98 protein-coding genes (2 of these 98 cut by a window edge) are annotated in these 115,343 nt (G+C 36.6%); 19 read left to right on the top strand and 79 right to left on the bottom strand.

What is annotated here, in order from left to right; translation table 11 throughout:
- The 8 genes from GGR42_RS13895 to GGR42_RS13860 form a co-directional block, all read right to left on the bottom strand.
- Window positions 1-622: the 5' portion of a M23 family metallopeptidase gene (locus tag GGR42_RS13895; protein WP_167965268.1), read on the bottom strand. The gene continues 581 nt to the left of window position 1, outside the view; 622 of the gene's 1,203 nt are visible here — the first part of the coding sequence; its start codon is at window positions 620-622; its stop codon lies beyond the left edge, outside the window.
- Between the two features lie 160 nt (window positions 623-782).
- Entirely contained in the window at window positions 783-1,319 is a 537-nt protein-coding gene (locus tag GGR42_RS13890; RefSeq protein WP_167965264.1) for an NADPH-dependent FMN reductase, read from the bottom strand.
- A gap of 2 nt (window positions 1,320-1,321) precedes the next feature.
- Complete coding sequence (locus tag GGR42_RS13885) at window positions 1,322-1,777, bottom strand: DoxX family protein (RefSeq protein WP_167965262.1); 456 nt, start codon at window positions 1,775-1,777, stop codon at window positions 1,322-1,324.
- Window positions 1,778-1,799: 22 nt separating this feature from the next.
- On the bottom strand, window positions 1,800-2,444 hold the full coding sequence (locus GGR42_RS13880; RefSeq protein ID WP_167965260.1) for a hypothetical protein: 645 nt from the start codon (window positions 2,442-2,444) through the stop codon (window positions 1,800-1,802).
- 53 nt (window positions 2,445-2,497) lie between these two features.
- Complete coding sequence (locus GGR42_RS13875; RefSeq protein ID WP_167965258.1) at window positions 2,498-3,091, bottom strand: Crp/Fnr family transcriptional regulator; 594 nt, start codon at window positions 3,089-3,091, stop codon at window positions 2,498-2,500.
- A gap of 7 nt (window positions 3,092-3,098) precedes the next feature.
- On the bottom strand, window positions 3,099-4,559 hold the full coding sequence (locus tag GGR42_RS13870; protein WP_167965256.1) for a nucleoside hydrolase-like domain-containing protein: 1,461 nt from the start codon (window positions 4,557-4,559) through the stop codon (window positions 3,099-3,101).
- Window positions 4,560-4,846: 287 nt separating this feature from the next.
- A complete protein-coding gene (locus tag GGR42_RS13865; RefSeq protein ID WP_167965254.1) occupies window positions 4,847-5,782 on the bottom strand; it encodes an alpha/beta hydrolase family protein in 936 nt (311 codons plus the stop codon).
- 261 nt (window positions 5,783-6,043) lie between these two features.
- Window positions 6,044-6,931, bottom strand: coding sequence for an NAD-dependent epimerase/dehydratase family protein (locus GGR42_RS13860; RefSeq protein ID WP_167965252.1), 888 nt, complete (start codon window positions 6,929-6,931; stop codon window positions 6,044-6,046).
- 77 nt (window positions 6,932-7,008) lie between these two features.
- Here GGR42_RS13860 and GGR42_RS13855 point away from each other — a divergent pair, with 77 nt between their 5' ends.
- Complete coding sequence (locus GGR42_RS13855; protein ID WP_167965250.1) at window positions 7,009-7,224, top strand: hypothetical protein; 216 nt, start codon at window positions 7,009-7,011, stop codon at window positions 7,222-7,224.
- A 21-nt stretch (window positions 7,225-7,245) separates the two neighbouring features.
- Here the strand turns inward: GGR42_RS13855 and GGR42_RS13850 are convergent, their stop codons facing one another.
- From GGR42_RS13850 to GGR42_RS13750, 21 genes are all read right to left on the bottom strand, one after another.
- The gene (locus tag GGR42_RS13850) at window positions 7,246-7,749 is read right to left on the bottom strand and encodes a hypothetical protein (protein WP_167965248.1); all 504 of its coding nucleotides are present in this window, start codon (window positions 7,747-7,749) and stop codon (window positions 7,246-7,248) included.
- A 19-nt stretch (window positions 7,750-7,768) separates the two neighbouring features.
- Window positions 7,769-8,224 (bottom strand): hypothetical protein, encoded by a 456-nt coding sequence (locus GGR42_RS13845; RefSeq protein ID WP_167965246.1) that lies wholly within the window; start codon window positions 8,222-8,224, stop codon window positions 7,769-7,771.
- Window positions 8,205-8,720 carry an RNA polymerase sigma factor gene (locus GGR42_RS13840; protein WP_167965244.1) on the bottom strand — a complete coding sequence of 172 codons (516 nt, stop codon included), beginning with the start codon at window positions 8,718-8,720 and terminating at the stop codon, window positions 8,205-8,207. Before GGR42_RS13840 ends, GGR42_RS13845 begins: the two co-directional genes overlap by 20 nt.
- 325 nt (window positions 8,721-9,045) lie before the next feature.
- A complete protein-coding gene (locus GGR42_RS13835; RefSeq protein ID WP_167965241.1) occupies window positions 9,046-10,143 on the bottom strand; it encodes a nickel-binding protein in 1,098 nt (365 codons plus the stop codon).
- Between the two features lie 83 nt (window positions 10,144-10,226).
- Window positions 10,227-10,502, bottom strand: coding sequence for a DUF4242 domain-containing protein (locus tag GGR42_RS13830; protein ID WP_167965239.1), 276 nt, complete (start codon window positions 10,500-10,502; stop codon window positions 10,227-10,229).
- 561 nt (window positions 10,503-11,063) lie between these two features.
- Window positions 11,064-12,122, bottom strand: coding sequence for a ribosome small subunit-dependent GTPase A (gene rsgA, locus GGR42_RS13825; protein WP_167965237.1), 1,059 nt, complete (start codon window positions 12,120-12,122; stop codon window positions 11,064-11,066).
- Between the two features lie 810 nt (window positions 12,123-12,932).
- Window positions 12,933-13,667 carry a M50 family metallopeptidase gene (locus tag GGR42_RS13820; protein WP_167965235.1) on the bottom strand — a complete coding sequence of 245 codons (735 nt, stop codon included), beginning with the start codon at window positions 13,665-13,667 and terminating at the stop codon, window positions 12,933-12,935.
- A 136-nt stretch (window positions 13,668-13,803) separates the two neighbouring features.
- The gene (locus GGR42_RS13815) at window positions 13,804-14,382 is read right to left on the bottom strand and encodes a hypothetical protein (RefSeq protein ID WP_167965233.1); all 579 of its coding nucleotides are present in this window, start codon (window positions 14,380-14,382) and stop codon (window positions 13,804-13,806) included.
- 199 nt (window positions 14,383-14,581) lie between these two features.
- Window positions 14,582-15,664, bottom strand: coding sequence for a serine hydrolase domain-containing protein (locus tag GGR42_RS13810; protein ID WP_167965231.1), 1,083 nt, complete (start codon window positions 15,662-15,664; stop codon window positions 14,582-14,584).
- Between the two features lie 242 nt (window positions 15,665-15,906).
- On the bottom strand, window positions 15,907-16,584 hold the full coding sequence (locus GGR42_RS13805; protein WP_167965229.1) for a DUF4386 domain-containing protein: 678 nt from the start codon (window positions 16,582-16,584) through the stop codon (window positions 15,907-15,909).
- Window positions 16,585-16,811: 227 nt separating this feature from the next.
- Window positions 16,812-17,510, bottom strand: coding sequence for a hypothetical protein (locus GGR42_RS13800; protein WP_167965227.1), 699 nt, complete (start codon window positions 17,508-17,510; stop codon window positions 16,812-16,814).
- A 447-nt stretch (window positions 17,511-17,957) separates the two neighbouring features.
- On the bottom strand, window positions 17,958-19,427 hold the full coding sequence (locus tag GGR42_RS13795; RefSeq protein ID WP_167965225.1) for a serine hydrolase domain-containing protein: 1,470 nt from the start codon (window positions 19,425-19,427) through the stop codon (window positions 17,958-17,960).
- Window positions 19,428-19,430: 3 nt separating this feature from the next.
- On the bottom strand, window positions 19,431-20,948 hold the full coding sequence (locus tag GGR42_RS13790; RefSeq protein ID WP_167965223.1) for a serine hydrolase: 1,518 nt from the start codon (window positions 20,946-20,948) through the stop codon (window positions 19,431-19,433).
- Between the two features lie 39 nt (window positions 20,949-20,987).
- Window positions 20,988-21,536 carry a nuclear transport factor 2 family protein gene (locus GGR42_RS13785; RefSeq protein WP_167965220.1) on the bottom strand — a complete coding sequence of 183 codons (549 nt, stop codon included), beginning with the start codon at window positions 21,534-21,536 and terminating at the stop codon, window positions 20,988-20,990.
- 87 nt (window positions 21,537-21,623) lie between these two features.
- Entirely contained in the window at window positions 21,624-22,661 is a 1,038-nt protein-coding gene (locus GGR42_RS13780) for a helix-turn-helix domain-containing protein (RefSeq protein ID WP_167965218.1), read from the bottom strand.
- Window positions 22,662-23,248: 587 nt separating this feature from the next.
- The gene (locus GGR42_RS13775; protein WP_167965215.1) at window positions 23,249-23,890 is read right to left on the bottom strand and encodes an FISUMP domain-containing protein; all 642 of its coding nucleotides are present in this window, start codon (window positions 23,888-23,890) and stop codon (window positions 23,249-23,251) included.
- A gap of 439 nt (window positions 23,891-24,329) precedes the next feature.
- On the bottom strand, window positions 24,330-26,132 hold the full coding sequence (locus tag GGR42_RS13770; RefSeq protein WP_167965212.1) for a serine hydrolase domain-containing protein: 1,803 nt from the start codon (window positions 26,130-26,132) through the stop codon (window positions 24,330-24,332).
- A 202-nt stretch (window positions 26,133-26,334) separates the two neighbouring features.
- Entirely contained in the window at window positions 26,335-27,120 is a 786-nt protein-coding gene (locus GGR42_RS13765; RefSeq protein ID WP_167965210.1) for a DUF6090 family protein, read from the bottom strand.
- Between the two features lie 622 nt (window positions 27,121-27,742).
- Entirely contained in the window at window positions 27,743-28,633 is an 891-nt protein-coding gene (locus tag GGR42_RS13760) for a hypothetical protein (RefSeq protein WP_167965207.1), read from the bottom strand.
- A 328-nt stretch (window positions 28,634-28,961) separates the two neighbouring features.
- On the bottom strand, window positions 28,962-29,420 hold the full coding sequence (locus GGR42_RS13755) for a DUF3997 domain-containing protein (protein ID WP_209023998.1): 459 nt from the start codon (window positions 29,418-29,420) through the stop codon (window positions 28,962-28,964).
- 155 nt (window positions 29,421-29,575) lie between these two features.
- The gene (locus tag GGR42_RS13750; RefSeq protein ID WP_167965202.1) at window positions 29,576-30,094 is read right to left on the bottom strand and encodes a hypothetical protein; all 519 of its coding nucleotides are present in this window, start codon (window positions 30,092-30,094) and stop codon (window positions 29,576-29,578) included.
- Between the two features lie 166 nt (window positions 30,095-30,260).
- On the opposite strand from GGR42_RS13750, the gene GGR42_RS13745 reads away from it, so the two are divergent.
- A complete protein-coding gene (locus GGR42_RS13745) occupies window positions 30,261-30,725 on the top strand; it encodes a hypothetical protein (protein WP_167965200.1) in 465 nt (154 codons plus the stop codon).
- Here GGR42_RS13745 and GGR42_RS13740 read toward each other — a convergent pair.
- The 17 genes from GGR42_RS13740 to GGR42_RS13660 form a co-directional block, all read right to left on the bottom strand.
- Window positions 30,706-30,852 (bottom strand): hypothetical protein, encoded by a 147-nt coding sequence (locus tag GGR42_RS13740; protein ID WP_167965198.1) that lies wholly within the window; start codon window positions 30,850-30,852, stop codon window positions 30,706-30,708. The two genes, GGR42_RS13745 and GGR42_RS13740, sit on opposite strands and share 20 nt — an antisense overlap.
- A gap of 123 nt (window positions 30,853-30,975) precedes the next feature.
- Window positions 30,976-31,500, bottom strand: a complete 525-nt coding sequence (locus GGR42_RS13735; RefSeq protein WP_167965196.1) for a hypothetical protein — start codon at window positions 31,498-31,500, stop codon at window positions 30,976-30,978.
- Between the two features lie 430 nt (window positions 31,501-31,930).
- A complete protein-coding gene (locus tag GGR42_RS13730; RefSeq protein ID WP_167965194.1) occupies window positions 31,931-33,061 on the bottom strand; it encodes a glycoside hydrolase family 26 protein in 1,131 nt (376 codons plus the stop codon).
- Window positions 33,062-33,106: 45 nt separating this feature from the next.
- Entirely contained in the window at window positions 33,107-35,161 is a 2,055-nt protein-coding gene (locus tag GGR42_RS13725) for a DUF349 domain-containing protein (protein ID WP_167965191.1), read from the bottom strand.
- Between the two features lie 80 nt (window positions 35,162-35,241).
- Window positions 35,242-35,994: a shikimate dehydrogenase family protein gene (locus GGR42_RS13720; protein ID WP_167965189.1), complete on the bottom strand. Its 753-nt coding sequence runs from the start codon at window positions 35,992-35,994 to the stop codon at window positions 35,242-35,244.
- Window positions 35,975-36,985, bottom strand: coding sequence for a DUF368 domain-containing protein (locus GGR42_RS13715; protein ID WP_167965187.1), 1,011 nt, complete (start codon window positions 36,983-36,985; stop codon window positions 35,975-35,977). The genes GGR42_RS13720 and GGR42_RS13715 overlap by 20 nt, the downstream gene beginning before the upstream one ends.
- A 13-nt stretch (window positions 36,986-36,998) precedes the next feature.
- Window positions 36,999-37,916, bottom strand: coding sequence for a DUF368 domain-containing protein (locus GGR42_RS13710; protein WP_167965184.1), 918 nt, complete (start codon window positions 37,914-37,916; stop codon window positions 36,999-37,001).
- Between the two features lie 27 nt (window positions 37,917-37,943).
- Complete coding sequence (locus GGR42_RS13705) at window positions 37,944-39,347, bottom strand: tetratricopeptide repeat protein (RefSeq protein ID WP_167965182.1); 1,404 nt, start codon at window positions 39,345-39,347, stop codon at window positions 37,944-37,946.
- 104 nt (window positions 39,348-39,451) lie between these two features.
- Window positions 39,452-40,630, bottom strand: a complete 1,179-nt coding sequence (locus tag GGR42_RS13700; protein ID WP_167965180.1) for an aspartate aminotransferase family protein — start codon at window positions 40,628-40,630, stop codon at window positions 39,452-39,454.
- A 3-nt stretch (window positions 40,631-40,633) separates the two neighbouring features.
- A complete protein-coding gene (locus GGR42_RS13695; protein ID WP_167965177.1) occupies window positions 40,634-42,337 on the bottom strand; it encodes an OstA-like protein in 1,704 nt (567 codons plus the stop codon).
- 77 nt (window positions 42,338-42,414) lie between these two features.
- Window positions 42,415-43,254: a sugar phosphate isomerase/epimerase family protein gene (locus GGR42_RS13690; RefSeq protein WP_167965175.1), complete on the bottom strand. Its 840-nt coding sequence runs from the start codon at window positions 43,252-43,254 to the stop codon at window positions 42,415-42,417.
- A 97-nt stretch (window positions 43,255-43,351) separates the two neighbouring features.
- The gene (locus tag GGR42_RS13685) at window positions 43,352-43,744 is read right to left on the bottom strand and encodes a DUF3052 family protein (protein ID WP_167965173.1); all 393 of its coding nucleotides are present in this window, start codon (window positions 43,742-43,744) and stop codon (window positions 43,352-43,354) included.
- Window positions 43,745-43,820: 76 nt separating this feature from the next.
- Window positions 43,821-45,092: an adenylosuccinate synthase gene (locus tag GGR42_RS13680; RefSeq protein ID WP_167965171.1), complete on the bottom strand. Its 1,272-nt coding sequence runs from the start codon at window positions 45,090-45,092 to the stop codon at window positions 43,821-43,823.
- A gap of 13 nt (window positions 45,093-45,105) precedes the next feature.
- Window positions 45,106-45,561 carry a Fur family transcriptional regulator gene (locus tag GGR42_RS13675; protein WP_167965169.1) on the bottom strand — a complete coding sequence of 152 codons (456 nt, stop codon included), beginning with the start codon at window positions 45,559-45,561 and terminating at the stop codon, window positions 45,106-45,108.
- Window positions 45,562-45,600: 39 nt separating this feature from the next.
- Window positions 45,601-47,805 carry a RelA/SpoT family protein gene (locus GGR42_RS13670; RefSeq protein ID WP_167966393.1) on the bottom strand — a complete coding sequence of 735 codons (2,205 nt, stop codon included), beginning with the start codon at window positions 47,803-47,805 and terminating at the stop codon, window positions 45,601-45,603.
- A gap of 44 nt (window positions 47,806-47,849) precedes the next feature.
- Window positions 47,850-49,082 (bottom strand): M48 family metallopeptidase, encoded by a 1,233-nt coding sequence (locus GGR42_RS13665; RefSeq protein WP_167965167.1) that lies wholly within the window; start codon window positions 49,080-49,082, stop codon window positions 47,850-47,852.
- Between the two features lie 26 nt (window positions 49,083-49,108).
- Window positions 49,109-49,921, bottom strand: a complete 813-nt coding sequence (locus GGR42_RS13660; RefSeq protein WP_167965165.1) for a TrmH family RNA methyltransferase — start codon at window positions 49,919-49,921, stop codon at window positions 49,109-49,111.
- A gap of 72 nt (window positions 49,922-49,993) precedes the next feature.
- Between GGR42_RS13660 and GGR42_RS13655 the strand changes: the two genes are divergently transcribed.
- Window positions 49,994-50,794, top strand: coding sequence for a DUF6503 family protein (locus tag GGR42_RS13655; protein ID WP_167965163.1), 801 nt, complete (start codon window positions 49,994-49,996; stop codon window positions 50,792-50,794).
- A 56-nt stretch (window positions 50,795-50,850) separates the two neighbouring features.
- Here the strand turns inward: GGR42_RS13655 and GGR42_RS13650 are convergent, their stop codons facing one another.
- The 3 genes from GGR42_RS13650 to GGR42_RS13640 all read right to left on the bottom strand — a co-directional run bounded on the left by GGR42_RS13650 (window position 50,851) and on the right by GGR42_RS13640 (window position 56,339).
- The gene (locus tag GGR42_RS13650) at window positions 50,851-52,140 is read right to left on the bottom strand and encodes an amidohydrolase family protein (protein WP_167965161.1); all 1,290 of its coding nucleotides are present in this window, start codon (window positions 52,138-52,140) and stop codon (window positions 50,851-50,853) included.
- A gap of 12 nt (window positions 52,141-52,152) precedes the next feature.
- A complete protein-coding gene (locus GGR42_RS13645) occupies window positions 52,153-55,101 on the bottom strand; it encodes an amidohydrolase family protein (RefSeq protein ID WP_167965152.1) in 2,949 nt (982 codons plus the stop codon).
- Window positions 55,102-55,211: 110 nt separating this feature from the next.
- The gene (locus GGR42_RS13640) at window positions 55,212-56,339 is read right to left on the bottom strand and encodes a DUF3810 domain-containing protein (protein WP_245201478.1); all 1,128 of its coding nucleotides are present in this window, start codon (window positions 56,337-56,339) and stop codon (window positions 55,212-55,214) included.
- 31 nt (window positions 56,340-56,370) lie between these two features.
- On the opposite strand from GGR42_RS13640, the gene GGR42_RS13635 reads away from it, so the two are divergent.
- A complete protein-coding gene (locus GGR42_RS13635) occupies window positions 56,371-57,831 on the top strand; it encodes an aminoacyl-histidine dipeptidase (protein WP_167965150.1) in 1,461 nt (486 codons plus the stop codon).
- A gap of 7 nt (window positions 57,832-57,838) precedes the next feature.
- Here GGR42_RS13635 and GGR42_RS13630 read toward each other — a convergent pair whose 3' ends face one another.
- From GGR42_RS13630 to GGR42_RS13615, 4 genes are read right to left on the bottom strand one after another with little or no spacing between them, the layout of a single operon-like run.
- Window positions 57,839-58,927, bottom strand: coding sequence for a glycoside hydrolase family 5 protein (locus GGR42_RS13630; RefSeq protein ID WP_167965148.1), 1,089 nt, complete (start codon window positions 58,925-58,927; stop codon window positions 57,839-57,841).
- Window positions 58,928-58,967: 40 nt separating this feature from the next.
- Complete coding sequence (locus GGR42_RS13625) at window positions 58,968-60,071, bottom strand: peptidylprolyl isomerase (protein WP_167965146.1); 1,104 nt, start codon at window positions 60,069-60,071, stop codon at window positions 58,968-58,970.
- 20 nt (window positions 60,072-60,091) lie between these two features.
- Window positions 60,092-60,652 (bottom strand): gliding motility-associated peptidyl-prolyl isomerase GldI, encoded by a 561-nt coding sequence (gene gldI / locus GGR42_RS13620; RefSeq protein ID WP_167965144.1) that lies wholly within the window; start codon window positions 60,650-60,652, stop codon window positions 60,092-60,094.
- On the bottom strand, window positions 60,649-61,665 hold the full coding sequence (locus GGR42_RS13615; protein ID WP_167965142.1) for a DHH family phosphoesterase: 1,017 nt from the start codon (window positions 61,663-61,665) through the stop codon (window positions 60,649-60,651). Before GGR42_RS13615 ends, gldI begins: the two co-directional genes overlap by 4 nt.
- Before the next feature lie 158 nt (window positions 61,666-61,823).
- Here GGR42_RS13615 and GGR42_RS13610 point away from each other — a divergent pair, with 158 nt between their 5' ends.
- Entirely contained in the window at window positions 61,824-62,243 is a 420-nt protein-coding gene (locus tag GGR42_RS13610; RefSeq protein ID WP_167965140.1) for a nucleoside-diphosphate kinase, read from the top strand.
- 51 nt (window positions 62,244-62,294) lie between these two features.
- Here the strand turns inward: GGR42_RS13610 and GGR42_RS13605 are convergent, their stop codons facing one another.
- Genes GGR42_RS13605 through recF form a run of 3 tightly spaced genes read right to left on the bottom strand, consistent with a single transcriptional unit; the run spans window position 62,295 to window position 64,094 of the window.
- Window positions 62,295-62,591, bottom strand: coding sequence for a DUF721 domain-containing protein (locus GGR42_RS13605; RefSeq protein ID WP_167965138.1), 297 nt, complete (start codon window positions 62,589-62,591; stop codon window positions 62,295-62,297).
- On the bottom strand, window positions 62,591-63,013 hold the full coding sequence (locus tag GGR42_RS13600; RefSeq protein ID WP_167965136.1) for a hypothetical protein: 423 nt from the start codon (window positions 63,011-63,013) through the stop codon (window positions 62,591-62,593). Before GGR42_RS13600 ends, GGR42_RS13605 begins: the two co-directional genes overlap by 1 nt.
- 1 nt (window position 63,014) lies before the next feature.
- Window positions 63,015-64,094, bottom strand: a complete 1,080-nt coding sequence (gene recF, locus GGR42_RS13595; protein ID WP_167965134.1) for a DNA replication/repair protein RecF — start codon at window positions 64,092-64,094, stop codon at window positions 63,015-63,017.
- A 126-nt stretch (window positions 64,095-64,220) separates the two neighbouring features.
- On the opposite strand from recF, the gene GGR42_RS13590 reads away from it, so the two are divergent.
- The 7 genes from GGR42_RS13590 to GGR42_RS13560 are packed head-to-tail and all read left to right on the top strand — an operon-like array spanning window position 64,221 to window position 70,360.
- Window positions 64,221-64,988, top strand: a complete 768-nt coding sequence (locus tag GGR42_RS13590; RefSeq protein ID WP_167965132.1) for a tetratricopeptide repeat protein — start codon at window positions 64,221-64,223, stop codon at window positions 64,986-64,988.
- Window positions 64,989-64,990: 2 nt separating this feature from the next.
- Window positions 64,991-65,473, top strand: coding sequence for a 6,7-dimethyl-8-ribityllumazine synthase (gene ribH / locus GGR42_RS13585; protein WP_167965130.1), 483 nt, complete (start codon window positions 64,991-64,993; stop codon window positions 65,471-65,473).
- A gap of 39 nt (window positions 65,474-65,512) precedes the next feature.
- On the top strand, window positions 65,513-65,866 hold the full coding sequence (locus GGR42_RS13580; RefSeq protein ID WP_245201477.1) for a hypothetical protein: 354 nt from the start codon (window positions 65,513-65,515) through the stop codon (window positions 65,864-65,866).
- Window positions 65,866-67,719: a DNA mismatch repair endonuclease MutL gene (gene mutL / locus GGR42_RS13575; protein ID WP_167965128.1), complete on the top strand. Its 1,854-nt coding sequence runs from the start codon at window positions 65,866-65,868 to the stop codon at window positions 67,717-67,719. The genes GGR42_RS13580 and mutL overlap by 1 nt, the downstream gene beginning before the upstream one ends.
- Complete coding sequence (locus tag GGR42_RS13570) at window positions 67,720-68,463, top strand: rhomboid family intramembrane serine protease (RefSeq protein WP_167965126.1); 744 nt, start codon at window positions 67,720-67,722, stop codon at window positions 68,461-68,463.
- Between the two features lies 1 nt (window position 68,464).
- The gene (locus tag GGR42_RS13565) at window positions 68,465-69,337 is read left to right on the top strand and encodes a rhomboid family intramembrane serine protease (RefSeq protein WP_167965124.1); all 873 of its coding nucleotides are present in this window, start codon (window positions 68,465-68,467) and stop codon (window positions 69,335-69,337) included.
- Window positions 69,338-69,340: 3 nt separating this feature from the next.
- On the top strand, window positions 69,341-70,360 hold the full coding sequence (locus GGR42_RS13560; protein WP_167965122.1) for an endonuclease/exonuclease/phosphatase family protein: 1,020 nt from the start codon (window positions 69,341-69,343) through the stop codon (window positions 70,358-70,360).
- Here the strand turns inward: GGR42_RS13560 and GGR42_RS16910 are convergent.
- The 18 genes from GGR42_RS16910 to nagB all read right to left on the bottom strand — a co-directional run bounded on the left by GGR42_RS16910 (window position 70,340) and on the right by nagB (window position 89,020).
- The gene (locus tag GGR42_RS16910; protein WP_245201476.1) at window positions 70,340-70,660 is read right to left on the bottom strand and encodes a DUF6122 family protein; all 321 of its coding nucleotides are present in this window, start codon (window positions 70,658-70,660) and stop codon (window positions 70,340-70,342) included. The genes GGR42_RS13560 and GGR42_RS16910 overlap by 21 nt on opposite strands.
- Complete coding sequence (locus GGR42_RS13555) at window positions 70,653-71,288, bottom strand: WbqC family protein (RefSeq protein WP_167965120.1); 636 nt, start codon at window positions 71,286-71,288, stop codon at window positions 70,653-70,655. The genes GGR42_RS16910 and GGR42_RS13555 overlap by 8 nt, the downstream gene beginning before the upstream one ends.
- 4 nt (window positions 71,289-71,292) lie before the next feature.
- Entirely contained in the window at window positions 71,293-73,029 is a 1,737-nt protein-coding gene (gene lepB, locus GGR42_RS13550) for a signal peptidase I (RefSeq protein ID WP_167965118.1), read from the bottom strand.
- A 51-nt stretch (window positions 73,030-73,080) separates the two neighbouring features.
- Complete coding sequence (gene dapB, locus GGR42_RS13545) at window positions 73,081-73,782, bottom strand: 4-hydroxy-tetrahydrodipicolinate reductase (RefSeq protein WP_167965116.1); 702 nt, start codon at window positions 73,780-73,782, stop codon at window positions 73,081-73,083.
- A gap of 4 nt (window positions 73,783-73,786) precedes the next feature.
- On the bottom strand, window positions 73,787-74,443 hold the full coding sequence (locus GGR42_RS13540; protein WP_394352762.1) for a DUF5683 domain-containing protein: 657 nt from the start codon (window positions 74,441-74,443) through the stop codon (window positions 73,787-73,789).
- A complete protein-coding gene (locus GGR42_RS13535; RefSeq protein ID WP_167965114.1) occupies window positions 74,436-75,344 on the bottom strand; it encodes a ParB/RepB/Spo0J family partition protein in 909 nt (302 codons plus the stop codon). Before GGR42_RS13535 ends, GGR42_RS13540 begins: the two co-directional genes overlap by 8 nt.
- Complete coding sequence (locus GGR42_RS13530) at window positions 75,344-76,117, bottom strand: ParA family protein (RefSeq protein ID WP_167965112.1); 774 nt, start codon at window positions 76,115-76,117, stop codon at window positions 75,344-75,346. The genes GGR42_RS13535 and GGR42_RS13530 overlap by 1 nt, the downstream gene beginning before the upstream one ends.
- Window positions 76,118-76,253: 136 nt before the next feature.
- The gene (scpA, locus tag GGR42_RS13525; RefSeq protein ID WP_167965110.1) at window positions 76,254-78,338 is read right to left on the bottom strand and encodes a methylmalonyl-CoA mutase; all 2,085 of its coding nucleotides are present in this window, start codon (window positions 78,336-78,338) and stop codon (window positions 76,254-76,256) included.
- Window positions 78,331-79,707, bottom strand: coding sequence for a methylmalonyl-CoA mutase subunit beta (locus GGR42_RS13520; RefSeq protein WP_167965108.1), 1,377 nt, complete (start codon window positions 79,705-79,707; stop codon window positions 78,331-78,333). Before GGR42_RS13520 ends, scpA begins: the two co-directional genes overlap by 8 nt.
- Window positions 79,700-80,032, bottom strand: coding sequence for an FtsB family cell division protein (locus GGR42_RS13515; protein WP_167965106.1), 333 nt, complete (start codon window positions 80,030-80,032; stop codon window positions 79,700-79,702). Before GGR42_RS13515 ends, GGR42_RS13520 begins: the two co-directional genes overlap by 8 nt.
- A gap of 2 nt (window positions 80,033-80,034) precedes the next feature.
- Window positions 80,035-80,643, bottom strand: a complete 609-nt coding sequence (gene udk / locus GGR42_RS13510; protein ID WP_167965104.1) for a uridine kinase — start codon at window positions 80,641-80,643, stop codon at window positions 80,035-80,037.
- Window positions 80,644-80,738: 95 nt separating this feature from the next.
- Window positions 80,739-81,359 (bottom strand): YdeI/OmpD-associated family protein, encoded by a 621-nt coding sequence (locus tag GGR42_RS13505; RefSeq protein ID WP_167965102.1) that lies wholly within the window; start codon window positions 81,357-81,359, stop codon window positions 80,739-80,741.
- A 45-nt stretch (window positions 81,360-81,404) separates the two neighbouring features.
- Window positions 81,405-81,572, bottom strand: a complete 168-nt coding sequence (locus GGR42_RS13500) for a hypothetical protein (protein WP_167965100.1) — start codon at window positions 81,570-81,572, stop codon at window positions 81,405-81,407.
- Between the two features lie 126 nt (window positions 81,573-81,698).
- Window positions 81,699-83,033, bottom strand: coding sequence for a dicarboxylate/amino acid:cation symporter (locus GGR42_RS13495; protein ID WP_167965098.1), 1,335 nt, complete (start codon window positions 83,031-83,033; stop codon window positions 81,699-81,701).
- 80 nt (window positions 83,034-83,113) lie between these two features.
- Entirely contained in the window at window positions 83,114-84,187 is a 1,074-nt protein-coding gene (locus GGR42_RS13490) for an anhydro-N-acetylmuramic acid kinase (protein ID WP_167965096.1), read from the bottom strand.
- Between the two features lies 1 nt (window position 84,188).
- Window positions 84,189-85,733 (bottom strand): glycoside hydrolase family 3 protein, encoded by a 1,545-nt coding sequence (locus GGR42_RS13485; RefSeq protein WP_167965094.1) that lies wholly within the window; start codon window positions 85,731-85,733, stop codon window positions 84,189-84,191.
- Complete coding sequence (locus GGR42_RS13480; RefSeq protein WP_167965092.1) at window positions 85,726-87,000, bottom strand: MFS transporter; 1,275 nt, start codon at window positions 86,998-87,000, stop codon at window positions 85,726-85,728. The genes GGR42_RS13485 and GGR42_RS13480 overlap by 8 nt, the downstream gene beginning before the upstream one ends.
- Window positions 87,001-87,073: 73 nt before the next feature.
- Window positions 87,074-89,020 carry a glucosamine-6-phosphate deaminase gene (nagB, locus tag GGR42_RS13475; RefSeq protein WP_245201475.1) on the bottom strand — a complete coding sequence of 649 codons (1,947 nt, stop codon included), beginning with the start codon at window positions 89,018-89,020 and terminating at the stop codon, window positions 87,074-87,076.
- 179 nt (window positions 89,021-89,199) lie between these two features.
- Here nagB and GGR42_RS13470 point away from each other — a divergent pair, with 179 nt between their 5' ends.
- Window positions 89,200-89,949: a DeoR/GlpR family DNA-binding transcription regulator gene (locus tag GGR42_RS13470; protein WP_167965088.1), complete on the top strand. Its 750-nt coding sequence runs from the start codon at window positions 89,200-89,202 to the stop codon at window positions 89,947-89,949.
- A gap of 6 nt (window positions 89,950-89,955) precedes the next feature.
- The gene (murQ, locus tag GGR42_RS13465; protein ID WP_167965086.1) at window positions 89,956-90,768 is read left to right on the top strand and encodes an N-acetylmuramic acid 6-phosphate etherase; all 813 of its coding nucleotides are present in this window, start codon (window positions 89,956-89,958) and stop codon (window positions 90,766-90,768) included.
- A 7-nt stretch (window positions 90,769-90,775) separates the two neighbouring features.
- On the opposite strand, the gene GGR42_RS13460 is transcribed toward murQ, so the two are convergent.
- Complete coding sequence (locus GGR42_RS13460) at window positions 90,776-91,177, bottom strand: c-type cytochrome (RefSeq protein ID WP_245201474.1); 402 nt, start codon at window positions 91,175-91,177, stop codon at window positions 90,776-90,778.
- Window positions 91,178-91,221: 44 nt separating this feature from the next.
- Complete coding sequence (locus tag GGR42_RS13455; protein ID WP_167965084.1) at window positions 91,222-92,343, bottom strand: PQQ-dependent sugar dehydrogenase; 1,122 nt, start codon at window positions 92,341-92,343, stop codon at window positions 91,222-91,224.
- Between the two features lie 141 nt (window positions 92,344-92,484).
- Between GGR42_RS13455 and GGR42_RS13450 the strand changes: the two genes are divergently transcribed.
- The 5 genes from GGR42_RS13450 (at window position 92,485) to GGR42_RS13430 (ending at window position 111,277) form a co-directional block, all read left to right on the top strand.
- Window positions 92,485-100,818 (top strand): T9SS type B sorting domain-containing protein, encoded by an 8,334-nt coding sequence (locus GGR42_RS13450; protein ID WP_167965082.1) that lies wholly within the window; start codon window positions 92,485-92,487, stop codon window positions 100,816-100,818.
- Window positions 100,819-101,205: 387 nt separating this feature from the next.
- Window positions 101,206-104,244 (top strand): SusC/RagA family TonB-linked outer membrane protein, encoded by a 3,039-nt coding sequence (locus GGR42_RS13445; protein ID WP_167965080.1) that lies wholly within the window; start codon window positions 101,206-101,208, stop codon window positions 104,242-104,244.
- Between the two features lie 11 nt (window positions 104,245-104,255).
- Entirely contained in the window at window positions 104,256-105,875 is a 1,620-nt protein-coding gene (locus GGR42_RS13440; protein ID WP_167965078.1) for a RagB/SusD family nutrient uptake outer membrane protein, read from the top strand.
- Between the two features lie 22 nt (window positions 105,876-105,897).
- Window positions 105,898-107,871: a carbohydrate binding domain-containing protein gene (locus tag GGR42_RS13435; RefSeq protein ID WP_167965076.1), complete on the top strand. Its 1,974-nt coding sequence runs from the start codon at window positions 105,898-105,900 to the stop codon at window positions 107,869-107,871.
- Between the two features lie 112 nt (window positions 107,872-107,983).
- On the top strand, window positions 107,984-111,277 hold the full coding sequence (locus GGR42_RS13430) for a VCBS repeat-containing protein (RefSeq protein WP_167965074.1): 3,294 nt from the start codon (window positions 107,984-107,986) through the stop codon (window positions 111,275-111,277).
- A gap of 3 nt (window positions 111,278-111,280) precedes the next feature.
- Here the strand turns inward: GGR42_RS13430 and GGR42_RS13425 are convergent, their stop codons facing one another.
- The 3 genes in view from GGR42_RS13425 to GGR42_RS13415 are tightly spaced (at most 9 nt apart) and all read right to left on the bottom strand, a layout consistent with a single transcriptional unit that may run on beyond the window.
- Window positions 111,281-112,141, bottom strand: a complete 861-nt coding sequence (locus GGR42_RS13425) for an alpha/beta hydrolase (RefSeq protein ID WP_245201473.1) — start codon at window positions 112,139-112,141, stop codon at window positions 111,281-111,283.
- Window positions 112,131-113,666, bottom strand: a complete 1,536-nt coding sequence (locus tag GGR42_RS13420; protein WP_167965072.1) for a glucuronyl esterase domain-containing protein — start codon at window positions 113,664-113,666, stop codon at window positions 112,131-112,133. The genes GGR42_RS13425 and GGR42_RS13420 overlap by 11 nt, the downstream gene beginning before the upstream one ends.
- Before the next feature lie 9 nt (window positions 113,667-113,675).
- Window positions 113,676-115,343: the 3' portion of a sialate O-acetylesterase gene (locus tag GGR42_RS13415; RefSeq protein WP_167965070.1), read on the bottom strand. 1,005 nt of this gene lie beyond the right edge of the window; 1,668 of the gene's 2,673 nt are visible here — the last part of the coding sequence; its start codon lies off the right edge, out of view; it ends in the stop codon at window positions 113,676-113,678.

The raw sequence follows: 115,343 nt of genomic DNA, 5'->3' as shown, positions 1-115,343 counted from the left end.
CTTGAGTAATGAATCTAGAATCTTTGTGACTTTCAGCTGTATAAAACCATTTTCCTTTTTTAAAGGGTAAACCTAATTCTATGGAATTCGTATTTGGGATTTTAATTAGGGCTACTTCAAAAGGAACTTCCACAATTGAACCCTTATTTGATATTCCTACTTGTAATCGATGAAAAATTTGGTTCGGAATGCTTTGAGAGTCATCAAATTCAATCTGAAGCACAATGAGCCCTTTCCGTCCAGGTTCAAGAATTACACTATCTTCAGTATTCCTTATTCCTAGGTGAATAAAATTGTTTTCTAAATAATTGTCGTCAAAGGACTTTATTAGAGTCTCTTGGCCATTGGCATTAATTATATCAATAGAATTCAGAATTAGGTTTTGCCTGAAGTTGTTTACCATTGAAAGTTCGAATTGAATGTTTGTTTTACCATCGGCTCTGAAAGGTGGGCAAACAAAATCAACTTCGGCTTCTAGTATTTCCTTTCCGATTGGTGAAGGCTTTAAACGATATGTTTTGGTACTACCATCTAAATTATTTTCTATGGTTTTACTTGAATTGTCACAACCAATTAAAAACAAACCTATAGTTAGTAATATAAATTTTGGAAAAAGCTTCATCGGTTCGATTTTTATATTGTTGCCAATCGGTCTTGTGTATGAGTAGTAGCGAATTTATATGCGATACATTTCGGTAAGTAAATTACAAAATAAAAAAGAATAGGGATTTGAATCTTAATTCAAATCCCTATTACTTATACATGTTGTCGGTAATATTTTTTTAATTATTTAGATGCTGTTGAAAGAGCATTAGTTTTTTGCTTAACTCTTCTTTTAATTCGTTGTCAGAAATTTCATTTTCTGAATAATTATCATAGAAATTTGGCAATGAAAAATCTGCAATTATATTACCTCCTAAGTATGGAAAATACGCCTTAGCAGTTTGCAAGACTGTTGTGCCACCTCTGCCACCTGGTGAAGTCGCCATTAAAAGCATTGGTTTTTCTCTCCAAATTTTCATATTCGCACGAGATAACCAGTCTAAAGTATTTTTAAATACCGCCGCATAAGACCCATTATGTTCGGCAAGAGATATTATAAAACCATCAGTCTTGTTAAATGACTCATCTAATCTTTTGATTGCAGTAGGTATACCATTTTCGGCTTCAAAATCAACTCCATATATTGGTAAGACATAATCGTTTAAGTCGATTGAAATAATTTCTACGTTTTCTAATAAACTAGTTGTATGGGATAGTAAACTTTTGTTGATAGATTTTTGACTATTGCTCCCTGCTATTGTGATTATTTTTTTCATTTCTACTGTTTTTTATAAATTAAATTATCAATTGACCATTTTCCACTACCATTAACTATTATGGTCAAAGCTAGACCTATAATTAGAAGAGAATATTCATAACCTTCGCCAGCTTTATCTCCGAACCAATTCATAAAAAAGCCATGTTCTAACTGAGTAGTATAAATGATACCCATGAACATGCCTGCAAGTGATAATGCCCAAAACCTACTAATAAATCCCAGAATTAGTGAAATAGAGCCAAAAAACTCAATCATTATTATTGAAAATGCTATAATGCCAGATAAACCCATTTGAGTTGTGAAAAAATCCATTGTTGAGGAATAGCCGTAGCCTCCAAAAAGACCTAATAGTTTTTGTGCCCCATGAGGAAATACTACTAAACCAAGTGTTGATCGTGCAATGCTAAATCCAATACTTGGATTTGTCGTTAAAAGTGTTTTTACCAAATTTTTCATAATGTTTTAGATTTAAAATTGTTTATAAAGTTTTTCGGTAATACAAACCGAAAGATGATTTTTTTATAGGGTTCGGCCCATACTGGTCAAGGTCCAAACCAATTCCAAGCTGATGTCCATTAACTGATACACCAGAACGTAATTGTTGAAAACTTCTAGAATGAGTTTTAAACTCATCCCATACGGTTAAGAACTGTCCGTTTAACCAAAGAGATACTTTTTTATTTATTGGCTTATTAAGCTGAAACTGTGCAAACATTTCGGCATAGCTAGCACCCTTTTGCTCAGAATATGCTACTGTAGGAATAATTACAAATAATACTCGTGAATTTTTTACTGTGAACTTTGCTGACAAACGTTCTGAATACCCAGAAAAACTGTTGTAATATAAAGATGGTCCAATTGAAACATTTGCATTGATATTCCAAAATACCGTTGGTTGTAAACCTGCCTCATCAAAGACTTGGTTTTCTTCATCTCTATATTTTTGAAAGAAAGCTAGTGTGTTAATGCTAAGGGTTTCACTCTTGTTGATTGTATAACTAGAGTATACTATAAAATCTGTTTTATCAAAACCAGAAAACAGTTCTGCTTGTGTAAATTGCGCTTGCAAATAGTTGGCAAACCCAATCGTTAGAAAAGAGGTAATGAGTGCTATTTTTTTCATGCTTCAAAATTCCGATAGAAGCACATGAAAAAAAATGAACTAGTTTAAGACTTTTACATTCTATTGACTTTAGAAATAATTTTACTCATAAATTCTGGCGTGATGCCAATATAAGCTGCGAGGTCTTTTTGGGTAATTCTATTAACAATTTTTGGATATTTCTTTTTGAATTCGATATATCTTTCCTCGGCAGTTAAGGAAATACCATGGTTAGAACGCCTTATATAACTTATAAGTGATCTTTGATATAGAATGCGATAAAACTTTTCGAATTTTGGTATTTCTTGAAAAAGTAAATCATAATTAGTCCTAGAAATTCCTAATAGTTCTGAATGCTCTGTAGCTTTAATAAAATAACGAGTTGGTTTTTTGGTCATAAAACTGGCCAAATCACCAGTCCAATAATCCTCTACTGCAAACATGGATATGTGAGGTGCTCCATCTTCATCTAATGTGTACACCTTTAAGCAACCTTTTGTTATAAAATACTCATATTTTGTAACATCACCAGCCTGCATTAAAAATGCCTTCTTTTTTACTTTTATTTCAGTAAGTAAAGAGAGGTATTTTTGCTTTTCCAACTCGGTTAAATCAATAAACCTCGCTATATTATTAAGTAGTAAAGTATGTGATTCTTTATAGTACAATTAACGTTTAGTTTGAGTTAGTTGCCCTTTTTTTTTTAGGTTCTATTTGTATTATGATTCTATTATATCTTGATAAGGATGGTTCTCCTTTATCTGCTACTCTTAGAATTATATGAATCGTTTCAGTCTTATTTACTATAGGAGCTACTCCATGGATTGTACTGGCATTTTCAGGTTGACCAAGTTCAAACTCCCCTTTATATGTCCCTGCTTCGAGGTAAGGAAACCATAAAAAACTCAAATTATCACCATCTGGGTCAGTTGAATTTGAAGCATTCAACCCAAAAGATTCCCCTGATTTTACGATAATTTTATCAGGGTGTGATAATTTTGGTACAGGCGGATGGTTAGCTTCTTCAAATGACAGAATGCTCCAATCCATTCGTGCTGCAAAATCATGTTGAAAATCATTTCTCCATCTCCATAAGGTTTCTTTATACCCATTGAAAACAGTTGTGTCTTTTTTAACACTCCGCCCATATTCACTTGGAATATAACGAATGTAGTTGTCTGTGGCATTTGTCCATATGGGTCTTGTTTCAGGAGCAATTTCGACAATGGATCTACCTTCTTTTGTTTTTGAAAAATCTGGTTTATATAATTCGTAGCGACCTCCCCAGCCTCCCCATTCAGGGTGTTCGGCATTATTTAAACCATTTGGTATCAATGATAAAAATGCTGGTGTGTCGCCTTCTACACCCCAAGATACGTCAGGGTATGCAGCACCAAGTGGACCATGCCCTTGCTGAATATGTTTAGACAACCATGTATTGCTGATTGTGCTATTATCGAGTCCATTAAATACACCATTTATACCTGTCCATGTGGCACTTCCATAATCATCACCAGGAGAAACAATATAGAATAAATCTGGAAAATTGTTTCGTATCCAGATACCGCTATCATCTTGGTCTGAAATGGTATATACCCTTAATTTAGAAATCAATTCCCTTGCCTTATTTTTACTTTTTTCTTTCTTGATTTTGTAAAGGGACTGTGCCAAAGTATTTGCTCCACCCCAAACAGAAATCCATAAAGGTCTATCATCTTCTCTTTCCAATTCCTTAATAATCCATTCTGAACCTTGCGAATCCATACCTTCACCAACACCTGTCATTCCATATTTGGGCAAACCACTCTTTACTAGGCTTAGCAATTCGTTCTCTGTTGGAAAACCCTTTTCATGTTTAAGTAAATTAGACTGGACTTTACCATAGGCCTCAATAACTTTGACAATAGATTCTGGATTTACTTCATCAGTATGCCAACAGGAAGTAGTAGCTACCAATCCTTTAATATCTATTTGATTGGAGTATAAAAAAAGTCTAACCAATGATTGTGTGTCATCTGGGTCAGCTTCAATATCGGTTAAAATTATCACTCTGTTTTTTAGAGGACTCTGGGCAGATACATGGTTACCCCAAAAAACAATTAAAAAAATTACCATCAATAATTTTGGTCTTGACATATTTTTTGATTTTAATTTATTTTGTTTCTCATTGCCGCCAACATGGTGCTATGTACGACATCTGTGAAAGCAGTGTGCGAGTGGGGAATTTTAAGGAAATATAGTGAAAACCTTTTTTGTTTTTGGACTGTAGTGGGAATAAAATTTGAGGTGCCATCGAGCGGAGTGACCGATGAGTACTTTTAAGAATAATAAAAATCAATGAATAATTCGACATCATCGGTGAGTGTATGTGGCGTGCCGACCGAATGGAAGGCATGAACATCATACACATTGTTAGGCAAAGTTTATTTCAGGTATTTCGACATCCACTCTGAAGCTCTATTCGTCCATTCATCTGGTAGTTTATGACCACTATTGAACCATTTAATTTCCTTGGTTTTGCTCTTTAACAGATCATAAAGTCGTTGGCCATCATTTTTTGTATAGTTCCTACTATCACTTTCCCCCATTATCATAAGAAAAGATGATCGATTAACAAATGGCGCAAAATTATAGACGGCAAGGGCTGAAAAGGGTTCCTTTAATACAGGAGTAACACTTGCCACAGATGCATTTAATCTGGAGTCGACGGCACTTAAGTTAAATACCATCATGCCTCCCATACTATAACCAATTGCTCCAAAACTAGTGGAATCTATTTCTTTACGTGTTGCTAAATAATCCATGGCCCTACGATATTCAATTACTGTTTGGACAATCATATCTCTAGCGCGCATGATCCAACCTTTCTGAAAAATAAAAACATCAGCAGACTCGTAATCATTATTCAGTATTCGCTCGCCATGATATTGGGCATCCAAGCTTAAAACTGCAAATCCAGAATCTATCAACTGTTTGGTTAATAGTCCGCCTGAAGTAAAACTATTTTCTTTCCACCAACTTTCTTTAGAATCCCCAACTCCATGCAATAATAAAACACATTGATAAGGACCATTTCCCTCCTTCGGAATGGCTAAATAACCGGGTACGCGACTATTTCTCGGGCCTGTTAAAACTATTTTTTCCCGAGTATAGTTTGTTTCCTCATCTTTATCAACGATCCTAGCTTCTAATGGTATGCTATTATCATAATCAAAGAACTGAGCCATAACCTTAAATGCTTCCAATTTTATCGAATTTAGACCAATCGAATCCCTCTCCTGAGCCACTATAAAAGAAGGAAATATGTATAAGCAAATATAAAAGAGGAATGTGATGGTATGGAATGCTTTAGATTTCATAATATTTCAGTTTTTAATTTTGCCTAACGTCGTACCACTGAGCGTAGCCACCGATGAGTACTTTTAAAAATAATAAAAATCAATGAATAATTCGGGATCATCGGTCTCAGCTACGGGTAGTTGCGTGGTTTAGCACTAAACTTTGCAAGTACACACCAAACTGAAAATCCGCTAGGGTTTTCAAAAGCCAGCCCTGAGCGCAATCGAAGGGTAGTCAAATTCGCCGTAATTGCGGTTATAAATTGTTGTGTCTCGTTTTTTTCAATACTTTTTCAAAATGGTTGGTAGAATTTCGTAATCCTCATTGTCAAATTGCTTAATTACATCTAGCGCTCCTCTTTTAGATTTCCAATTTAATTTGTTTTCAGCATATGAGGAATCATAAACACGGTCTATTTTAGTGGGGAAATTCCAACTTCTCTTGTCAAATTCATTAGCAATTTTCGGGTGTCTTTCACGGATAATCAATTCAGGATTTTTTGCTAATTCCTCAAGGTCAGACTTTAAGAATGGCGTATTTCCTGATATTACAAATTGGTCAAAATTTTTCTTTTCCTTTAGTTCGCTCGCAAGAATATGTGCATCTGCCACATCTCGATAGTCAACTCCACGATGTAATCGATAAATAGCCATTTGCTGCACAGGTTCAGGAAAACACCTTGACATTCTAATTACCTGAATAGCTAATTTCTCACTCGAATATTCTTTTAATAACTTTTCAGCCTCAATTTTAGTTTTGTGGTAGATTGTTTTTGGTTCAGGAATGGTTTGTTCGTTTACCCAAACGGCCTTTTCATTTCCTTGATTTGCATATCCATATAGAGCTGTTGTGCTGGTAAAAATTATTTGAGATACTCCAGAAGCCAAAGCTGCTTTGCAAATTTTATCTGTGGCATCAAGATTAATTTCATAGAACTTCTTTTCCGAGTTAAAATCTACGTGTGGTGCTTGCAAAGCTGCTGAATGAAATACAGTATCCACACCTTCAAATGATTTTAAAAGTGTATCGTAATCACAAATATCTCCAACTATGGAAGTTGCCGATGATGGCGATAAGTCAATACCTTGAGTTAAGTAATTATGGCAAAGTTTCCATTGTAAAGCTCTTCCAATTCTTCCACTACTTCCAGTAATTAATACTTTTTTCATTAATATTTTTCGCGTTTTTGTAAATTAGGTACAACGGTTCAGCAATGAGAATGAAGATACGATAAAATGGTAATACAATGAGCTACCTATTAAATCATGGCATTGTTCCGGCCAAGATACCTAAGGTATCGCAAGGCTACCCTTTTTTAAGAATAGGGAATTCGAGGAGTTGGACCAAACCTTTAGCTGCCGATGTATTGCGTTTTGCCCGAAGCCCGCCTATGGCGCTATCCTACAGGGATATGTTATATGTAATTTGGTTTGGTCCTAAAGATGGTATTTTTCCAGCTTAATCTGCAATTAAAAAATCAGTTTTAGTTTTTCTTCCCTTTTTTGGTCTTTACAATTACAACACCATTGGCAGCCTTATACTTTTTCATTGCTTGCTCACCTTTTACAACATTTATACTTTCTATATCATCAGGGGATAATTTTTCAAGCATTGCTTGGTTAGATTCCTCTCCGTCAATAATCACCATTGGATATTTATCAATTGTATCCTTCACTTTATTATAGTCTACCTTATCTATCTTGTTACCGGACATTTTTGTTGTAACCAATACAACTCCATTCTTCGCATTGTATTCCTTTATTGCTTTATCACCCTTTAGAACATTTACAGACTCGATTTTATCTGCGTCCAGCAATTCCATTGGAAAATCGAATTTTTTTCCATCCACATAAATATCTGGTTGAGCACCATCTTTTACCTCAAGATGAATGAATTCTTTTACTTGATCTTTTTCTTTTTTATCCTGTGCTTGGATTAACGAAATTGATAGTAATACTGCACTTGCTGTTAGAATTAATTTTTTCATGTTTTAAATGGCTTAATTATTAATGATTTTCAATTTTCTGATTGCTTTTTTCGATAGTCAAGTAAACAATAATCATTTCATTTTCGTAAAAAATAGTATGTTGAATATCTTCTTCCTCATTGCTGTCGAACATAGCCAGCGCTTGATTTAGCAACCTTTCTTTCTCGGAATAACTTTGTTCTTCTTTTTCAAGGTTGCCAAAAAAGAAGGAAACCAATAATATAATAGAAGCTGCGGCTCCCATAATTTTAACAAAGAGCCTTCGTTTTTTGGCTTTTTTAGTTTGAAATGATTGCCATAGTCTCTCATTCAAATCCTTTGGTGCTTCCGTTTTATTTTTTTTTATAAAAGTAGACCATGCTTCCAATGAGGGTCCAGAATTTTTAGCATTGTTAAACAGAAAAGATTCTTCGCTTAAAGTACTCTCTCCCTTTTTATATTTTTCAACTATTTTTTCAAATTTGGCCTCTTTCATAACTATATGTTTTTTCCAACTTTAGACCTACCTGTTTTCTTGCTCTGGATAATAATACTCTGATATGTTCAATTTTAAGTTGTGTTACGGCAGCTATTTCATTAAATTCATAACCGTCTAAGTCTCGCATTACTATTACTTCTCTTTGTTGTTCTGGCAAGCTTTTAAGAATTTTTCTAATAATAATATTTAGCTCTTTCCATTCCAACTGTTCTTGTCCGTATTCCGATTTTAATATCTCAAGTTGTAAAGAAGAATCGTTAATTTCTAGCTTTTTTTTTCTCAATAAATCGATACAGAAATTACGAGCTGTTAGGAATACAAAACCTGTAATATTAGGATGTTGCTCAATTTCATTGCGCTTTACCCATAGTTTTAGCATTATTTCTTGAATAGCATCTTCAGCGTTTGCATTATTACCAAGCATACGAGAAACCATAGGAAACAAGCGCTCAGATAATGAAAATACTTTAAGCTGAAATTCTGTCTTGTTCATTCTATTTATATAACGATGAAAAGAGTATGGACATAACAAAAAATAGCGCTTTTATTTACAATATAATTATATATACTTGATATTCAGATGTTAAGTATTTTTTTAAAGGAGCTATACAAGAACCTCTTTGAAGTTAAAAATACTTGTTAGAAGTATATATAGGATAAACCAGGGGATTTTGGCAAATCAAAATGAAATAATGCTCAGTTGCTGTAATTTCTTATTTGTTGGCAATGGTTGAGGTATGATTAGTTGCGGGAAATCATAGCTGATTTTCCGCCGTGGCACTAAGAAATAATTGTTAGAGTCAGTAAAAATTTTTAGTTTATTCCAATTGTAATCTATTATATTGAGAAGGCAAAATTCCGTATACTTCTTTAAAGCATTTTGAAAAATAAGCTGGACTGCTGAACCCTGTTTGATAAGCGATTTCAGAAATATTTGACACTTGTTTATCCAAAAATTCAAGCGCTTTATTCAGTCTAAACTCCTTAATGAAACTGTTTGGTGACTTCCCTATTATTGGCATTATAGTTCTATATAGTTTTGATTTACTTAAACCTAAATTCTCATTATAATTTGTGGCGCTTATATTAGAATTTGTCCAAACACTTTCAGTATATTCAAATAATCGAATTATAAATTCCATTTCAGTACTACTTAATGGTTTAGTGCCTTTAATATTAATTGGATCATTTTGGTTTTCACTCTCGTATAGATCTTTGACTTCTGGTGTTAATATTATGTTCCCATTTGTAACATATGTCAAATACTCTGCTTTTTTTACAGTATCTTCAAAAATACTGTCTCTATTTGTTACTGGGTTTCCTGCACTTATTCCTACTTTAAACTCTAAATCAGGTGTTATTACACAATTATGCAATTCTTGAATTTTAATAGCGCTTTCAACAGCATTAGTAGCAGAAGTAAATGACATTAAAAATGAGTTTGATTCCTGCTTAACTATGCGTCCTTTGTGCTTACTAATAATATTGATTACTGATTTTTTATAACCACGAAGAGCAGCATGTAACGTTTCAATATTTTCGGTTCTTAATACTTTCTTTTTTAAATGAATAACCATTAATATTCTAAAGGCAGAATCAGTAACTATATTGAGTTCGGTATTTTGTGCATTTTCTGGGTCTTCAATACGACCTAAAAAAGATTCAACTAGAGTGTCATTTACTTCTATTATCCGCTGTGGAACAGCTCCATGTGATTTTTCATGAAGCTCTTTAATAGCTCCTTTATTAGGCGCTTCTATTAAACAAAATGCTGTTTGTCTTCTTTCATCACACCAATAGGTTAATCCACGACAATTATATTTGTGTTCAATTTTTAAATCCGCTTGGTGCATTTCTGCAATATCTTTTGCAGAAACTCCAACTGGCAAATCATGAAAATCCATATATATTGGCATAATCTATCTTTTTGTAAGTTACTTATTGGTAAAAACAAGAAACCACCAAGATTTTGATAGTTTCCTGTTTGTTACGTTTTAATTTATTGTTCTGCCGTTACAGGGCTAATAGTTGCTGCGACTTCATTTATTGTATTTGCAGGGAAATTTCCTTTTTTGGCATGTTCTTCAATTAATTGTTTATTTTTTGCTTTATAAATACAATAAACTTTATCACCTGTAACATAACTGATTTTCCATTCAATTATAGGTCCCATTTCTTTTAAGACAGAACACGATGCTTGGGAGATTTCTTTTAATTGTTCTGCTGTTAAGTCTCCTGCTCTAGGAATAATACGTTCTATTACATACGTTTTCATAATCTCATTGCTTTTAATTGTTGTTTGATTTTCTTCTTCTTGTGCTTGAGTATAATTGAGGGTAAACACAATTAAGACTAAAACTAATTTGATTGTTTTCAGAATAAATGTTTTAAATATTAACAATTCAAAACTAAAACACCTTATAATCAATTAATTACGATTTTAGTCCAAAAAATCACAATTTTGGTTCAATGCTTTTTTGAGCTTGCAGGTAACTTTAGGGCTAAACGTAGTTCAGCAATGAGAATGAAGATACGATAAAATGGTTATAGAATGCCATGATACCTAAAGTGTCGCAAGGCTATCCTTTTATAAGTATTGGGAATTCTAGGAGTCTTACCAAATTACCTTTAGCTGCCGATGTATTGCGTTAGGGCTCAAAGCCCGCCTATGGCGCTGTCCTATAAGGATGTATTAGGTGTAAGTTGGTTTGGCCCTAAAGATGGTATTGCCTTTACTTTAAGCTGTGGAGCAACGCAGTTGCACAGTTTAAAGGTCGCCATGGGCGAATGCAATACTATGTCTCTTAACGAACATGCCGTTTTTACCTTTTTGTGCTTAGTATTTATTGTTGCTCTTTTTCATGTTCTTTATCAATTTTCCTAAGTCTTTACCCTTCTTTTTTCTTTCCTGAGCATTTGATTCAAAATGCAATCTCTCTTTTTCCATCTTGAGGAAATTCTCGTATGATTCAGGATTCAAATCATTGTTTTCTAAAGCAGCCAATACTGCACATGCATCTTCATTAGTGTGAGTGCAGTCATTGTATTTGCAATCTTGTGCAAGGTTCAAGATTTCATCAAACGTCATTTCAAATCCACCAGAAGCATCAGTTATACCAACCTCTCTCATTCCTGGATTGTCTATTAGAATACCGTTTTCAGAAACAATCAATTCCCTATGAGTAGTAACATGCTTTCCTCGGTCTATGCTCTCACTAATTAGACCTGTTTCCATCATTTTTTCTCCAATTATTGTATTGATTAGTGTAGATTTCCCAACGCCAGAGGAACCCAATAAACAATAGGTTTTGCCTCGAATTAATTTGGAATTTATTTCACCAATTCCGATTTTAGATTGATTGCTTATTGCAATTATAGGGACATTTTTAATTCTCTCTTGTACTTGAATAACCAATTTTTCCAATTCTAATTCTTCGATTAAATCGATTTTACTCAGAACGATAATGGGTTTAATTTTAGAAGCATTGCAGATAGTAAGGTAGCGTTCTAAACGGTTGATATTAAAATCTCTATTCACAGATTGTACGATAAGTCCAAAATCAATATTTGTGGCAATAATTTGAGTTTGTCCTAATTTTCCAACTGCCTTTCTTTCTAAAATTGAACTCCGGGGAAGTACGGCATGAATCAAAGCTTTGCCATCATCATATTCAGAAATCGCTACCCAATCTCCAACGGAAGGTAATTTACTCTTATCGGTAACTGTGAATCTTAAATTCCCAACAAGTTCACAATCAAATTCGTTTGATTCAGTTTTTACGGTATATCTATCCCTATGCGCTAAGATTACTCTACCAATTCCAAAGGAATCAAGGTTTTGTTCCTTTCGATAGTCTTCTAAGGTACTATTGTATCCTAAATCTTCAAGCGTCATTTTTCATAATTAATGCCAATAGTTTGGCTATGATTAGTTGCGTGGATTAGCACTAAAATTAGCAAATAAATCACAGATGGAAAGTCCGCAGGAATTTCCAAAGTAGGCGAGTGCTAGCAATGAATTATAAACGTCTTAAGTTTGATTCTGATTAAATTGATGGTATAACTAGAAAGAACAAAAGAGAGAATTAAGGTATTTTTTATTGCCTATAATCACATTTGCTACTGATTCATATGAGTAATTTATCGTTAAAAGAGTCGATTAAATTTGAATATCGATATATAATATAGCATTCCCGTTGTAGCCAATAAATGAATCCCAAAGCCAATATAATTTATAACTTTCGCATAGGTTTTATAATGAAAGCCAATGATGGAGTAAAGGGCGAATATTAAAATACAAGCTTCCATACATATTACAAATAATTCTCTATTTTCTAAGTTGTGTTCTTTTATATTAAGACTATTGAAAGCCCAAAAGATAAATATACCTATCACAATAACTGCATTTAAATAGGGAATTAATAAAGATGTTTTTTGCATTTTATACCCGACGGTAATGGTTGCTAAATGACAAATAAGGATAACAATCATTGCTGTGCTTAAGTATATATCATTCATAACTATTCATCGGTATTTTTTTATGTTAGCTAACGGTCTCCTATAACTGTTAGTTACGGGTTAAATAAGCGTTTATTTTCGGTTTGGCACGGACTTTAGCAATTCCGAGTGGATTCTAGCCTGTGCTGAGCGCAGTCGAAGCATAGTCGAATCCGCCGTAATTTCGGTTGTACATTGTTGTGCACAGTTATTTATTCAATTTATCCAATTGCATATTCGTTGCTTTTACCATTGATTTTGGCATTGTTTCAGATAATATTTCATATTGATTTTTAGTTTCCGCTTCAAAAGTCCCATTTTTTTCAAATTGATATGTCAGCTTAGTAAAAAGACCAAAAAATTTATAATGCTCATCAGATATTAATGCTTCAATATCCTTCTCATTAATATTAGCATATGAATTATCTTTAGCATAATTCCCCAATATGCTTAATAGTGCTAATTCTACTTCTCTTTCCGGACCATTCTTTGTAAGTCTTTCATAGCGCTTTCTGTCTGTAAAAAACATACCTGTTTTACTTGGAACAGTTGTAGCTAAAAAAATACCTAATGATGTCAACGCACCAATCAGTATTACTTTCGAAAATTGAAAATCTAAAGAAAGATATAAGGTTCCTAAAACTACGGCAAAAATAATTGAAGCAATTGGTCCTGCAAGACATATGATTGCTAGTTTTTTAATGTTTTCAGGGTTGTCATCAACTGGCAATGTTGCTGCTAGGCCTCCATAATGAGCAATATCTTTATTTAGATATATCTTGATTTTACCATTTTCTCTTTTGATTCCTAACGGACCAACCACAAAGAGTTCAAACCTGAAACCTTGTTTCAAACCTGCGATTAAATGACCCAACTCATGAACACCAAGTACTATGAAAGCCATAAGAATAACGCTAGATATTTCAATAATTTTCATAGCCATTAATGATGTATTTTAATTGTGCACAACGGTCTAGTGTATGATTTCGTTGCGTGTTTAAGCACTAAAATTAGAAAATAAATCACAGATAGAAAGTCCGCGAGGACTTTCGTAAATTGGCTAAAACAAGCAATTAATTTTATACGGTGTTAGCACTTGTTTTTCTGTTTAATACTTTAATTCCAAGTGTTATTAAGACTACTATTAATGCAATAAAAAATATACTTGTTGAAATGCTTTTTATAACTGAAAATATATTAGTTGTATAAACTGCAGTCTCTTTCAATTCTGGATAGTTTTTAAGCATTGTGATAATTCCGATATTTTCCAAATAATCTGCAATTCCGGCAATTATCGGTATTAGGCAGAGATAAATATATGGGGAATTTAAGTTGTTCATTTTTTTTAAGAAATATCCCAAAAGCAAACAGTAAGAAAGTCCGAATAGTAGTGGATAAATCATATCAACAGGTATTTGGTTGGTTAGATATGTCAAACGTCCATTTTCTCCAAGCGAAGTGAATAATTCACTTACATAATTCAAATCATATCCTGTGGGCATCATATCCAATAATTTCATTCCGTTAGAGAATTCCATTGTGTTGGGAATTGTAACAGTCAGCATAAAGGTGTAAACAAGATTGGTCAAGATAAAAAGACCTAAAACCTTTTTTCCTGAAATATTCTTTTCTATGAATTTTATTAAAGTTAGTTTCATTTTTAAATTGTTTACAACGCCCCGCTAAACGTAGTGAGGTTCTGGCTTTTAAAAATAGTGAATTTATTCACTTGTTTTTAAGGGACAATTGAACCTTGCCTTCCGAGTGGAGCGAACACATGAATTCCTTTAAAAAAACAATAGAATTGATATGAGTAATTTTACACGTTGTTAGCTGCAGTATTATTATGAGTTAAACTTATTTAATAGAGGCCAAAATTTTGCTCATGATAGTATATGATCTTCCATGACCAATCCCTGGACCGTATGCACTGGAAGTTAATGCAATCACCATTTCTATTTCAGGGACGACGATTAAGAGATTACCTCCGTTACCAGATGCGTAGATATAATCCAACTTGTTAACTCCAAAAGTACGGTGTGATTTATACCACAACATGCCATATCCATCAGAATAAGGATTGTCTTGAGTGAGATCAAAAGTTTCTTCATATAAACTTCTTATAAAATCGGGATTGATAATTTGTCTATTTCCCCAACGTCCTTCATTTGCAACCAGAACACCCAATTTGGCGAAATCCAAGGTTGAAATATATAAATTACCAGCGGCTCCAGTCTGACCGGCTGAATTCGTATACCAATATACCTGATCAATACCCAAAGGGTTAAACAGTTTTTTCTTCGCAAAATCTTTTAGGCTCATTCCAGAGGTTTCCTCTATAATTGACGAAATAAGAAGAGGGTTGATGTCAGCATAGATATATCTGCTTCCAGGTACAGATGTTAGAGGCACCTGAAGAAGAAAATCACGCCAATTATCCTTTGCAATCCAGTTAACGGCATGACCGGTTGTTTGAGGATTATTTGTGTCGGCATCTAGTCCTGATGACATATTCAGTAGGTGTCGCAGTGTAACCTGTTTGTAATCCTTATTAATATTTGGGTATTTGCTTTTATCAAAAAACGAATATACATTTTGATCTAGATTTTGGACTAATCCTTCTTCTAATGCGATTCCCAATAACAGTGCTGTTACACTTTTACCAGCAGATCGAATATCATGAATAGAATTTCTCCAATAAGTATTGAAGTATTCTTCTAATACGATTTTATTGTTTTTAATAACTACAAGTCCTCGGAAGTCATTGGGAGGAGTATTGTTTATAAGAGATAAAAGATTGAGAATGGAATCCTTATGAAATCCCGCCTTTTCCAGACTGATTGTTGATAGTCCTGAGATAGATGGTTTTAATTTGTCTGTCAGCTGTGCTTGACCCGTGTATACGAAGAATAAAAGGTATAATACAATTATAGGTCTCATATAGTAGTTTTTGATATTGTAGGTAACGCCGTGCCACCAAGCGCAGCGACCGATGAATAATTCGACATCATCGGTTTGGCTATGGTTTCGTTGTGGAATTGTCCCCTAGGACTATTCCGATATTACCAAACCTTCATTGCAAGGTAAGAATTTCCGGAGGGAAATTCTGCCGCAATGAATTATAGCCGTTGTTGTGTTTTCGTTTTTATTCCGTTCTCGCAATAAAAATCCTTGAATAATTTTCAAACTTTCTTAAGATTTACTCCTTTTACCAAAAGCCATATTCCAAATATTAGTTCGAACAAGGCGCCTGGAGCCATAACCATCATAAGATTACGAGGAAATTCAGGCAATAGTATTTGTAATGAAAAGCCTAATAATACAGTCACGTAGGTAAGCAATCCCCAATAACCCAGCCATTTTGGTATGTACGAAGCAGTTTGTAATAACGACATAAATATAATTGCACCAATGCTCATTAAAATTAGGTGAAGATTAGAACCCATACTGTATATGTTAAAAAATACAGATGCTAATGAATGAAGATTGTCATCATTAAAATGATAGTTCCCAGCTTTCTTTAAAATGGTTAAAGGGGCTAAATATATTAGTACAATTACAAAACCAATAACAGCCTCTGCTGCTCTAAAAACAAATCCAAGTATAGCTCGATTTTTGTGAATAGATTTTGTGAGTAGATAAAGTGCTACAGCCATCCACATTACGAGGGCATACATTAATACATCTAACATCACACCTATCCTAAATTGAAATTCTGATTGCAGCAGTGTTTCAGTTTTATGCAAGCCAGGTTTAATCAAAAAATTATTTAAAAAACCAATTAAAGTCGTTACCAAATAGGTGAATCCTACAATTTTGGCTTGCTTCTGTATTTCCTTTTGCTCACTATTTTCAGTCATAATTTTAAGTTTTACTTTGTGATGATATAAAATAGCGACGACCAAAAACTAATATTGTTACTGACTAACAATTACAATATGTAATGTTATATATTAATGTTTTGCACACTTTTTTTTAGGACTGGTCAAAATGAAATACAAACCGAATAGAAAATCCGCGAGGATTTTCGTAAGCAAGCTTGTACCAAGCAATTAATTTTATGCGTTGTTAGCAATAGTACATTCCATTACAACGATTTAATAAAATTATTGAATTCATTCATTAAGCGTATATCCTCTTCTCCTTCAATTGATGATTTAAGTAAATCAATTGTATTTTCCTTTTTATCTAAAGGAAATTCATTGATAATTTTTGGAGCAAAATTTAAAAGACTTGAAATTAATATGTCATCTACTTTCTCGTTTTGATTTTCTATAAATGTCATTGTAGTGTAGCCTAAAAGAAACTCCTGTAGCCCTTTGACTCCTTGATTAAATCCTCTCAAACGGGTTTTGTAATTATAAGAATCTTCATCTAAAGAATTTATGAATTCATTTGATAATGAAATTATTTTTACAGATTGATATCCTGTAGTAGCAGCTAACATAGCCTGTTCTTTTGAAATTGAATCCTGAGGTGGAATTAATTGAGATTTCAGAATTACTGAAATTTGCGTAAAAGTAGGTGCTATAATTCCCATTTTGACCCTAGAACTTGAATCTTCTGGTATTTCTGGAAATTTTTCTTGTTGCTCATAAATATACTGTATTAAGGTTGGATTTATCTGATACGGCAATCCTGACTTAACTCTTTTCGATATACTATCTAATTCAATCGCTGCTGATTGGTGGTTGTAAAATTTTTCAGAATTTTGAGAAAATGATTTTGTCGAAAAAAAAATTAATAATTGAAGAAATATTAATTTAATCGTAGTTCTTGAAGTCATATATTTAATAATAATATTATTTAAAAAAAAATTCTTATTCAGTATTACAGCCAACGCCGCGCTACGTATGACATCTGCGAAAGCAGTGTGCGAGCTGGAGCGCTGGTGGCGAATTTTAAGGAAATATAGCAAAATCGCATGACTGTTATTTGGGAATTTGTCATTTTTTGGGCACCGTGTCCCAAATAACAGGCCATCAAGAAGGCCACATAGAGGCCGTATCTTTTGGATTTTGTGGTATTGGGAATAAAATTTGCCGTGCCACCGAGCGCAGCGACCGATGAATACATTTAAAAACAATAAAAATCAATGAATTATACACTTCTTAAGTTTGATTCTGATTAAGGAAGAATTTGTTTGTTTTTCACCTCAGTTCTTCTTAAGTTTAATTCTAATCAAGGAAGAATTTGTTTGTTTTTCACCTCAGTTCTTTGTTAGCTACAGTTTTTAGTTCACTTTCTCGAAATTAAAACGTCCTCTCCACGTTAGTCCATTTATTATACCTAAATCAGAAGTTTTGAAATGTACTTCTACTTCAGTTTCTATGTCAATAAATCTATTGTTGCCTTGCGGTGTTAGTATATTGGTTGGAAATCCTGAAGCAATAAAGTGCAGTTTTTCATCCTGTAAAACTAATTCTATAATCCAATTAGAACTAGGTCTATCTGTCCAAAGATATCTTCCAGTATAATCCGCTAACTTTTCAGAAGAAACGGCTACGACATCCACCGTTCTTTGGTGGTGTGTATCCCAGTTGTAAGTATTAGAAATGGACTTTAACAATTCTTTAACTAATGTTCCGGTATTGCCATTTGTTAGTATGACGACAGCGCTACCTTTATGGGCAAAAGCTAAAAAATCTGCAAAGAATCCTTCGTTTTTACCATCGTGAGCAAATCTTAATGAGTCTCCTTCTCCATCAATTCTAACACCTAATCCCCAGTTATTTAACCCTTTTGTAAGCATCTGTTCTATGGTTTCTTTTTTCAAAAGAACACTTTCTTTTCCTGCCATGATGTTTTGAATTTCAATACAATATTTAGCAATATCTGTAGGAGTAGACCATAATCCACCTGCTCCTTTTTCGGGATAATTATGCCAATCACCAACTACGACTTTTCCATCATTAGTATGTGCAGAACTTACATTTTTATAAATCGTTCTATCTAAGGGCTGTTGAAATGTGCTACTTGTCATATGTAATGGTTCTAATATTTCAGTATTCATATAAACATCAAAGGGTAAACCCGTAACATCTTCTATTAGTTTTTGGAGTATTACATACCCTCCACCAGAATAACGCCATACTTCCCCAGGAATGTTATCTACAACTACACTACGCGAATTTCCTTCTCCATTTAAAACTTCTATTGTAGTTGGTATATTTTCCGTTTGAGGATACCCATCAAATCCGTGACCACTAATTCCAGCTGTATGAGACAACAATCTTCTAACTGTTACCTTTTCCTTTTTTGTAAATTCGTTATTTGGTATTTGCCAGTCTTTTAAATAGTTATTTACATTTACGTCTAGTTTTATTTCCCCCTTTTCAACTAATTTTAATACTCCCAATGCTGCAAATGGTTTAGTAACTGAAGCCGCTTGAAACAAAGTTTTATCATCTACTAGGGCTTCTTTTCCTGCGGTGCGTTTTCCATACCCTTTTGCCCAGTGAAGTTTACCATTTTTTACAACCGCAATACTTACTCCAGGGATATTATGATGTTTCATTCTGTCTAATAGGTTGAATTTTTTGACAGGTTCATTAGATACTAGTATAGGTGGTAAAAGAGTGTTTTCAAAATTATTAATCTCTTGCGTTATGCTTTGTGCATTACTGGTTTCGCACGTAATGCACGTAATAAGAATAAGTAGCATAGCAGATAAAAATACTGTGAGTGTCTTTTTTGGTTTCATAAGTTAGTTGTTTTGTCTAGTAAATATTACAGGCTCTTCATCTAGATTTATAGAAACACTGTTTATGGTGTTGTTCTCAGTATTTTCTTGAAAAACTAAATTCATAAAATTCCAGTAAGTAAGAGGTATTTGAGTGGTATGATGATCAATAAATGTATTATCTCCCGTATATTCTAACCTAAAGGTAGTTAATGGAAAATCTGCAAAAAGTGTTTTGTCTTTTAAATAAATTTTAAATTCTCCAAATCCTGGATGCATATATGTACCTGTTAATTTAGACAGTTCGTAAGAGGGTCTATTCTTTGGGTTTTGTATTGTAGGCGTATCTGCAGGAGCAATAGTAAATGTTTGTCCGAACCTGGTTTCTAGTTTGTTTTCTTTTAGTTCTGGATATAAACGCTCCACAATACGATTAGTAATCATTGAGGATAGGGATGTTGTTGTTTGATTTGATAAAACAACAATGCCTAATTTTTCTTCTGGATATAAGACTACATTAGAGACATAACCAGAAGTCCCTCCTGAATGCTCTACACGTTTATACCCTCTATGAATCCAATTTCCCCAACCATAGCCATAATATCTATCCACAGGATTTAAACTGTCTCTTGGATTATCTGGTAATTTGTTTAAAAAGCTGGTGGCAGATTGCACATATTTTTTCGAGAGTATCTGTTTGTTATCATATTCACCTTCATTAAGCCATAATTGCATCCATTTTGACATATCATTTACAGAACTATAAATTGCGCCACCTGCTCCTCTTGTAGCCATATCTTCTTGCAAAACTTTGCTTGGTGTAATACTATCTACAGCATACCCATGTGAGAAGTTTTTGTTTTCTGATGCTTCTTCCCAGCCTACATAACTATTGCTCATTCCCAGCGGATTAAATATTTTTTCTTGCCACTGGTTTTCTAGGCTTTTTCCAGAAGCTTTTTCGGCGACCATTCCTGCAATTGAATACATTAAATTATTATAGATCCAACTTTTGTTTACGCCCGTTAAAGGTTTTATTTGTTTAATTCTGGGGATAAGATCATATTTGTTTGGCGTAATAAATAATATAGCTGTAGATTCTGACGGCCAGCTATTTATCCCTGTACTGTGCGTTAAAAGATTCTTGATCTGAATAGAATCATTCATTCCTTGGTTATAAAATTCTAGATTGGGTAAGTATGTATTTGGGGTGTCTGTAAACTTTAATTTCCCCTCATCTTGTAAAGTGCCTAAAACACTAGCAGTAAATGCCTTGGTACAAGACCCTATGCCAAAGACAGTATGTTCGTCTACAGCCAGTTTGTTTTCATAGTCGCGATACCCAAAACCTTCGGTGTATATGGTTTTTCCGCCTTTTACAACAGCTACTGCAATTCCAGCAGCGTGGTGTTCTGCAATTAGATTTTCAATTTCTGAATCCAGTCCAACAAGAGATTTTTGTCTATATTTTTTTTCTTGCACACAAGAACTTATACATAATATAAGTGTTGCTAATAATGATATATTTAATATTGTTTTCATATTGAATAGATTTTTAATTCGTTGATAGTCTTATTATTTTTAAGCTTGTCTTTTTGTAAAACTTTTATGAATTATTTTCCATTTGCCTTCCAATTTCAGAAGCATTAAATAATCTATAAAGTTTAATTTTCTGCTAGGCATCTTAATTTCTATTTTTGCCATAGCTGCATCTCCATCATAATCTATTGATAGAATCTTGCCTTGCCTATCGTTTTTAATGCCTTGTTTAACATTACTTATGTAATGCTTTCCAGACCAAATTTCTAAGTCATTGTTTTTTACAAAATACAAATTGAAGTCTTCGTGGAAGGCTTCTTTTAAACGTTCAGGTTCTCCATTTGCAGTTCCTTCAATATAATGATTAAGAACCTTTTTAATTTGTTCTTCTTCACTATCAATTATAGATTCATAATGTAACTTATCTTCTGGAATATAACTTTTATCAAATCTAGCTTCATCTAAAGATGTATTTAGAAAACTAATTTCGAGTTGTTTTTTAAATAATGATTTCGAGGAATTTTGCCCATTTAATAATGGTATCGCTAATAGAAAAATAACATTTAATAATAGTAAATTTAATTTGCACATAATTATTAGTTTTGGTGCAAAATGAAAAAACTCTTGTAGTTAGAGGTTTTCTATTATAATCTAGAAGTTCGGAATTATAATTTGGGATTATTCCCCTTGTTTTTGGTAGGCCGAGGGTGTGATTCCTACTATGTTTTTAAAGGTTGTAAAGAATGTTGATTTAGAGTTGAAGCCACTTTCATAACCTATAACTTCTATGGTGAAATTATCATTTGATAGTAGTAGTTTTTTTGCTTCTTCAATTCTATATTCATTAATAAATAAAGAAAATGATTTACCCAAGTTATCATTTAAATATTGAGATAAGGTGTGTGGCGATGTGTTTAATTCTGCTGCCACATCTGCAAGTTTAATATTAGCGTTTTTAAAAAGTGCTTTATCTTGAACGAGCTTGAGTTTGTTTGAAATTTCATCTACAACAATGGTATCAATTTCTTTGTTTTTATAACGTACTTTCTCATCAAAAAACAATGTTGTTTTTTTTCTTCGGAAAGTTAAAACTAAAATAATTAGGTATAAAATAAATGAAAAAGATAATGCTCCTACTATGTATGATGTAAATGATGCCACAAAATAACCTATCCAAATAAAAGTGGTTCCAAAAAATATACTAGTGAGCCATAGATCTTTATCTTGAAATTTTTCAGACGAATGAAACAATTTTTTGAAGACTGGTCTTAACATAAATCCAGAGAGAATGATATATGCTAACCATTGTAGATATATTATTCTTAAGAAATAGGTCGACCATAATTCTCTGTTTGACCAATAAGGAAATATAATGCCCACTACTGTGATGATTAATAGAAATGGCGCGATGTGAAGTAGCCAACCATATTTTTTGGTTTCTCTAATTTGAGATTGGATATATAAAAACAAAAATGGACCTATTAAAAAACAAGCAGAAAGACCAATTTGAAGAAATGTGGTTGACAATCCAGAAACAAAATAAAAGAATACAGACTTTACTATTCTTATACTTAAAACTAATAATAATAATGCTAAAAAATAATTTGATTGCACTCCAGATTTCTTTGCTTTATACGCAAAGTAAAAACTTAAGAAAAAGCCGTTAAAGGCTCCAAGAGCACTAAAAAAGAAAATAAGTTGGCTTTCAATATTCATATTTATGTATCTGAAGAATTAATTCAAATTTTCGTCAGTCTAAAATTGTAGCTAACGCCGCGCTATGTACGACATCTGCGAAAGCAGTGTGCGGGTTGGAGCGCTGGCGGCTAATTTTAAGGAAATATAGCAAAATCGCATGACTGTTGTTTGGGAACCTGTCATTTTTTGGTCACCGTGTCCCAAATAACAGGCCTCAAGAAGGTCACATAGTGGCCGTATTTTTAGGATTTTGCGGTATTGGGAATAAAATTTGCCGTGCCACCGAGCGTAGCGACCGATGAATACTTTTAAAAACAATAAAAATCAATGAATAATTCGACATCATCGGTCTAGCTATGAACAGTACGGGGGCAAACTGGCGTTTGCTTTCCGTCACACACATAGCAGAATCTTTTGGTTTTATTTTTTTTTGTCTTATAGCAAAATCCCAACGATTTTGCGGACTTCATAAAAATACACAAACCTATGGTAAAGCCCGAAACCCGCATTGTTTATAGGTTTTGTTAGGTGCAATTTTTTTATCCAAGTGTTGCGTTATTAATACAATTTCTTTGTTTTCACCTGCCAGACGTTTGTTAGATATGTCAATCCCGGACGCAACGAACTGACATTCCGCCAAGAATATTGGCATCGAAACGGAACGCTTTAAATTTATTTGATTTATGTGGTTTAACACTAGATGGTCCACCATAATGCAAGTTCCATTCCCACGCTTTGCCCTCTTCACCAGTGGGTGTGGACGACCACCAGAGACCAAGAATACCTTTGACCCGATAGCTGCCATTGGGTGTGCGCTGACCTCCTGGAAGTGCATTAAACCCGCTGCTATTAGTACCGTTTCCGTCTTCATTCCAACCTTTTTCGCTTTTCAAGACTTTACCAGCCTCGTCGGTTCCGCCAAACTTATTTACAAGCATAGACCATTCACTATCCGATGCCAGATGCCAACCTTTTGGACATGCTTTTTTAGCTGCCTCCCAAGTGTAAAGTAATCCAAGTTCGTCGCGATTGCTCTCGTCATCATCATAAGCGTAACTGTCTTCTACTTTGTAGTTTAGGTTTTGAGCCAGCCAGACAACGGTTTTGCCCGTTGTAGTATTTTCAAAGCTTATAGTTTTATACGTTTGCCCATCACGAGAGTCCGTAAACGTTCCAGTTGATTGGGCAATTCCTGCTTGTGTAAAAAGCAAGGCGAAAAGTACTATAAAAATGTGCTGTTTTATCATAGTAAAAGGCTTTTTAAAAATTGCACCCAACGCCGCGCTATGGAAGACATCTGCGAAAGCAGTGTGCGGGTTGGAGCGCTGGCGGCTAATTTTAAGGAAATATAGCAAAATCGCATGACTGTTGTTTGGGAACCTGTCTTTTTTTTGGGCATCGTGTCCCAAATAACAGGCCTCAAGAAGGCCACAGAGTAGCCGTATCTTATGGATTTTGCGTTATTGGGAATAAAATTTGCCGTGCCACCGAGCGCAGCGACCGATGAATACTTTTAAAAACAATAAAAATCAATGAATAATTCGACATCATCGGTTAGTATATGAAAAGTAGGTGATTTCGAAACACGAAAGTTTCAGTTAAGCACAAATTTTGATACGAGCCATAAAGCTCTATTTTACTATTATTTCGCCTATTTTTTATATACATTGTTACAAACTGCCTTTTTTATGCCCATAATCTAAAAGGTATGACACTCCAATAAATTAAAATAATTGTCCATTGTAAGACAAATAAAATTCCGACTGTATCTATAGTTAGTATTCTGTTTCTCCTTATTTTTTTACTCCCCAAAATCATTGCTATTGGTAAAAAACCTGTTACAATTGCTAACAAAACATTCGCAAAAGTGACATCACCTAAATTAAGAAATGATTGGTTTAGAAGAAAAGGAAAAGGAATTAAAAGCCCTAAAATGGATAAAAAAGGAAACGTTATTATCTGCTTGTTTTTAAACAGTTTTTTCTTAAACAGTAAATAGAATCCACGAAACAAAATAAAGAATATACCTGTTAACCCCAGAATAAGACTTAGCCACATTAAAGCTAAATAAGTTATGTTAACTTTTTCGTAGGTTACTAATCCATCGCTAATTATTGGTACACTTCCGTTTTTGTAAAAAACATGAGATGGCTTAACTCTATCTTCTTTTCTGAATAAATTGCTCCCAATTGGTAAAAGAGAATTAGTTTCGTTTTGAATAGATTGAACAATCAATTTGTTATTTTCTTGCTCTACTTTTATTGAATTAAAAAGTAAATCTAAATACGCAAACATTTCGAATCGAAAGGGATTCATTTTATAATAACCATGAAAATCTTTGATATTTGATGGTAAACTATCTTTTATCTTTAACTTTTTAGGTTTATTTATTCCTAAGTGATTTATAAAAATCGTATTGAATTTCTCATAATTTGCAGTTTCACTATCCGAGTTATAACTGATGAAAAAACCTTTTTTTTGTTCAGGAAATAAATAGAATGTTGCTCTGTAACCAATTGTATTTCCACGATGAAATTTCCCTACAACACCATACCTATCTCTGTAACTAAGTCCAAACTGATACCCTGATTTCAATCCATTTTTATAAGATTCTGTTGATGTCGGATTCCCCATTTGATTTAAAAGTGCTTTATCAATAAACAACTTTCCATTAATAGTCCCCTCACTCATTAAGAATTTTGCGAATTGAGCCATATCTTTTGCAGTTGTGGTAAATTGACCTGCTGGACGTAAAAACATAGGTATGTTCTCTTGTGTTGTTCCATTTTCAAAATGTCCCATAGCTAAGTGTTGGTCAATATGCTCTCCTTTTTGAGTTGTAAATTGAAAAGTACTGTTTTTCATACCTAAAGGAACAAGAAGGTTTTTATCCAAATAGGTTTCATAGGGTTCCTGAGTGGTTTTTTCAATAATTAAACCTAAGAATGAATATCCCATATTTGAATAAGAAAATCGAGTTCCAGGTAAGGTTCTCACTTTCAGTACAGAAGGGTCTTTAGAAAAAATATATTCTAAAGGTGTAGAAGAAGTAGATTTTGTACTAAATATTTGCCAAAATCTGGAGTCTTCAATTCCTGAAGTGTGATTTAATAAGTCTCTTATCGTAACAGGATTATCTTCTCTCCAAGGGTTATCAAAAGTTATGTTGGGTAAAATTTTGTAAACTGGGGATTCAATGTCCAGTTTTCCTTGGCTTACTAAACGAAGAATACCTGTTGCAATTAGGGTTTTGGTCACTGAGCCAATTAGTACTCTATCGTTCTTTTCTAAAATTTCTTTTGTATCTGCATTCTTTAAGCCTATTGCTCCAGTTGTAACTATATCATCACTAATAGTTGACCATACAGCACCAGTTAAATTTTCGTTTGTAACAGCTTTTTTTAACTTTCCATCTAAAGTTTCATTGTCTTGTGCGGCTGAGATATTAGATAAGAATAGGAGCAGAATTAAAATTACCAGTTTAATCATTTATAATAGTTTAAAAAATGACGATTTATTATTCTTTTTGTTACTGCCTCGAGGTTGTTTGTAACGGTCTAGTATATGAAAAGTAGCGGATTTGCATACACTAACTTTTCGGTTAAACACAGACCTTTTTTATATTTATTTACTTTCAATTTAGCGATTAAACCAATATTATTTTTATACATTGTTGTGCTTTCGTTATTTTTTAATCTATTTCGTTGTTTAATAACTCCAAAATTTCAAGAATTCGATTACGTACCACTTGAGATTGTAAGTTTGCAGCATAATTAACTGAAACAGCAACAGAGATAACTCCTTCAAGTTCCTTTTTATTTAAAATCTCACTTGATTTTAATGCTTTGCTTGATCTTGGTTTATGAAATGGATTTACATTAGTTCCCTCCAATATCCATTTCAGATTTTGTTCGTCATTCCACCATTTATAAAATCCATCACGAAGTATTCCAAAATCACTGTACAAAGGAATAACTGATTCCCACATTTTTGTGAACCAGATTCTTTCAATTACTTGTATATCTAATACTTCAGTTGGCCAAGTAGTTAGTAATTGGTTCAATTTTTCATTCTTAATCAAAAGAATATTGCCAGAATTAATTAGGTTATTCTCTATAGGTTTGAATGCAGGACTACCAATCATTACGTTTAATTGAGAATTAAGACTATCTGTATCAACATCATTTGGTTCATCAATATATTGCAGTACTTTAGTGGCCGTTTCAATTATTCTTTTCCGATGATTAATTTTTTGTTCTAATTGTAAAAGATTGGCAATGTATTCATCTTTTAATTGTCTTAATATTTGTTGTTCTTTTGTATTGTCCTTTCTGATTTCATTCCAGTTATTTACTTGTAACGCAAGTAAAATACCGATCATTACAAGAACTATTTCACCAATAGCATATTTTAAATACTTTCCAGTTTTGTTTTCCATAAGCAGGTTTTGGCGAATTTTTCTAAAGAATTTTATCATTGGTTAGCGGTTGGTTATAATGAAGCACAACGCCGCGCTATGTACGACATCTGCGAAAGCAGTGTGCGGGTTGTAGCGCTGGCGGCTAATTTTAAGGAAATATAGCAAAATCGCATGACTGTAGTTTGGGAACCTGTCATTTTTTGGTCACCGTGTCCCAAATAACAGGCCTCAAGAAGGGCACAGAGTGGCCGTATCTTATGGATTTTGCGGTATTGGGAATAAAATTTGCCGTGCCACCGAGCGCAGCGACCGATGAACACCCGGGAAATAAAAAACAACAGTGAATAAATTGTATACCCGCCTGCCGGACGGGCAGGTAGCGTCCTGATGTGTCGAGTAGATGAGCCGTTGCGGCGATCTTGGCAAAAAGGTCCCTTATCCTACGGATCTGGCAATCTGACAGAGCGCGGCGATGATGTCGACTGGCTTTTGGTGCATAGGCTGCGGTAGCAGTGCAGCAAAAGTACGCCGCAGGCGTATTCGACATCATCGTTTAGTATATGAAAAGTAGGCGATTTCGAAGCACTAAACTTTCGGTTAAACACAGAGTTTGATACGAGCCACAACCCTTTATTTTACAACTGTTTCGCCTATTTTTTATATACATTGTTATGGGCTTTTATTTTTTTATCATTATTTCGACAGGATACTTCTTATAACCAAAAATGCTTATTTGTTTATCTAGGTCATCATATCTTTCCTCAAATCTTTCAAAATTTTCCGAGTAACCAAATGAGCCTGTTTTTTTTAGCCCGTCAATTATGTTTATGGAACCTACTTTTTCAAATGCGTCTTTGAATTTTAGTAAATCTTTATGCTCAACAGCATCAATTACAAAACCAAAAAAGAACTTAGGATTTCCGCCAACATAATCCCAAATAATTTCAATTCCTGGTTGTTCTTTTCTAGTTGTTTCTTTGTCATAACCAGAGCCAATAGTTCTCCCTAAAATCATTTCTTTGGTTATTGATTTTTCCGTTGGTTTTTCGAAACTTTTATAGATAGTCGGTACAAACCAATAATTACAATTACCTCTATATTGGTCTATTTTCATACAAATTAAGCTTCTGTAGCTGTTATCTTTAAGCTTAAATGACAAAATATCATTTTCATTAAATATGAAGTTAGAAATCTTACGATACTTTTTGGGCTTTCTGATTTTAGTGTTTTCTTTTTTGATTTTATTTAAAAATCGTGTCAAAACACTTTTTCTTGATTTACCTTCTTTCTCGGACAGTTTTGTCCATTCGTTTACACAAGCATTTTTTGATATAATATTCTCGATATATTCAATTCGTTCAGCAGTCATTAGTCCGATTTCCCAGTATGCAAGTCCACAACTTGTAACATAAATTTCATTATCGAAAGCATCAAAGTAATCAGGCTGTTCTAAAGGAAATTCATTAAGTATCATTTCTAATCCAGCTTCACTATCATACAAGTCCATAATTCCCCAATATGTATCGTGAGCTGTATCTCCGTCAATTATTTTAGTTCCATCTGTTGCCATTCAGTTTTTTTAATTACCCATAACGCAGCGCTATGTGAAGTCCGGCTAATTTTAAGGAAATATAGCAAAATCGCATGACTGTTGTTTGGGAACCTGTCATTTTTTGGTCACCGTGTCCCAAATAACAGGCCTCAAGAAGGCCACATAGTGGCCGTATCTTTTGGATTTTGTGGTATTGGGAATAAAATTTGCCGTGCCACCGAGCGCAGCGACCGATGAATACTTTTAAAAACAATAAAAATCAATGAATTATGCACTTCTTAAGTTTGATTCAGATTAAGGAAGAATTTGTTTGTTTTTCACCTCAGTTCTTTGTTAGCTGTTGGCGTTAATCAATTTCTTTAGCGTAAAACTTGTAAGTCAAATTAACAGGAATCCCAAATTGCGTTTTTGCTTCATTGAAATCATTTTCATTTTGATAACGATGCACAACGTAACTGTCGTTTCTTGTATCTATGATTATATAAATAGTAATGTCTCTGTCAGGCTTTAAATCGTCAAAGTCAGTGGTGTGAGGTTGTTTGTTTTTACAGGGATGCTGTTTTGCGATAATAAAGTCATCATAGTCCCCAATTGCAAAAACATGATGACTAACTATAATGTTTTCCGAATCCCAAATACCATCGCCATTTTTGCTATAGGAAATCCAGGAGTCATCATCCCATCTAGCGCTGTAAACATTGTTTACTATTTCTCCTCCTGATTCATTGGCGCCAAAGTAACAGCTGGTTAAAAAGAAACAAGAGAGTAAGGCAATAGATACTTTCATAAAAACATTTCTAGTCATAGTTTGTGTGCTTGCAGCTAACGGTTGGGCTAAGGTTCGTTGCGGCGATCTGTCCGCAGGACAGTCCCGCCGAACCCCGAAGTTAGCTTTTTGCGCAGGATTTCCTGCAAGGAAATCCGCAAGCAATGAATTTTAGCCATTGTTGGCATCAGTTTTTATAATCTCCGTGTTTTCAAGATACGTTCATTTTTATAGTCAACACAAAATGATTTAGGCTTGAACATCGGACTATCATAACCACAAATTTGGTCTCCGTCAAAAGTCCTTAAATCCAGTACTCTGAAGATTCTTTTGAATCCAATTAGTTCTCTTGATTCTGTATCGAGTATGTGTAGTCGCTGAACTGTTCCTTTGAACAGTTTGTAAGTCCATATAGGTATTGCTGCTTTAGTTCCCGCAGTATTCCAGATAGGTGGTCCAGCGCAGCGATTATCAATTAATGACTTCTTACCATCATCACTAATCCAATAACAATTTCCGCTTAATGGTGAAGACATTCCAAATTCCATCAGATTATGGTATTCCAGTTTGTTCTTCTTATCATGAGAGATTAACTGTTCATTTCCGTTGTAAAAATCCCATGCATTTGGATAATTATTTATTGTATTCTCTGTCATTCTCAAATTGATGCCAACGGCTCGCGAATATGCACAGTTTTTGCGGGGCGGTGGCATAAAAACTTGTTTTTAATGACAGAGAGCCACAAGAAAGCTGGCAAGAAATAAGCCCACTATTGTAAAGGGCTCAATGCCCTGCAACAATGGTATATATTCCATGTTGTCGGCAGTACAAGTTAATGATTAATAATTTAAGTATATTGATATGGATAAAACACCAGTAATGAAAAAAAGAGACGAATTAGAGTATAACAAATGGGTTGACCATTTAAACAATACTAGAGAAAGAACCAATTATGCAATACGCAGAATGGACTTATTGATAATTTCTATTTGTGGAGGCGGTATTTATATAATTTTTGAGACCATAAGAGAAATGAAAGGGTATGAAGTTGATTTTGAAAATGAGGGAACACTAATATTTTCTGGGATTACTTTTTTATTTGGTATTACAACAAATTTTATTTCACAGGTTACCGGATATCGAGCAAATCACCATGAAGAGAACTACACTCAATTGATGCTTAAAAAAATTGAGAAAAAAGACTATGATAAGGAAAAAATGCATAATTATAATTGTGGTGTTGACAATTACAATAAATGGACTAATGTATTAAATATTGCATCAATAGCCCTAATGTTTATAGGGCTTGCTTTACTGACAATATTTAATTATCATCTGGTTTAGATGGACGAACTGTCGTACCACCGCCTCTTTCTGTATCAGGTATTGGAGAATCTTTCCTTAAAGGAATATGTCTTGGTTCTGTTTTGGGCGGTTGAGGTCTTTGTTCTGGTTTGTCTTGTTTTCCCATAATGATAAATATATTAAAAATTTTAGTCAAGCCCAACGGGGTTGCAAGGGCTTATTTCTTGAGTATTCGCGAGCCATTTTTTAAAGTTAAGGATTTCCGTTTAGGAAATCCGCCCGCAATGGATTATAGGTATTGTTGTACACCGTTATTTATTAGTTTCCAGTCAAATTTTTTCACTTCCAGTTCCTGATTTAATCTTAAATACTGGTCATTGTATAAGTCGTCCAAAGTATAGATTGAAAATTTTTGTCCATTAGTTGTTTCTCCAATAAGGTTATGCACAGTCTTTCTGTCCGAATAAGAGTAGTAATTCAGACGTCCAGATTTAAAAATTCCCCAGCTTTTTTTGACTGTATTGCAAAAGTGTTGTGTAAGTATGCTGAAATCGTAAAAGGTGATATTATTCGGGCAATTAATTTGAATATTCTGGCCACTTTTAATTTTGAATTTTTCAAACCTTAAATCGCCATCACAAAATTCCAAAAATTCCTTTATTAAAGATTCTGCTTTCCTTTCGGATGTCTTGGAAATAAGCAGTTTATCTCCCATGGCGAAATCCAGTTTTAAATTTCCGGTTGAAGGGTATTTTTCAAGTCCATCACTATCGTTGTACTTTTCTATGATATTCCAACCAAAGGTTTTTTCCAATCCGTACCCGATAAACCAAATTGGACTTATTATCCATGTAATTGGGCGAAAGAGTTGTGGTTTGCACATATTAACCAAGCCAAGGATTATTTCCTTGAAATCCTTGACCAAGGTATAGACAAGCCCAATTAGTAAAAGGGAAAAAATTACGACAAAAAGATAGAGGACTATCCCCATAGTGCTTTAATGGTGTACAACGCCGCGCTATGTACGACATCTGCGAAAGCAGTGTGCGGGTTGGAGCGTTGGTGGCTAATTTTAAGGAAATATAGCAAAATCGCATGACTGTTGTTTGGGAACCTGTCATTTTTTGGTCACCGTGTCCCAAATAACAGGACTTAAGAAGGCCACATAGTAGCCGTATCTTATGGATTTTGCGTTATTGGGAATATAATTTATTCATAAGTAAGGAGGGAGGCAATGGGGGTAACTATTTGGCTCGTCTCTTCTTATAAATGTTCTTTTTGGCCAGGTCGTCCTCAAACCAAGTAAACTTGTCTTCAAAGAATTTCTCAAAATCTGGTACACTTTTATGCCCGGGATGCGGGGCATAGTAATGGGTTTTGCTTCTACTATCATTACGCCAGACCAGTACATAGGAAAGCCGTAATCCGTCTGCCTTCATTACTTTTAACATAGACTCTGTCCACCATGTGGTATTGGGAATAGATTCCAGTCCAGTTTCTGTAAAAGCAGCCAGTTTTTTGTTCTTTTTTGCGTAATCGGATACTATTCTCAGCTTTTTAATTGCAGTGTCCAAATCGTACCGGTCCCTGCCCATATCCGCATAATTGTCCATGCCAACCATATCTACCCATTCATTGCCAGGGTAGCGTTCTAGGTATTCTTCTTGGGTATTAAACTTATTGTCCGGTGAAAAGGCCCAAATAAAATTATGTACATTTTTGGTGTCCCTAAGATAACTGGCTGTAAATTTCCATAAGGTTTTAAACTCATCTACCGTGCAATGGCTTGCACCCCACCAGAACCAATCGCCATCAAACTCATGGTAAGGTCTAAAGATCATGGGAACCAGTTCCCCATTTTTTCCCCTGCAACTATTGGCCCATTCTGCAATACCATCTAAAATTTCTTTATACTGCTCATGTGCGTCTCCATTGGGGATCAATCTACGAACCACCGGCGTAGAAATGGAATCTTGCCAATAGAACCCGCCAGGTCCTACAGGATTGTAAAAATGCCAGGCAATGGTTATTACACCCCCTCTGTTATAAGTGTCTTCTACCACTTTTTTTAACCTAGACTTATATTCTTCTGGATTTCTACCCGTAAAACCACTAAAATCCACCCCGATCATTCCGGGATGTGTGCCCACAACAGATTTTACATCTGATCGGTCTTCATCGCCCATCCACCCACGACCATATTCCGTTGCATGCTGGTGCGCAAAAATGGTTCCTCTTTTTTGGATTTTCTTTAGACTTTTAAAAAGCTTTTTGGTTTCCCTAGTGGCATTTTTATCCATTAATTTCCATTGGGAATTTCCTTTGGCGCTCATAAATAATAGTATTAGAACAGATAGGACGAGCTTTAGGTTCATTTTAATTTATACTTTGTAGGTTTTGGACTATTGGAGCATGGTTATTTATTCCTCTTCGGAAGAATCTGTATCCTCCACATCATCCTCTCTATTTAGCTTGTTCTCCATGATGTTGAGTTTTTTAAGCTTGGCTTTCCAAGTCTCCAGTCCCTCTTTTTGCTTGTTCAGGTTTTTAATAACATCTTGCACCAATGGACTGTCCTCGGATGCATTGGAGAAAAATTGCATGTTGTTTTCCAATTGGCGGATCTCACTCTTGGACTCGTCTATTTTTCTACGGATAAAAGTCCTTTCATTGGATATGGCCCTTTCGTTATCGGCCTTTGCCAATGCCTGTATTTTGTTGCCGTATTTTAATAGCTCGGATTCTTGCCTGCTCACATCCATCTTTTTGAAAATGGCATCCAAAATCTTATTGAACTTTGCGTCAATGTTCTTTTTATTGTAGGGTACCCGTCCATAAGTTTTCCATTCTTCTATAAACTTTTTTATGGCGGCTAGGTCTTTTTGTCTATCATTGGTCAACTCAAAGGCCTTTAACCTGTCCATACAGGCACTTTTTTTCTCAAAATTTTCTTGTTCAACTTTAAAAGCACTGTTCTTTTTGGAATGCAGCCTATCAAAATAGTGGTTACAAGCAGTCTTGAACTCGTTCCAGATTTTATCAGAAAATTTTCTGGGAACATGTCCAATTTTTTTCCACTCACTTTGGATACGTTTCATTTCTGGGGTGGCCGTATCCCAATCCTCACTATCCTTTAAAGAAACTGCAAGGGCCAATAGCGCTCTCTTTTTGTCAAGATTCTCTTGTTGGTCCTTTTTAAGATTTTTGTAGTAATTATTTTTATTACGGTTAAAAGTTCTAACGGCCTCCTTAAAGGATGCCCATGTTTTTTCATTTACATTTTGGGGCACTTTTCCAGCCTTAAAAAAATCTTCGCGAAGGGCCTCAACACTTTTTATTTGCTGTTGCAATGTTTTGTGGTTGTTGGATACATTGGTGGCAATGGTCCTAATGGCATTAATGATTTCGTGCTTTTTTTCCAGATTTGCCTCGTAGGATTTGTCCAGTTCCTTATAAAAGTCCTGTCTACGCTGGTGCATGGCCTTTGTGGCATTGCTAAAACGCTCCCATATCTCTTCCCTGTGTTCCTTGTCTACCGGACCAATATCCTCTTTCCAAACCTTGTGCAAGGTTTGTAATTCTTGGAAAGCCCTTCCTAGATCTTGCTCATTGGCCAATGCTTCTGCACGCTCCACAATTTTTAGCTTTTCCTCTAAATTGTGCTTAAAGTCCAAGTCCCGCAATTCCCTGTTGAGATGTAGAAAATCATAAAAGATTTCTATATGGTGTTGGTAGGTACGCCAAACATCATTGTAATGGGTTCTGGGAATAGGTCCCGCATTGCGCCAGCTTTCTTGTATGTTCTTAAAATTTTTATAGGTGGTGTTAATGTCTTCCTCCACATTGACCAATCCCTTTAATTCCTCAATTAGTTCCAATCTTTTTGCAAGGTTGGCTTTTAAATTCTGTTCTAAGGATTTATAATACTGATTGCGTTTTTCACGATAGTCGGAATAGACTTCGTTGAACTGCCTTTTGGTTACAGAATTGTACCTAAAATCTATTTCATTGCCACCGTTGGAAATAAACTCTTCCTTTTTGTGCTCTAAAAAATCTTGGAATTTAAGGTCGAACTCGTACTTTATACCATCTACATGCTTCTTTATGGCCTGTACTTTTTCATTTCGTACCAGGCGCTGCAGTTCGCCAACCAAGTTTTCCATGGATAGGGCATGGTAGTCCAAAATAGGAATTTGGTGCCTTTGGTGATTGTCCGCATCCTCGGCATCTTCGGCATTGGTTTCGTCAATCTCCTCCAAAACATCTTCGGAAACTTCACCTTCCGTATCTTTTTCTACTTCACTGGAGGATTCCTCGGAATGTTCCGTATTTTCCACCTCTTCAATGGTTTCAGAGGTTTTTTCTTTTTCAATTTTAACCTCAGGGCTTTTCTCCGAATCGCTTTGGATTTCGGTAGTTTCTGATTTTTTTTCTCCCCCTACATCAGTGTGTAGTTGCTCGTCTTTCTTTTCCAATTCTCAGCAAGTTTAATGTATAGCGATGTTAAGATACTAACAACCTTGGGAATTGCAAAAGTAATACCGCTAAATTTTGATTAGGAGTTCCAGATTTCCCATGACTTTTCTGCCTGTAACTCCAACATTTTTAGCCCATTACAAATTGTGGCGCCTCTAGATTCCCCCTCTTTTAAGAAGGCAGTTTTTTCTGGATTGTAAATAAGATCAAAAAGTAGGTGTTGCTTCGTTATAAATTGATAGGAAATGTCTGGCTTGCCCTCTATATTTGGGTAGGTGCCCAAAGGTGTACAGTTCACAAGAATACTATACAATTGCATAGTTTCTTTGTTAAGATCATCATATGAAAATTGGTGTTTCATAGGGTTCCTGGAAACAAATTTGTAGGGAATGCCCAATTCCCTGAACACAAAGGCCACTGCTTTTGAGGCACCACCAGTACCCAATATCAATGCTTTTTTATGGTGTTCTTTTAAAAAGGGTTGAATAGATTTTTTGAACCCGTAGATATCTGTGTTATAGCCTTTTAACCCACTTTTGGTAAATTTTATGGTATTTACCGCTCCAATTTTTTTTGCTTTTTTGTTTAGCTTGGATAGATAGGGTATAATAGCTTCTTTGTAAGGAATGGTAACATTAAAACCTTTAATGTCCGTATTTGTTTTTATGAGCTCGGTGAATTCATTAATAGCTTGTAGATCAAAATTTTCGTACGAATGGTCTACTAACTTTAGGTTCTTGAACTTTTCTGTAAAATACCCTCTGGAAAAGGAATAGGAAATGTTCTTTCCTATTAACCCATATCTGTATTTCTTATTTTCTTTGTTTTCCATACCAATCCAATGCCAATAAAACAGTTACTCCCATTACAATACAAAATAGGGCCCACCAAGTTTCAGAAATATTGAAATCTGGAAAATAACGTTCATAGTTTGTGATAATCTCTCGCCCATCAGAATCCAACTGTACCATACCATTTAAGTCCATTTTGAGCATTTTCCTTTTCCAGGGCCATACAACGCCCAGGGAGCCGGTAATAAAACCTATGAGAACAGCTGTTGTAATGTGTTTGTAATGTTTTAAAACATAGCTTAATAAGTGGGAAATACTTACCAAACCTGTTACGGAACCCAATGTGAATACGGACAATATTTTTAGGGTATGCAAACGTGCCTGATTTTTTACAAAGCTAAAATCACCCTTAAGAATTTCGGAAAAACTATCGTATAGGGCATTTACAGAATCCACCAAAAGAAGTACATAATTCCCTAAAAGAATAAGGATAAAGGAGCCAGATAGCCCAGGAAGTGTCATCCCCGAAACACTTATCATACCACAAAGAAAAATAAACCAGAGGTTATCATTCTCTTTTGCCGGATTCAAAAAACTAATGGAAATCCCTATAACCAATCCAATAACACCAGATATGATGGTTTTTTTGTTCCAATGCTCAAAACTTTTGGTTATGTAATAAATGGAACCCAATATCATCCCAAAAAACGCTGCCCAAACAAAAAGCTCTTTCCTTTCAAGAAAATAGTCCAACACTCTAGAAACACTAAAGTAGCTTATGAGCATTCCAAAAATTAAAAGGAACAAAAACTGACCATTGATGTAACGATAGAAACTTTTGAACCTACCATTGAAAAAAAGCTTGGCCGCTTTTAGGTTTACCTTTTGTAAAGAGTAGATGAATTCTTCATAAAAACCACCAACAAAAGCAACTATTCCACCAGATACACCGGGCACCTTATTGGCAGCACCCATACATAGTCCCTTGATTACAAGGAAAAACTTGTCCAAAAATGTTCTGGAATGATCCATGGTTATATATCCGTTATTTTTTTGAAGCTAACTTTTCTAGGATAAAAATAAAAGAAAAACCGGTGAGAGCTAGGATAACAGCTAAGATTAATTGGCTGTCCCCTTCATAGTTCCAAGGGAAGATATTTTGTTCTTTTATCACAATTGTTTTCTCACCAAAAATTTTGGTTTCCAAAACCTTTTTCCAAGGCCATATTTTGCTCATGGAACCCACAATAAAACCTGTAAGGACTGCCAATGTTAGATTTTTATAGTGACTGAACATCCATTTTAATACTTTGGCAAAGCTCAATAACCCAAAAATGGCACCCACTGCAACCGTGGCCACAATTTTAATGTCCCTTTCATGAACGGCGTCTAAAATAGTTTTATAGGAGCCCAACAGAACTAGAATAAAGGCTCCCGAAATTCCAGGGAGAATCATTGCACACACTGCCAATGCACCCGATAAAAATAAATAAGGTAAGCTGGCTATGTTTTCCGATGGCGGGAGTTGGGTAATAAAATAAGCGATCAACGCACCCAATAAAAGCATGACCATGGTTCCTAAATTCCATTTTTCAATGGCCTTGCCCACAATAATAATACTGGCCAGAACCAAGCCAAAAAAGAATGACCATAACAAAATGGGTTTGTTCTCTAGCAACCAACTAATAAATTTTGCCAAAGAAATTACGCTGATACCTATGCCTAAAAAAAGAGCCAGTAAAAAATTGCCGTTTACCTGTTTCCAGAAAGCCTTAAAGCCTTCTTTTCGAAGTGTTTTTAAAAGAGAAAGGTCAATGTTGTTTATGGAGGTGATAAGTTCCTCGTAAATCCCCGAGATAAAAGCAATTGTACCACCAGACACCCCAGGAACAACATCTGCTGCGCCCATTGCCATTCCCTTAAGTGTAATGAATATATAGTGTAAAAAATTTCGGTTTTCCATAGAAGATAAAAAACAAAAATAGTTTTTTTATCTGGAAGCTTTTTTAATATCACTTATTAAATCAGTAACTAATTTTGAGTCACTAAACTGGGGAAATTCATTTTGGAAAAGGTAGAATTTATCAGAATCCAATTGAAAAGCATTGGTCAGACAGGCAATGGCATCAGTTGTATTATTGTCCATTAAATAAACCCCTGCCATCTTAAAAAGTATATCGGCATTTTCTGGATAAAATTCTACCCCTTGTTCCAATATTTGAATGACCGATTTATAATCTGTACTACCCAATAATACTACATTGCCCCAATTCATCCATGTGTCCAGTTCATAATTGCCTAGCTCCACTGTTTGCTTATAGGAAAAATCGGCTTCATCAAAATTCTTTAGTGCTGTATATATTTTGGCGCTTTTTTTCCAGTATAATGGGTTTTCCTCATCAATATTAATAGCTTTATTTATGTAGTACAAAGCTTTCTCATGTTCTCCTTTTTTGTAGTGGAACTCTGTTATGGCCAACCAACCTTTATCTAAAAGCGGATCCTCGTGTACTGTTCGATAATAAAAATGTTTGGCCTGGTCATAGTTGCCCAATTTTTCATGGCACCTACCAATGCGTAAATAGGCATGTGAGGTGGGATCTTCTATTTCTATAGTGGTTTCGTAATTCCCTATGGCCTCGTTGTACTTGCCCATTTTTTCCAAGACCTTGCCCTTTTCATAATAGGCCCCTATAAATGAGTCGTCTGATATTATGGCAAAGTCAAAAGCGGCTATAGCTTCCTGTAACATTTTTTTGCTTGCATACATTTTTCCCAGTTGGTGCCATGCTACTTCACTATAGGGGTTTCTTTCCAAATAATCATTTAGATATTGGATGCCACCCTCATGGTCTTCCAAAAACTCAAAACAATAGATTACATTGTATAGGGAAGCATAGTCCTGTTCATCCATAGAGACACATCTCATAAAGTTCTCCTTTGCCATTTGGTAATCATCCATAAAAAGATACTCCATTCCTAAGAGCGAGAAAATTTCAAAGTTGTTCTCTGCCAATGACAATGCTTTTTTTAATAACTCTACCGCTGCATCATGATTATCTTTTTTGGAATAGATGTTGGCACGTTGAATATAGATTTCTTCATTGTTGCTATCCAAAAGTTGTAGGCTGTCCAAATGTTGCTCGGCAATTTCCAAATTGTTTTCGAATACAAGTACCTCAACATTTAAAAGTTTAAGTTCCGTACTGTGTGGATGCTGCTGCAACCCAATTTTTATAGCTTTTTTGGCCAATGATATTTTACCGTTGTTAAGGTAGTGGTGAATAATATCCTCAAAATCCTCCGCATCAAAAAAGTAGACATCATCTGTCTTGAGCATGGATTCAAATTTAATTATGGGTTTGCTGGGTCTTTCGTTAGAATCTAACGCCATAAGTTTACGGGCTTGGTTTAACTATGGAATTAAAAATACTCTTTTTGAGAGTGCTTTATGTTTCCATGGGGGTCTATATTATTAACAATTTAGTTAACAAATTATTATTTTATTTGATTTAATACTTTAAGAATAATAGCACATCCTTTTTTTATTTCTTCATGGGACATAGTTAAGGGCGGTGATATTCGCACTGCTCGTGGTTCAAATAAAAGCCAAAAAAGGATAAGATTGTTCTCCTTACATTTTAGGATCAATTGGTTGGCAACTTCCTCATTTTTCATAATCAAGGCCAACATGAGTCCTTTCCCCCTTATTTCTTCTATATGGTTATGAACCAACAATTCTCTAAATAATTTTTCTTTTTCTAAGGCAGAAGAAACCAGATTGTTTTCTGAGATTTCTTTTAAGGTAGCCAAACAGGCTGATGCAATTACAGGATTGCCGCCAAAGGTGGTTATATGTCCCAATTTTGGGCTATGTTGCAAGGATTGCATCAATGTATTGGAAGATATAAAGGCTCCTACGGGAAGCCCTGATGCCATACCCTTGCCAATGACCAAAATATCTGGTACACAATCGTAATGTTCAAAAGCAAAAAGTTTCCCTGTACGGCCTAAACCTGGTTGAACTTCGTCCAGGATTAATAGGGTGCCAGTTTCATGGCACTTTTTTCGAACCTTTTTTAAATAATCGTTTTTGGGAACAATAAATCCGGCACCTCCCTGAATGGTCTCCAAGATAACGGCCGCAGTCTTTAAAGTTATTTTTTCCAAATCAGATTCATCATTAAAAGTGATAAAAGAAATATCCGGGATAAGCGGCCTAAAAGCACTTTTTCGTTCTTCGTGCCCCATGACACTTAAACTGCCCATGGTATTGCCATGATAGGCCTTGTTTGCAGAAATAATTTCTGACCTTCCTGTAAAACGCCTAGCCAATTTTAAAGCACCTTCTATGGCTTCTGTTCCAGAATTTACCAAGTAGGTAGTGTTTAAGGAAGGTGGTAGGAGGGAAGCCAGTAGTTTGGTATATGCCACTGCAGGTTCTAGAATATATTCCCCATAAACCATTACGTGCATATATTTTTCTGTCTGTTCCTGTATTGCAGCTATCACTTTGGGATGGCAATGGCCTAAACTACAAGCGGAAACCCCAGCTACAAAGTCCAAATGTGCATTGCCCTTTGTATCATAAATATAACTGCCCTTTGCATGGGAAACTTCCATGGCCAAAGGATGTGAAGTGGTTTGGGCCTGATATTTTAAAAAGTCATCCTTCATAGGCTACTTGACTTTTTTTAGAACAGGGGTCTTTTTAGGTTTGGTTGCCCGTTCCCGTTTCTTTTTAATGGTGTTTATGGGGTCTCCTTCATTTTTGCTTCGTTCCCCTTCCTCTGCATCTATATCAATGGGATTGTTTATACCACGGATTACAGGAAGTACAATGGTATTGTCATCCTCATCAAAAATATCATCCTTTGTCATGATTCTTTCGTCGCCGCGCCAAATAAAATCTTTCAACAAGCGCTCATTTTCTGGCAAGTCTTTGTCTGGAAAAATATCCCCATCAGGGTCAATGAAAAACGTAATATCCTCAATATCATTATTGGCCATAAACAGACGGATTTTACTGCATTTGGTTTTGTTGATCCCTACAAGTTCATCATCATCATTGTACATATAATAAACAACCTCGGTATTCTGTACCAAGTCTATGATTTTTAGTTCATTATCTACAAATTTTCCAAATAGGTCTATCCCTTTTGCTTGATTATAACCAATTTTTCCAATAGTGTCTTGGGAAATAATAAAGGAATTGTTGATAACCTTAAGAGAATCCATTTGCTCTGTTTGCAGGTTGGAAAGAAGGTGAATGCTATCACCTGTCATTTGGTTTTCCAAGTTCCAAAGTATGGGGTCTGTTATTAATTGTGTAAGCCCAGTCTTTTCATTGGAGTGAATAGAGTCGCATTTACCACTTAAATCTTTTTTAAAGAATTTAGCATTTCTAAAAGCTCTTAAAATGCGTTCTTCGGGTTTTCCCGTAACCATTAGCGTATCACCATGTACATAAAGTGAATCCAGCGGCTCCTGTGCGGCACTTATGGCAACCGCCCTTCTAGTGGCAAAAACAGAATCCTTGGCTTTAAAGACCTCGGCATAATGGGCCCTAATAATACTATGGTTTACCGTATCTGTAACCGTTATATTATTGGTGGCAGAGGCAAATTCCCGTGCCTTGTCAAAAAAGAGGCTATCACCTTCTATGATTCTATTGTTGTAATTAATTTTGGTATTCTTAATGCCATAGCCACTTTCTATTTTGGTATCATAAAACCCGCGTTCACAATAAATGGTATACGTTTCACCTGTTATGGTAGAGGGCCCGTACATATAGGCATTTTTGGATGTTGTGTAATAATCCAACTGTTCAGAATCCATAATGTACTCCGGATTATCTATATGGACACTGTCCAGGAATTGGTACTTTTTAGGGGTCATATAATAACGCCCAATTTGACTGGTAAGTGTATTGGCAGAATCCACTACCGTCCCAAAATCATTGTAATAGGACTCTTGTTTTTCCCTGTCAAAATAGAGTGTATCCGTTTTTAGAACCATATCGGTATTGGTAAGTACCACGGTATCCCAAGCCTTTGCCAATTTAATGTTACCATCATAATTAATATGTCCGGCAGTCATTTCAATGGAATCCCCTTGCTGTAAAAGAATATTCCCTATGGCCCTTAATTTGTTCTCTTTTTGGTAGAAAATGGCAACATCGCACCATAGATCGGCACCTTCATGTTCAAAACGCACTTGCTGATGTTCGTCCTTGCTAAATATAGAAGCGCCGGGAAACTTTACTTCATCCCTGGTAAAGTTGGCACCATAAACAATATTGATTTGTTTTTCTTCTGGCGGTTGTTCCTGAGCAGTACAAATGAAAACTGAAAAGCAAAAAATGAAAAATAGAATTTTCTTCAACCCTTAAATTTTGTTCAAAAATAGAATATTTTGGCTGAGAAAGATAGTGGATTAGGATACTTTTAAGGTTTGTCTGTCTAGACCATTTTTAAAATTCCCCGAACGTATCCAACGGATTCCGAAAGCCCATATATGGCATGGTCTCCATCTTTTTCATATTCCAGGCCCAAAACTCCATTGTACTTAATTTCTTTTAGGGCGCTCATTATGCTTGGAATGTTCATCTTACCACGTCCAATTTCCACATTTTTTCCATCTGGCACCTGTTCATGGATATCTTTGATATGGACATCAAAAAGCCGGTCCTTGTATTTTTTGAGCTCGGTTGCCGGGTCTAAATTTAATCTAAAGGTATGTCCCGTATCTATGCAAAGACCAATCCTATTATCCAAATCTTTTATTCTATTGTACACACTTTCTGGTGAAGGAAAAATGTCATCTTCTGGACCGTGATTGTGTATGGCCAGTTTTATATTGGTCTCCTTTACTTTCTTTTCTATAAGGGGAAGCAGCTCATGGTTGGGTGCTCCAATTATCATTTTTAAACCAGCAGTTTTTGCGTAGTTAAAGTAAGTGTCAACATCTTCAGGGGTTTTAAAGTAGATAACCCCACCTCCATAAAGGTTTAATCCCCTTGCTTTTACTTTATCACGGATATAGGTGAGTTCTTCGTCCGAAGCTTCGTAGGGTAAGTGAAAGCTTTTAAAGGCAACGTCTTTAATGTCTAATCTTTGGGCAATTTCTATGACTTCATCTAAGCTGTACTTTCGTAAAGTATAGGAAGCCAGTCCCACAGTTAATTCATGGTCATTTGTTATTGATTTTTCTGTTTTTTTTGTTTTGCTAAAGGAAGACGTCCCCGCAGCCACGACTCCAAGCCCTAATGTTTTAATGAAATTTTTTCTGGAAAAATCCATGGTATTTTGGTTGTTAAAATGAATATCTTTTAAAGATACTACTTTTATTTAGTTACCTTATATTGATGTTGTCCTCCCCTTTTTTAATAAGAGGTTCTTATCTATCCTTTAGTCTATACATAAATTTATGGCCACTCCAGTCCTCATCTATAGCCGCTACTTTGGTGTCCACCAAGCCGTTATCCTGACCATATTTCATAATGCTGAATTTGTCCAGTTCAGTTTCTATTTTGGAAGTTTTTTTGGGCCAGCTTATCCAGAGAATTCCGTTTTTTTTCAAACTCTTTTTTGCAAGTGAAAAATAATGCTCGAGTTCTTGGGCTGTTTTTACAAAAACGTGGATAAATCCAATTTCTTGTTTTCCGGCTACTTCATTTAGTACAACATTATTGGGAAAGTCCACAAAGAAATCGGTATACTTTTTTGGTGAATTTAATACCAAGATTTCTGAAGATTCTTTTATTCCAAGTTTTTTGTCAAGAGGAGTCACTTTTTTTCGATGTTTAAAAGGTTAATTTAGCAATAACCTTTGACAAAAAAAAGGCCACTGTAAAGCGGCCTTTTGGTTATCTATGTATTGTTTGGGTCCTATCTGGCCCTACGGAAACAATTTTAATAGGTACTTCTAATTCTTTTTCCAAGAAATCTATATAAGCATTTAGTGCGGGGGGCAGTTCCTCGGGTTTTGTCAATTGGGTGAGGTCTTTTTTCCACCCTTCCATTTCTGTATAGATGGGAGTTACATTTTCTGGCTCAATATTATAAGGTAGGTGTTTAATAACATCTCCCTTATAATTATAGGCAGTACAGATTTTTAATTTTTTAAAGCCGCTAAGCACATCGCCCTTCATCATCATTAGCTCTGTAACCCCATTAATTTGTACTGCATATTTTAATGCTACCAAATCCAACCAGCCACAACGTCTTGGCCTACCTGTGGTAGCTCCAAATTCATTGCCAACACGTCCCATGGTTTCTCCATCTTCATCAAAAAGTTCTGTTGGGAAGGGGCCGCTACCCACACGGGTGGTATATGCTTTAAAAATACCCTTTACATCACCAATTTTATTGGGAGCCACACCAAGACCTGTACATGCGCCGGCAGCTGTAGTATTAGATGAGGTTACAAAGGGATAGGTGCCAAAATCAATATCCAATAGTGAGCCCTGGGCGCCTTCGGCCAATATTTTTTTGCCTTCCTTTTGCGCCTTAAAGAGGTATTCTTCACTATCAATAAATGTTAAGCTCTTAAGCTCTTTTACAGCTGCAAAAAACTCGCTTTCCAAATCTTTAAGGTCATATTGAATGTCCACATCATAAAACCCAATCATGGCCTCATGTTTATTGGCAAGTGCACGGTATTTTTCTTTCCAATCATCCAATTCCAAATCCCCGATGCGCATACCGTTTCTACCCGTCTTGTCCATATAGGTTGGTCCAATTCCTTTAAGGGTAGAGCCAATTTTAGCTTTTCCTTTAGCTGCTTCGGAAGCGGCATCCAATAACCTGTGCGTAGGAAGAATTAAATGGGCCTTTCGAGAAATAAGTAATTTGGATTTTATATCAATATTGAACTTTTTAAGATTGTCCAGTTCTTTTTTAAAAATAACGGGGTCTATAACCACACCATTGCCAACAATGTTCATGGCATTCTCATGAAAAATACCAGATGGGATAGTATGCAATACGTGTTTTATTCCGTCAAACTCCAATGTGTGCCCAGCATTGGGCCCGCCTTGGAATCTTGCAATTATATCATAGTCTTTGGTTAGTACATCAACGATTTTTCCTTTTCCCTCGTCTCCCCATTGTAATCCTAGTAGTAAGTCTACCGCCATTCGTAAGTATTGGTTAGTTGTTTGTATTCTCTTCTTTGTTTCTTGTGCCGTAAAAATAAAGTGAATGGTTGCTGATTTTTATATCAAAAACCTCTTCTATTGTCTTTTTAATAGATTGAATTCTCGGATCGCAAAATTCCACAACTTCACCTGTATCGGTTAGAATAACATGGTCGTGTTGTCTATCAAAATAAGATTTTTCGTATTGTGCCTGGTTTTTCCCAAATTGATGTTTCCTGACCAATTTACATTCCATTAAAAGTTCAATGGTATTATAAAGTGTAGCGCGGCTTACCCTATAATTTTTATTTTTCATTGTAATATAGAGGGATTCTATATCAAAATGTTCATCACTATTATAAACTTCCTGTAGTATGGCGTACCGTTCAGGAGTTTTTCTATGACCTTTTTCTTCCAAAAATGCGGTAAACACATTTTTTACAATTTCTTGATCTTTATTGGCTACCATGTTCACAATTACTAATTCTGCAAATGTAACAGTTTAAATTTAAATCCTAGTGACTTTGTCAATACCACCGACCCGTTTTAAGTTGTCTGTCAATTTTTTGAGAATCGTATTATTTTTTACCACAACCGTAATTTTTCCCGTAAAAGTTCCTCCATCTGTACTAAAATTGAGGTTTCGCATATTTACATGCATATTATCCGAAATAATCTGGGTAATTTCATTTACCAAACCAAGATTATCTATACCTGTAAGCTTAATGTCCACGGTAAATTCCTCTTGGGAGGAATCTATCCATTTGGCGCTAATTATACGGTAGGCATAATTGGATTGCAGCGCAATGGCGTTTGGACAATTTTTTTTATGGACTTTAATTCCTTCATTAACACTTATAAATCCAAAAACATCGTCACCGGGAATAGGATTGCAGCATTGTGACAATTTATATTCCAGTTTTTCCTCTTCTTTACCAAACACAAGAATATCATATTTAGAAGTAATTTCTTCCTTGTGGATATCATCGGGTACAGGGGTTCTTTTAATTTTGTTTTTAAAGAAACTTATAAAGGCATTGCTATAGGTAGAAGTAAAATCTTTTATCTGCTGGTTGTCTATAGTCCCATTGCCCACACGAAAAAATAAATCCAAACTGGTCTTTAGTTTAAAATAGACCACCATTTTATTTATAACATCTTCATTAAGTGTTATTTTTTGTGATTTTAATTTTCTCCTTAAAATCTCTTTTCCTTCAAGTGCCACATCCTTCTTTTCTTCTCTTAAGGATGATTTTATTTTTGCACGTGCTCTTGCAGTAGTGGCATAATCCAACCAGCTTTGGTTGGGTTTGGAACTATCAGATGTAATAATTTCTACTTGGTCACCACTATTTAGCGGTGTGTTCAAAGGAACTAGTTTTCCATTTACTTTTGCACCGCGGGTGTGCATGCCAACTTCCGTGTGGATGTTAAATGCAAAATCCAAAGGGGTTGCACCTTTTGGTAATGATTTTAACTCTCCATTGGGGGTGAACACAAAAATTTCTTTGGAATAAAGATTTAATTTAAACTCCTCAACAAAATCAACAGCATTGGTATTGGAATTTTCCAAAGCTTCCTGTAAGCGGTTCAACCAACCTTCTATTCCTTTTTCTTTCTGTTCCCCATGCTTGTATTTGAAGTGTGCCGCATATCCTTTTTCGGCAATTTCGTGCATGCGTTCACTGCGTATCTGTACTTCTACCCATCTTTTTTTGGGCCCCATTACTGTTATGTGCAGTGCTTCATAACCTGTGGACTTAGGAGACGATATCCAATCTCTTAATCGCACAGGATTTGGGGTAAAGTGATCGGTTACAACAGAATATATTTTCCAGGCCAAAAATTTCTCGTTCCTTTGGTCCGATTTATAAATTACCCTAATGGCAAACTTGTCATAGATTTCTTCAAACGGAACGTTTTGGACTTTCATTTTCTTTCGAATGGAGAAAATGGACTTCATTCGCCCTTTTATAATGTAGTTTAATCCTTCCTTATCCAAAGAATCTCTTATAACATTTGAAAAATCTTCAATGTATTTTTCATTTGCTTCTTTTGTATCCGCAATCTTTTCATAGATGTCATGGTAAACATCGGGCTCCGTGTATTTTAAGCTTAAGTCCTCTAGCTCGGTTTTAATATTGTACAAGCCTATTCTATGGGCTAGGGGAGCATAGATGTATAAAGTTTCAGATGCCATTTTTACCTGCTTGTGCTCAGGCATCGCATCTAGAGTGAGCATATTATGGTAGCGGTCTGCAATTTTTATGATGATAACCCTAACATCATCATTTAAGGTCAAAAGCATTTTTCTAAAATTCTCTGCCTGTTGGGATATGTTCATATCCTTTTTTAGGTGAGCTATCTTGGTGAGTCCGTCAACAATTCGGGCAACTGTTTCACCAAACATACGCTCCATATCATCCAATGTATAGGAAGTGTCCTCAACAACATCGTGTAAAAGTGCAGAGGCAATGGAAACTGCATCCAGGCCAATTTCAGAAGCCACAATTTTGGCTACAGCTATGGGATGAAAAATATAGGCTTCGCCCGATTTCCTGCGTTGGTCTTTATGGGCATCAACAGCAATATCAAAGGCATTTCGTATTAATTTTTTGTCATCATTGGAAAGCGACTGATAGCTTATACGAAGCAGTTCTTTGTATTGCTTTGCAATTTCTTTGTTTTCCTTTTCAATGTCCGCTTCAGTCATCATATATTAAAATTACCACAATCTTTATTAGTGGGCAACAAAAACTATGCCTTTAGATTTTTGATTCTTGCAATTAGCGGAGGATGCGAATAATGCATAAAAACATAAGCAGGATGGGGGGTAAGGTTACTTAAACTATTCTTGGAAAGTTTTTTAAGAGATGTTATTAAAGGTTGGGCTGCATAGGTGGTTTTTGCATAATCATCAGCTTGATATTCAAACTTTCTGGAAATAAAGTTCATGGCCAGTCCTGTAATTTCTGATATAGGTGAGTATAAAATTCCAAAACCAACAAGTGCTGCGTAAAAACTTGGTTGAGAAACCCCTATTGCCATTGAAACTTCAGGATTGTTAACGAATAAGGACAGTACAAAGAGTGTGATGCCCAAGGTAGCAATTGATGCAAAGAGGTTAAAAATAATATGCTTTCGTTTATAATGGCCTACTTCATGTGCCAAAACCGCAACAATTTCATCTTCCTCTAAATCATTGATCAATGTATCATAAAGAGTGACTCTTTTTTCTCTGCCAAAACCAGAAAAGTAGGCATTGGCTTTGGTGGATCTCTTGGAGCCATCGATGACAAAGATATTCTTTAATTCAAAGCCCACTTTTTGTGCATACGCCTCTATACTACTCTTTAAACTTCCTTCCTCCAAGGGAGTTTGTTTATTAAAAAGAGGAACTATAAGTTTGCTATAAAATAGATTCATGAAAATGGTAAAGAATGCTATAATTCCCCACGCATACAGCCAAAAATCGGGGCCAGCAGTTTGGTAAAACCAGATAACCAACGCCAAAATACCCCCACCTAAAACAGCCATCATTAACCATCCCTTTATTTTGTCAAGAAAAAACAATCTTTTAGTGGTTTTATTAAACCCAAATTTTTCTTCTATCACAAAAGTTTGATAATAGGAGAATGGTGTTGAAACAATATCACTGCCAATCATTATTATACCAAAGAACAATAGAGCCATTAATATGGGATGGTATGTGGTTTCCCTAACCAGGGAATCTACCCATTCAAAACCTCCAAAAATTAAAAAGGATAGGGTTAAGACCAAAGAGAAAGAAGAGGTCAATAAACCATACCTGTAATTTGTTTTTTTGTAGGCTTGGGATTTAAGATATTCTTTATTGTCATATACGTCATCAAGCTCTTTGGGAACGGGTTCATTGTATCTTTTGTAGTTTAGATAATCCAAAAAAGTGTCCAATAAAAACTGAATGATTAAAATGATGATGATGATATAAAACAGGGAGCTTTTTTCCATAAAGTTAAATTGAAAAGAAAAGGTTCTTACTGGATTTTTCTTTGTCGTTTTGCTTCAAAGATAAGTATTGCAGCGGAGACGGAAACATTCATGGAATCTATTTCCCCTTCCATGGGAATGATTACATTTTGGGTGGAATTTTCCAGCCAGGTATCCGTAAGCCCCGTTGACTCTGTTCCAACCACCAATGCGGATGCTTCCTTGAAATTTACCTCTAAATAGTTTTTGGACGCAGTCAACGCTGCACAATAAATGGCAATGTTTTTTTCCTTAAGATAGGAAATTAGCTCTTGGGTTGTTCCTGTACCAATATTTCTGGTGAAAACGCAACCTACACTGGAACGTATTATATTGGGGTTATATAGATCTGTCTTAGGATTGGCTATGAATACCGTATCTACATTAGCAGCATCCGCGGTTCTGAGCAATGCACCTATATTTCCAGGTTTTTCGGGAGCTTCCGCAACTAAAATTAGTGGTGCCTTATTTTTAAATTGTATTGTTTTTAGTTCATGTGACTTAGCTTTTGCAATTGCCAAAACACCTTCTGTTGTTTCACGATACGCTATTTTTTTATATACTTCTTTTGAGATTTCAATGATATCTGGTTTGCCGGAAAATGATTCTATAAGAGCATTAATTTCATTAAGGGAAACAATAGAGGGCTCAAAAAAAACTTGTTTCACCTCGTAGCCACCCTTTAGAGCCAGTTGAAACTCACGTAATCCTTCAAGAACAAAAAGACCTGTTTTTCTTCGTTCACGGGACTTTTCTTTAAGTAAAATTATATTTTTAATCAGCTTGTTCTGTGTACTGCTAATATGAATTGGGCTTTTCATTGTTTAAGAATAGGTTTACCTGTAAACTTAATAATTTCTAATCGACAAAGATAGAAACCTAAACGAATGATCATGAAGAATCTAACAGTACTTGTTTTATCTCTGTTTATTTTAAGTTGTAACCAAAAAAAAGAAACTAAGGATAGTGAGCAGTCCAAAGAGGAAGAGACTAATGTGTCTATTTATCCAGATAAATTAATAAAGGTATTCAAATCACATGGTGGGTTGCAGAAATGGAAAGAGAAAAGGACGTTGTCCTTTGATATTGATAAGCCTGAAAATCCCGAAACACATATTGTCGACTTATTTTCCAGAAAGGATAAAATAGAAACTAGGAATTATACTATGGGATTTGATGGTGGCCAAGTATGGTTATTGGATGGAAAAGAAAGCTATAAGGGAGACCCCGTATTTTACCATAATTTAATGTTCTACTTTTATGCTATGCCTTTTGTTTTGGCAGATAAAGGCATTGTATATGGAGAAACGGAAAACCTGAGTTTTGAGGGTAGGGAATATCCAGGGATTAGTATTTCGTACAGTCAAGGAATAGGAACTTCGTATAAGGATGAATATTTTATACATTATAACCCAGATACATATCAAATGGAATGGTTAGGTTATACAGTTACTTACAGAACTGGTGAGAAATCTGATAACATTAAATGGATTCGATATAATGACTGGCTGAGGGTTGATGGGGTTGAACTGCCCAAATCCATTACTTGGTATAAGTATGAGGGAAAGAACATAAAAGAGGCAGTAAACACTGTTTCTTTTGAGAATGTATCTCTATCTGTAGATAAAATGCCAGTGCACTTTTATGAAAAGCCAGAAATGGCAAAGGTAATAGAGGGCAAGGTTCAAATGTAGAGGATTAAAAAAAGGCTGCCATTTTGTGGCAGCCTTTTTTCTATATTTTTGGTTTGTTATTTGCCGGTATACTTGCCCATATACCTTTTCCACAATTCTGTTTGGTGTGTTTCCAAAGAAATATTTCTTCCATCTATAAAGGCATGGCTCAATATATTGGTGCGCATATCCAAGGCATCGCCTTCAGAAATAAACAAGGTGGCACTTTTGCCTACTGCCAAAGTTCCATAATTGGCATCAATACCCAGTATTTTAGCAGTGTTTCCTGTTAACATTTGTAATGCCTTTTCCTTATCCATTCCTTGACCTACAACTTGACCCGCATAAAAAGGTAAATTCCTTGTTTGGAAATTTTCTGCATGTGCATTTTGCAAACCGACCGTAAGTCCGGCATCCATCAATAATTTGGGTAATTTATAGGGATAATCATAATCATCGTCATCAAAATTGGGAAGGTCATGGGTGTAACCCACTAAAACGGGAATATTATTTTCTTTTAGAAAACCGCTAATTTTAGGGGCTTCATAACCGCCGATTAATACAATTTCGGGTATCCCTGTATTCTTTAGAGTAGAAATGGCATCTATAATCTCTTTTTCTCTTTCTGCATAGACATATAGTTTTTGTGTGCCATTAAAAAGCCCTTGCATGGCTTTAAAAGCCAAGTTCATTTCATTGGAAGAGCCCGTGCCATAGGCTTTTGAACTATTGAAAAAGTCCACCACTTCATTTAATTGTTTTTGATAGTCTTTATTGGGGCTTAAACCTCTTGGTTCTCCCAGCCACCAACGCCCTCTTCTATAAGCACTGGGCCAATTAAGATGAATGCCATCATCAACTTTAATGGCGGCATCTTCCCAGTTCCAAGCATCAAATTGTACAATGGACGAGGTACCAGAAATTCGTCCACCTTGCGGAGCAATTTGACCTATAAGAACCCCGTTGGGCCTCATGCTTTCTACTACTTTTGATTCTGCATTATAGGCAATTAAGCTTCTCACATGAGGAATAAAATCTCCAATTTCATCTTGGTCATCACTTGCCCTAACTGCATCTACCTCCAATAAACCTAAAGATTTGGCAGGAGCAATGAATCCGGGATATACATGTTTGCCAGATGCATCTATAATAGTTCCTTTGGTAGAAATAGAACTGCCCAAGGCCGTTATTTTACCATCTTCAAAAACCAACGTACAGTTTTCCACAATGGTTCCGTCCCCAATATGGGCTGTGGCCCCGGTTATGGAAATAGTTTCTGTTTGTTTGTCTGCTGGTGTTTGTTGTGCATGGAACTTTCCTATTAATCCTAATAGTATAATAATGAATATGTACTTTGTTTTTTTCATCTTCTTCTTATTTTATAAACTATCGCAATGAAAAGTTTCTTTTTTGCTTTGTCTAGGGCCTTGGGTTTTTCCACCGCCATTTTTTTCTTTTAACATCATATTGACCAAAATAGTTCTCTCTTTTTTTATCGCTTCCCGTTGTTGCCTGTCTTTTTGCAAATCAAAATAAATGGTTCCTTCTATCATGGTTTTTTCAGCTTTTGCATATACAGATAGAGGATGGTCTGTCCAAAGCACCAAGTCTGCCACCTTGCCTTCTTTTATACTGCCGACCTTATCATCAATATGTAATAGTTTAGCAGGGTTCAGAGTAACTGTTTTCCATGCTTCTGTTTCTGACAATCCACCATATTTAACCGTCTTGCCAGCTTCTTGGTTTAATCTTCTTGACATTTCCGCATCATCACTGTTAATGGCAACTGTAACCCCCTGACTGTGCATGATGGCCGCGTTATAGGGAATGGCATCATTTACTTCATATTTATAAGCCCACCAGTCGCTAAAGGTGGAACCGCCAACACCATGTTCTGCCATTATATCGGCAACTTTATATCCTTCCAAAATATGGGTGAAAGTGTTTACCTTAAACCCGAATTTTTCTGCCACCTTCATCATCATGTTAATTTCGCTTTGTACATAGGAATGGCAACTGATAAATCGCTCACCGTTCAAGATTTCTGCCAATGTTTCCATTTCCTCATCATATCTATAAGACTTGCCACTTTTTTTCTTGGCATCATATTCTTTTGCCATTTGAAAATAATTGGTGAATACCTGCTCAACTCCCATTCTTGTTTGTGGAAATCGGCTAAAACTTTGCCAATTGGATTGCTTGACATTTTCTCCCAAAGCAAATTTTATGAATTTGGGAGAATTTGGATAAATCATATTATCGGCACTTTCTCCCCATTTTAATTTAAGAATAGCAGAACGACCTCCAATGGGATTGGCAGAACCGTGAAGTAATTGTATGGTGGTAACTCCACCAGCTAAATCCCTGTATATTCCCATATGTTCCGGGTCTACGACATCGGTCATTTTTACCTCCGCTGAAGAATTGTGCCCAGCCTCGTTTATTGCCAAAGCTGCAATATGCGAATGCTCATCTATAATGCCTGCTGTTAGGTGTTTGCCGGTCGCATCTACGACGATAGCATTGCCACCATTCAAATTAGATCCAATTTTTACAATTTCACCATTTTTTACAAGTACATCGGTGTTTTCCAAAACCCCGGCATCTTCACCAGTCCAAACAGTGGCATTTTTAAACAAGGTGTTTTGTGATTTTGGTTTGCTTGTATACCCATAACCAACGTTTGGAAAGGTAATTGGCAACACTTCTGGTGCTTCTTTCTTTTTTTCTTCTTTTTCCTTTTTTTGGAAAGCACTGGTTTTAATTGCTTTAAAAGTAGACTCGGAACCATTGGGCATAACCAATTTACCGCTTAGGTTGTCAGATTTTTTTAATACCAAGCCAGTCATACGATAGGGTTTGTCTTCCGAATCCGTAAAAGAAAAATCCAACCAATCGTCTTTGTAAGCCAATTTTCCTTTTAGTTTTATAGTATCTTGCTTTATGTCAATCTTTGGTTTGGATGGTTCCCCTGTTATGGAAAGATTATAGGTTAGTCCACCAACGGATAAATCATAGTCCCCACGGATATCTTTTATGTTTTTATCATTTATAACATTTTTAGTGCCCTGCACCCAGTTTTCATAAAGGGTGGTTTCTTTTTCAAATATATCTCCTGAGGTTATTAAGAAATTGGCATAACTACCGGATTGCAAGGTTCCTATTGTACTGGATTTTCCCAGAATAGATGCAGGAACAGTTGTTAATGCTTCTAAAGCTTTAGTTTTTGGAAGCCCATATTCAATGGCTTTTAGTAGGTTGCCTTTGAATTTCGAAGGTGATTTTAAATCGAACAACGTCAATGAGAACGTAATTCCATTTTCTGCAAGCACTTTTGGGTTAGATGGAGCTTGGTTCCATTTTCTCATATCTTGTAAAGTGACCAAATCCTCATTATAAGGATTGGAAACATCGTAAGCCTCTGGAAAATTTATGGGAACTATTAATTTGGCATTTGTCGCTTTAATGTCAGCAATGTTCTCATATTCATTTCCACCTGCTAAGATTGCATATTGAACATTGTTTGCATCACCTATTTTATCGGCCCTTAAAACATTGTTTTTATCCTTGGCTTCAAAAATCTGTAGCAGCCCTTTGTTTGCAAGCAATGCTTCAATGGAACGATCCTTGGTAGTGGAATTACCTTTGGCATACCAGTCTGCATCAGAATAGAATTGACGGAGCAGGGCGGTAGCCCCCATTAAGGAAGTGGGATACGATTGTCTTTTGGCAATACTTTTGGTAAAGGAGAAATGCTGAGCAGATTTAGCATCTAAAACTCTTTCTCCATCGGTGCCACTTGCATTCAAAGTAACCAGAACTCCGGCACCTCTGGCAATACCATCTTGTATATGAGAGTTTACGACCCCGAAACCTGCATCCCGAAGCTCTTTAGCCTTTTTGTCATCATATTTAAAAACGCTTATTGCATTATTTTCTGGCATTATATGATCATTCCAATAAAACCCTTCTCTACTGGGTTCATATTGAGCAGACCTGCCACCTCCAGATGCGCGTTTGGGTTTGTCCACTCCAAAATCAGAATAAATATCAATAAAGGAAGGGTAAATGGATTTTCCTTCTAAATCCAAGGTAACAGAATTTTTAGGAATGGTAACAGACTTACCTACTTGTGCCACTTTTCCATTTTGGATAAGTAATGTGGCATTGTCCAACACTTGTGTTGGGGTTACATAAATTTTAGCATGTGTAAATGCTGTGTAATTGTTGTTTTTTGATTTTACTCCATCATTTTTTGGAAAATAATCTTGAGCAAACAAAGAAACACCGCACCAAAGCATGGTGAGCAGTAGAAATTTCATTTTCATTTTGAGTGTAATTAAGTTAATTAGCCTTTCTAAAGATAAGAGAAGTGGTGAAAATATAACAATATCACCGCCTTTTTTATGGGTATAACTTTTTAAGGTTTAAAAATTGCTTATATGGAAATATTTAGGTGCCCTTTTGTATGATATGCTATGAGCAAATCAACCACGCCGCCATAACTTTTTATACCTTCTTTTTGACTGTTGGCCTTTAAAAAGGAACTGTAGAATTTTTTGATATAAGGCTCCAAAGGATTTTCATATTTTTTATTATTTTCCACAGATTCTTGATAGTTCCTAAAAATACCACTATTGATAGTACTACTTATTTTTTGGAAAGCAGAAATATCTCTCAACTTAATACGTATAAGACAATCATTAAGAATATTTGTCAGTGCGGAATATTTAAAATATTTATCTTCTTGATTGATAGCGGCCAAAAAACCAATGAAACTTGCCTCATTTTCTGCGGCATAGCCAATTTGGTGGGCAACTTCGTGTGAGGCAACATAGGGAAAATAATAGGGAGTAATATTGGTATTGACCTGGGCTTCTAATGTAAAGGGATTTAAATGTCCAGAAGTTCCCATATAGGATAAAGGAGTGCTAAACAATGATTTTTTAATGCTTTGGGGTGTGTAGGGCTTAAATAAAGGATTTTCTTCCATTGCCTTATATCCATCCCTTGTTCTACTTAAAATTTCTTCATTGGTATAGGGAACTACAACCGCTTTGGAGGTATCTGCCATTATGGAAAATTGTAGCTTGTTGGTTTTATCTATGATAGCTTCAGTGAAAGATATTAAGTCCTCATCTGTATATTCCCAACCTTCTGTAATTCCCAGTTTTTCTTTTACCGGAATTCTATAATAATTTAACCCCCATAGTATGTTAAAAAAGAAATAGGCGATAGAGAGGACAAAAAAGATGTTTCTAATAAATGTCTTTGGTTTTGAACGAGTATATCTCCATTTAATGATAGCATAACGAACTACTAAAAAGATTAAACTTGCTATTATAATGTCTCCAATCGAAAAAGGAATCCATCCAAGAAGTGCACGAAAGATTTTTGAAATAATGGGATAAATTCCATTACTGTAATATTTCTCAACAAGTGCAGGGTAGCCACCAAGCCATTTCACCAAAATTATTTGGGGGATTAAGGATAGGGCAATGTAATTTTTAGTCCGACTGTTCATCTTTCCAAAAATAGCCAATAAATCCTGATGGTTTCTGGGCAATACTTTATTTTTGGCATCAACTTAACATTCTATGAGTAAAGAAATCCGTCAGTTAAAGCCTAAAGAAGTGTGGAACAAGTTTGCAGATTTAAATGCAGTCCCAAGGCCGTCGAAAAAAGAGGAAAGGGTAATTCAATTTATGTTGGATTATGGAAAGGCTTTAAGTATGGAAACCTTTAAGGATGAGGTAGGAAATGTCATAATTAGAAAGCCGGCAACCACCGGGATGGAAACAAAAAAGATGATTACCCTACAATCCCATTTGGACATGGTACATCAAAAAAATGCGGATACCAATTTTGATTTTGATGCGCAAGGTATTCAAATGTATGTGGATGGTGACTGGGTAAGGGCAAGAGGAACTACTTTAGGAGCAGATAATGGGTTGGGGGTAGCAACAATAATGGCTTTGTTGGAAAGTACGGATATACCACACCCAGCTCTTGAAGCTTTGTTCACGATTGATGAAGAAACAGGAATGACTGGCGCAATGGGATTAAAAGCAGGTGTTCTTAAAGGTGAAATATTGCTCAATTTGGATACAGAGGAAGATGACGAATTGGATATTGGCTGTGCTGGAGGAATAGATGTTACTGCAATAGGGGAATATGTAGAAGAAAAGGTTCCGAATAATACCATTGCATACCAACTTACTATAAAAGGATTAAATGGAGGTCATAGCGGAATAGAGATTCACAAAGGATTGGGAAATGCCAATAAAATAATGAATCGGTTATTGTATAATGCAATTGAAAAATTTGAAATCGGAATTAATGAAATCAAAGGGGGAGGGTTAAGAAATGCCATTCCCAGAGAAAGTTTTTCAAAAATTGTGGTTGATGCGTTAAGTAAGAACGATTTTGAAACAAGTATTGCCGAATGGAGCATTGCCATAAAAAAAGAACTTTCTATTATGGAACCGGATTTATCCATTGCTTTGAACATAATCAATGTTCCAGAAAAAATAATGAAGTTGGATGCCCAAGTTAAATTGGTAAAAGCGATTTATGCTGCGCCAAATGGGGTGTATGCCATGAGTGCTTCTATCCAAGATTTGGTAGAAACATCTAACAACCTAGCTAGGGTAGAGGTGAAGAACGGGACGATACATATTGGGTGTTTAACTCGTTCCTCTGTAGATACAGCTAAGTTGGATTTGGCCAATTCACTAAAGTCGGCATTTGAGTTGGCTGGATACACAGTAAGTTTTGGCGGAAATTATCCTGGGTGGAATCCAAACCCCAATTCTGATATTTTAAAAGTGCTTGAATCGCAATATGAGATTCTTTTTAACGAAAAACCAAAAGTGGCTGCCTGCCATGCAGGATTGGAGTGTGGTATTTTAGGACAAAACTATCCAGATATGGATATGATCAGTTTTGGTCCTACAATAGAAGGAGCGCACTCGCCAGATGAACGAGTGAGTATATCCTCCGTTCAAAAATTTTGGAAATTTGTTCTTGAAATTCTTAAGAATATCCCAGAAAAATAAGACCTTATTATTTTGTGTACTCTGGGTTGTTTTTTTTAATTTCTGCTCTAACCATAGTACCAGATTGGGTTAAGTCATCTGCACTCCACCCACCGAGAGTACTCGCGTTGGGTTTTAAAGCTGCTGCTAATTCTTCTTTGTCGGCAATGGACCAGTTACACCAGGATATTTTATGTTGATCCAGAAAATCCCACCAAACATTGGCTTCCGCCTCATCAATGGATTCGTCACCAGTAGCTTGTGTTACTCCGTATTCGGTTACAAACAAAGGAATGTCGTTATTTAGTGCCAATTGGGCAATGTCCCTTAGTTCTTGTTTATGTGTGGCCGCATAGTAATGTAATGTGTAGGCCACATTGGCATCATCTATTTTGTTTCCTATGACTTCATCTACCCTTTGTGACCAAGTTCTGGTACCGCAAACCACAATATTATCAGGGTCATGTTCCCTAATTGCTGCTATCACTTCTTCGTGATAAGGTTTTAGTGTTGCACTCCATGAAACATCAAGAGGCTCATTGTAAGGTTCGTAAATAATGTTGGGATGGTGGCCATATTTTTCTGCAACTTCGGCAAAAAAAGCTTTTGCCTCTGTAACATAATCTTCGGCGTGGTGGCTATGCCAATCCACTAAAACATAGATACCTTCTTCTATGGCTGCATCAATTACTGTAAATATTTTTTGTTTTTCTACTTCGGGGTTTGCTATATATCCATTTCCTCCTTCTTCTACTGCCAATGCCGCTCGTACTATATTACATTGCCAATCGTCTTTTAACCACTTAACAACCTCAGGAGTATAATATTTGCCGATCCATTGACTCCAAAAAAATGACATGCCCCTTAATTGAACGGGATTTCCATCTTTATCAACTATATTGGACCCATCCACACTTAATTGCCCATACTGTTCCACGGCAGAACTAAATACCGTTGTTCCATTTTCTTCTTCTTCTTCTTCTTCATTTTCAGAACTATGCTCCTCGGATAGTTCTTGCTCTTGCTCTTGCCCCGAATCGTCGTCTGAAGAGGAAGAACAAGCTGAATATCCTAAGAATAAGACTAGCATCAATAAAACTGGTATTGACTTCTTCATGTTTTTATAAAATGAATTAAATAAAACGGGTGTTAAAAGCTTACTCTACTATTTCAATATCAAAAACCAAATCAGAGTTTCCTGGAATTGGCCCATAATCACGCTCTCCATATCCTAAATATGGCGGTATAAATACTCTAATTTTATCTCCTACTTTCATGGTAAGCAATCCTTCCCTAAAACCGGCCGCCAATTGGGCTTCTGGGCTATAATCCATTGGCGACGGGGATAAATTTCCTCTATGCATTTGCTTTATTTTTTCAAGCATCCCAAATTTTTCAGCAACGATTTCATCACTAGTATCAAATAAGGTACCATCTTCTAGCCATCCTGCGTAATTTACCAAGACTTTTTGGCCAATTTGTGGTTTTTCTCCTGTACCCTCTGTTACTTTATATATTTTAAGCCCAGAAGGCAATGTTTCCGCCGCTTCTTTTTGCTGGGCCACTTTTGCCAAGAAATCCGACTTTATCTTTTCCATGGCCTTGGAAGCCAATTCTTCTTCAGCAAAATAATCTGTCATAATCTGCACGGCATCAAATTTTTTTGCTTCCTTCCCATTTCTAATGATTTCTACCGTATTCATTACCACATCTGAAGTTGGTTTGTTACTTCCTTGTGCAACAACAACGTTGGCAATGGTGTCCAATACTCCTATTCCTTCAACTACTTCTCCAAAAACACTATGTTTATTGTTTAGCCATGGAGTTTCCTTATGGGTAATGAAAAATTGACTTCCATTACTGTTGGGTCCAGGGTTTGCCATGGATAAAATTCCTTTTTTACTGTGTGCAAGAGAATCATGAAATTCATCTTTAAATTTATATCCAGGTCCACCAGTTCCATTGGCCAATGGGTCACCCCCTTGAATCATAAAATCCTTCATTACCCTATGGAAGATAAGTCCATCATAATATTTCTTTCCCTTGAACTCATCAGAAACAAAAGGACTATTTCCTTCAGCCAATGAAACAAAATTGGCCACGGTCAATGGAGTTTTATTATGCTCCAATTTTAATATAATATCCCCTTTGTTCGTATGTATTCCTGCGAATACACCATCTCCTAAATCTGCATGTTTACTAGATTTACAGGCTGCCAAAGTCAATACAAGGGATAGGAATAGGATGTATGTTTTTTTCATTTCTATTTTATGTTTTAAATTCAATTTTGGATACTATCTTTTTGTTTTTCTATTTGTAATATTGATATGGTACTTCTTACGGGAACGTTTGTTCCTATTTTGTTATTGTCCCCATGATAACCATATGCCATTGATGACGGGAACAAAAAAGTAGCAGTTTCTCCTTCTTTTAGTATTTTAACACTATTTCTAAGACCAGGGAAAAGGTCTTCTTGTTTATCAACTAGGTAAGTAAGATTGCCAATTTCTTCTTTGGTATAGATTGTATCATTGTCAAAACTTACCAGATTATAATTTAGGGCTACCATATCACCCATTTTTGGGGTGTATTGTGCCGTATCATTCTTTACCAAATAATGGAACCATGACCCATCTGAAGTATTTTGATAAAAATGCAAGGAATCTTTTTTAATGATTTCGGAAATCATTTTTTCTTCCATTTCCAACATTTTTTTATTTCTCTCCACAGATTCCTTGATATAACTTGCAGTTTTTACCTTAACTGGTTTTCTGGGTTCTGGACCTCCACAGGCAAGAAAAATAATACAGGCAATACCTGCTATGAAATGCTGTTTTTTCATGCGATTAACTCATCTTTATATTGTTCTAACAACTTCCTAAAATACGAAGTGGTTTCTTCTAGGGATCCATCACTTTTTCCTCCGGCCGCATTGTTGTGTCCACCTCCTTGAAAATATTTTCTTGCAAACTCATTCACGGAAAAATCACCCTCTGACCTAAAAGATATTTTTATGATTTTTTCTTCTTTGTTTTCAATAAAGATAACCGCAAGTTGAATGCCTTCTAGTGTGAGTCCATAATTTACAATACCCTCGGTATCTCCTTTTTTATATTCGTATGTGTCCAATTCTTCTTGAGAAAGGGTAATGTAAGCTGTACCGTATTCTTGTAAAATAACCATATTCTTTAGGGCGCAGCCCAAAAGGTGCAGTTTGCTGGGAGAATTGGTGTTGAACACTTTATTGTGAATCATTGTATTGTTTGCCCCAAGTTCAATTAGTTTGGATACAACGGTATGTGTTCTACTTGTAGTTGAGGAATACTTAAAGGAGCCGGTATCCGTCATTATGCCCGTGTATATGCAATTGGCTATTTCTGGAGTGATTTTATCCAAATCGCCTAAAAATTCTATGAAGTTATATACCATTTCACAGGTAGAGCTCATACTAACATCGGAATACATAATTTTTGCATAATCTGATGGTTCTTGATGGTGGTCAATCATAATAAAAGTGGCAGATGCTTCTTCCAACAAAGGTTGCAATTGTCCAATTCTTCCCAAGTGGTTAAAATCCAATGTAAAAATTAATGTAGCTTCCTCAATTAGTTTTTTTGCTCCTATGGAGTCACTTTCAAAATTTACAATTTTATCGTTGCCGGGCATCCATTTCAAAAAACCAGGATAATCATTTGGCGAAACAATAGTTGCTTGTAACCCATGATTATTTAAATAATGCCATAATCCCAGTGTAGAGCCAATAGCATCTCCATCTGGGTTTTTATGAGGTATGATAACGATTTTTTGTTCTTTGGAAAGTAGCTTCTTAGCGACCTTTATGTCCTCTAAATTCATGCATCCAAAGATACAATTTTATAGCATAGTCATATAACCATGCTTTTTATTTTTGATGGTAAAGTGTTGAACGTGTTTATTTGCACTGTGACCATAACTGTATCCATATTGTTGTAGGTTGAATACATATAATGTATTTTTGCGCAAAATTTTATGAAATGATTACAAACAGAACCTTTACAATGATTAAGCCCGATGCTGTCGAAAACGGGCATATTGGAGCTATTTTAGAGAAAATAACTTCTGCTGGTTTTAAGATAGTGGCTATGAAATATACTCAATTGAGCAAGAGAGATGCGCAAGAGTTTTATGCCATCCATAAGGAGCGTCCTTTTTATGGTGAGTTGGTAGATTTTATGACTAGAGGCCCAATAGTGGCGGCTATTTTAGAAAAGGAAAATGCTGTTGAGGATTTTAGGGCATTGATAGGTGCTACCAATCCTGCAGAAGCTGCCGACGGAACCATAAGAAAATTGTTTGCAACGGATATTGCGGAAAATGCGGTTCATGGTTCTGATAGTGATGAGAATGCAGCTATAGAAGGAGCTTTTCATTTTTCAGGCAGGGAAGTTTACTAAGAAATTAAAACTATTAATATTGAGAAGCTGTCCAATGGGCAGCTTTTTTTGCTATCTAAGCACCAGTTTTTTAACCAATTCCTTTCCCAACTCCTCATTGAGCATGGTAATTATTTTAGATTTCCCATGACTTAGTTCCTCTCTTAAAACAGATGAGGACAAGGAAACAAATAAGGTGTCGTTTCTTAACTCAATAGCGGTCGTGTAATTGTTTACGCCATTACCCATTAAACTTTTCCAGGCATCACGAGCACTCACTTTGTCCAAGCCTTTTTCTAGTTTGTTCTTTTTAATGAACTCTTCTAAAGCACCACTTAATGGTATTGGTGTATTCTCTCTTTTTGCCATTATTTTTCTATGTTGATTGGCAGGAACCTTTTATAAATATATGTAACGTTTTCCTTATTCTTTACTGAAAAATGATTTTGAGAAACGTCAACAATCTGTTCCTCCCAGTCACTTAGATTGGTTTTGTAAAACATTATAAAACCATCCTTTGTTTCCAAAATTGTAAACTGTTCTGCATCATTGGAAGTTGAAAAAGTTCCATCAAACTTAGGGTGCATTTTTTTTCTATACCCTTTTAAGCTATTTATTTCAATATAATCCACAGACGTATTTACCTTATATTCTTTGGTAGTTCCGTCTGGGAAAGTTACAGTATCTATTTCCCAATACCCATTTAAATGTGTTAAATCCTCATGGGTTATTTTTTTTTGGGAACATCCTGTAAGAATTAAAATCAATAGTAGTAAACTAAACGGTCGCATTTTACAATTTAAAGATTTTATAGGATTGATGAATGTTTTTGACCACATTTTCGGTTCTGTCTGGATGTGTATCACTAATAAAAATCTGACCAAAGTGTTCGTTGTCAACTAAACTAACAATATGGGCAACCCTATTTTCATCTAATTTGTCAAAAATATCATCTAAAATTAAAATCGGAGTGGTTTGTGCCTGTTCTTTTATAAAATTGAATTGGGCCAGTTTTAAGGCAATTAAAAAGGATTTTTGCTGACCTTGACTGCCAAATTTTTTAATGGCATGGTCCTCTATCTTAAAATCAAGGTCGTCTTTATGTACTCCTACACTGGTATATTGCAAAGCCCTATCTTTATCAATGCTTTGTTCTAATAACGATTTTAAGTCAGTATGGAGCAGTTTAGTTTCATATGAAAGTGAAACTATTTCATTTTCTCCCGATATTGTAGCATATTGTTCCTTAAAAATTGGAATAAAAGTTTCTAAGAAGGCGGCACGTTTTTTAAAAATTTTGGTACCATAAGTGTTTAGCTGTTCATTATAAACTTCTAAAGTGGTTTTGTCAAAAGTTTGGTTAGCTACAAAGTATTTTAAAAGTGAATTCCGTTGTGTCAAAACCTTGTTATAGCTAATTAAGTCTTTTAAGTAGTTTTGGTCCGATTGTGAAATGACACCGTCCATAAACTTTCTTCGGGTATCACTTCCTTCCATAATGAGGTCCCTGTCTGCAGGGGAAATTATGACCAAAGGCAAAAAACCAATATGCTCGGAGAATTTTTCATAGGCCTTGCCATTTCTTTTTATCACCTTTTTCATGCCGCGTTTAAGGCTGCAGATAATTTTTTCTTCCCTATTATTTTTCTCAAACTCGCCATCGACTACGAAGAAGTCTGCACCGTGTTTAATATTTTGGGTAGCTACCGGATTAAAATAACTTTTGCCGAAAGAAAGATGGTAAATGGCATCCAAGGCATTGGTTTTTCCTACGCCATTATTGCCAACAAAACAATTGATTTTGGTATCGAATTCAAAATTTTGGGAATCAAAATTCTTATAATTAATAAGGGACAATTTTTTTAGAAACATTCAGAAGTAGCAATAGTTTATTTTCAATACCCAACGGGTAAGCTGCAAAATATCCAAAAATAACGAATAATTTACCTTTTGTTTTTGGATAAAAACTTTATTTTTGCCCGATTAATAAAATTAATAATGGCTACATACAAGAAGCGCGGATACAAACCTAAGAATAAAGCGGAAGAAATAGAGTTGGATGAACACAACAGTACAACGGCTGAGGTTTTTAGTACTTTGGACGAAAGCGCATCTAAAACAGAAGAATGGGTTTCTAAGAACCAAAATTATATTTTAGGAGTGATTGGTGTCATTGCTTTGGGTGTTTTGGCCTATTTGGCATATGTACAATTTGTACAAAAGCCCAAGGAAGCAAATGCAGCCAATGAAATGTATTATCCACAACAGTATTTTGATCAGGCTGTTAATGGAGCTGGAGCAGAAAGGGATTCCTTGTATACTATAGCCTTAAGAGGAGCAGATGGTAAATATGGGTTCTTGGATATTATTGAGGAATATAAAGGTACCAAAGCTGCCAATATTGCTACGTATTCCGCTGGGATGGCATATTTAAATATGCAGCAATATGACAATGCGATAGATTATCTAGAGGATTTTTCTTCGGATGATGCTATTTTAGGTGCCTTGGCAAAAGGGGGACTAGGAGATGCTTTTATGCAATTGAATCAGCCTGAAGATGCCCTGGACTATTATGAAAAAGCTATCTCCCACAATGTAAATGACTATACGACACCAAAATTTTTGTACAAAGCTGGTGTTGTTTCTTTAGATTTAGGTGAGAAAGAAAAGGCGTTGAAGTATTTTCAGCGTATAAAGGATGAATTTTCATCTTCTGATGAAGCCACGACTATTGATGTATTTATAGGGAAGGCAAAAAGTAACTAAACATGGCCACGGCTAACAAAAACTTATCGGTTTACGATAAAACAACGATCCCAAGCGCGAAAGATTTTCGGTTTGGGATTGTTGTTTCTGAATGGAATGCCAAAATAACCCAAGGCCTTTATGATGGAGCTATGGCTGCATTGCTAGACTGTGGGGCTAGAGAGGAGAATATAATCAAATGGAATGTCCCTGGAAGTTTTGAGTTGATATATGGTAGTAAAAAAATGATTGCTGACCTTGAAGTAGACGCAGTCATTGCCATTGGAAGTGTAATACAGGGAGAAACCAAGCATTTTGATTTTGTATGCAGTGCCACGGCACAGGGGATAAAAGACCTGAATGTGTTGCAAAATGTTCCTGTTATTTTTTGTGTGCTAACAGATAATACCATGCAGCAGGCTGTTGACCGAAGTGGGGGTATCCATGGAAATAAGGGTGCAGAAGCTGCTATTGCGGCAATAAAAATGGCTGCTTTAGGAAAATAGGAAGAGTTACATCATTTTTGCTTGTTAACAATTTTTAGCATGGAAGTCTCTATATTCCCTGCTATTTTGAGTATTTTTGGTTTTAGTCAAATCCCATATATTTTGAAAGGAAAACTCTTTAAACTAAAGAAAAACAATAGCTTTAAATACGTGCCTCGCTATTCTTCAGAAAAGAAAGAGGATAATATTTATAGTATTGATTCTAGGTTTGCAAAATACAGGGATACATCAAATTCTTTGGATGCCAGAAGACATTGGGCCGATGCCAGAAGAGCGGGGCGTACCAAGGGCAACAGGGAAATAAATATTAGATTGCTTATTATTACCGCCATATTGTTTTTTTTGGTTCTATGGTTTTTTGACTTTGACCTATCTATATTCTATAAAAAATAATGGCAGATATTATAAGACTTTTGCCAGACCATGTTGCTAATCAAATAGCAGCGGGAGAAGTTGTCCAGCGACCTGCCTCTGTGGTTAAGGAACTCATGGAAAATGCGATTGATGCTGGAGCAACATCCATTAAACTTATTATCAAGGATGGAGGAAAAGTTCTTGTGCAAGTAGTGGATAATGGCAAGGGAATGAGTGAAACGGATGCTCGCTTAAGTTTTGAACGGCATGCCACATCCAAAATACAAAGTGCAGAAGACTTATTTCAATTAAACACAAAAGGATTTAGGGGAGAAGCTTTAGCTTCTATTGCGGCTATTGCCCATGTAGAAATGCATACCAAACCGGAAAATGTGGAAATGGGTACGCATTTAAGAATTGAAGGAAGTAAAATTATTTTCCAAGAAGTTGCCGTAACGCCGTTAGGAACCTCGATTGCAGTAAAAAATCTTTTTTTTAATATACCTGCTAGGCGTAATTTTTTAAAGTCCAACCAAGTAGAACTTAGGCATATTACAGATGAGTTTCATAGGGTTGCTTTGGCCCATCCAAGTATCGGTTTTCATTTTTATAATAACGGAAGCGAATTGTTTAACCTGCCTGTTACAAATTTAAGGCAACGTATTGTTCATGTTTTTGGTGGAAGATTCAATGAGAAACTTGTTCCCGTGGCGGAGGAAACCCAAGTGGTTAAAATATCTGGATTCCTCTGTAAACCAGAGTTTGCAAAAAAAAGTAGGGGCGAGCAGTTTTTCTTTGTGAACAATAGATTTATAAAAAGCGCCTATTTAAACCATGCTGTGGTTTCTGCCTTTGAGGGTTTGATTAAGAATACTAATCATCCTGGGTATTTTTTGTATTTGGATGTGGACCCAAAGAGTATCGATATTAATATTCATCCTACAAAAACAGAAATAAAGTTTGATGATGAGCATACCGTATATGCCATTCTTAGATCAACACTTAAACATAGTCTAGGTCAATTCAATGTTGTGCCAGCCCTCGATTTTGAGCATGATAAAAATTTGGAAACTCCATACAATTATCAAAACAAAGAGGTGACACAGCCACATGTGGTGGTGGATGCTGGATTTAATCCATTTGCAGAAAGCGCTCAACAAAAAGGTTCTTTTTCAAAACCCTCCTATCAAAAAGAAAATACAAAAGGTTGGGAAAATATGTATGTGGGATTGGAATCCAAAGTTGGCAAAGAGACTAATTTTGATAATCTCACTTTTGAATCCGATGTTATAACGGGGGCCATTTTCAAGGAAAAAGAAGAACCTGAAACAGGAGTGGTTACTTTTCAATTAAGAAGAAAATATATAGTGACAACCATAAAGTCTGGCATGGTGGTAATTGACCAAACTAGGGCTCACCAACGGATATTGTATGAGAAGTTTTTAAAGAATGCCACTATAAAAGATGCGGTAAGTCAACAATTACTGTTTCCCTTGTCTCTTTCATTTTCTAAAAATGATATTTCTATCATTAAAGAAATTGAAGAAAATCTAATCGGCTTAGGTTTTGTTATGAATATTGTGGATCAGGACAAAGTGGAAATTACTGGATTGCCTTTGTTGGTCCCAGATACTGAGGCCTCTATGGTCTTGGAACAAATAGTGGCAGATTACCATATGGAAATTGAAGGGGACAGTTTTTCACAGACTGATGTTTTGGCAAAAAACCTGTCAAAAACACTTTCAGTTAAAACGGGTATGGTTTTGGATATAGAATCACAGCAGGCATTGGTAAATGATTTGTTCGCTTGTAAGGAGTCCAGGGTAAGTCCATTTAACAAACCTATATATATTACCATTACCGAAAATGATATTGATAAAAAATTTATTTAAATGAGGGGAATTACGGATACAGTAAAACATTTGATTATTATAAATGCCTTATTTTTTGTGGCAACCTCTTTGTATGGAGATCAAATGTACCAATGGTTTTCACTATGGTTTCCAAAAAATGAAAATTTTGGTTTGTGGCAAATACTATCACATATGTTCATGCATGGTGGGTTTATGCATATTTTGTTTAATATGTATGCGTTGTTTGCTTTTGGATCACCCCTGGAGCGAATGTGGGGACGAAATAAGTTTTTGTTTTTTTACTTTTCAGCCGGTATTGGTGCCGCTTTAATTCATACAGGTGTCAACTACTATTATTTTAATGAAGGAATGCAGGTTTTAATGGATTCTGGCATGGCTAAGGGACAGATTATGGAAATTGTATCTAATGGAAGGTATAGCCCAGATTGGTATAATTTGGCTTCTAAAAACACAATAGATAATTTTTTAAGCGCATATAGTACACCAGCTGTAGGTGCTTCAGGAGCAATATATGGTGTTCTGGTTGCCTTTGGAATGTCTTATCCTAATAGTGAATTATTCCTTATGTTTATACCTGTTCCAGTAAAAGCAAAATACTTCATACCTGTTTTAATAGGACTCGATTTATTTTCTGGGGTTACGGGCTATTCAATTTTTGGAGATGGTATTGCACATTTTGCCCATGTCGGGGGGGCTTTGTTTGGTTTTATAATGATGTGGTACTGGAAAAAGAACCAGTTTAACAATAAACGTTGGAATTAGAGTGGCGGGAGATTTAAAATATCAATTTGCACGACTCAATATTGCTGAAAAGCTTATTGCTGTTAATGTTCTGGTGTTTCTAGTGAGTGGAATTTTCACTTTTCTATTAGGATTGCCAGATAATAGTGTATCAAAGTGGTTTGAGCTTCCAAAAAATTTCATGGACTTTATAGGACAACCATGGTCCATTGTTACATATTCATTCTTTCATGGTGGATTTACCCACCTTTTTTGGAATATGTTGATGCTTTACTTTTCAGGAAGGATTTTCTTAAACTTGTTTGGTCCCAAAAAATTTATCAATGTCTATTTTTTAGGAGTAATAGTAGGAGGGATTGTTTTCCTTTTAAGTTACAATGTTTTTCCGGCTTTGGTAAGTGTAAATACGGTATTAATAGGTGCTTCTGCTGGAGTTACCGCTGTTTTAATATTTATTTGTGCCTATATTCCAAATCAGGAGGTTAGAGTATTCTTTTTTAATATTAAGCTATGGTATGTAGGTGCTTTTTTTGTGCTTATAGATTTAGTTCAAATTCCCTCTGGAGGAAATGTGGGTGGGCATTTGGCTCATTTAGGAGGTGCTCTTCTTGGATATATTTATGCTAGACAGTTGGCAAAAGGAAATGATATTGGCGAGGGATTTGAAAACTTCTTGAACGGGATAGCTAACATGTTTAAGAGAAAAGAAAAGAAGGCTCCCTTAAAAACAGTGTATCGTAAAGCAAAGACGGTAAAGAGGAACAAAGCCGATTATGATAAGGAAAGCCATCAAAGAAAGATAGATTCTATCTTGGATAAAATTAGTAAATCTGGATATGAAAGTTTATCAAAAGATGAAAAGGATTTCTTGTTCAAAGCTGGTAAGGAAAATTAAACTGTGAAGCAACTTACTTTTCTTGATAAGCTTGTCTATATACTCAATATTTTAGTTGCTTTCTTGTTTTTTATTTCCTTTTTTGGACCATATATTTCTGCAAGGACCTTCCCTTTTTTATCCGTTTTAAATCTGGCAGTGCCCATACTGGTATTGGCCAATTTTGTTTTTTTTGCATATTGGATTATACGCTGGAAAAGGAAATGGATACTGTCAGGAATTTTGTTGTTGATGGGTTTTTTGTTTATGGATTCTTTTTATAAGTACTCTATTAAAGAAAATTTTGATGATGGGTTAAAAGTAATGAGTTTTAATGTTAGGGATTTTAACAAGTTTAATTGGTTGGATGACCCAAACCTCGGAAATGAAATAATTAAATTTATAAAAAAAGAAAACCCTGACATATTATGTTTTCAAGAGCATAGCAGAATATGGTATAAGAAATTAAAAATGTATCCGTATAGAGCTGAAACACCTTATTCTACAGGGCAATCGGTTCAAAGTATTTTTTCCAAATATCCAATTGTAAATAAAGGCTCATTGAATTTTCAAAGCACTTTAAATAATGGGATATTTTCTGATATTGTCATAGAAAATGATACTATCCGTGTTTATAATTTACATTTGCAATCTTTCAAAATAACTCCTTCCGTTAAAGCCGTAACCACTGAACCTTCGGATAAGCTTTATAGGAGGTTGACAAAATCTTTCTCTATGCAACAAGACCAAGCAGATTTGTTTCAGGAGCATCTAGGTAAAAACCCCCATAAAAAAATTGTGTGTGGTGATTTTAACAATAATCAATACTCCAATGTATATCATTCAATCAAAGGGGATATGGAAGATACATTCCTTAAAAAAGGAAAAGGATTTGGGAGAACTTATGATTTTATGGGATATCCTTTAAGGATAGATTTTATTTTGGCAGATAAAAATTTTGAGGTGTTGAGCCATAAAAATTATGATGTAAGATTGTCCGATCATTATCCGGTAATGTCCACATTACGTCTCAAATCCCAATAGCCAACAATCTGCCTGGTCAGCAAGGATATGAATAGTTAATGCCAAACCTAAAATCCTTGTTTTCTTAAAGAAAAGAAATAAAAAGGATAGAGGGATTATCCAATAGGAATGCAATGGATGAAAGTTAATGCTACAACGACCGGGGTCAAAAATTGGAGTGGCCAGTAGGTGATCTAAGTCAATCAAAATTCCTAAGAGCAGTATAAGTATAACTCTTGTTCTGTTTTCCTTGAAAAAGAGAAAACCAATAGCTATGGGAACTAAAAAATGTATCCCATAGTGAATACAAAATCTAATCATTCAAAAAATCCAAGTTGATATTTTTTAAGTAGGTAACTGCATTTGGACCTTCATTAAAAAGAAGGTCCAAGATACTCACGTTTTTTATAAAGGGATGTCTATCATTAAAAACCTGAGTGTATTCTTCTTGTACAAACTCCAAATTATTTTTTGCATTTACTAAAAACCGTCCATCCTTTATATGTTTTGGACTAGGAACATAAGTTTCAGTTTTACCGGTTGGCATTTTAATTTGAAGACATTCATGAATACATTGAATGGTTTTCATATTAAAATCTAACAAGAATGTATGGTGTTTTTTAAAAAGAGGAGCTAAATCATCTTCATAATATTCAAAAAATGGGGAAGTCCTATATGCCGTTTGCAATGTCCTCCAATGTTGACGTTGCCAATTATACTCATTTTCTATTTTAACGTCTTTGTATTTCTGTTTTCCATGAATATTAAAACCTATATGCTTTATAGGAATGCTCAATAAATGCTTTCCTGAATCAGTACAGACATAGCTACGGTTTCTGTATGTTTGTTTTTGATAATTATCTTCAACTTCCCAACAAATATCTTGTTGAACCATTACTGCAAAATTGGCAATATTGGGAAAGTATCCAGGGTGTAGCAAAACCTTCATGCTTCTATAGGCTTGCTTTCTTTTTCTTCTTCTTTCTAAAGAAATCAAATACGAACCATCCGGCCAAAATCAATAAAAAGTACTTAAAATAGGATTTAGGCTCACCATTACCACCTACAGTGGTGAAAACTCTGTCCCATCTAATTTTCCAATTACCTATACCATCATTTATACCATCAATACTCATCCAAATAAAGACTGGCTTTCCTACAATATGATTTTCAGGAACATAGCCCCAAAATCTACTATCCTCAGATCGGTGCCTGTTGTCTCCCATCATCCAGTAATAGTCTTGCTTAAAGGTATAAGAATCTACCACTTCATTGTTGATGGTTATTTGATTTCCGGAAACTGATAAAGAATTGCCCTCATATTCATGTATTATTTTTTTATAAAATGGGAGGGACGATATTGTTAAAGGAATTGTTTCTCCTTTTTTAGGGAGATAAATGGGACCAAAACTATCAGTAGTACCGGTATGTTCGGAATCTTGGGGAAAAGTTTTTGTGGTTTCTTGAGAAAACCCGAATTTTTCCACCGAAGTAATACCAGCCTGGCCAACATAATTTTTAGCCTCAGCTTCGGTCATGTTAAAAAGAGATACGTTGTTTGTTTCCGATGCCTTTAAAAAGGACTTTACCTTTGGGTTGGGTATGGAACCAGCAAAGAACACAGTAGTAGAATCTTCTTTAACTTTTTCAAGACTCAATCTATTGATTAGTTCTTCCGCATTTTCTTGATTTAAGGCTTCTTTCGGAATACTAACGACACTTCCCATGTATTCATCACGTCCTAGCAAATTTACAACTGTATTGTTTAGCGGTTCTTTAGTAGTAACGGCATGTATATATTGAACTTTGGCCCTTCCCGGTAAAACAGTTTTTTTACCATTAATGTGGACATACCCATCTATAATAGACAATGAATCGCCTGGAATGCCGACACATCGTTTTACATAATTGGATTTTTTATCAATAGGTTTTCTTACTCCTTTTTCTCTTTTGAAAAAACGGTACACTGTATCCGCCGGCCAGCTAAAAACCACAATATCGTTCCTTTTTATTTTTTGAAGTGCAGGTAATCTAAAATAAGGAAGTTGTAATTTATTCTTCCAAGATGTCTTATAGGTTTCTGGGTCTACATCTGCCAAATATGACCTTGTCTTTAGTATGGGAAGAGTATCATGCACCATAGGTGCAGCAACGGTAGTCATAGGGGTTCTTGCACCATAATGGAATTTACTTACAAATAAGAAGTCACCAATCAATAAAGTTTTTTCCAAGGATCCTGTAGGTATTACATAAGGCTGCATAAAGTAAGTATGTACAAGAGTGGCGGCAACTATGGCAAAAACAATGGAACTTACCCATTCCCCCAATCCTGTTCTTGGGTGTAAGCTTCTGTCCTCAATATATTTTACATCCAATACATAATTTACATAATATATATACAAACCAAGGGTAAGTATTACCAACCAAGTATCCAAAAGACTATTTTTTCCAAAGCTGCGAATGGTTTCTACCCAAACTACCGGAAACATCAATAAATTAATTATTGGGATGAAAAGTAAAATTACCCACCATTTTGGGCGATTTATAATTTGCATTAAAACAATTGCATTATAAACTGGGATGGCTGCCTCCCAAGCTTTTCTACCCGCTTTTACATATAATTTCCAAGTTCCCAGAAAATGAATAACCTGAATTATCAGAATAAAAATGATCCACTGTGTACCGTTCATGTTGCTAATTTATTTTTTTAGACTGGGTAACCTGCTTATTTGTTGCTTTTTTTAACCAAGGTTTAACACATCTTTCATAGTAAAAACCCCTGTTTTCCCAACAATCCATTCAGCTGCTACGACTGCCCCCAAGGCGAATCCCTCTCTATTATGTGCTGTATGTTTTAATTCTATACTATCTACCTTACTGTCATAAGTTATGGTATGCGTACCTGGAACTGCGTCAATTCTTTTGGAGGTAATAGGTATTTCACCCTCTCTGGCTTTACCCAACTTCCATTGGGAAAGATCAGAATTTTTTATAATTCCCTCAGCAAGGGAAATGGCCGTTCCACTGGGGGCATCCAATTTTTGGGTGTGGTGGATTTCCTCCATTGATACTTTGTACTGGTTTAGGTTTGCCATCATTTTTGCCAAATACTCGTTCAATTCAAAAAAGATGTTCACACCCAAGCTATAATTGGATGCATAGATAAACCCACCTTTTGTTTCATTGCAAAGATTTACAATTTCATCAAATTTGTTCAGCCATCCCGTGGTACCCGATATAATAGGCACATTATGCTCCAAACATCCTTTAATATTACCGTAAGCCGCATTAGGGGTGCTAAAATCGATTGCCACGTCCATTTCGCAAAAATCTATTTCTTTAGCATCTACATCTACCTTGGCAACAATAGTGTGGTCTCTTTGTAGAGCAATTTGCTCTATCATTTTTCCCATTTTTCCGTACCCAAACAAGGCTATCTTCATAAAACTAGAACTTGATTGTTAATGCCATTCCGTAACTAGGACTAGCTGTGATAGTGTTGTAATCCAAGTATGGCTTTATATCCATATCCAAACTAAGATTGTCATCCACATTAAATTGTTTAAGATGTGCATCCACATTGGCATCCACTACATTGAGTGCATACATAATTATGGTGACCAACAAGGCCAAATCCCTATCTCTCTGATATCGTTCCTGCCCATCTTGTAAAGCTTCTTCTGAAACGTTAGGTTCTGTAGGAATAAAATCATCATTTGGGTTTAGGTCATAAAACTCGTCATCCGTAAAGCCAGCCCTTCTTCTTTTAAAGGCTGTTCTATAACGGTCATAGCTGTCATCATTAAACAAATAAACATAGACTCCAGTTCCAAGCGCACCCCAAACAATGGGCGCTTTCCAATAGCGTTTGTTGTAAATTTGCCCCAAACCTGGCAATACCGCAGAATAGAAGGCAGCTTTACTGGGTGCCAATGGGTTAATTTCTTCTCTTTTTGTAAATAAAGAATCTTGTACTACTATCCCTTCTTCCTTTAAGTTGGTTTGTATGGAATCCAATTCTTGGTCAGGAGGGGTTACATCTTGTGCCCAACTAAAAGCTACAAAAAGAAAAAAAAGAAGAAAAAGACTATGGCTTTTATTCACCAGTTATTAATTTTTGCAACCTCTTTAACTCTTCTTTTGAACCAAAAGGAATTGTAATTTTCCCTTTTCCCTTTTCAGAAGATTTTATATCGATGGTTGTTGACAGATATTCCTTGAGAATATCTTGTGATTTTTTTGCAAATTTGGGAACCTCTATAGTTTTTTGTGTGGTTGGTACCGTAGTCCCATTTTTAGAATTGTGATAGGCTTTTACGGCGGCTTCTGTATCTCTTACGGATAAACCCTGTCCTACAATCTTCTCATAAAGCGCAATCTGGTCGCTTTTCTTTTCAATATTTACAATAGCTCTACCATGGCCCATACTTAAAAAACCATCTCTTATACCTGTCTGTATAATAGGGTCTAAACGTAGCAATCGTAAATAATTGGTAATGGTAGAACGTTTTTTGCCTACACGGTCACTTAGTTTCTCTTGGGTAAGGTTTATCTCATCAATTAATCTTTGGTAGGACAGAGCAATTTCTATTGGGTCTAAATCCTGGCGCTGTATATTCTCCACCAAGGCCATTTCCAAGGATTCTTGGTCATTGGCTATACGTATGTAAGCAGGGATGGTATCCAAACCTACTAATTTTGAAGCTCTATATCTTCTTTCCCCAGATACCAGTTGAAATTGGTTAAAATCAATTTTCCTAACCGTAATGGGTTGAATAACACCCAACTCTCTAATTGAACTTGCCAATTCCTGGAGGGCTTCATCATTAAAATTGGAGCGTGGCTGAAAAGGATTAACTTCTATGGCATCAATATCCAATTCTACTATATTACCAACAACCTTATCGGCATTTTTATCCGATGCTGATTTTATGTCATTGTCCGGATCCTTAAGTAATGCGGACAGCCCTCTTCCCAGAGCTTGTTTTTGTGTTGCCTTCGCCATTATACTTTCTCCTTATTTTTTTTGACCAGCTCATTGGCCAAGTTCAGGTAATTGGCCGCCCCTTTACTGCTGGCATCATATTTTATTATGCTTTCCCCATAGCTTGGAGCTTCGCTTAACCTTACATTTCTTTGGATAATGGTATTGAAGACCATATCTTCAAAGTGCGTTTTCACTTCTTCTACCACTTGGTTGGAAAGTCGCAATCTAGAATCGAACATGGTCAATAAAAGGCCTTCAATATCCAAATCAGCATTGTGAATTTTTTGGACACTTTTTATAGTGTTCAACAGTTTGCCAAGTCCTTCCAATGCAAAATACTCACATTGGATGGGAATGATTACTGAATCTGCCGCGGTAAGGGCATTTAGCGTTAACAATCCCAAAGAAGGCGCACAATCAATTAAAATATAATCGTACTTTTCTCTAAGATGGCCAATGGCACCTTTTAGCATATACTCCCTATTGTCTTTGTCCACCAATTCAATTTCAATCGCCACAAGGTCTATGTGTGCGGGAATTAAATCTACATTGGGGGAGGTCGTAGGAATTATAGTTTCCTCGGCATTTTTGGTATGCTCCAATAATTGGTATGTGCCCAGTTCAATTCCATCCACATCAATTCCTAAACCTGATGTTGCATTGGCTTGGGGGTCTGCATCAATCAATAACACCTTTTTTTCCAGTACACCAAGCGAGGCAGCAAGGTTAACTGTAGTGGTGGTTTTTCCAACCCCACCTTTTTGGTTTGCAATAGCAATAATCTTGCCCATTAGTCTAGTAAGTTAGGGGTTAAAAATACGATTATTTATGGTGTTAAAAAATGAATTTTGTTAACAGAAAGTGAATAACTAGTTCATCTAACGTTAAAGTGAGTTAAAGTTATAGCTATGAATGCTGTGACGGGGGTCAATCCAGCAAAATCTCAATGATTTGAATGGCAGCTTCACTAACTTTTGTTCCTGGTCCGTAAACAGCAACCACTCCAGCATCAAACAAATAACTATAGTCCTGCTTTGGAATTACACCGCCAACAACAACCATAATATCCTCACGATTATAATTTTTAAGTACTTTTATGACTTCTGGAATTAACGTTTTATGGCCTCCTGCCAAAGAAGAGATGCCAAGAACGTGCACATCGTTTTCTACAGCTTGTTTTGCTACTTCCAACGGGGTTTGAAAAAGCGGGGAAATATCCACATCAAAACCAATATCAGCATAGCTACTGGCGATTACTTTGGCACCTCTATCGTGACCATCTTGACCCATTTTGGCTACCATAATTCGGGGTCTACGGCCTTCTTTTTCAGCAAATTTATCTGCTAATTCCTGCGCTTTTTTAAAGCTTTTATCGTTTTTTATTTCTTTTGAATACACCCCTGTAACCGATTGTGTTTTTGCCTTATACCTGCCAAAAGCCATTTCCAGCGCACCACTGATTTCCCCTAGAGTTGCCCTACATCTTGCAGCTTCTACTGCTAAAGCTAGTAAATTATCCGTACCTGTGGAAAAGTTATGGTCTTTAGATGATGTCGCCATTTTTTGTTTGGCAATCACCGTAAGTTTCTCCAAGATGTTTTTAACGACTTTGGTATCTCTTTTTTCCTTTACCGCATTGATTCTTGCTATTTGCGATTTTCGTACTTCTTGATTGTTTACCTCCAAAATTTGCATATTATCTTCCTCTGCTAGCTGATATTTATTAACACCGACAATAATTTCTTGCTGACTATCAATTCGGGCTTGTTTTTGCGCTGCAGCTCCTTCAATCCTCATTTTTGGAATACCTACTTCAATGGCTTTTGTCATACCTCCTAGCTCTTCAACTTCTTGTATTAATTTCCAGGCTTCTTCGGCAATTTTATTTGTAAGGTTTTCAACAACATGGCTACCTGCCCATGGGTCTACAGTTTTAGTGATTTTTGTTTCTTCCTGAAGGTAAATCTGAGTGTTTCTGGCTATTCTGGCCGTGAAATCTGAGGGTAAGGCAATGGCTTCATCCAAAGCATTGGTATGTAGGCTTTGAGTGCCACCAAAAATAGCGGACATTGCTTCAATAGTGGTTCTGGCCACATTGTTAAAAGGGTCTTGTTCAGTAAGACTCCAACCACTGGTCTGGCAGTGGGTGCGCAGCATTAGGGATTTTTCATTTTTTGGATTAAACTCCTTTACCAATTTTGCCCATAGCATTCTTGCAGCCCTCATTTTGGCAATTTCAGTAAAGTGGCTCATGCCAATGCCCCAAAAGAATGAAAGTCTAGGGGCAAACTCATCAATTTTAAGTCCGGCCTTGAGGCCAGTCCTTATATATTCAATACCATCTGCAAGTGTATAGGCAAGTTCCAAGGCCGCAGGTGCGCCAGCCTCGTGCATGTGATAACCAGAAATACTGATGCTATTGAATTTTGGCATTTTCTTGCTGGTATATTCAAAAATATCTGCTACCAGTTGCATGGAAGGGGTAGGGGGATAGATATAGGTATTTCTTACCATGAACTCCTTTAAAATATCATTTTGTATGGTACCCATTAATTGTTCTGGAGGCACACCCTGTTCTTCTGCAGCTACAATATAAAAGGCCATAATGGGCAGTACCGCACCATTCATGGTCATTGAAACCGACATTTTATCCAATGGAATTCCATCAAACAAAATTTTCATATCCTCAACAGAATCTATAGCTACACCTGCTTTGCCAACATCACCCAGAACTCGATCATGGTCGCTATCATAGCCTCTATGGGTGGGAAGGTCAAAAGCAACGGATAGCCCTTTTTGACCTCCAGCCAAATTCCTTCTGTAAAAGGCATTGCTTTCCTCGGCAGTTGAAAACCCAGCATATTGACGAATGGTCCATGGTCTGCGAACATACATGGTAGAGTATGGGCCTCGCAAAAAGGGGGATATACCAGCTGCAAAGTTGTAAACTTCAGATTTATTATTTCTTCGGGAAGATAGTAGTTTAATATGTTGAAAGTCTTTTCTACTCATTCTTCAACCTTTTTTGTTCCATCTCTTCCGCTAGGCGCTTCTCAATTATGGGCTCCAATAATGTTTTTCTAGGAACTATTTTTACAAATGGATATAGTTCCAAATCATCCCTCATGTGTTCATCTTTGTTTTGGTATTTGTTAGTGCCAACCAAAACTTCTTCTTGGGCATTGAATTTTTCTTGCTCCTTTTGGGCGCTTTCTTTTATTTTTTGCTGAATAGTATGGTTTTTTAACTGGTGCATAAATCCACCTCCAGCTTCTATGTTTTTAAATAATTCCAGAGCTTTTTCCGCTAACTGTTGGGTCAGTGTTTCTATGTAGTAAGAACCTTTAGCTACTTGGGAAACATCATTAAAATAGCTTTCATTTTTTAATAGTAATAACTGATTTCTGGCTATTCGCTCTCCAAATTCATTGTCTTTGTGGTAGATGGAATCGTATGCCAAATTGCATACGGTATCTGTGCCTCCCAAAATAGCGGACATGCATTCGGTGGTTGTTCGAAGCATATTTACATTATAATCGTAAAGAGTTTTGTTCCTTTTGCTTGGGATGGCCAAGATATGGCATTCAGATTTCATTCCATATTCTAAGGATAAAGTAGCCCATAACAACCTCAAGGCCTTAAGCTTAGCTATTTCAAAGAAGTAGTTGCTGCCCATGGATATTATGAAGGTAATTGTTATAGATCTCCCGTCCCTTCGCTCACTCGAACTAAAATGATTTAAGTATTCATTGCCGTGCGCCAAGGCATAAGCCAATTGTTGTACTATTGTGGCTCCGGCATTTTGGTATAGAGAAACATCAACACATACTGTGTTTTTATGGTTTAGGCGAATGATTTCTCCAAGTAAATCATGGTCTTTTTTTAGGTTATAATACCAATTACCGCTTTTAGCCAAATTTCCTATGATATCCATATTCAAAAAAACGTTGCCATTGTTTTTTGTAGCCTCTAAAACATTTTTTACGAAGCGGAGCGATAAGAACTTAAAATCAAAATAGATAGAAGTTACCGAAGCATTTATTTGGTTTAAAAGTTCATAAATAGAAATATCTTCGGATGGAATGGTGAAAATTATACTTTCAGCCCCGCGTTCTATGGCATTTAGTGCTTTTTTATTGGCTAATTTGGCATTTCCTGCATAAATTGCTTGGGCAATGTTCCATTTTTCTGGCGAAGTAGGTAAAAGAGAATCTTCCTTTAAATCTTCGGTATGGTAAAAGGGCTTTACTTTTATACCTTCTGGAGATTCCCAAACCAACATGTCATTGTAATCGGCCCCGTTGAGGTCAACCTGAATTTTTTGTTTCCACTGTTTTGCAGAAACTTCAGGAAAATCATCAAACAGCCCATTTTTACTCATTTTTTTTATTTTTCAGACTGTCCTCGTATTCAATTAAGTAAATTTCCTCGTTCTTTTTTTTAAGGTAGTATTGTTCCCTTGCAAATTTTTCCAACTCTTCCGGGTCGGACAAGGTTTCCATTATTTTTTTGTCCTTTTCAATTTCGTTTTTCAAAAATTCCTGTTGTTTTTCCAGTTTTTTGATTTCTTTTTTTAGCTCTAAGTGAATAAAAAGAGAATTAGTGTCAAAAAAAACCATCCACACCACAAAAATGGTCAAAACAAGAATATATAGATTGGTGGCCCATCCAAACCACTTTTTCTTTTTAAGTTCCTTCCAACCCATTTTTAATTCAGTTTTTCATTAATAATGGTACGTACCATACCTACTGCCACTGTGTTGTAATGATTGTTGGGAATAATAATGTCCGCAAACTCTTTGGAGGGTTCAATAAATTCATTGTGCATGGGTTTTACAGCTGTTTGGTAACGGTATAAAACCTTTTCCAAATTATGTCCACGCTCTCTTGTATCTCGTTGTAATCTACGGATAAGACGTTCATCAGAATCTGCATGGACAAAAATTTTCATATCAAAAAGCTCCCGTAATTTTGGATTGCTTAGCACTAAAATACCTTCTACAATAATTACTTTTCTGGGGTGTACCGTCTCCGTTTCCGACATACGGGTCTCCTCCACAAAAGAATATACGGGTTTTTGAATGGAATTGCCTTTTTTTAGCTCAATTAAGTGTGAAATAAGCAAATCAAAATCTATGGAGTTTGGGTGGTCAAAATTAACGGCACCTCTCTCTTCTTTGGTCATGTGGGCAAGATCCTTGTAATACGAATCTTGTGAAATTATGGCCACTTCATTTTCCGGTAACTCTTCCACAATCTGGTTAACCACAGTGGTTTTTCCACAACCTGTGCCTCCAGCAATTCCAATAACTAACATGCTTGTCTGTTTTTTTGGCAAAAATAGATATTTGGCTTGAGAATAACTATTGGAAGTTGGGGTGGGGTGTCAACAAAGTTCTTTTTATATTTAATTCACCTATCATGAAATCCTTTGCCATTCAGAATTCTTTCGATGTTTTTTTCAATTCTGGATTCCCTTGTTTTTGATTGTTTAGGTTGGGAAAAGTGAAGGATATATCCACGCTTCCGACCCGGTGTTAGGGCCTCAAAAGCAGATTTAAATTCAGGTAATTCAGAAAATTTGCCCTCTAGTTCTTCTGGTAAGGGTTCTGGATTTTTTTTGAACGTTACTTTTAAACCAGACTTTTCCACTTCAAGAGCTTCATAAATGTAAGATTTTAAAATTGGCTCTATTTTAATTATATCCTTAACATTGGTAAATCTTGCTTGTCTCACAGCTTGCGAATTTTCTCCGGGTGCTGTGAGGATGTCATGGGAATCTTTGAGTAGGGAGCCTTTAAAAAATGCAATAGTGGCGTATTCCTTAAAAGCCGTGACCAAAAGAATGTTGCCATTCTTATAGGTATAGCATGGTTGGGACCATTTATATTCTTCTTGTAGGCCACAATCAAGAACGATTTTTCTCAATAATTTTAACTCTTCCTGCCAGGTATGGACCTTGCATTCTGGAGTCCTATATAGGGAACAACGTCCACAACCCTCTTCCAAATAGATATCTACCTTATGGTTCATGTTTTTCAATTTGTTTTAATCTGATAGTTGGTAAAACTAAGATACTTAAAAAGGGTATAAAACGAGTATAGTGTTATGTTTAATGGTCTGCACATATATTCCAGAAGGAAAAGAAAAATTGGTGGGTGCGGATGTATGCCATGCATGATTTGCTATTTTCATCTCCGGTTTTGGATGAATAGGTTTTAATCCTACCAACAATCTTATTCCCATAAACCAGAATCTAGTGGTGGGCTGGGGCAGAGGTTATTATGATGTACCGCCCTTGAAGGGCATAGTCTATGGATTGGGAAAAGCAAACTTAGAGTGAACGTGGACATTGCTACTATGGTTAATAGTCTAATAAGATTTTGTTGATGAAAGTTTTAAATTCTTGTTTGACCCTTTGTAGAATTTATTAAAAATTATGCAAGCAGTAAGATCTCCGGTAATATTAACAGCAGTTCTAAACATACCTAAAATACGGTCTATGCCAATAATAACTATAAGGCCATCAATTGGAATTCCTGCACTCTGTAGCACAGATGCCAGAATAATCACCCCACCTCCTGGAATAGCTGGCGTTCCTATAGAAGCAGCCACAACAGTAAAGGTAATTAATAAGAGGTTTAAAATGGATAGTTCCATTCCATATGCTTGTGCCATGAATAAGGTAGTCACACATTGGAATAAAGCCGTTCCATCCATGTTGATTGTAGCTCCAATTGGTATTACAAAATCACTGATGTTGGAGGATACGTCTAATTTTTCATCTGCTGTTTTCATAGATAACGGCATAACGGCTGCAGAGCTAGCCGTAGAAAATGCCAATAATTGTGGTTCTCGGATTGCCACCAAGAAGTTAAGAGGACTTTTCTTGGCAATGACCAAAACCAATGCTAAGTAGAATGCCATTAATATGGTTAGACCTAATATGACAACTGCCATATAGTATCCTAAGCCAAGAAATATTTCAACGCCTGTTCTAGATAACAAAGCGGCTATTAAACCAAAAACAGCATAAGGCACAAGCCTCATGGCCCATGACACTACAATCATACAAATCTTCTGAATTGCTTCTGAAAAACGAATTATGGGTTCTGCCGTGTTTTGCCTTAGTTGAGTTATTGCCACACCGATTATTATGGTAAAAATTACCACACCCAACATTTCTCCTGTTAATATGGATTCCAGTGGATTATTGGGGATTAGGTTGGATATAGCACTTGGAATATTCTCAATAAGGTTTGTTTGGTCATTAGCTACTATTTTGTTTTCACCATTATTTGGAAATCCACCAAGAGAAAAAATATATTGACCGGGTTTTAGGATAAGTGTTATGACCAGACCTATGAGAATGGCAACAGCAGTGGTGAGAATGAAATAGAGTAATAGCTTAAGACCAAAGGTTTTAAGATTCTCGGATGTATTACTAACAATACCTGTTATGATTGATGTAAAAATCAATGGGATCATGATCATTTGAACCAGTCGCATGAAAATTTGACCAGGCAAGTCAAGCCAATCGGCCAGTATCAAACTAATATTTTCTGGAACTATTTCCGTAGATGGATTAAGTAGAACTCCCACGGCTCCTCCTAAAACTAGGCCAATAATTACCTTAAACCATAAACGGCCTTTTACAAGACGGTCTAAATGGACTGATAAATTATTAAGAGGTGTGAAATCTACCATGGTGTTCTTAGTATTTAATAACTAAAATAGTTATCGAATAAAGTTATGTATGTTCAAATCATTTAAAAGTTATGCACAATTTAATGAGGTAAAAACTTCACCCCACTACTAGAATCCCTTTTGGCACCCGTAACCGAGCATAATACATTGGTTTTTCTTTCCATTCGCAATACACCCATTAGAGCAAAAACCAAGGCTTCCTTAAACTCTATAAGGGTAGGCGGAGGCTTTATTACCTGTACATCAGCACCCAATTTTTCCTGTAGTGTTTGTATTAAAAAACCATTTAAAGCCCCACCCCCAGTAACCCAGAGTGTACTTTTTTTATAGGTATGCTCTTTTACCTGTATGGCCAGTTGTTCACATATATGATGAATACAGGTATGTAACAAGTTTTCTATACTGTCTTCCGTTCCTTCTACTAATGGCACTACTTTTTCCATAAACCATTCATAGCCCGTAGATTTTGGAAAGGGCAGTTTGTAATAGTCCAACGCATTTAGTCTATGTAACAAATCAATATTTAGAGAGCCAGTTTTTGCTAGCGCACCATCTTTGTCGTACGCCAAATCTATTTTTTGGGTAATATAGTTCAAGACCATATTGGCAAGCCCAATGTCATAGGCTACCCGTTTTCCGTTATGCTCAAAGGAAATGTTACTAATGCCACCCAGATTCAGGCAAAAATCATAATCGCCAAAGAAAATCCTGTCCCCAATAGGTACTAAAGGTGCTCCCTGACCTCCCAATGCCACATCATTGGTCCTAAAATCACAAATGGTGGTATGTCCGCTTGCATTGGCCAAATGCTGTCCAGAGCCCATTTGGTAGGTAAGGCCCTTTTCGGGTCGGTGGTGTACGGTATGTCCATGACTGGAAATAAAATCTACCTCCATTTTTTTTTGATTTATAAAGGCTTTGGCCTGTTCTCCCAACCAAGTGCCATAAGAGTTATTAAGGACAAAGAGTTCTTCGGCTGGTAAAGTAATGGCATTCTTTAATTTGGAACGCATGGCGGCATCATAAGAGACACTATGGGTGTCCGCTATGGAGAAGTGCCATTTGTTGTTGCTTTCCCAAATATTGCAATAGGCAAGATCCAACCCATCTAACGAGGTACCCGACATTAACCCTAAAACCTTGTGCATTTTCATGTTATGAGTGTATGGTTACTGGTAATTCTCCTTTTGCTACTATTTTATCCAAAAAATGGTAGGCGGCATTTTCCTGAAAAACTTTAAAATCTTGGTAGGCAATCACGACTACTTTGGCTTTCTTATAATTAAGAATATTTAGCACATAGGGATTTCCAAAAAGATAAAGCACCACATTTTTGGTATCCAATAGTTCTTTTAATTTTTTTAGGTCAGGTTCTGGAATTTCAAAATTATCCTTGGGTTTTATTTTGGGAGGAAACAATGCCACTAAAACATTGTTGGTATGCAGGGTTTCATCTGTAATTAATCTAAAAAAATGATTTTCCACTTCTTTTCCTAAAGCTACTTTAAGGAACCCTTCTTTTTTAAAATCGGAGAGGGCCTCTTCACTACCTTGAAAAAGGGTAAGACTATTCTCTGCCAACTTTTTGTTTAGGGTTTCTGGTGTTGTTAATTCCTGACAGGTGGGCAAAGGATTGGAAAAGGCTTTTTGCTTGAGTTTCCACACGCGTTCAAAAGCTTCCTCAATAGTAGTTTGGGTAGCTTTTTTTTGGATGGTTTCAATTCCTTCTGGAACATTTTCGGTAAAGCAGAGCAGGTCATTTCCAGCATCAAAAGCTGCCCATTCCAATTCCCCTTTTATAGGAAACATTTTGGAAACGCTGTGCATATTTAGGGCATCGGTAATAACAACTCCCTTAAAGCCCAGTTTGGTTCGTAAAACTCCTGTGATAATGTCCTTGGAAATGGTAGCAGGTACTTTCTTGCCTTGGCTCAATGCAGGAACAGCCAAATGACCTACCATAACAGAATCCACCTCTTCTTCATTAATGAGTTCCCTAAAAGGAAACAATTCATTATCCCAGAGTTCTTCTATGGATTTTTCAATCACGGGAAGTCCCAAATGGGAATCGGTCCCCGTATCGCCATGCCCTGGAAAATGCTTAATGGAAGTTAAAACACCTTCGCTTTTTGTTCCTGAAATAAAGGCTCTGGCCTTCTCTACCACTTTGTTTTTATATTCACCAAAAGAACGATATCCTATAACGGGATTCAAGGGATTGTTGTTAATGTCTACAACAGGGGAGAGGTTCCAATGGATGCCTATCAACTTACAATCTTTAGCAATGTTTTTTCCTACCTCATACAGTAAATCTGTATTGTTTTGGATGGCCCCCAATGTTATGGCATAGGGGTATTGTGGGGTGTTTTCAATCCGCATCGCCAAACCCCATTCGGCATCAATACTTATCAATAAGGGGTGCTTGGATACTTTCTGGTATCTATTTATAAGTCTCTTTAAGGTGTCAAAACTTTGTTCATTGTAAACCACTGTTTTTTTGCCTTCAAAATTGGTAGCGGCACTAGCACGGCTATGAAAAAAGCAAAGTCCGCCAATATGGTGCTCTTGGATGAGATTTTCTATGAACTGGACCTCTTCTTCTGTATCGTTGATGAAAGCTGCGGGCATAAAAAACTGCCCCACTTTTTCCTTTAAGTTTAAGATATCTTTTGCTTTGGAATAGGGAAGGGACTTACTCATTTTCGGGCTTGGATTTTTTACCAAAATCGGCAGGGTAGGTAATGTATTTTAAAAGAAAAATGGCGGGTAGGGCAGCAATCACCACCCAAATAAAAAAACCTGAATATCCTAACCATTCTTGAATGTAGCCACTTACCATTCCCGGTATCATCATACCCAAGGCCATAAAACCTGTTGCGATGGCATAATGGGAAGTTTTGGATTTTCCATCGGCAATATAGATGAGGTACATAAGAAAGGCCGCAAAGCCAAAGCCGTAGCCAAATTTTTCAAAGATGACGGTTGCCGTCACAGCAACAATATTGGTGGTTTTGGTGAAGGCCAAAAGGGCATATAGAATATTGGGGATATTGAGGGAAAGTATCATGGGTAACATCCATTTTTTTAGTCCGTCCCTAGAAATCAAAATCCCTCCTAAAATTCCCCCAATAGAGAGCATAATAACCCCAACGGTGCCAAAAATGGTTCCTATCTTTTCCGTTGAGTATCCCAATCCACCTTTTGCGGTTTCATCCAACATAAAAGGGGCGGCCATTTTTACCAATTGTGATTCCCCCAAACGGTAGCATAAGATAAAGGCCAAGGCAATACCAATTCCCGGTTTGTTAAAAAAGGAAAGGAACACATCTCCAAACCCTTTTGGTTTGTTCTTTGCTATCTCTTGTGAGGATTCAAATTTTGGGGTTATAAAGAAGTTGGAAACCGTAAGAATCAGCATTAAAAATGCCGTGCAGACCATGGTGAGTGACCATGCCTTGGTATTGTCCCCGTATTTATTTTCCAAAAACCCGGCAACAATCACAATCAGCCCTTCTCCTGTAACCATGGCCAGGCGGTAAAAAGTACTGCGCATGCCCACAAAAAAGGATTGTTTTTTTTCTGTTAGGCCGAGCATATAATACCCGTCTGATGCTATATCATTGGTAGCCGATGCAAAGGCGGCCATCCAAAAACAGGCCAAAGAAGTAATGAAAAATGAATTGGTGGGCAAGGAAAGACCAACGCCTAAAAGTGCTATGGAAATGAGCAATTGCATGCCCAAAAACCAGTTTCTTTTGGTACTTTTTAAATCTACAAACGGACTCCATAAAGGTTTTAACACCCAAGGTAAATAGAGCCAACTGGTGTACAGCCCTATATCTGCATTGCTTATTCCAAGTCTTTTGTACATAATAACGGAGACCATTACTATGAGGACATAAGGCATACCCTGGGTAAAATACAAGACTGGCACCCAAGCCCAGGCCCATTTATCTTTTTTTATCATTTAGGAATTCTTGTTGAACAAAAAAGGCATATTTTCTTTAAAAATATGCCTTTTAAATTATTTAGGAATAAGATTAATTGAATTTGTAACGAACAAATCCTTCCATAGCCTCATACTCTGCCAATCCTAGGGCATTGTATTTTCTTGCCGTTTCTTTATTACGTTGCTCTGCACGTTGCCAAAATTCACGTTCATCATTTCCTGGAAACATGGCGGCATCTTTTTGTGATTGGTGCTTAAATATGGCATTTTTCTTTCTGGCCATATCTTTTGGACCAATTGGGATGGTCATTTCCATATCGGAAATGTCCCATTCCTGCCAAGCGCCACGGTAAAGCCATACATAGCAATCTTTTAACCATTCGGCACCATCTTCCACCAATCGCTCCAAGGCTTTGTATATTACTTGTAAACATACTCGGTGCGTTCCATGTGGGTCAGAAAGGTCACCCGCAGCAAAAATTTGATGTGGCTTTACTTTGTTCAACAAGTCATAGGTGATTTGGATATCCGCATCCGAATACGGTTTTTTCTTTACCGTTCCCGTCTCATAGAAGGGTAGGTTTTGAAAGTGTGCATTTTCCTCCTTCACCCCACAATATCTACATGCGGCCAAAGCTTCTCCTTTTCTAATCAATCCTTTAAACTGTTGAATTTCATGGCTATCTACCTGCCCTGGTCTTTTGTTCTTTAAGAACTCACGTACTTTTTTAACTTGAGCCTGAATTTCTGGGTTGTCTTTTTGGGCTTCCCGGGCAAATTCCATAAAACGGATGACTTCATCATCAAACACGGCAATGTTCCCAGAAGTTTGATAGGCTACATGCACATTGTGTCCTTGGTCTACCAATCGCAGTAGCGTGCCTCCCATGGAAATGACATCGTCATCTGGGTGTGGGCTAAAAATCAATGATGTTTTCTTTGCTGGATTTGCTCTTTCTGGTCTGTTGGTATCATCGGCATTGGGTTTTCCTCCGGGCCATCCGGTAATAGTATGTTGTAGTTGGTTAAAAACCTTTAAATTAATATGTTCCGCAGAACCTATTTCGGCGACCAAATTCCCCATACCATATTCGTTATAATCCTCATTGGTCAATTTAAGGATGGCTTTGTTCAGTTTTTCTGAAAGCCAAATAGTTGCTTTTTTAATCAGTTTGTCTGTCCATAGACATTCGCTTACCAACCAAGGCGTGCTAATTCTTGTAAGTGACGAAGCAGCTGCCTGGTCCAGAATGAAATCACAGTTGGGATGTTCCTGTAAAAAGGTCGCAGGGATGGATTCTTTTATTTTTCCTTCAACCGACTCTTTTATGATATTGGCTTTTCCCTCTCCCCATGCCATTAGAATTACTTTTCTTGCATTCATAATGGTTCCAACACCCATAGTGATGGCTTTAGTGGGCACATTTTCTTCACCAAAGAAGTCACTCGCGGCATCCAAACGCGTTACTCGGTCCAATCTAATGATTCTTGTTTTACTGGTAATAGAAGAGCCAGGTTCGTTAAATCCAATATGTCCTGTTCTACCAATTCCCAATATTTGAATATCGATTCCACCAGCCTCAACTATTTTTTTCTCATAATTATCACAGAACTCTCTAATGTTATCTTTATTAACTGTTCCATCGGGAATATGAATGTTCTTTTTGTCAACATCAATGTGGTCAAAAAGATGTTCATTCATAAAGCGAACATAACTGTGGATGGAATCTGGTTCCATAGGGTAATATTCATCTAAGTTGAATGTGATAACGTTTTTAAAGCTAAGACCTTCTTTATGGAATTTTACCAAAAAGTCATATACTTTGGTAGGGGTAGAGCCTGTTGCCAATCCCAATACAACATTTTTATTCTGTTGTTGTCTTAGAACAATAAGCTTTGATATTTCCTGGGCCACATAGAGTGATGCTTTATCAGAATCATCATAGATTTCTGTAGCTATTTTTTCAAACTTGTGGGATTCATCATATTCCTTTAATTGGAACAGATCGTTTGTTTGATTTAGAGTTGTTGTGGACATAGTGGACATTTATGTTGTTTGTTACGGCAAAAGTATGCAAATTATTTAATATATGCTGTTTTTTGCTGTTATTTAATGCAATATTTTGCATTAAATAACACGATGTTAACATTAAAATAGCATAAAACGGCAACTAAATTATTTTGTTATCTTTGTTTTATTGAATAAAACTGAATTAAATGCTTAAGGAAGAAAGGCATAAAACTATATTAAATGAAGTGGCACTGCACAATAGGGTGCTGCTCACGGATATAGCCGAAAATTTGGATGTGTCCATAGATACCATTCGAAGGGATGTGAAAGAATTGGATGCTGAAAATAAACTTAGAAAAGTGCATGGAGGAGCTATAGCTCTTGGCTTTATAAATAATAGTGTAAGGAACGCCAATATTTATAGATTGGAGGATAAAGTTGCCATTGCAAAAAAAGCCATAAAGCTGTTAAAAAATGACAATGTCATTCTTATTGATGGGGGAACCACATGTGTAGAGTTGGCAACGCAATTGCCGGACCAACTTTCACTTACTTGCTTTACATTGAGCTTGCCAGTGGCATTGGAATTATTAAAGAAGCCTAAGGTAGAGGTTATTTTTATTGGAGGCCAGTTGTCCAAGGATGCCCAAATTAGTATTGGTGCCAATGCCGTGCACAACCTATCCAATATAAAAGTGGATTACGGTTTCATTGGTACTGGTTATGTGGATCCGGTATTTGGGCTAACAGAATTCGATTATGATATAGTTCAGGTAAAAAAAGCAGTGATCAATGCTTCCAAGAAAACAATACTTCTATCTATATCCGAGAAGTTGAATTCCCAACATCGATACAAAACATGTGATGTAAGTGCAATAGATACTATTATTACGGAGTTAGATGCAGATGATATACTATTAAAATCATTAAAAAACCAAAATATTCAACTTTTATAAGCCTACATGACCAATTTTAAAAAAATAACCGAAGAAGCTTCTAATCACAATGATTTGGAAAAAATGGATACCCTTTCTATTCTTCAAAATATGAACAAGGAAGATGAAAAAGTGGCTAAAGCCGTTGCTTTAACAATTCCACAAATTTCTACATTGGTTGATGGATTGGCAGAAAGATTCAATAAAGGAGGCCGTCTTTTTTATATAGGAGCGGGTACCAGTGGCCGATTGGGAATTTTGGATGCTTCTGAAATCCCACCTACTTTTGGAATGCCATTTGACAGGGTCATTGGTTTGATTGCCGGGGGAGATTCAGCCATTAGAAAGGCTGTTGAGAATGCAGAGGACAATAAGGAACAGGCTTGGAAGGATTTATTGGCTCACAACATATCCGAAAATGATGTTGTGGTAGGGATTGCTGCTTCTGGAACAACTCCTTATGTGATTGGAGGCGTACAAGAAGCTAAAAAGAAAGGGTTGTTAACGGCCTGCATTACAAACAATCCTGGTTCTCCCTTGTCACAAGCAGTTGACATTCCCATTGAAATCAATGTTGGCCCAGAATTTCTTACCGGTAGTACGCGTATGAAGAGTGGGACTTCCCAAAAGTTGGCATTGAATATGATTTCCACCACCCTGATGATTAAAATTGGTAGGGTAAAAGGAAACAAAATGGTAAATATGCAATTGACCAACAATAAATTGGTTGACAGGGGAACTCGCTATTTAATTGAGGAACTTCAGTTAAATTATGAAGATGCCGAAGCTGCTCTTATAAAATATGGTTCAGTTAAAAAGGCAATTGATGCACTAAAATAGTTAAAGACTATTTTTTGATTGCAGTCACTTCTTCTGTCGTAACTATTTTGTCACTTTTATTTCCCCAAGTATTTAGAATATAGTTCATTACATCGGCTATCTCTTCATCTTCCAGCCCGGGCGACACCATGGTGTTGCTATAAGTGACCCCATTGACCACCATATCGCCAGTTTGCCCATACTTAATGCCAAAGATACTTTTCTCTCTATTTTCCATTAAATAATCGGAATTGGCCAAGGGAGGAAATACGCCTTCCACTCCTTTACCAGTATCTAAATGACAGGTAACACAGAAATCAGCATAAATTTCGCTTCCTCGTACCATGCTTTCTTCCAAATCCTTGTCCTGAAATAAGAAGTTGGCAATAATTCCAATAACCAAGATATAACCTAAGAGAAATTGTTTCATACGTATTTTAGCTATATTTTAAGAGTAATATTATTGAGTTTGAATTATGATTTGGGAACTAATTTATAAATGCCTTTTCCTTCTATGGCCACATAAATATAACCATCAGGTGCTTGTCTTACATTTCGAACCCTTCCCATACCCTCTAGAAGTTTAGTTCTATTGGTTACTTTTTCTCCATTCATTTCCAATCGTTCCAAATATTGAAAAGCTAATGACCCTACCAACAAATCCCCTTTCCATTCTGGATAGATGTCAGAAGTAACAAAAGTAACACCACTAGGAGCAATGGAAGGTACCCAATAGTGAATGGGTTGCTCCATTCCTTCCATTTCTGTTTTATCGGTAATAGGAGTTCCGCTATAATTAATTCCATAAGTTATTACGGGCCATCCGTAGTTTTTTCCAGGTTTGATCACATTTATTTCATCGCCTCCTCTTGGGCCATGTTCATGATCCCAAATTTCTCCCGTTACAGGATGTTTTACCAGTCCTTGTGGATTTCTATGACCATAGCTATAGATTGCTTTCTTGGCAGTTTCATCATTTACAAACGGGTTGTCTTCTGGAATGCGGCCATCATCATACAATCTATATATTTTTCCATTGTCACGGGTAATATCTTGTGGGTTAATATCTCTTTCTCCTCTTTCTCCCGCTGAAAAAAACAGATATCCATCATTATCAAATTCTATTCTAGAACCATAATGCTGACCTTTGGTGGTATTGGGCGTTGCTTTGTACAAAAGTTCCTTGTTTACTAAGGTATTTCCTTCCAATTTGGCACGCATAATAGCTGTGTTTCCACCTTTTTCTTCTCCTTCTGGTGAAGAATAGGAAATATAGATCCAACCATTGTTCTCATACTCAGGATGCAGCTCCAAATCCAAAAGCCCACCCTGACCTCTAAAATATACTTCTGGAACACCGGAAATACTAGTTTTTTTTCCGTCTTTAAAGCTAATAAGCTCGCCAGATTGTTCGGCAACCAGAATGCTTCCATCTGGTAAAAAAGCCATGCCCCATGGAACAGAAAGATTTTCTATTACTATTTCAGCTTCAAAGTCAATGTTTTCGGGGGTTTTAGCTTTATTTTTCTGTTGTTGAGCACATGACAGAGATGTCATTACAACGAATAAATAGGTACATACAACACTAATTTTCATTTCTATACGTTAGAATTATTAATAAGGAATATGGAATTATTGTTTAAATATAAATAGAATTTATAAGTATAAATAATTACACCCTAGAATATTGCTGATCCCAAATCAAACTATATTCTACAAAAAAAACTGGCTTAACCTATGCTTCCTAAAAAAACACGGCATCTTTTGTATGCCATATTGTTGATATTTTTATCAATAGTATGTTCTACGGCAATAGCAAATAATAAAGGCTATAATCTGTTTGCAGAAATTACGGATGTAATGGATGTTGCAGTACCGGTCAATAGTACTCCCGAATTAAATACTAATTCTGAGGGCTCAACTTCCCCTGCAGAAACAATAAATACTCTTGTCCTTCCTAGTATGCCAATGTTTACCACTATTATACTTGGTGCTAACGAAGAGGTTACCTGTCCAAATGATGGTAGTACACTTGCAAAATTCTTTTTATGTGGTACCAGTGATATCCGTACTATAAGCTTAAGTCAAAGCGGAGGTTCTTATCAATGGCAGAAATTGGATGGAGGTAGTTGTGCCACTTCCGTTGTTGCAGATTGTCCCACAACAAATTCATCTTGTACCTGGAATACTGTTGGAACTAATTCCACCTATGATTTAAATTCTGGGGGAGAATTTAGGGTTAGGGTAGATTCAGGAGAATATTTTTACTTTAAATCTTCTTTAAACCCTTTGGATCCACAAGTGGTGAAAGAAGATATTGTTTGTGGGAACCCGGGAAGGGTAGAAATTACCAATGTTCCTGCAGGGTATGAATATAGTTTAAATAATTCAGCAGGTCCTTATCAGGATACTCCTTATTTTGATGTTACCACCCCTGGCGATTATATGGTTTGGGTGCGTTTAAAGAATGTATCTGCAACTGCTTGTTTATTCCCGTCCAATACAGTTACAATTACTAGTTCTGATATTAGAGCGGAAGTTGTTGCAAATGATATTCTATGTAGTGGTGAACTGGGAAGTATAGATGTGCAAGTATTTGATGTTCCTGGTTTTTATACCTATAGACTAATTAAAAACGGGGTTACAGTGGATACTTTTGGTCCCAATGGTTCCGATGCATATACTTTTGATAATGTTAGTTCTGGTACATATAGTATAAGGGTAGAAACCAATGACTGTTCCGAACTCATTACCCAGGATATCAACGGAAATCCAATAGTTATCGGGGGTGGAATTAGTCCATTGAACATTTCTGCCACAGCAACAGATAGTTTTGGTTGTGGTGCCACATCAGTTGATGTAACCGTTAATACTTCTGGTGGAACTGCTCCATATAGATTTAGTTTGGATGGTGGGACTAGTTTTAGCTCAACATATACATCTTCTACTACATTCACAGTAACGTCTGCAGGGAATTATTCAATTTTGGTTGAAGATGCCAATGGGTGTACACACACAGCAGCGGTTGATGTAGAAAATATTCCAGAACCAACCTATACAATAACTCCTAATGATGGAAATTGCGGTGGGGCAAACGATGGCAGTATCACTATGAATGTCACCAATACCAACGGATACAATTTAACATACAGCATCAATGGGGGCGCAACGTTCCAAGTCAGTAATGTTTTTAGCAATTTAGCACCCAATACCTATAATGTTATAATTAGATATCAGCAAGGGGCTTTTTCTTGTGATATTAATGATACCGCTACAATAGGAACTTTGTCCACTATATCTGGAACTGCGAATGTAGATGTTTCTCCAACCTGTGCCAATGAAACAGGTGGACAAATTAGTATAACAGGAGTGTCTGGGGGAGCAGGAGGGTATGAATATAGTATTGGAGCAGGATTTAGTGGAACATCTGTTTTTACTAATTTGGGAGTAGGAACATATACACCTAGGGTTAGGGATGCCAATGGATGTATTCAAACTTTGGCTCCTATAACTTTTGCACCGTTTGACAAACCCACTGATTTAGATTTTACAATTTCCAATATTGATTGTTTAACAGGTACGGTATCCGTTACATTGGCAGTAACCGATGGAACAGGCCCTTACACTTATGAAATTATTGCACCAGGTCCAAGTGCGGTAAACAATGGAGCGAGCAATATTTTTACAAGTTTAAGTTTGGGAACTTATACTTTTAGGGTCACAGATAGTGTTGGGTGTTATTACGATGAAAACTTTGCAATTACGGATATTAGTTCTATTTCTTCACAAGCACAAGCAACCAGAGGAGTTACCTGTGTAGGGGATAGTGATGGGGAAGGTCGTTTTCTTGTTGATGGATTTAATGGAACGTATAGTTATAGTATTGATGGAGCACCGGCGATTACAGGACAGACGGCTGGCTTAATTCCACTAACAGGATTAGCCGCAGGAAGTTATGTTATTTCAGTAACCGATGAAGATACAAACTGTACAGATACAGCTACTTTGGTTATTGAAGAGCCTGCCGTGGCATTTGCCATTGATAGTTTGTCAGTTGTCCCAATGGATTGTCAGAATGGCAATGTAGGTGGTGTAACAATAAATACCTCTGGAGGATGGGGTGGTAATAGATATACTTTGACTTTACCAGATGCATCAACTCTAGGGCCTTCTAATAGTAATACTTTTTCAAGTTTGTCTCAGGGTGGAACGTATCAAATAACTGTGAACGATGCCAATGGATGTACCTTAACAGATAGTTTCACATTAACCCCCTTGTCTTCACCAACTATTTCTATTGATGCATCTACCGATTATTGTTTTGACAATGTCGATGCATCATCAATTACTGTAAATGCAGCTGGCGGAGCAGGGTCCTTTGAATATAGAATTAACAATGGATTATGGCAGCCAGCCAATTCATTTAATGGTCTTACTCCAGGAAATTACAATGTAGAAGTTAGGGATGCCAACAATTGTAGGGACAATGTAGTGATAACCATTGCGCCGGAAATTACTACTAATGCTTCAATAATTCAAGAATTGGATTGTGGAGGTCCAGATGCACAGATACAGATCAATATTAGTAATGGATACACTTCTGCAGGAAGCTATGATTATTATGAAGTAAGTATCAACGGAGCTCCTTATACAACAACTACAACCAATATAGTTGGAAACTCTTTTGTTTATAGTATTCCAAATGATGGATCTATTCTTACCGATACTACTTTTCAATTTGAAGTATACGATTTTAGAGGATGTTTAACTGAAACGAATGTTGTTACAATTTCTCCACCCGAAACCATTGCGGGTACAGCTACGGGTCAAGATACTGTATGCGCAGACCCAACGAGTGGTGTGGTAACGGTGACGGCAGATACAACACAAGGTATTCCACCTTATGAATTTAGTAATGATGGTGGTGCCACTTATTCTACACAAAATGTATTTTCAGGTTATGCTCCTGGTACGTATACCGATTTTATGGTACGAGATAGTAGAGGGTGTGAAAGTCCATTGCTTTCTGCAACTATTGGGACAAGTACAGCTGTTGATGCCACCGTGGTTCCAGTGGATGCCATTTGTACTGGCACTGGAGTTTTAGGCTCCATAGATGTTACAGGTGTTGCTAACGGTACAGCTAATTACACTTATGAACTTTATGATATTAGCGGCACTTTTGTTACTTCAATAGGCCCCACAGCAAGTACAACCGAAATATTTTTAAATGTTGCTCCAGGTACCTATACTGTAGTTACAACCGACGCAACTGGGTGTGAGGATAGAGATGTAGTAACCATAGATCAAAATCAACTGGATTTGGTACCCGTAAATGTAGTTCCTCCCCCAGATTGTACAACGCCATTCTTTACGTATGAAGTTAACATTGTTGGTGGTACGGGACCCTACTTGATTGGTCTGGTTGGTAACCCTTTGGTTTCTCCCAATGTAGATGCGGACACCCATGATTTTTCAGGTGAAATAGCTTATGGAATAACTTATTTTGTGGAAGTAGAGGATGCTTTGGGATGTACTTATATAGAACAAATTGATCCAATTGTGTCACCGAGTCCAATCGCAATTGCCACAACGGCCACCACTGCCTCGTGTGACCCTAGTGGTAATGGTGAAATATCTTATACAATAAGTGGAATTACACCGAGTCCTTCGGATTTTACAATTCAAATACAAAATACAGATACAGGGGCTATGGTAGGAGGACCTATTAGTTTTACTAATGAACCCATGCCATATAGTGATACTTTAACTGGCTTACAAGCAGGGAATTATCAAATTCTTGTTAATGATGATAACACGGGTTGTGATGCCAGTGCCTTGGTAACAATTACCCAAGATATTCCTACAGTCGTTATAGATAGTAATATACCCGCTACATGTAATGTAGGGGCTCTTGTTACCGTTAGGGCAAATGGCGGTACTGCACCCTACGAGTTTGCCTATGTGCCAAATGGTGATCCCGCTCCAACTGTATTTAGTTCGATCACAACATATGAAATAGGGATGCCCTATCCGGATGATTATGATTTTTATGTAAGAGATGCCAGTGGATGTGTCAGTTTTACTACAGTAACAGTTACAGAAGGACCAGGGGTACCAACACCTACTGTAAATGTAACCAATCAATGTATCGCTGTAAACAACTATTTTGTTGATGTAACAAGTCCATTGACCACAGCCTCAGGATTGCCAGAAGATACATTTCAATATGATATAGGAGGTGGTTTTCAAAGTAGTCCAAACTTTGTAGTTCCTAATCCAGGGACCTATACTATTATCGTGCGAGATGGTAATGGATGTACAAATACCGTGGTAGCTGAGGTGTTTGATTTTTTCTCTATTACGGCCAGTGCCACTTCTGAACCAACATGTAATGCAGGTGATGGGGTTATTACAGTAAACACTTCAGGAGGTAGTGGTAATTTTGAATATCAACTAAGGGATGCTGGCACACTAATAGATATAGGAGGACCGCAAAGCTCCAATCTTTTTACAGGTTTGTTTCCTGGGGATTATAACATTGTAGTAACGGATTTGGATTCCAACACACTGCCTTTGTGTACAGATGATGTTGATGTCCTTGTATCTTTGGTTGTATCACCAGTAATTTCATCTACACCAAAGAACGATGTTACGTGCCATGACGCAAGTGACGGTAGTATTACAATTGAATTACAGGCGGGAACTGATGTCGATGGACCTTTTTACTATACTCTATATGACGGTTCTGGTAGCACAGTTCTTTACGGACCACAAACTTCGCAATTATTTTCAGGTCTAACGGATGGAACTTATCAAGCAGAGGTGGTTTCCGAAAGGGGATGTACATATCGCTCTGGAGATATTATTATAATCAATCCACCAAATTTTTTAATCAATACAACGAATACAGAATTCTCATGTGACCCTAATAATAATAAATTTAATACGGCTCTAATAACTGTTTTTACCGATTCTAATGGTGATGGCTCAGGAACGCCTACGGGTACTCCTCCTTACACGTATAGTATGGATGATGGTACTGCAGCTTTTGATGGAACTAATTTCCAAACAAGCAATGTTTTTGAAGTTGTGGACAATGGAACCGATCGTGCAATAATCATCACGGCCAGAGACCAAAATGGATGTGAGATTACAGATACATTTACAATAAATGCACCAACGGATTTAACATTTAGCTTCAATGTAAACCCAATCACCTGTGATGCAACAGGAGTTGGTGTAAATCCGGGTACAATAGATATCATAGTTAATGAAGGGGCAGGAAATTATGAAGTAGAAATTCTTCCTTTGGGATCAGAAGCTCCAAGAAGTTCAGGGGGAACAGATAGAGTTACTTGGGACATAAGTACTCCAGGAGATTACATTTTTGCAGTAAGAGATTTAGGATTGGGAGGTTGTAATTATTTAACCCCCATTGTAAATGTACCAGATTATAATACAATAGAAGCCCTAATAGCTGAAAATAGACCTGTAACCTGTTTTAATGGAAATGATGGAGAAATAAACATAGAAATCAATAATTATGTTGGTGCCTATAACTATGAGGTTTTCTCAAGGGACAATGCAGGTGTGGAAACCACAACAGGTGTTACGGGTACTTTTGATACCACGGCGCCCATTGCTACTCCTGAGATAATCACAGGGCTTCCCGCTGGTAATTTAGTGGTTAGGGTAGAAGCATTGGATACTCCTTTTTGTGATGCCGTAAGTAATGTGGCGACGGTAACGTCACCAGATAGAGAACTTACAGTTGCCCTACAGCAGACCTCCGAAGTTACTTGTGCTGTGCCTGGTTTAGGAGAAATAAAGGCCACTGGCGATGGAGGTTGGGGGGCATATGAGTATCAGGTTATTGCTCCAGATGGTACAACCATAATTCAGGATTATCCTGATACCAATGATGTATTTACAGATTTATCTAGTGGTATTCATACTATAAATGTCCGTGATGCCCTGGGATGTATATCCACTAATACTATTGAGTTGTTACCACCCACTCCTATTTATGCAGACATACAAGTAGTAACTCCGTTACAATGTAACAATGATAACAATGCAGTGATAGAGGCCTATACTATTTCAGGAGGTCAAGGAACCGGAAATTACTTATTTCAATTAAATAGATTAGCAGATGGCTCTACCAGTGGATTGCAAACGACCCCAATTTTTGCAAACTTATCCGCAGGAGACTATACGATAACCATATTTGATGGTTGGGACTGTAGTTATACCACATTACCTATTACCGTGATGGATCCAGAAGTGGTTGTGGCAGAATTGGTTGAATTACAGCCGCCTGGATGTGGCGATGTAGGGCTTATGGAACTAACTGTTACGAACCCTGAAGTTGGATTGGATTATTTTTATAGGAGAGCAGGCACCACAGACCCATTTGTACCTTTTGGCAGTGGAGTTGTTAGTGTTCAAATTCCGGCAGATATTACAATGGATCCGGGTCCATTCCAGTATGACGTTCAAAATTCGAACGGATGTCCATTTGAAAAATCAAATCAAATATCGTTGGATGCGGCCGCTCCTTTGGTGATTTCCTTGGATTTGACCAATGCCACTATAAACTGTGCCGGAGAAGCTACAGGGATTATTCGCTCAGAGGCATTTGGAGGAATAGGGAACTACATATATACATTGTTGAATTCTAATACACCACCTAATCCAGTTGCGGCAAATACGGTAAGGACTGCCCAATCCTCGGGAATTTTTAGGAATTTGGGACCTGGTACTTATTATGTTTTTGCAGAGAGTGGTGCATGTACTGCAATATCCACACCTATTGTAATAGATCCAAAACCACCTTTGGTATTGGAATATGTTGAGGCATTCCCGGTAAGTTGTAATGGGGAAATGGATGGGCAAATTACAATTGAGGCCAGTGGAGGTACAGGAAATATTAGATATGCTATTTCTCAAAACTTAAGTGAGTTTTTTGAAGGGGATGACGCAGCATTCCCCAATAGGAAAACTTTTACGGATTTAGGCCCTCAAGTATATGAAATTATTGTCCAGGATGATTTGGGCTGTACCATAACACAGACATTGGAAATATTAGAACCCATGGCACTGGTAAGTGGAGTGGCCAGCTCTACACCAGAAACATGTTTGGGTGATAATGATGGCACCATTACTTTAGAGGTTTTTGGTGGGACACCCCCGTATTATACTAGCGTAGATTCCGCTGCTGCTGCTGATTTTGTGCAAAATGATTCTTTATTTCTAGACAATATTAGTGGAGGGGAGACTCATGTAATATTTGTAAGGGATTCACAAGGATGCGAAACAACGGTAATTGTGCCCGTTGGAATTGGAGTTGATTTGGTCGCGGAACCGATTGTGCAATATGGTTGTGATGGAATTTTCCCGAATAGTACTGTTACCATTGAAATGATGGATGACAGCCTACTGCCATCACTTTTATTTTCTTTGGATGTAGATAATGTTTTGGAGGCATCTACAAATAGAACGTTTGGTGATTTACCACCTGGTGACCATTCAGTATATATTTATCATGAAAATGGATGTGTCGCGATGGTAGAATTTACGATAGAGGCCTACGACCCGCTTACTTTGGAGGCTACCGTTACAGGTCCAAATGAAATTACGGCGACTGCAATGGGCGGTTTTGGCGGGTATGAATACTTCTTCCAAGGAGAATCCACAGGGGAGAATAATGTGTACACCATTAACATGGATGATACGGTAACTATTACTGTTATTGATCAAAATGGATGTACTGCTACTATTATGATGCCATTTAATTTCACCGGTATGTTGGATATACCCAATTATTTTACACCGGATGGAGATAATATGAATGATATGTGGTATCCAAGGAACAGGGAGATGTTTGCAAATGTAGATGTTAAAATATACGACCGTTATGGTAGGGTAGTGGCCATTCTAGACCAGGTTGCCAAATGGGATGGAACTTATGAGGGAAGCGAATTACCCTCTGGAGATTATTGGTATGTTGTAAATGCCAACGACTCGGATAAGCATCAATATGTTGGACATTTTACGCTCTATAGATAGCTAAATATTTAGATTTTAATTCTTATATATTTATTTACTTGAAGTAAATACAAAAAAGATAAAATAAGGCTATTTTATTTGTAGAATTGACAAATAATTCCTCAAAAGTTCAACTTTATTTATTAAAAACACTTCACTTTTAATCTATAAAGTCTATTTTTTTATTAGGAAAAAGCATTTTTTAAAGCATTTAAATAATTGAATATCAATTAGTTGTATTTTGTAATTCATCCATGATAACATAAGGATGTTGTTTGGTTTACAAATTTTTTACGCAATCGATTGCATAATTTGTATAATTATGTATATTTATCACATTGAAAATTATACCTCAGTTCTATTGCTAGAACTGTATAAATTAACTTAAAAAATTTAAAACTTAACAACATGACCAATTATTTAATGAGAAACATTCTTGTGAATAGGAAATGGCACTTTCTGTTTTTCTTTTTGGTGCTTACTTATTCATTGAGTGCACAAGATGTTTCTGTATCCGGAACGGTTACAGATGATTCAAACTTTCCTTTGGCTGGGGTGAGTGTTGTGGTAAAGGGAACTGCTACCGGAACTACTACAAATTTTGATGGGCTTTATACAATTACGGTTCCATCTAATGCCACGTTACAATTTAGTTATTTGGGCTTTGTAGCCCAAGAGGTTGCTGTAAATGGAAGAAGTTCCGTTAATATAGCAATGATTGAGGACACACAGCTATTAGATGAAGTAGTTGTTGTGGGGTATGGTACTATGGAAAGAGCCAACGTTACGGGTGCTATTACCACCGTAGATGTTGAGGAAGTAGCTAAGGTACCAGTTCCCAATGTGGTGGAATCACTTAGAGGTCAGGTGGCTGGACTCCAAGTTACCAGGACTTCAGGAACTCCAGGTTCCTCACCAACTTTTAAGATTAGGGGCAATAACTCACTTGGGGCCTCTACCAGTGGAAGTGATCTTATAGACCAAAACAACACGCCTTTGATAGTTGTAGATGGAGTTCCACTTGTAAATCAAAGTTTATCGGAATTTAATACGGATGATATTGAAAGTATCAATATTCTTAAAGATGCTGGTTCCGCATCCATTTATGGTACTTCAGGGGCCAACGGGGTAGTGCTTATCACAACCAAAAGTGGTAGAGCGGGTAGAGCAAGGGTTCAGGTAACCACATCAACTGGTTTTGTTGATTTGGTACAAACCCCCGATGTTATGACAGGTGATCAATTGCTCAAAACGTTTATTGATATTTCTAAAGCAGGTGATCCCAATGCACCAAATCCAGCCACCATTTTAGGTCTATTTGATGCCACGGTTGAATATCCAAACTACATAGCAGGAAAAGAAATCAATTGGCACGATCAAGTAACACGAACTGGAATTCAAAATACGGCGGGTATTACCTTTACGGGCGGTTCAGAACTTGGAACCTTCTACTTGGCAGGAAATATGTATAATGAAACAGGACCAATTGATGGAGCTGATTATAAGAGATACTCCTTTAGGTTTAATGGTGAATTAAATGTTAACGATTGGTTTAAAATGGGTTCAAGGGTGCAATTCTCAAAATCAAAAGCCGATCAAAGGGCAATAGAATTGGATTTAACTTTAAATGCTGCAATACAAACTTCACCCTACGGCAACCTATATGATGAAGACGGGAACTTTACCAAGTTTACGACAGAAGATAGGTTTGCCATAAATCCTTTGCATCAATTGAAAGAAGGGCTTTTTGATAGAGAAGTAGATCGAATTTACATCAATCCATATATAGAGATGCAATTGGCAGATGGGTTAACGTATAACCTTAACTCTTTTGTAGAGCAACGTGATGAGTTCACGGGTGAATTCAGAAGTAGCCAATTTACAGATGGCGCAAATAGTGAAGGTGAAATTCAAGATACAGAGACAACAACCTATTTGTTGGATAACATTCTTACCTATAAAAAGAACTGGGGGGACCATGGTATCAATGCCAACTTTGTTTTTGGTTTCCAACAATTTGAGTGGAGACGTAGTATTATGTTCGGGGAAAATACAGCTTCTGATGAACTGGGATATATGGGAATAGGTTCTGCACCTCAGGCAATGGAAAGATTTGAACTTCAATCAGATGATTGGGGGAAATTATACCTTGCCAGTAGATTGGGGTATAATTATGGTGGAAAGTACAGTCTTACACTAACTTTGCGTCGAGATACATCCTCCAAGTTCGAAGGGGATAACCGTGTAGGTTGGTTCCCATCAGCTGCCTTGGCATGGAATGCACATGCAGAAGACTGGTGGTTTGGTGGCGATGCCTTGAACCAATTGAAGTTCCGATTTAGTTATGGAGAATTGGGTAATGATAATGTTCCTTCTTTCTCCTCAACGGCAGGTAGCCAGTTGGTGACACTTTTAGATGGTACCACCGCTTTTAGACAAAATAATGTTGCTGGTAACAAGAATATAAAATGGGAGACCAGTAAGCAATTAAATGCCGGTCTTGATTATGGACTTTTTAATAACAGGATTTCAGGATCTGTTGAGGTGTATAGAACAAATACCACAGATGTACTCTTGTTCCAAAACATTCCCCCAGCACTTAACAATGGATTTGCTTTCTATCCTTCCAATATTGGAGAAACCAAGAATGAAGGTATCGAAGCATCTTTGAAGGCTGATGTCATTAGTACAGATGACTTTGGATGGACAGCTACGGTTAACTGGGCAACCAGCAAGAATGAAATTGTTAGTTTGAACACTACGTTGTCCGGTACGAATGATGATATTGATAACGGATGGTTCATTGGGCAGGATATCAGAGAGATCTATGGTTTTAAATATGAAGGCGTGTATCAATTGAATGAAACACCAGCAGTAACTCATTTTGGCAATACACCCCAACCTGGTGATGGCAAATATGCCGATGTCAATGGTGATGGAAACATTGATTTTGATGATAGAACATTTCTAGGGAACCCTACACCAGATTGGTACGGAGGTTTTAACAATGTGTTCCGTTATAAAGATGTTGAGCTGTCTGTATTGTTAGAGGCCGTTCAAGGAGTATCTAGAATTAACGGAATTTATGGCTCCTACAATCAAACAAGAGGTAATTCAGTTTATATTAATTATTGGACCCCTGAAAACCCTACCAATGATTATCCCCGGGTTGGTGATGGATCTCATTTGACCAATGGAGGTCAGTTTAGAAATTCCATTCATGTAGAGGATGCAAGTTTTGTTGCACTTCGTAATGTTTCTTTGTCTTATAGTTTTCCCAAAAAGCACTTGGAAAATACCTTCCTGAATGATGTTAGGTTTTCTGTAAGGGGCAACAACTTGTACTACTGGACCGATTATAAGAATGCTTATTCTCCTGAACAAGACAATATAGGACAATATCCAATATCAAGAAACTGGTCATTGGGTGTTAATCTTACATTTTAAAAAAAAAAGTCATGAAAAGATTAAATAAATTTTTAACATTAATTACACTGGTTTCGGTTGCCGTTATAACTGAAAGCTGTGAAAAGAATATTTTAGAAGTAGAGCGCGAAACCTCTTTGTCTGGTCCTGATGCCGCCCAAACGGCAAAAGGCGCACAGGCAATTGTGGAAGGCGCTGTAACTGAGTTGAAGAGTATTTTTAGTGATATCAGGGTCTCAGTTAACAGGCAGTGCGGAACAGATATTGTAAGAAATGGAACGCATTTAGCTGATGAGCCTGCGTCTGGTCTCTTTGGAATGAATACGTATGACGGAAACTTTTCGGCTCAGAGTGAGCAAATAGAGTCTTTATGGAACAGACACTACAATGGTATTGTTTTTGCCAACACCATTATTTCGGCCCTTGGCAATTTGCCAGATGCCGAACTCGGTGAAACAGGAGCTGATAATTTGGGCCAGGCATACACTATGCGAGCGTATCTGTATTTGGAATTGGTTCGCCGATTTGATAACATTCCTATTATTGATGTAAGGGATTTGGACAAAGATGGTCCACAATTTGAAACTGAGCAAAGTCAAAGATCTGAAGTGTACAGTTTGATTCTTTCCGATTTGAACAAAGCCTTACCCATAATTAGAACAAGAGCAGAGGTTGATCCAAATATTGTAGAGCCTATTGAAAGACCTACGAGAGGATTGACATTGATATTATTGACCGAAGCTAATTTAGATTTGGGCAATAATGCAGCCGCCGCAGCTGCTGCTGATGAGCTTGTTGCTGATCCATCATATTTGTTACAGCCATTGGACAATATTTTTGGTTTGGATGGTGACACAGAAACTAACGATGAAGTTGTCTTTTCAATAGGGTTTGACCCAGCAATTCCAGAGACGGTACAATGGCAATCCCAACAATTTGTTCCTCTTTATGATAGGGTAAACGGAGTTGCCAGAACAATGGAAACTGGAGGAAGACCTTGGTCAAGATTATCTCCATCAGCTTATTATTGGACATTGTTCGATACCAATGATGATGGTGATGTTAAAGATGAGGCAGACGGCAGGATAGCTGCGTGGCATAAGTTGGAATGGATATTTGATGATGCCGAAAACTTGCCTGATGGTGTAAACTTGGGCGATGTAGTTACCCTAGATCATTTACAGGAACAATGGCCAACTGAAGGCAGGGAATGGAGATATGTGGAACCAACCACCATTAAGACTTGGGAGGATGGCACGTTGGGTAGGACAGTTGCACAAGCTGAGGGATGGAGAAACATTATTGTTTACCGATATGCCCATGCTTTTATCTCAGGAGCCGAAGCTCATTTTAAAGCTGGAAATGCGGCAAGAGCTATGCAACTACTGAATGTGCTAAGAGAAAGAGCATATGGAGATGCAAGTGGAAATTTCTCAAACATCACTTTTGAAGATATTGTTGAAGAGCATGCAAGGGAGCTAGGCCATGAAGGACATCGTTGGTCTTTCTTAAAAAGAAATAACATTTTGGTGGAAAGAGTTCAAATGCATAATGTAGATGCATCTCCAAATGTGCAGGATAGACACAGGTTATGGCCTATCCCATTATCCTTTATTGACCAAACAGGAAGCCAACAAAACCCTGGTTATTAATAAAAATATATTTTTAGATATTATGAAAACGAACAAAAAATTAATAATTGGTTTCTTAGCTATTTTAATGGGGCTTGGATTGACCAATTGCGAAGAAGACGATTTTATTGCACCAGATGTTGCAGTAAGTAGTTTTGATGTAACTAGCGCCTTTCCTGGTGATCCAGTATCAATAACAGGTACTAATTTTAATACGATTCAATTTATATTTGTAGGAAATGCACAAGCTGAATTTCAATTGGATGGTGACATTGTAACTTTTAATGTACCAGAAAATTCTGAAATAGGAAATAATACAATAACATTGGCAATGGCCAATAACTATAGGGTTACTGCACCATTTGAGGTACTGCTTAGACCCATACCAGTTATTGAAAAGTTTGATGCTTTTGTGCCTATAGGAGGAGATTTGGTCATTCAGGGACTAAGTTTTAACTCTGAATATACCCCAATGGTAACAATAGATGGTGTTGCAGCTACCATAACTTCAAACTCACCAACGGAATTGGTTGTAACTGTTCCAAGTGGTTTGGCAGATGATGAATTTTTGGAAATTGGCATATCATCAATTCATGGTGAGACAACAACAACAACTGGCTTCATGGCACGTGAAAGTGTTTTGACCAATGGAGAAATGCAAGATGGCTCCGGAGATGATTTCCCTGGTTGGGAAAAATTAAATGGAGGAGATAGAATGACTGCTGTTGTTGGTGAAGATGCCTACGGAGGTGGAAGATCAATGAGGGTTGACCCAGCAAGTGGAAACCCTTGGGACAATCAATTTGCTTCTGATCCTGTTCAATTGGAATTTGGTGCTGAATATACACTTGTTTTATGGGCCAAGGCAATTGATGAAGGAGCTTTCTTTAGATTCTCAATTTCTCAATTTGATGGAAGTGGAGCGGATTATTTTTACGGAGAGGACAAAGTGTTGGAAGATTTTTGGCAACCATATAGCTGGACTTTTACTGTTACAAATGATTTACCAGAACATAGAGCAGTTTTGGATATGGGTGCTTCGACCGGAGCGTTTATGATAGATCATATTGGTTTGGTTCCAGGAGCAGTGGGAGCAGGAGGAACAGCACCTTCAATTCTTGCTAATGGTAGTTTTGAAGATGGTCTTACAGGTTGGGAATCCCTCAATGGAACCCATGAAATTTCTACTACTGAATTTTATTGTGGTAGTAGTTCTTTAACCGCAACAGGTGCTGCCGCGAATCCTTGGGACACGCAAATGGCCTCTGACCCATTGGATATGGTTGCAGGAAATGATTATGAAATCAGTTTCTGGGCAAAAGCCGCGGGACCCGACGGTTTCTTTAGAATTTCCATGTCACAATATAACGGAGGGGACGGTTCAGATTTCTTCTATTCAGATAATTTGGATATTCCTGAAGACTGGACATATTTTTCATTTGTATTGAGCGATGTACCGGCTGTTGCGTCGGGTGTATACAGATTGTTATTTGATATGGGGGAAACAGGACAGACATTCTTTGTTGATGCTGTCAATGTTAGAGAATATGAACCACCAGCTGCACCTTTAAATGCTAATGGAGGTTTTGAGGACGGTCTTACAGGTTGGGAATCCCTCAATGGAACCCATGAAGTTTCAACCGCTGAATTTGTCTCTGGAGGAGCTTCGTTGACCGCAACAGGTGCTGCCGCTAATCCGTGGGATACACAAATGGCCTCTGACCCACTGGATATGGAAGCAGGAAGTGATTATAAAATAAGCTTCTGGGCAAAAGCTTCCGGACCAGATGGTTTCTTTAGAATTTCCATGTCACAATATAACGGGGGAGATGGTTCAGATTTCTTCTACTCAGACAATTTGGATATCACTGAAGACTGGACATATTTTTCATTTGTTTTAGCAGATGTGCCAGCGGTTGCATCTGGTGTATATAGATTGTTATTCGATATGGGAGAAACAGGACAGACATTCTTTGTGGATGATGTTTCTGTAGTGGAATATGACCCATGTGAGTAAATTAAAATAATTAGTTTTTAATTGAGTTAGTAGCAATTTTCAACTAAAGCCGTTTACGAAAGTAGACGGCTTTTTTGATTAGTTGTTTGATGTTTTTTTATATTTGAGTATCATGAAAAAGTTTGTTAAAATCAAGACTGTTCTGTGTTTGTCAGCTTTCATTGCAATATGCATTGGTTGTGGGGATAATCAGTCAAAAAAGAAAAAAACTACCTCGGACAAGCTCTTTGAACTAGTTTCAAGTTCAAAATCGAATATAAATTTTAGGAATACTGTCAAGGAGGATTTTGCCTTTAATGGGCTCAACTATTCCTATACCTATAATGGTGGTGGAGTGGCGATAGGTGATATAAACAATGATGGCTTGGATGATATTTATTTGGTTTCCAACCAACAATCAAACAAACTATACACAAATCAAGGAGATTTTGAATTTAAGGATGAAACTATCATTGCTGGAGTGGAGGATATGGGTGGCTGGAGTACGGGCACGTCTATGATAGATATTAATAATGATGGCTGGCTGGATATTTATGTGTGTAAATCGGCCTCCATGGAAAATGAAAAGTTGCGTAGAAACAAACTTTATGTGAACCAAGGAAATGGCACTTTTAAAGAAGAAGCCAAAAAATGGGGCTTGGATGATAATGGGTTCTCAATTCAATCCTATTTTTTAGATTATGATAAGGATGGGGATGTAGATATGTTTTTGGTAAATCACCGCAACGATTTTGTGAATGCCAATGCGCTAGAGGACAGAAAGGATAGGAAATATTTTTCCGAAACTTCAGATCATTTGTTTAGAAATGATGGAAATAAATTTACGGATGTTACTCTTTCCTCTGGTATTATGAACAAAGAATACAGTTTAAGTGCGTCAATTGGGGATTTTAATAATGATGGTTGGCCAGATGTTTATGTAGCCAATGATTTCATCACTCCAGATTATTTATACATCAATAATAAAAATGGAACATTCTCCAATCAAATAAACCAAAGAATAAAACATACTTCCTATTCCAGTATGGGTTCGGACTATGCTGATATTAACAATGATTTTTTACCAGATTTATTGGTGCTGGACATGTCCGCAGAGGATCATATAAGGGGCAAACAAAATATGCCTAGTATGAATACCAAGGGATTTTGGAGAATGGTGAATGAGGGGTACCATTATTCATATATGTCCAATATCTTAAACCTTAATAAGGGGAATGGTTCTTTTAGTGATGTTGGGCAACTCGCGGGAGTTTCCAAAACAGATTGGAGTTGGGCACCTCTTATTGCCGATTTTGATAATGATGGGCATAAAGACATTGTTGTGACCAATGGTATTTCTTATGAGTTGGGAAATCAAGACTACAGAAAAATTTTAAAAAAGAGGCAAGATTCTTTGGGAGCTGATATTACCGTTGAAGATCTTTTATCTTCTATGCCATCTGAAAAATTGGCCAATTATATTTTTAAAAATAATGGAGATCTTACTTTTACCAATAAGACCAAAGATTGGGGATTGGATATGAAGGTCAACTCCAGTGGCGTTGCATATTCGGATTTGGACAATGATGGAGACTTAGACTTGGTTATTAATAATATTGAGGATATAGCTTCAATATATAAAAATAACTCTGTAGGGAATTACATAAACCTTAAACTTATTGGTGATGAAAAGAACAAAGGTGCGATTGGAGCAAAGGTTAAAGTATACTCAAATGAGATACAACAATCCAAAGAACATTATTTGTCCAGAGGGTATCAATCTTCTATGTCACCAACCCTTAATTTTGGCCTTGGTGAAGAGGAATTAATCAATCGTATAGAAGTGATATGGGCTGATAATACCGTTTTGGCAATGGATAATATAGAGCCAAACCAAACCCTTGTTTTTGACAAAAAGGATTTTAAGTTTGATGGCGAAATGAAGAAAGCAGTTCCACAGGGGTATAAGAAAATCAATCCTGAGGATTTAGGGATTGATTTTAAACATCAGGAAAACATTTTCAATGATTTTGAACGCCAAGTATTGTTGCCACAAAAAAAGTCGCAACAAGGCCCTTGTATTGAGGTGGCAGATGTCAATAATGATGGACTGGATGATTTTTTCATTGGGGGGGCATTAAACCAACCTGCTGAAATGTATGTGCAGACCAACAATGGAACGTTTGACAAAGTAAGTGAAGCCCTATTTGTTTCAGAAAAGAAATATGAAGATATAGGCGCACATTTTTTTGATGCAGATTCTGATGGGGATATAGACCTTTATGTGGCGAGTAGTGGATATGAACTAGATGAAAACAGCTCACTTTTACAAGATAGATTGTATATGAACAAGGGTGATGGAACATTTTCAAAAAGTTATGGATTGCCTAAAATGGTTACTAGTACCAAAAGTGTTCAATCCATTGATTTTGATGGTGACGGTGATTTGGACTTGGCAATTGGGGGTAATGTGGTTCCAGGAAAATATCCTTTGGCTCCTAGGTCTTACTTTTTAGAAAATACCAACGGAAAGTTCAAGGATGTTACCAAAGACATAGCACCGGAATTTTTAGAAGTGGGTATTGTGAACGACTTAATATTTTCTGACTATGATAGTGATGGAGATAAAGATTTAATCGTTGTTGGGGAATGGATGCCGATAACCGTATTTGATTTTTCAAATGGAGTTTTCTCAAAAAAAATAATTTCAGAATTTAAGGATACAAACGGCTGGTGGAACACTATAAAAGAAGTTGATTTGGACAAGGATGGTGATATGGATTATCTGGTTGGCAATCTTGGAAACAATAATAAATTTCACCCTACAAAGGAAAAGCCGCTGCACATATATGGCAATAACTATGATAATAATGACACCTATGATATGCTTTTAAGCAAAGTCTACAATGGTAAATTAGTTCCAGTGAGAGGCAAGGAATGTTCAACAGAGCAAAATGCCTTTATTAGTGAAAGAATCCAGACGTATAAGGAATTTGCAAATTCTAGTTTGATTGATATTTATGGTGAAGAGGAAATAGGGAATTCTTATCATAAGGAAGTGTATACTTTTAGTTCTTTATATGTGTACAATAATGGTGACGGAACATTTGCAATTGAAGAGCTGCCAACAAATGCGCAAGTGGGTCCTACCATGTCCTTTACTATTGATGATGTTAATAAGGATGGGTTTATGGACGTTCTTGGAGTGGGAAGTATTTTTGAGGCCGAAGTAGAGACCATAAGGTATGATTCCAATACAGGCTATATTTTGCTCGGTGATGAAAAAGGTAATCTACACCCTTATATAGATATAAGTTTTTATAATTATGGAAATATAAAGGATATGGGTAAAATAAAAGTAGCTGGGCAGGACTACTTTTTAATGGCAAACAATGATGGTCCTATTACTATTTATGGCTTAAAATAGATATTAGTTGAAAATCTTTACCAACCATTTTTTTAAATAATTTGGCCATTCTTCAGCTGCAGGATTTCCTTTCCGCATACCATAACCATGACCACCTTGAGGCAATAAGTGCATTTCAAAAGGGATATTTTTTTTCTTTAAGGCTTTTGCCAAAACCAAAAAACCATTGGATAAGGGGTCGTCCAAGGTTCCAAAAATAAAAAGAGGGGGCATATCCTCATTAAGGTCTATAGGATCAGATAGTGAATTGTTTTCCCCTTGATCTAAGTAAGCCGGATACATTAATATTGAAAAATCGGGGCGAGATGATATTTTATCTATATCATCAGAATGCTCATAAGAAGACTTTTTGAAATTTGAGCTGGACAGCATTGCCAAATGGCCCCCGGCAGAAAAGCCCATTGTTCCTATTTTATTGGGATTTAACCCCAATGATTTTGATTTGTTTCGTACCAAACGAATTGCTCGTTGCATGTCATTTAGTGCACCCAGCTTATTATCTGGCGTTCTATATTCCAGGACAAAAGCTGTAAAACCGAGCATGTTTAGCCATTCTGCAACTTCATACCCTTCTATGTTGATGGCCAGATATCTATATCCCCCACCGGGCGCAATAATTATGGAGATACCGTTTGAAATCTCTTTTTTTGGCTTAAAAACTGTTAAAGAAGGATTCGTAATTTCGGTAATTCTAATAACCGCCCTGCTCGTATCTGGATATTGTACAGGTCTTTGTTTTGAACTGATTTCATTTGGAACCTTATTGGGCCATAGGTATAAAGTGTCCCTTATTTGACCTTGAATTCCGGAAATATAAAGAAGAAGGGCCAAACCCGCGAAGCAAATCTTCATTCTATTTCTCATACCCTAAAACCCTATTTGCCCAAGGAATAAAATGTTTCATGTTGGGCCAATCTGTATGCCCTCCGTCATGTTGGCGCCATGCCAATTCACCCTCGAGCATATCTGTATTATATGGGGGCATTTCTTCCTTTAAATAATCATTGGAAACCCCAAGGTCTTTGGCTCCCAATAGCTTAAATGCCTCACCAGCCGCTATGGTTGCCATATAACTTCCCTTTTGGTCCAACCATTTTGCATCGCCTTCTTCTGGGATACCATAGCTTATAAAAGTGGGGCGTGGCGCACAAAGTGCAATTAGTTGATGTGAATCTACTGGTAAATCACAGCCTGTCATTTTACCAAAAGAAGATTTTTCTGTTCCATATTTTATATAGTTGCCGGCCATCCAATGACTTTCTCCAGTTCCGGTAAGGCTTTCTACTGCTTCTCCAAAAACTCTTCTGTGCAAAGTTGACCCTCCTTTTCCTGATGAGCCAATTAGGCCAATTGCGAATCGTTCTTCAAAAGCTAAAGTTACCAAAGCTGCCTTTCCATATCTGGAAACACCTTCTATCCCTACTTTTGTTGCATCTACCAGTGAGTCGGTTTCCAAGTAATCCAGAGCTCTTGCTGCTCCCCATGACCAAGCACGTAATGAGCCCCAATCTTCTGGGGAACGTGGTTGACCTTTATTTACAAGACCAATAATTCCACTTGTTAGTCCAGCTGAATTATCGGCTTGAATACTTGCGGGCTCAATTGTAAGGTATCCCCAACCAGCGGCCAATAATTGCTCTGTTGAGGGTAAATCTCCTTCCGGTAATGGTGCCCAAAAATTTGGACCGGGTAATCGTGTAATTGGACTATAGGCGGGGTATTTGTCAAATATTGCCTTTGTACTAGGGTCGTTCTTGATCATCATTTTCTTGAAGGACTCATTTAGAACCTCCATGTCTTTTTGGGAAGGTTGTGCCGGAGCAGGAAAAGATGGACGGCCGAACATCATCAAAACAGGAACAGGCCCTTCAACATTCGTAGGCACAACCAGCATTGCATTGATATTGACATCTATTGCGGGGTAAGAGCTATTGTCAACATGGCCAACCAATTGCTTGGCAATTACAGGTGTTCTACGTACAAATTCATTATCGGTTACTTTCACGGTCCAAGTAACATTAGGAATATTCTTTGGTAATCTTCCATATACTTCCCGTTCAAAATCTTCAACAATTTCTGGTCGCCTTGTTTTCCACCAGGTATCCGAATCTTTTACTTTTTTTCCTTTGTTTGTCACCAACAATTCTGGAAGTTCCGGGCATGGATTTGCAATGGATTCATCATAATTGGCATGATTGGGGGCACTTTCGTTTCCACTTGGTCCAGGTCTTAGTTCTGTAATCCCAAGTTGTTTCATCATGGTTTCTTGGTTCTTTTGACCAAGTTGATTAATACTGTCCCTTTCTGCTTGTGATAATAACCATGACTGCGCATTCGATTGTGTAACAGTAAAAAGAAACGCTGCTAGCAAGTAAAAAAGATTTTTCATTTTCTTAAATTATTTGGATTGGTGTTTTTTTATGTTCTTTACAGCATCTAATAAAGTAGCTGTCCACACTTCAGATTCGTGCTGTTTTAAGTATTCTAAAAGTTCTTTATGGGCGGAAAGGGAAACATCCATAGAATGTTCACCGCCTACACCATGAAATAAGAATATTAGAAGGGAATTGTTTTCAACGGCCTGCTTTACCAAATTGATCATTTGTTCGCCACTTTCGCCTACTATGGCATAACTATCCATGCTGTAGATATCTATTTCATCAATAGTATGCATTTCGGAACGAACTGCTCTTGCCGCCACTAAATCATCCTTTAGTCCTTCAATAAAGAAATCGTTGCCATTTACGGTAAAATCCCCACAGGTATAGGCAAAAGTCCTTTCCTTTTTACCATCAATGGCCTCTAAAAGTGTATTGTTGATTTTAATCTCATCGACCATACGTTTTACGGTATAAGTACCCATATCATAATTTTCATTGACCCACGGCCTGCTTTCCTTTCCTATACAGGGGTGAAAAATTGTATGATTGGCCAGTTCATGACCACTTTCTGCTAATTTTTTCCAATCATTAATTCGATTTCTAAAGGCATCGGAATATGTAGATACATAAAAAGTACCCTTTAGGTTTAAGGAGTCCAATAAGGGTTGTACATTATCCAAGTGAACATTTAGGGCATCATCATAGGTTAAAATAACCGCTCCTTTTTTTCCTTGCCACGGCAAATCATTCAATGCATCAGGATTGTAATTTCTAAAGGAAGAGGCGGGTAGGCCTTCTTTATTGTACAAATTAGCTCCTTGGGGATTGTTTGCCCAAGCGTAACGTACATATTTTGGGTTAGAAATTTCATTGTTTTCTACCACAACCGTATTTCCTTCAATTTTGGCACTTGCCCAAACAAATTGCTGGTCTTCACCCGCTATTTCAAATCGAGAGAGAGGCTCGTCATCGTTTGAAACCAAACCACTTCCTACAGAATCAAAAGTCAAAACAATTTTGTTTCCATTAATTTTTGAAGATTTATATATGGGTCCGGAATGAACAATATCTTCACCATAAGCTAGTTTCATGGCACCAAGTGCCAAGCGTTTGCCAACACCTTCTTTGTCCAATGGGTGAATATCGTTCCATTCCCCTAAATCTATACCAACAGCCATTGCCGTATTGGGAACCGACAATGCACTGAATTGTGCATCCCTAAGCTCTGCCCAATTACTTTCGGTTGGAACATAATCTACATCTTGAAAATTGGTCAACTGCACATATAAAAAAGGAGCATTGGGCAACTTAAATTGATCTCTATAATCATTGATCAAAGCAGGAAGATATTCCCGATACGGTTTTGGATTCCCTGTATTGGATTCCCCTTGATACCATAAAAACCCTTTTGCCGAAATATTTGTCAATGGGGCTACCATCGCATTGTATAGAGATGATGGCTGATTTTGGGCTGAAAACCTTCGTCCACCAAAAGAACCTCTACGGGGCACAAATACTTCACCTACCTTATAGTGCCAATCTCCCTTTAAATCAATACTTAGTCCATTTGCTGTTAGTTCATAATTCTTATCAGGGACAAAACCTCCTTTACCACCATAATTGGTAACTTTAACCGTGATGGTATTTTTCCCTTTTCTAAGTATACCATTTTCTACCGTATATCT

It is taken from the genome of Saonia flava, from assembly GCF_011927795.1.
Lineage (GTDB): Bacteria > Bacteroidota > Bacteroidia > Flavobacteriales > Flavobacteriaceae > Saonia > Saonia flava.
The sequence above is the reverse complement of the archived record's forward strand: the minus strand, read 5'-3'. Positions and strand labels throughout refer to the sequence as shown.

Coding starts and splice junctions, on each gene's coding strand:
- GGR42_RS13890 (WP_167965264.1), bottom strand. CDS start 1,319: ATGAAAAAAATAATCACAATAGCAGGGAGCAATAGTCAAAAATCTATC.
- GGR42_RS13885 (WP_167965262.1), bottom strand. CDS start 1,777: ATGAAAAATTTGGTAAAAACACTTTTAACGACAAATCCAAGTATTGGA.
- GGR42_RS13880 (WP_167965260.1), bottom strand. CDS start 2,444: ATGAAAAAAATAGCACTCATTACCTCTTTTCTAACGATTGGGTTTGCC.
- GGR42_RS13870 (WP_167965256.1), bottom strand. CDS start 4,559: ATGTCAAGACCAAAATTATTGATGGTAATTTTTTTAATTGTTTTTTGG.
- GGR42_RS13865 (WP_167965254.1), bottom strand. CDS start 5,782: ATGAAATCTAAAGCATTCCATACCATCACATTCCTCTTTTATATTTGC.
- GGR42_RS13860 (WP_167965252.1), bottom strand. CDS start 6,931: ATGAAAAAAGTATTAATTACTGGAAGTAGTGGAAGAATTGGAAGAGCT.
- GGR42_RS13855 (WP_167965250.1), top strand. CDS start 7,009: ATGAGCTACCTATTAAATCATGGCATTGTTCCGGCCAAGATACCTAAG.
- GGR42_RS13850 (WP_167965248.1), bottom strand. CDS start 7,749: ATGAAAAAATTAATTCTAACAGCAAGTGCAGTATTACTATCAATTTCG.
- GGR42_RS13845 (WP_167965246.1), bottom strand. CDS start 8,224: ATGAAAGAGGCCAAATTTGAAAAAATAGTTGAAAAATATAAAAAGGGA.
- GGR42_RS13840 (WP_167965244.1), bottom strand. CDS start 8,720: ATGAACAAGACAGAATTTCAGCTTAAAGTATTTTCATTATCTGAGCGC.
- GGR42_RS13835 (WP_167965241.1), bottom strand. CDS start 10,143: ATGCCAATATATATGGATTTTCATGATTTGCCAGTTGGAGTTTCTGCA.
- GGR42_RS13830 (WP_167965239.1), bottom strand. CDS start 10,502: ATGAAAACGTATGTAATAGAACGTATTATTCCTAGAGCAGGAGACTTA.
- rsgA (WP_167965237.1), bottom strand. CDS start 12,122: ATGACGCTTGAAGATTTAGGATACAATAGTACCTTAGAAGACTATCGA.
- GGR42_RS13820 (WP_167965235.1), bottom strand. CDS start 13,667: ATGGCTATGAAAATTATTGAAATATCTAGCGTTATTCTTATGGCTTTC.
- GGR42_RS13815 (WP_167965233.1), bottom strand. CDS start 14,382: ATGAAACTAACTTTAATAAAATTCATAGAAAAGAATATTTCAGGAAAA.
- GGR42_RS13810 (WP_167965231.1), bottom strand. CDS start 15,664: ATGAGACCTATAATTGTATTATACCTTTTATTCTTCGTATACACGGGT.
- GGR42_RS13805 (WP_167965229.1), bottom strand. CDS start 16,584: ATGACTGAAAATAGTGAGCAAAAGGAAATACAGAAGCAAGCCAAAATT.
- GGR42_RS13800 (WP_167965227.1), bottom strand. CDS start 17,510: ATGACTTCAAGAACTACGATTAAATTAATATTTCTTCAATTATTAATT.
- GGR42_RS13795 (WP_167965225.1), bottom strand. CDS start 19,427: ATGAAACCAAAAAAGACACTCACAGTATTTTTATCTGCTATGCTACTT.
- GGR42_RS13790 (WP_167965223.1), bottom strand. CDS start 20,948: ATGAAAACAATATTAAATATATCATTATTAGCAACACTTATATTATGT.
- GGR42_RS13785 (WP_167965220.1), bottom strand. CDS start 21,536: ATGTGCAAATTAAATTTACTATTATTAAATGTTATTTTTCTATTAGCG.
- GGR42_RS13780 (WP_167965218.1), bottom strand. CDS start 22,661: ATGAATATTGAAAGCCAACTTATTTTCTTTTTTAGTGCTCTTGGAGCC.
- GGR42_RS13775 (WP_167965215.1), bottom strand. CDS start 23,890: ATGATAAAACAGCACATTTTTATAGTACTTTTCGCCTTGCTTTTTACA.
- GGR42_RS13770 (WP_167965212.1), bottom strand. CDS start 26,132: ATGATTAAACTGGTAATTTTAATTCTGCTCCTATTCTTATCTAATATC.
- GGR42_RS13765 (WP_167965210.1), bottom strand. CDS start 27,120: ATGATAAAATTCTTTAGAAAAATTCGCCAAAACCTGCTTATGGAAAAC.
- GGR42_RS13760 (WP_167965207.1), bottom strand. CDS start 28,633: ATGGCAACAGATGGAACTAAAATAATTGACGGAGATACAGCTCACGAT.
- GGR42_RS13755 (WP_209023998.1), bottom strand. CDS start 29,420: ATGACTAGAAATGTTTTTATGAAAGTATCTATTGCCTTACTCTCTTGT.
- GGR42_RS13750 (WP_167965202.1), bottom strand. CDS start 30,094: ATGCCACCGCCCCGCAAAAACTGTGCATATTCGCGAGCCGTTGGCATC.
- GGR42_RS13745 (WP_167965200.1), top strand. CDS start 30,261: ATGAAAAAAAGAGACGAATTAGAGTATAACAAATGGGTTGACCATTTA.
- GGR42_RS13740 (WP_167965198.1), bottom strand. CDS start 30,852: ATGGGAAAACAAGACAAACCAGAACAAAGACCTCAACCGCCCAAAACA.
- GGR42_RS13730 (WP_167965194.1), bottom strand. CDS start 33,061: ATGAACCTAAAGCTCGTCCTATCTGTTCTAATACTATTATTTATGAGC.
- GGR42_RS13720 (WP_167965189.1), bottom strand. CDS start 35,994: ATGGAAAACAAAGAAAATAAGAAATACAGATATGGGTTAATAGGAAAG.
- GGR42_RS13715 (WP_167965187.1), bottom strand. CDS start 36,985: ATGGATCATTCCAGAACATTTTTGGACAAGTTTTTCCTTGTAATCAAG.
- GGR42_RS13710 (WP_167965184.1), bottom strand. CDS start 37,916: ATGGAAAACCGAAATTTTTTACACTATATATTCATTACACTTAAGGGA.
- GGR42_RS13705 (WP_167965182.1), bottom strand. CDS start 39,347: ATGGCGTTAGATTCTAACGAAAGACCCAGCAAACCCATAATTAAATTT.
- GGR42_RS13700 (WP_167965180.1), bottom strand. CDS start 40,630: ATGAAGGATGACTTTTTAAAATATCAGGCCCAAACCACTTCACATCCT.
- GGR42_RS13690 (WP_167965175.1), bottom strand. CDS start 43,254: ATGGATTTTTCCAGAAAAAATTTCATTAAAACATTAGGGCTTGGAGTC.
- GGR42_RS13680 (WP_167965171.1), bottom strand. CDS start 45,092: ATGGCGGTAGACTTACTACTAGGATTACAATGGGGAGACGAGGGAAAA.
- GGR42_RS13675 (WP_167965169.1), bottom strand. CDS start 45,561: ATGGTAGCCAATAAAGATCAAGAAATTGTAAAAAATGTGTTTACCGCA.
- GGR42_RS13670 (WP_167966393.1), bottom strand. CDS start 47,805: ATGACTGAAGCGGACATTGAAAAGGAAAACAAAGAAATTGCAAAGCAA.
- GGR42_RS13665 (WP_167965167.1), bottom strand. CDS start 49,082: ATGGAAAAAAGCTCCCTGTTTTATATCATCATCATCATTTTAATCATT.
- GGR42_RS13660 (WP_167965165.1), bottom strand. CDS start 49,921: ATGAAAAGCCCAATTCATATTAGCAGTACACAGAACAAGCTGATTAAA.
- GGR42_RS13655 (WP_167965163.1), top strand. CDS start 49,994: ATGAAGAATCTAACAGTACTTGTTTTATCTCTGTTTATTTTAAGTTGT.
- GGR42_RS13650 (WP_167965161.1), bottom strand. CDS start 52,140: ATGAAAAAAACAAAGTACATATTCATTATTATACTATTAGGATTAATA.
- GGR42_RS13645 (WP_167965152.1), bottom strand. CDS start 55,101: ATGAAAATGAAATTTCTACTGCTCACCATGCTTTGGTGCGGTGTTTCT.
- GGR42_RS13635 (WP_167965150.1), top strand. CDS start 56,371: ATGAGTAAAGAAATCCGTCAGTTAAAGCCTAAAGAAGTGTGGAACAAG.
- GGR42_RS13630 (WP_167965148.1), bottom strand. CDS start 58,927: ATGAAGAAGTCAATACCAGTTTTATTGATGCTAGTCTTATTCTTAGGA.
- GGR42_RS13625 (WP_167965146.1), bottom strand. CDS start 60,071: ATGAAAAAAACATACATCCTATTCCTATCCCTTGTATTGACTTTGGCA.
- gldI (WP_167965144.1), bottom strand. CDS start 60,652: ATGAAAAAACAGCATTTCATAGCAGGTATTGCCTGTATTATTTTTCTT.
- GGR42_RS13615 (WP_167965142.1), bottom strand. CDS start 61,665: ATGAATTTAGAGGACATAAAGGTCGCTAAGAAGCTACTTTCCAAAGAA.
- GGR42_RS13610 (WP_167965140.1), top strand. CDS start 61,824: ATGATTACAAACAGAACCTTTACAATGATTAAGCCCGATGCTGTCGAA.
- GGR42_RS13605 (WP_167965138.1), bottom strand. CDS start 62,591: ATGGCAAAAAGAGAGAATACACCAATACCATTAAGTGGTGCTTTAGAA.
- GGR42_RS13600 (WP_167965136.1), bottom strand. CDS start 63,013: ATGCGACCGTTTAGTTTACTACTATTGATTTTAATTCTTACAGGATGT.
- recF (WP_167965134.1), bottom strand. CDS start 64,094: ATGTTTCTAAAAAAATTGTCCCTTATTAATTATAAGAATTTTGATTCC.
- GGR42_RS13590 (WP_167965132.1), top strand. CDS start 64,221: ATGGCTACATACAAGAAGCGCGGATACAAACCTAAGAATAAAGCGGAA.
- ribH (WP_167965130.1), top strand. CDS start 64,991: ATGGCCACGGCTAACAAAAACTTATCGGTTTACGATAAAACAACGATC.
- GGR42_RS13580 (WP_245201477.1), top strand. CDS start 65,513: ATGGAAGTCTCTATATTCCCTGCTATTTTGAGTATTTTTGGTTTTAGT.
- mutL (WP_167965128.1), top strand. CDS start 65,866: ATGGCAGATATTATAAGACTTTTGCCAGACCATGTTGCTAATCAAATA.
- GGR42_RS13570 (WP_167965126.1), top strand. CDS start 67,720: ATGAGGGGAATTACGGATACAGTAAAACATTTGATTATTATAAATGCC.
- GGR42_RS16910 (WP_245201476.1), bottom strand. CDS start 70,660: ATGATTAGATTTTGTATTCACTATGGGATACATTTTTTAGTTCCCATA.
- GGR42_RS13555 (WP_167965120.1), bottom strand. CDS start 71,288: ATGAAGGTTTTGCTACACCCTGGATACTTTCCCAATATTGCCAATTTT.
- lepB (WP_167965118.1), bottom strand. CDS start 73,029: ATGAACGGTACACAGTGGATCATTTTTATTCTGATAATTCAGGTTATT.
- dapB (WP_167965116.1), bottom strand. CDS start 73,782: ATGAAGATAGCCTTGTTTGGGTACGGAAAAATGGGAAAAATGATAGAG.
- GGR42_RS13535 (WP_167965114.1), bottom strand. CDS start 75,344: ATGGCGAAGGCAACACAAAAACAAGCTCTGGGAAGAGGGCTGTCCGCA.
- GGR42_RS13530 (WP_167965112.1), bottom strand. CDS start 76,117: ATGGGCAAGATTATTGCTATTGCAAACCAAAAAGGTGGGGTTGGAAAA.
- scpA (WP_167965110.1), bottom strand. CDS start 78,338: ATGAGTAGAAAAGACTTTCAACATATTAAACTACTATCTTCCCGAAGA.
- GGR42_RS13520 (WP_167965108.1), bottom strand. CDS start 79,707: ATGAGTAAAAATGGGCTGTTTGATGATTTTCCTGAAGTTTCTGCAAAA.
- GGR42_RS13515 (WP_167965106.1), bottom strand. CDS start 80,032: ATGGGTTGGAAGGAACTTAAAAAGAAAAAGTGGTTTGGATGGGCCACC.
- udk (WP_167965104.1), bottom strand. CDS start 80,643: ATGTTAGTTATTGGAATTGCTGGAGGCACAGGTTGTGGAAAAACCACT.
- GGR42_RS13505 (WP_167965102.1), bottom strand. CDS start 81,359: ATGAACCATAAGGTAGATATCTATTTGGAAGAGGGTTGTGGACGTTGT.
- GGR42_RS13500 (WP_167965100.1), bottom strand. CDS start 81,572: ATGGGAATAAGATTGTTGGTAGGATTAAAACCTATTCATCCAAAACCG.
- GGR42_RS13495 (WP_167965098.1), bottom strand. CDS start 83,033: ATGGTAGATTTCACACCTCTTAATAATTTATCAGTCCATTTAGACCGT.
- GGR42_RS13490 (WP_167965096.1), bottom strand. CDS start 84,187: ATGAAAATGCACAAGGTTTTAGGGTTAATGTCGGGTACCTCGTTAGAT.
- GGR42_RS13485 (WP_167965094.1), bottom strand. CDS start 85,733: ATGAGTAAGTCCCTTCCCTATTCCAAAGCAAAAGATATCTTAAACTTA.
- GGR42_RS13480 (WP_167965092.1), bottom strand. CDS start 87,000: ATGATAAAAAAAGATAAATGGGCCTGGGCTTGGGTGCCAGTCTTGTAT.
- nagB (WP_245201475.1), bottom strand. CDS start 89,020: ATGTCCACAACAACTCTAAATCAAACAAACGATCTGTTCCAATTAAAG.
- GGR42_RS13470 (WP_167965088.1), top strand. CDS start 89,200: ATGCTTAAGGAAGAAAGGCATAAAACTATATTAAATGAAGTGGCACTG.
- murQ (WP_167965086.1), top strand. CDS start 89,956: ATGACCAATTTTAAAAAAATAACCGAAGAAGCTTCTAATCACAATGAT.
- GGR42_RS13460 (WP_245201474.1), bottom strand. CDS start 91,177: ATGAAACAATTTCTCTTAGGTTATATCTTGGTTATTGGAATTATTGCC.
- GGR42_RS13455 (WP_167965084.1), bottom strand. CDS start 92,343: ATGAAAATTAGTGTTGTATGTACCTATTTATTCGTTGTAATGACATCT.
- GGR42_RS13450 (WP_167965082.1), top strand. CDS start 92,485: ATGCTTCCTAAAAAAACACGGCATCTTTTGTATGCCATATTGTTGATA.
- GGR42_RS13445 (WP_167965080.1), top strand. CDS start 101,206: ATGACCAATTATTTAATGAGAAACATTCTTGTGAATAGGAAATGGCAC.
- GGR42_RS13440 (WP_167965078.1), top strand. CDS start 104,256: ATGAAAAGATTAAATAAATTTTTAACATTAATTACACTGGTTTCGGTT.
- GGR42_RS13435 (WP_167965076.1), top strand. CDS start 105,898: ATGAAAACGAACAAAAAATTAATAATTGGTTTCTTAGCTATTTTAATG.
- GGR42_RS13430 (WP_167965074.1), top strand. CDS start 107,984: ATGAAAAAGTTTGTTAAAATCAAGACTGTTCTGTGTTTGTCAGCTTTC.
- GGR42_RS13425 (WP_245201473.1), bottom strand. CDS start 112,141: ATGAGAAATAGAATGAAGATTTGCTTCGCGGGTTTGGCCCTTCTTCTT.
- GGR42_RS13420 (WP_167965072.1), bottom strand. CDS start 113,666: ATGAAAAATCTTTTTTACTTGCTAGCAGCGTTTCTTTTTACTGTTACA.